General features: G+C 60.9%; 109 protein-coding genes (1 of these 109 running past the window's edge). 37 read left to right on the forward strand and 72 right to left on the reverse strand.

Going from position 1 to position 115,343, the window contains the following annotated elements:
• Positions 1-94: 94 nt before the first annotated feature.
• Positions 95-1,243, reverse strand: a complete 1,149-nt coding sequence (locus F0184_RS14785) for an ABC transporter substrate-binding protein (protein WP_150496981.1) — start codon at positions 1,241-1,243, stop codon at positions 95-97.
• 80 nt (positions 1,244-1,323) lie between these two features.
• Entirely contained in the window at positions 1,324-2,379 is a 1,056-nt protein-coding gene (locus tag F0184_RS14790) for an ABC transporter ATP-binding protein (protein WP_150496982.1), read from the reverse strand.
• A gap of 146 nt (positions 2,380-2,525) precedes the next feature.
• Here F0184_RS14790 and F0184_RS14795 point away from each other — a divergent pair, with 146 nt between their 5' ends.
• On the forward strand, positions 2,526-3,563 hold the full coding sequence (locus F0184_RS14795; protein ID WP_150496983.1) for an ester cyclase: 1,038 nt from the start codon (positions 2,526-2,528) through the stop codon (positions 3,561-3,563).
• Between the two features lie 60 nt (positions 3,564-3,623).
• Here the strand turns inward: F0184_RS14795 and F0184_RS14800 are convergent, their stop codons facing one another.
• The 17 genes from F0184_RS14800 to F0184_RS14880 all read right to left on the reverse strand — a co-directional run bounded on the left by F0184_RS14800 (position 3,624) and on the right by F0184_RS14880 (position 23,892).
• Positions 3,624-5,864 (reverse strand): two-component system response regulator, encoded by a 2,241-nt coding sequence (locus F0184_RS14800; protein WP_208998499.1) that lies wholly within the window; start codon positions 5,862-5,864, stop codon positions 3,624-3,626.
• A 20-nt stretch (positions 5,865-5,884) separates the two neighbouring features.
• Positions 5,885-7,432, reverse strand: a complete 1,548-nt coding sequence (locus tag F0184_RS14805) for a sensor histidine kinase (protein ID WP_150496984.1) — start codon at positions 7,430-7,432, stop codon at positions 5,885-5,887.
• 364 nt (positions 7,433-7,796) lie between these two features.
• Positions 7,797-8,909, reverse strand: a complete 1,113-nt coding sequence (locus F0184_RS14810) for a Gfo/Idh/MocA family protein (protein ID WP_150496985.1) — start codon at positions 8,907-8,909, stop codon at positions 7,797-7,799.
• Positions 8,902-9,930 carry a Gfo/Idh/MocA family protein gene (locus F0184_RS14815; RefSeq protein WP_150496986.1) on the reverse strand — a complete coding sequence of 343 codons (1,029 nt, stop codon included), beginning with the start codon at positions 9,928-9,930 and terminating at the stop codon, positions 8,902-8,904. Before F0184_RS14815 ends, F0184_RS14810 begins: the two co-directional genes overlap by 8 nt.
• Positions 9,931-9,954: 24 nt before the next feature.
• Positions 9,955-10,980, reverse strand: a complete 1,026-nt coding sequence (locus tag F0184_RS14820; RefSeq protein WP_150496987.1) for a Gfo/Idh/MocA family protein — start codon at positions 10,978-10,980, stop codon at positions 9,955-9,957.
• On the reverse strand, positions 10,977-12,065 hold the full coding sequence (locus tag F0184_RS14825; RefSeq protein ID WP_150496988.1) for an ABC transporter ATP-binding protein: 1,089 nt from the start codon (positions 12,063-12,065) through the stop codon (positions 10,977-10,979). The genes F0184_RS14820 and F0184_RS14825 overlap by 4 nt, the downstream gene beginning before the upstream one ends.
• Positions 12,066-12,084: 19 nt before the next feature.
• Entirely contained in the window at positions 12,085-13,101 is a 1,017-nt protein-coding gene (locus tag F0184_RS14830) for an NAD(P)-dependent oxidoreductase (RefSeq protein WP_150496989.1), read from the reverse strand.
• Positions 13,098-14,171 carry a carbohydrate ABC transporter permease gene (locus tag F0184_RS14835; protein WP_150497140.1) on the reverse strand — a complete coding sequence of 358 codons (1,074 nt, stop codon included), beginning with the start codon at positions 14,169-14,171 and terminating at the stop codon, positions 13,098-13,100. Before F0184_RS14835 ends, F0184_RS14830 begins: the two co-directional genes overlap by 4 nt.
• 9 nt (positions 14,172-14,180) lie before the next feature.
• A complete protein-coding gene (locus F0184_RS14840) occupies positions 14,181-15,212 on the reverse strand; it encodes a carbohydrate ABC transporter permease (protein WP_172972121.1) in 1,032 nt (343 codons plus the stop codon).
• Between the two features lie 88 nt (positions 15,213-15,300).
• Positions 15,301-16,587 carry an ABC transporter substrate-binding protein gene (locus F0184_RS14845; protein ID WP_150496990.1) on the reverse strand — a complete coding sequence of 429 codons (1,287 nt, stop codon included), beginning with the start codon at positions 16,585-16,587 and terminating at the stop codon, positions 15,301-15,303.
• Positions 16,588-16,655: 68 nt separating this feature from the next.
• Positions 16,656-17,402, reverse strand: a complete 747-nt coding sequence (locus F0184_RS14850) for a GntR family transcriptional regulator (protein WP_150496991.1) — start codon at positions 17,400-17,402, stop codon at positions 16,656-16,658.
• Complete coding sequence (gene uxuA, locus F0184_RS14855) at positions 17,389-18,642, reverse strand: mannonate dehydratase (RefSeq protein WP_150496992.1); 1,254 nt, start codon at positions 18,640-18,642, stop codon at positions 17,389-17,391. Before uxuA ends, F0184_RS14850 begins: the two co-directional genes overlap by 14 nt.
• 171 nt (positions 18,643-18,813) lie before the next feature.
• Positions 18,814-19,581, reverse strand: a complete 768-nt coding sequence (locus F0184_RS14860; RefSeq protein ID WP_150496993.1) for a response regulator transcription factor — start codon at positions 19,579-19,581, stop codon at positions 18,814-18,816.
• A gap of 672 nt (positions 19,582-20,253) precedes the next feature.
• Positions 20,254-21,606: a flagellar protein export ATPase FliI gene (gene fliI, locus F0184_RS14865; RefSeq protein WP_150496994.1), complete on the reverse strand. Its 1,353-nt coding sequence runs from the start codon at positions 21,604-21,606 to the stop codon at positions 20,254-20,256.
• Positions 21,575-22,375: a hypothetical protein gene (locus F0184_RS14870; protein WP_150496995.1), complete on the reverse strand. Its 801-nt coding sequence runs from the start codon at positions 22,373-22,375 to the stop codon at positions 21,575-21,577. Before F0184_RS14870 ends, fliI begins: the two co-directional genes overlap by 32 nt.
• A complete protein-coding gene (flgF, locus tag F0184_RS14875) occupies positions 22,375-23,103 on the reverse strand; it encodes a flagellar basal-body rod protein FlgF (protein WP_150496996.1) in 729 nt (242 codons plus the stop codon). Before flgF ends, F0184_RS14870 begins: the two co-directional genes overlap by 1 nt.
• 3 nt (positions 23,104-23,106) lie before the next feature.
• Positions 23,107-23,892, reverse strand: coding sequence for a DUF1217 domain-containing protein (locus tag F0184_RS14880; protein WP_150497142.1), 786 nt, complete (start codon positions 23,890-23,892; stop codon positions 23,107-23,109).
• A gap of 179 nt (positions 23,893-24,071) precedes the next feature.
• On the opposite strand from F0184_RS14880, the gene motA reads away from it, so the two are divergent.
• The 7 genes from motA (at position 24,072) to F0184_RS14915 (ending at position 29,567) form a co-directional block, all read left to right on the forward strand.
• Positions 24,072-24,968, forward strand: a complete 897-nt coding sequence (motA, locus tag F0184_RS14885) for a flagellar motor stator protein MotA (RefSeq protein ID WP_150496997.1) — start codon at positions 24,072-24,074, stop codon at positions 24,966-24,968.
• Positions 24,969-24,971: 3 nt separating this feature from the next.
• Positions 24,972-25,922 (forward strand): flagellar motor switch protein FliM, encoded by a 951-nt coding sequence (locus F0184_RS14890; protein WP_150496998.1) that lies wholly within the window; start codon positions 24,972-24,974, stop codon positions 25,920-25,922.
• Complete coding sequence (locus F0184_RS14895; protein ID WP_150496999.1) at positions 25,903-26,469, forward strand: hypothetical protein; 567 nt, start codon at positions 25,903-25,905, stop codon at positions 26,467-26,469. The genes F0184_RS14890 and F0184_RS14895 overlap by 20 nt, the downstream gene beginning before the upstream one ends.
• A 125-nt stretch (positions 26,470-26,594) precedes the next feature.
• The gene (gene fliN / locus F0184_RS14900) at positions 26,595-26,870 is read left to right on the forward strand and encodes a flagellar motor switch protein FliN (protein WP_244299230.1); all 276 of its coding nucleotides are present in this window, start codon (positions 26,595-26,597) and stop codon (positions 26,868-26,870) included.
• Between the two features lie 38 nt (positions 26,871-26,908).
• Positions 26,909-27,943 carry a flagellar motor switch protein FliG gene (locus tag F0184_RS14905; protein WP_150497001.1) on the forward strand — a complete coding sequence of 345 codons (1,035 nt, stop codon included), beginning with the start codon at positions 26,909-26,911 and terminating at the stop codon, positions 27,941-27,943.
• A 48-nt stretch (positions 27,944-27,991) separates the two neighbouring features.
• The gene (gene flhB / locus F0184_RS14910) at positions 27,992-29,068 is read left to right on the forward strand and encodes a flagellar biosynthesis protein FlhB (RefSeq protein ID WP_150497002.1); all 1,077 of its coding nucleotides are present in this window, start codon (positions 27,992-27,994) and stop codon (positions 29,066-29,068) included.
• Positions 29,069-29,096: 28 nt separating this feature from the next.
• Positions 29,097-29,567, forward strand: coding sequence for a hypothetical protein (locus tag F0184_RS14915; protein WP_150497003.1), 471 nt, complete (start codon positions 29,097-29,099; stop codon positions 29,565-29,567).
• Between the two features lie 98 nt (positions 29,568-29,665).
• Here the strand turns inward: F0184_RS14915 and F0184_RS14920 are convergent, their stop codons facing one another.
• The 14 genes from F0184_RS14920 to F0184_RS14985 form a co-directional block, all read right to left on the reverse strand.
• Positions 29,666-30,121 carry a hypothetical protein gene (locus F0184_RS14920; RefSeq protein ID WP_150497004.1) on the reverse strand — a complete coding sequence of 152 codons (456 nt, stop codon included), beginning with the start codon at positions 30,119-30,121 and terminating at the stop codon, positions 29,666-29,668.
• Complete coding sequence (locus tag F0184_RS14925; protein ID WP_208998500.1) at positions 30,114-30,599, reverse strand: hypothetical protein; 486 nt, start codon at positions 30,597-30,599, stop codon at positions 30,114-30,116. Before F0184_RS14925 ends, F0184_RS14920 begins: the two co-directional genes overlap by 8 nt.
• Complete coding sequence (locus F0184_RS14930) at positions 30,596-31,069, reverse strand: rod-binding protein (protein WP_150497005.1); 474 nt, start codon at positions 31,067-31,069, stop codon at positions 30,596-30,598. Before F0184_RS14930 ends, F0184_RS14925 begins: the two co-directional genes overlap by 4 nt.
• A gap of 147 nt (positions 31,070-31,216) precedes the next feature.
• On the reverse strand, positions 31,217-31,597 hold the full coding sequence (locus F0184_RS14935; protein WP_150497006.1) for a flagellar biosynthesis protein R: 381 nt from the start codon (positions 31,595-31,597) through the stop codon (positions 31,217-31,219).
• 4 nt (positions 31,598-31,601) lie between these two features.
• On the reverse strand, positions 31,602-32,378 hold the full coding sequence (gene fliR / locus F0184_RS14940) for a flagellar biosynthesis protein FliR (protein WP_172972122.1): 777 nt from the start codon (positions 32,376-32,378) through the stop codon (positions 31,602-31,604).
• Positions 32,375-34,465: a flagellar biosynthesis protein FlhA gene (flhA, locus tag F0184_RS14945; RefSeq protein ID WP_150497007.1), complete on the reverse strand. Its 2,091-nt coding sequence runs from the start codon at positions 34,463-34,465 to the stop codon at positions 32,375-32,377. The genes fliR and flhA overlap by 4 nt, the downstream gene beginning before the upstream one ends.
• A 159-nt stretch (positions 34,466-34,624) precedes the next feature.
• On the reverse strand, positions 34,625-34,891 hold the full coding sequence (gene fliQ / locus F0184_RS14950) for a flagellar biosynthesis protein FliQ (RefSeq protein WP_150497008.1): 267 nt from the start codon (positions 34,889-34,891) through the stop codon (positions 34,625-34,627).
• A 7-nt stretch (positions 34,892-34,898) separates the two neighbouring features.
• Positions 34,899-35,330 (reverse strand): flagellar hook assembly protein FlgD, encoded by a 432-nt coding sequence (flgD, locus tag F0184_RS14955; RefSeq protein ID WP_150497009.1) that lies wholly within the window; start codon positions 35,328-35,330, stop codon positions 34,899-34,901.
• A gap of 14 nt (positions 35,331-35,344) precedes the next feature.
• A complete protein-coding gene (gene flbT, locus F0184_RS14960) occupies positions 35,345-35,767 on the reverse strand; it encodes a flagellar biosynthesis repressor FlbT (protein WP_150497010.1) in 423 nt (140 codons plus the stop codon).
• Entirely contained in the window at positions 35,751-36,179 is a 429-nt protein-coding gene (flaF, locus tag F0184_RS14965) for a flagellar biosynthesis regulator FlaF (protein WP_150497011.1), read from the reverse strand. The genes flbT and flaF overlap by 17 nt, the downstream gene beginning before the upstream one ends.
• A 45-nt stretch (positions 36,180-36,224) precedes the next feature.
• Entirely contained in the window at positions 36,225-37,322 is a 1,098-nt protein-coding gene (locus tag F0184_RS14970) for a flagellar hook-associated family protein (protein ID WP_150497012.1), read from the reverse strand.
• A 6-nt stretch (positions 37,323-37,328) separates the two neighbouring features.
• A complete protein-coding gene (gene flgK, locus F0184_RS14975) occupies positions 37,329-38,837 on the reverse strand; it encodes a flagellar hook-associated protein FlgK (RefSeq protein WP_150497013.1) in 1,509 nt (502 codons plus the stop codon).
• 34 nt (positions 38,838-38,871) lie between these two features.
• Positions 38,872-40,137, reverse strand: a complete 1,266-nt coding sequence (locus F0184_RS14980) for a flagellar hook protein FlgE (RefSeq protein WP_150497014.1) — start codon at positions 40,135-40,137, stop codon at positions 38,872-38,874.
• A gap of 232 nt (positions 40,138-40,369) precedes the next feature.
• Complete coding sequence (locus F0184_RS14985) at positions 40,370-41,188, reverse strand: alpha/beta hydrolase (protein WP_150497015.1); 819 nt, start codon at positions 41,186-41,188, stop codon at positions 40,370-40,372.
• 154 nt (positions 41,189-41,342) lie between these two features.
• On the opposite strand from F0184_RS14985, the gene F0184_RS14990 reads away from it, so the two are divergent.
• Genes F0184_RS14990 through F0184_RS15030 form a run of 9 tightly spaced genes read left to right on the forward strand, consistent with a single transcriptional unit; the run spans position 41,343 to position 50,928 of the window.
• On the forward strand, positions 41,343-43,640 hold the full coding sequence (locus F0184_RS14990) for a bifunctional salicylyl-CoA 5-hydroxylase/oxidoreductase (RefSeq protein ID WP_150497016.1): 2,298 nt from the start codon (positions 41,343-41,345) through the stop codon (positions 43,638-43,640).
• Positions 43,640-44,380, forward strand: a complete 741-nt coding sequence (locus F0184_RS14995; protein ID WP_150497017.1) for an SDR family NAD(P)-dependent oxidoreductase — start codon at positions 43,640-43,642, stop codon at positions 44,378-44,380. Before F0184_RS14990 ends, F0184_RS14995 begins: the two co-directional genes overlap by 1 nt.
• Positions 44,377-44,853 carry a MarR family winged helix-turn-helix transcriptional regulator gene (locus tag F0184_RS15000; RefSeq protein ID WP_244299216.1) on the forward strand — a complete coding sequence of 159 codons (477 nt, stop codon included), beginning with the start codon at positions 44,377-44,379 and terminating at the stop codon, positions 44,851-44,853. The genes F0184_RS14995 and F0184_RS15000 overlap by 4 nt, the downstream gene beginning before the upstream one ends.
• Positions 44,850-45,656: an enoyl-CoA hydratase family protein gene (locus F0184_RS15005; protein ID WP_150497018.1), complete on the forward strand. Its 807-nt coding sequence runs from the start codon at positions 44,850-44,852 to the stop codon at positions 45,654-45,656. Before F0184_RS15000 ends, F0184_RS15005 begins: the two co-directional genes overlap by 4 nt.
• Positions 45,656-46,828, forward strand: a complete 1,173-nt coding sequence (locus tag F0184_RS15010; protein ID WP_150497019.1) for an acyl-CoA dehydrogenase family protein — start codon at positions 45,656-45,658, stop codon at positions 46,826-46,828. The genes F0184_RS15005 and F0184_RS15010 overlap by 1 nt, the downstream gene beginning before the upstream one ends.
• Entirely contained in the window at positions 46,822-48,441 is a 1,620-nt protein-coding gene (locus tag F0184_RS15015) for an AMP-binding protein (RefSeq protein ID WP_150497020.1), read from the forward strand. The genes F0184_RS15010 and F0184_RS15015 overlap by 7 nt, the downstream gene beginning before the upstream one ends.
• Positions 48,438-49,277: a tryptophan 2,3-dioxygenase gene (locus F0184_RS15020; RefSeq protein WP_150497021.1), complete on the forward strand. Its 840-nt coding sequence runs from the start codon at positions 48,438-48,440 to the stop codon at positions 49,275-49,277. Before F0184_RS15015 ends, F0184_RS15020 begins: the two co-directional genes overlap by 4 nt.
• 4 nt (positions 49,278-49,281) lie before the next feature.
• On the forward strand, positions 49,282-50,490 hold the full coding sequence (gene kynU, locus F0184_RS15025; protein ID WP_150497022.1) for a kynureninase: 1,209 nt from the start codon (positions 49,282-49,284) through the stop codon (positions 50,488-50,490).
• Between the two features lie 36 nt (positions 50,491-50,526).
• A complete protein-coding gene (locus tag F0184_RS15030) occupies positions 50,527-50,928 on the forward strand; it encodes a RidA family protein (RefSeq protein WP_150497023.1) in 402 nt (133 codons plus the stop codon).
• Positions 50,929-51,040: 112 nt separating this feature from the next.
• Here the strand turns inward: F0184_RS15030 and F0184_RS15035 are convergent, their stop codons facing one another.
• Together F0184_RS15035 and F0184_RS15040 are read right to left on the reverse strand one after the other, a co-directional pair.
• A complete protein-coding gene (locus tag F0184_RS15035; protein ID WP_150497024.1) occupies positions 51,041-52,051 on the reverse strand; it encodes a cytochrome d ubiquinol oxidase subunit II in 1,011 nt (336 codons plus the stop codon).
• 5 nt (positions 52,052-52,056) lie between these two features.
• Positions 52,057-53,433 (reverse strand): cytochrome ubiquinol oxidase subunit I, encoded by a 1,377-nt coding sequence (locus F0184_RS15040; RefSeq protein ID WP_150497025.1) that lies wholly within the window; start codon positions 53,431-53,433, stop codon positions 52,057-52,059.
• Between the two features lie 525 nt (positions 53,434-53,958).
• Here F0184_RS15040 and F0184_RS15045 point away from each other — a divergent pair.
• From F0184_RS15045 to F0184_RS15075, 7 genes are all read left to right on the forward strand, one after another.
• Entirely contained in the window at positions 53,959-54,978 is a 1,020-nt protein-coding gene (locus tag F0184_RS15045; protein WP_150497026.1) for an ABC transporter substrate-binding protein, read from the forward strand.
• 245 nt (positions 54,979-55,223) lie between these two features.
• A complete protein-coding gene (locus F0184_RS15050; RefSeq protein WP_150497027.1) occupies positions 55,224-55,991 on the forward strand; it encodes an ABC transporter ATP-binding protein in 768 nt (255 codons plus the stop codon).
• Positions 55,984-56,820, forward strand: a complete 837-nt coding sequence (locus F0184_RS15055) for an ABC transporter permease (protein WP_150497028.1) — start codon at positions 55,984-55,986, stop codon at positions 56,818-56,820. Before F0184_RS15050 ends, F0184_RS15055 begins: the two co-directional genes overlap by 8 nt.
• Positions 56,821-57,033: 213 nt before the next feature.
• Positions 57,034-57,822 (forward strand): 2-(1,2-epoxy-1,2-dihydrophenyl)acetyl-CoA isomerase PaaG, encoded by a 789-nt coding sequence (gene paaG / locus F0184_RS15060; RefSeq protein ID WP_150497029.1) that lies wholly within the window; start codon positions 57,034-57,036, stop codon positions 57,820-57,822.
• Positions 57,819-58,271 (forward strand): hydroxyphenylacetyl-CoA thioesterase PaaI, encoded by a 453-nt coding sequence (gene paaI, locus F0184_RS15065; protein WP_206668355.1) that lies wholly within the window; start codon positions 57,819-57,821, stop codon positions 58,269-58,271. The genes paaG and paaI overlap by 4 nt, the downstream gene beginning before the upstream one ends.
• Positions 58,272-58,306: 35 nt before the next feature.
• On the forward strand, positions 58,307-59,620 hold the full coding sequence (paaK, locus tag F0184_RS15070) for a phenylacetate--CoA ligase PaaK (protein WP_150497030.1): 1,314 nt from the start codon (positions 58,307-58,309) through the stop codon (positions 59,618-59,620).
• Positions 59,621-59,681: 61 nt separating this feature from the next.
• The gene (locus F0184_RS15075; RefSeq protein ID WP_150497031.1) at positions 59,682-60,290 is read left to right on the forward strand and encodes a TetR-type transcription factor C-terminal domain-containing protein; all 609 of its coding nucleotides are present in this window, start codon (positions 59,682-59,684) and stop codon (positions 60,288-60,290) included.
• Positions 60,291-60,327: 37 nt separating this feature from the next.
• Here the strand turns inward: F0184_RS15075 and F0184_RS15080 are convergent, their stop codons facing one another.
• The 8 genes from F0184_RS15080 to F0184_RS15115 form a co-directional block, all read right to left on the reverse strand.
• On the reverse strand, positions 60,328-61,182 hold the full coding sequence (locus F0184_RS15080; RefSeq protein ID WP_172972123.1) for a substrate-binding periplasmic protein: 855 nt from the start codon (positions 61,180-61,182) through the stop codon (positions 60,328-60,330).
• 338 nt (positions 61,183-61,520) lie between these two features.
• Positions 61,521-63,596 carry a phenylacetic acid degradation bifunctional protein PaaZ gene (gene paaZ, locus F0184_RS15085; protein WP_150497033.1) on the reverse strand — a complete coding sequence of 692 codons (2,076 nt, stop codon included), beginning with the start codon at positions 63,594-63,596 and terminating at the stop codon, positions 61,521-61,523.
• A 58-nt stretch (positions 63,597-63,654) separates the two neighbouring features.
• Positions 63,655-64,731, reverse strand: coding sequence for a 1,2-phenylacetyl-CoA epoxidase subunit PaaE (gene paaE / locus F0184_RS15090; RefSeq protein ID WP_150497034.1), 1,077 nt, complete (start codon positions 64,729-64,731; stop codon positions 63,655-63,657).
• A 20-nt stretch (positions 64,732-64,751) separates the two neighbouring features.
• Positions 64,752-65,264: a 1,2-phenylacetyl-CoA epoxidase subunit PaaD gene (gene paaD / locus F0184_RS15095; protein ID WP_150497035.1), complete on the reverse strand. Its 513-nt coding sequence runs from the start codon at positions 65,262-65,264 to the stop codon at positions 64,752-64,754.
• Between the two features lie 4 nt (positions 65,265-65,268).
• Complete coding sequence (gene paaC, locus F0184_RS15100) at positions 65,269-66,045, reverse strand: 1,2-phenylacetyl-CoA epoxidase subunit PaaC (RefSeq protein ID WP_150497036.1); 777 nt, start codon at positions 66,043-66,045, stop codon at positions 65,269-65,271.
• Positions 66,045-66,329: a 1,2-phenylacetyl-CoA epoxidase subunit PaaB gene (gene paaB / locus F0184_RS15105; RefSeq protein ID WP_150497037.1), complete on the reverse strand. Its 285-nt coding sequence runs from the start codon at positions 66,327-66,329 to the stop codon at positions 66,045-66,047. Before paaB ends, paaC begins: the two co-directional genes overlap by 1 nt.
• An 85-nt stretch (positions 66,330-66,414) precedes the next feature.
• Complete coding sequence (gene paaA, locus F0184_RS15110) at positions 66,415-67,407, reverse strand: 1,2-phenylacetyl-CoA epoxidase subunit PaaA (RefSeq protein WP_150497038.1); 993 nt, start codon at positions 67,405-67,407, stop codon at positions 66,415-66,417.
• Positions 67,408-67,546: 139 nt separating this feature from the next.
• On the reverse strand, positions 67,547-68,407 hold the full coding sequence (locus F0184_RS15115; protein ID WP_150497039.1) for a PaaX family transcriptional regulator C-terminal domain-containing protein: 861 nt from the start codon (positions 68,405-68,407) through the stop codon (positions 67,547-67,549).
• A 193-nt stretch (positions 68,408-68,600) separates the two neighbouring features.
• Between F0184_RS15115 and F0184_RS15120 the strand changes: the two genes are divergently transcribed.
• Positions 68,601-69,752 carry a zinc ABC transporter substrate-binding protein gene (locus F0184_RS15120; RefSeq protein ID WP_150497040.1) on the forward strand — a complete coding sequence of 384 codons (1,152 nt, stop codon included), beginning with the start codon at positions 68,601-68,603 and terminating at the stop codon, positions 69,750-69,752.
• Positions 69,753-69,885: 133 nt separating this feature from the next.
• On the opposite strand, the gene F0184_RS15125 is transcribed toward F0184_RS15120, so the two are convergent.
• Together F0184_RS15125 and F0184_RS15130 are read right to left on the reverse strand one after the other, a co-directional pair.
• The gene (locus tag F0184_RS15125) at positions 69,886-71,910 is read right to left on the reverse strand and encodes a L,D-transpeptidase family protein (protein ID WP_208998502.1); all 2,025 of its coding nucleotides are present in this window, start codon (positions 71,908-71,910) and stop codon (positions 69,886-69,888) included.
• Between the two features lie 178 nt (positions 71,911-72,088).
• The gene (locus tag F0184_RS15130; protein ID WP_150497041.1) at positions 72,089-72,637 is read right to left on the reverse strand and encodes a single-stranded DNA-binding protein; all 549 of its coding nucleotides are present in this window, start codon (positions 72,635-72,637) and stop codon (positions 72,089-72,091) included.
• Between the two features lie 381 nt (positions 72,638-73,018).
• On the opposite strand from F0184_RS15130, the gene uvrA reads away from it, so the two are divergent.
• The 3 genes from uvrA to F0184_RS15145 all read left to right on the forward strand — a co-directional run bounded on the left by uvrA (position 73,019) and on the right by F0184_RS15145 (position 76,892).
• Entirely contained in the window at positions 73,019-75,952 is a 2,934-nt protein-coding gene (uvrA, locus tag F0184_RS15135) for an excinuclease ABC subunit UvrA (RefSeq protein ID WP_188656276.1), read from the forward strand.
• A 214-nt stretch (positions 75,953-76,166) separates the two neighbouring features.
• Positions 76,167-76,316: a DUF1127 domain-containing protein gene (locus tag F0184_RS15140; protein WP_150497042.1), complete on the forward strand. Its 150-nt coding sequence runs from the start codon at positions 76,167-76,169 to the stop codon at positions 76,314-76,316.
• Positions 76,317-76,742: 426 nt separating this feature from the next.
• Positions 76,743-76,892, forward strand: a complete 150-nt coding sequence (locus F0184_RS15145) for a DUF1127 domain-containing protein (protein ID WP_150497043.1) — start codon at positions 76,743-76,745, stop codon at positions 76,890-76,892.
• 290 nt (positions 76,893-77,182) lie between these two features.
• Here the strand turns inward: F0184_RS15145 and F0184_RS15150 are convergent, their stop codons facing one another.
• Entirely contained in the window at positions 77,183-77,806 is a 624-nt protein-coding gene (locus F0184_RS15150) for a hypothetical protein (protein ID WP_150497044.1), read from the reverse strand.
• 210 nt (positions 77,807-78,016) lie between these two features.
• Between F0184_RS15150 and trmFO the strand changes: the two genes are divergently transcribed.
• Positions 78,017-79,438 carry a methylenetetrahydrofolate--tRNA-(uracil(54)-C(5))-methyltransferase (FADH(2)-oxidizing) TrmFO gene (gene trmFO, locus F0184_RS15155; protein ID WP_150497045.1) on the forward strand — a complete coding sequence of 474 codons (1,422 nt, stop codon included), beginning with the start codon at positions 78,017-78,019 and terminating at the stop codon, positions 79,436-79,438.
• 16 nt (positions 79,439-79,454) lie between these two features.
• On the opposite strand, the gene F0184_RS15160 is transcribed toward trmFO, so the two are convergent.
• The 6 genes from F0184_RS15160 to yajC all read right to left on the reverse strand — a co-directional run bounded on the left by F0184_RS15160 (position 79,455) and on the right by yajC (position 84,270).
• The gene (locus tag F0184_RS15160; RefSeq protein ID WP_206668356.1) at positions 79,455-79,985 is read right to left on the reverse strand and encodes a GrpB family protein; all 531 of its coding nucleotides are present in this window, start codon (positions 79,983-79,985) and stop codon (positions 79,455-79,457) included.
• 13 nt (positions 79,986-79,998) lie between these two features.
• The gene (locus tag F0184_RS15165) at positions 79,999-80,850 is read right to left on the reverse strand and encodes a phytoene/squalene synthase family protein (RefSeq protein WP_150497046.1); all 852 of its coding nucleotides are present in this window, start codon (positions 80,848-80,850) and stop codon (positions 79,999-80,001) included.
• A 27-nt stretch (positions 80,851-80,877) separates the two neighbouring features.
• Entirely contained in the window at positions 80,878-81,255 is a 378-nt protein-coding gene (locus F0184_RS15170) for an Mth938-like domain-containing protein (RefSeq protein ID WP_150497047.1), read from the reverse strand.
• A 9-nt stretch (positions 81,256-81,264) separates the two neighbouring features.
• Positions 81,265-82,218 carry a protein translocase subunit SecF gene (gene secF, locus F0184_RS20915; protein WP_172972124.1) on the reverse strand — a complete coding sequence of 318 codons (954 nt, stop codon included), beginning with the start codon at positions 82,216-82,218 and terminating at the stop codon, positions 81,265-81,267.
• A 15-nt stretch (positions 82,219-82,233) separates the two neighbouring features.
• Complete coding sequence (gene secD, locus F0184_RS20920; protein WP_172972125.1) at positions 82,234-83,844, reverse strand: protein translocase subunit SecD; 1,611 nt, start codon at positions 83,842-83,844, stop codon at positions 82,234-82,236.
• Between the two features lie 90 nt (positions 83,845-83,934).
• Positions 83,935-84,270: a preprotein translocase subunit YajC gene (gene yajC / locus F0184_RS15180; RefSeq protein ID WP_150497048.1), complete on the reverse strand. Its 336-nt coding sequence runs from the start codon at positions 84,268-84,270 to the stop codon at positions 83,935-83,937.
• A gap of 236 nt (positions 84,271-84,506) precedes the next feature.
• Between yajC and F0184_RS15185 the strand changes: the two genes are divergently transcribed.
• Positions 84,507-85,376 carry an ATP-binding protein gene (locus tag F0184_RS15185; RefSeq protein WP_150497049.1) on the forward strand — a complete coding sequence of 290 codons (870 nt, stop codon included), beginning with the start codon at positions 84,507-84,509 and terminating at the stop codon, positions 85,374-85,376.
• Between the two features lie 3 nt (positions 85,377-85,379).
• Here F0184_RS15185 and F0184_RS15190 read toward each other — a convergent pair whose 3' ends face one another.
• The 11 genes from F0184_RS15190 to nagZ form a co-directional block, all read right to left on the reverse strand.
• Positions 85,380-86,795, reverse strand: a complete 1,416-nt coding sequence (locus tag F0184_RS15190) for a murein hydrolase activator EnvC family protein (protein ID WP_208998503.1) — start codon at positions 86,793-86,795, stop codon at positions 85,380-85,382.
• Positions 86,796-86,905: 110 nt separating this feature from the next.
• On the reverse strand, positions 86,906-87,595 hold the full coding sequence (locus F0184_RS15195) for a protein-L-isoaspartate(D-aspartate) O-methyltransferase (RefSeq protein ID WP_150497051.1): 690 nt from the start codon (positions 87,593-87,595) through the stop codon (positions 86,906-86,908).
• A gap of 16 nt (positions 87,596-87,611) precedes the next feature.
• Positions 87,612-88,370 (reverse strand): 5'/3'-nucleotidase SurE, encoded by a 759-nt coding sequence (gene surE / locus F0184_RS15200; RefSeq protein WP_150497052.1) that lies wholly within the window; start codon positions 88,368-88,370, stop codon positions 87,612-87,614.
• Positions 88,371-89,648, reverse strand: a complete 1,278-nt coding sequence (gene serS / locus F0184_RS15205; RefSeq protein ID WP_150497053.1) for a serine--tRNA ligase — start codon at positions 89,646-89,648, stop codon at positions 88,371-88,373. It abuts the gene before it with no gap.
• Between the two features lie 64 nt (positions 89,649-89,712).
• Entirely contained in the window at positions 89,713-90,510 is a 798-nt protein-coding gene (gene tatC / locus F0184_RS15210) for a twin-arginine translocase subunit TatC (protein WP_150497054.1), read from the reverse strand.
• The gene (gene tatB, locus F0184_RS15215) at positions 90,507-90,983 is read right to left on the reverse strand and encodes a Sec-independent protein translocase protein TatB (RefSeq protein WP_150497055.1); all 477 of its coding nucleotides are present in this window, start codon (positions 90,981-90,983) and stop codon (positions 90,507-90,509) included. The genes tatC and tatB overlap by 4 nt, the downstream gene beginning before the upstream one ends.
• A gap of 49 nt (positions 90,984-91,032) precedes the next feature.
• Entirely contained in the window at positions 91,033-91,266 is a 234-nt protein-coding gene (locus F0184_RS15220) for a twin-arginine translocase TatA/TatE family subunit (protein WP_150497056.1), read from the reverse strand.
• A 118-nt stretch (positions 91,267-91,384) separates the two neighbouring features.
• The gene (locus F0184_RS15225; RefSeq protein WP_150497057.1) at positions 91,385-92,536 is read right to left on the reverse strand and encodes an ABC transporter ATP-binding protein; all 1,152 of its coding nucleotides are present in this window, start codon (positions 92,534-92,536) and stop codon (positions 91,385-91,387) included.
• 5 nt (positions 92,537-92,541) lie between these two features.
• Positions 92,542-93,246, reverse strand: a complete 705-nt coding sequence (gene scpB, locus F0184_RS15230) for an SMC-Scp complex subunit ScpB (RefSeq protein WP_150497058.1) — start codon at positions 93,244-93,246, stop codon at positions 92,542-92,544.
• A complete protein-coding gene (locus tag F0184_RS15235) occupies positions 93,236-94,048 on the reverse strand; it encodes a segregation and condensation protein A (RefSeq protein ID WP_150497150.1) in 813 nt (270 codons plus the stop codon). Before F0184_RS15235 ends, scpB begins: the two co-directional genes overlap by 11 nt.
• A 182-nt stretch (positions 94,049-94,230) precedes the next feature.
• Positions 94,231-95,259 (reverse strand): beta-N-acetylhexosaminidase, encoded by a 1,029-nt coding sequence (gene nagZ / locus F0184_RS15240; protein WP_150497059.1) that lies wholly within the window; start codon positions 95,257-95,259, stop codon positions 94,231-94,233.
• Between the two features lie 111 nt (positions 95,260-95,370).
• Here nagZ and F0184_RS15245 point away from each other — a divergent pair, with 111 nt between their 5' ends.
• Positions 95,371-96,399 (forward strand): alpha/beta hydrolase, encoded by a 1,029-nt coding sequence (locus tag F0184_RS15245; RefSeq protein ID WP_150497060.1) that lies wholly within the window; start codon positions 95,371-95,373, stop codon positions 96,397-96,399.
• A 64-nt stretch (positions 96,400-96,463) separates the two neighbouring features.
• Here the strand turns inward: F0184_RS15245 and F0184_RS15250 are convergent, their stop codons facing one another.
• The 3 genes from F0184_RS15250 to F0184_RS15260 form a co-directional block, all read right to left on the reverse strand.
• The gene (locus F0184_RS15250; protein WP_150497061.1) at positions 96,464-99,103 is read right to left on the reverse strand and encodes an SPOR domain-containing protein; all 2,640 of its coding nucleotides are present in this window, start codon (positions 99,101-99,103) and stop codon (positions 96,464-96,466) included.
• A 75-nt stretch (positions 99,104-99,178) separates the two neighbouring features.
• Positions 99,179-100,948, reverse strand: coding sequence for an arginine--tRNA ligase (gene argS / locus F0184_RS15255; protein WP_150497062.1), 1,770 nt, complete (start codon positions 100,946-100,948; stop codon positions 99,179-99,181).
• A 95-nt stretch (positions 100,949-101,043) separates the two neighbouring features.
• The gene (locus F0184_RS15260; protein WP_172972127.1) at positions 101,044-102,303 is read right to left on the reverse strand and encodes a deoxyguanosinetriphosphate triphosphohydrolase; all 1,260 of its coding nucleotides are present in this window, start codon (positions 102,301-102,303) and stop codon (positions 101,044-101,046) included.
• A gap of 143 nt (positions 102,304-102,446) precedes the next feature.
• On the opposite strand from F0184_RS15260, the gene erpA reads away from it, so the two are divergent.
• Both erpA and xth read left to right on the forward strand, forming a co-directional pair.
• Entirely contained in the window at positions 102,447-102,788 is a 342-nt protein-coding gene (erpA, locus tag F0184_RS15265; protein ID WP_150497063.1) for an iron-sulfur cluster insertion protein ErpA, read from the forward strand.
• Between the two features lie 25 nt (positions 102,789-102,813).
• Entirely contained in the window at positions 102,814-103,596 is a 783-nt protein-coding gene (gene xth / locus F0184_RS15270) for an exodeoxyribonuclease III (protein WP_150497064.1), read from the forward strand.
• Between the two features lie 578 nt (positions 103,597-104,174).
• On the opposite strand, the gene F0184_RS15275 is transcribed toward xth, so the two are convergent.
• Positions 104,175-105,047 carry a tetratricopeptide repeat protein gene (locus F0184_RS15275; RefSeq protein ID WP_244299218.1) on the reverse strand — a complete coding sequence of 291 codons (873 nt, stop codon included), beginning with the start codon at positions 105,045-105,047 and terminating at the stop codon, positions 104,175-104,177.
• Between the two features lie 612 nt (positions 105,048-105,659).
• On the opposite strand from F0184_RS15275, the gene parE reads away from it, so the two are divergent.
• The 4 genes from parE (at position 105,660) to F0184_RS15295 (ending at position 111,468) form a co-directional block, all read left to right on the forward strand.
• On the forward strand, positions 105,660-107,708 hold the full coding sequence (parE, locus tag F0184_RS15280; RefSeq protein ID WP_150497065.1) for a DNA topoisomerase IV subunit B: 2,049 nt from the start codon (positions 105,660-105,662) through the stop codon (positions 107,706-107,708).
• Between the two features lie 89 nt (positions 107,709-107,797).
• Positions 107,798-108,580, forward strand: coding sequence for a hypothetical protein (locus F0184_RS15285; RefSeq protein WP_150497066.1), 783 nt, complete (start codon positions 107,798-107,800; stop codon positions 108,578-108,580).
• A 269-nt stretch (positions 108,581-108,849) separates the two neighbouring features.
• Positions 108,850-110,280, forward strand: a complete 1,431-nt coding sequence (locus F0184_RS15290; protein WP_150497067.1) for a DEAD/DEAH box helicase — start codon at positions 108,850-108,852, stop codon at positions 110,278-110,280.
• Positions 110,281-110,403: 123 nt separating this feature from the next.
• The gene (locus F0184_RS15295) at positions 110,404-111,468 is read left to right on the forward strand and encodes a GGDEF domain-containing protein (RefSeq protein WP_150497068.1); all 1,065 of its coding nucleotides are present in this window, start codon (positions 110,404-110,406) and stop codon (positions 111,466-111,468) included.
• A gap of 142 nt (positions 111,469-111,610) precedes the next feature.
• Here F0184_RS15295 and tenA read toward each other — a convergent pair whose 3' ends face one another.
• From tenA to sufD, 5 genes are all read right to left on the reverse strand, one after another.
• Positions 111,611-112,282 carry a thiaminase II gene (tenA, locus tag F0184_RS15300; RefSeq protein ID WP_150497069.1) on the reverse strand — a complete coding sequence of 224 codons (672 nt, stop codon included), beginning with the start codon at positions 112,280-112,282 and terminating at the stop codon, positions 111,611-111,613.
• Between the two features lie 32 nt (positions 112,283-112,314).
• Positions 112,315-112,689 carry a Fe-S cluster assembly scaffold SufA gene (gene sufA, locus F0184_RS15305; RefSeq protein WP_208998504.1) on the reverse strand — a complete coding sequence of 125 codons (375 nt, stop codon included), beginning with the start codon at positions 112,687-112,689 and terminating at the stop codon, positions 112,315-112,317.
• A 76-nt stretch (positions 112,690-112,765) separates the two neighbouring features.
• On the reverse strand, positions 112,766-113,161 hold the full coding sequence (locus tag F0184_RS15310; RefSeq protein WP_150497070.1) for an SUF system Fe-S cluster assembly protein: 396 nt from the start codon (positions 113,159-113,161) through the stop codon (positions 112,766-112,768).
• 11 nt (positions 113,162-113,172) lie between these two features.
• A complete protein-coding gene (locus tag F0184_RS15315; RefSeq protein ID WP_150497071.1) occupies positions 113,173-114,432 on the reverse strand; it encodes a cysteine desulfurase in 1,260 nt (419 codons plus the stop codon).
• Between the two features lie 22 nt (positions 114,433-114,454).
• Positions 114,455-115,343: the 3' portion of a Fe-S cluster assembly protein SufD gene (gene sufD, locus F0184_RS15320; protein ID WP_150497072.1), read on the reverse strand. The gene runs 428 nt beyond the window's last position; 889 of the gene's 1,317 nt are visible here — the last part of the coding sequence; its start codon lies off the right edge, out of view; its stop codon occupies positions 114,455-114,457.

Below are 115,343 nucleotides of genomic sequence, written 5' to 3' on the forward strand. Positions count from 1 at the left end.
TCGACGTGAAAGAGGAGACGTTACCAGCCTGCAGCCCCGAGGATTATGCCGAACCCGATGCAGCAAAACTGAAGGTATTCAGATGATTACACAGTTACATCGGCATAATCCGGGCATCGGCATAATGCATCAATCCCATATATGGAAACGTCGGATACGGGATGGTCCGCATGTTGGCCGCTTCAAACACGCCTGTCGCCGCGGGGGTCGGCTCATACCCCTCAAGCAGCCAGACCGCCTGCACCGCCACATCCGGGTCTTGGAGAATGGATGGATCGATGGCGTTCATCATGGCGATGAAGGTCGCTTGCGCGTCTTTATCGCTGATGTTCTTTGACACTGTCCAGCCATCCCACCACAGGGTCGAGGCCGGAATGTCCCCTCCCCCGACAGTCATCGGACCGGCAATCGCAAACCCGTCAATCACGTCCTGCGGCACACCATCGGCCGTTGTGAGCGTTGCGGCGCGCGACCCCCACATGTTCATCAGCGCAACGTTACCGGCGCGGAATTCCGCATTGGTCGCGTTGGAATCGTGGGTCAGGAAGTCCGGGTTCATATAGCCGCTGAGCGCCTTCATCATTTCGAGCGCCTTGACACCCGCCTCGGAATTGACGTTCGGCTCGGCGGTGCCCGGCTTGAAGAACTCCCCGCCATAACCCAGGAACATGTTGTTGAATTCCTGAGCCAAATTCCACCCGGCGGCATAGGCACCACCGACGGGATACTGCAGGATTCCCTCGTCTCGGATCCGCTGGGCAAGCTCCAGCATTTCCTCATAGGTTCTGGGCGGCTCGGCCCCGATGCGGTCGAGTATGTCCTTGCGATACACCAGATGCTGGGCATTGGCCATGAACGCGACGGCCATCACCTTGCCATCGATCGTGATCAGCTGGTTTGGGGACAAGCCTTGCCCATGTTCGGCGACCAGATCGTCGAGCGGGCGGATCAAGTCCTCGTTCAACAGCGCAACGATCGAGGAATTGGCAATGATCGCGCTCGTATACTCCGCCGGATTGCCGCTCATGCCGGCGATATTGAGTTTCTGGTGGTCGGCGGTCAGGTTCGCCTTGACCTCGACCGCATCGGTTGCGCAGGCGCTTGCCCCTTCCCCGACTGTCTGGATGGCGGGGAACTCGTTGCCGATGATGCTGACCCGGCCGCTTTCGATCCCGCAATCCGCATTGGCTGCGCCGGCCATCACGGCCAAAGCGGTTGCCAATAGTGTTTGTTTCATGCGCATTCAGACTTCCTCCCAATGCTCCCTGCGCCGCTGCGGCGCATCTTCTGCAGGCCCGGCCTCCTTGCCGGCCCCGAACCGGTTCACGGGTCAAGACGCACGCCTGTCTCGTGGTGAAACAGGTGGCAAATCGCGGCAGGAATGTGCAGTCCCACCGTTTCATCGATCTCGATCCGGTATTCCTTGCCCGCCTTGACCGACACCATCGAGCCTCTGGCCTTCACGGTGATCATCGTTGCGTCGCCGAGCAGTTCCATGGTGTAGACCGGGGCTGTGATTTCCGTTTCGCCATCGGTGCGGGCAACACTGGCGTCCTCGGCCCGGAAACCGAGCGTGATGGGCCCATCCGGCCCCGGCAGCCCGGAAATGCGGACATGATCGCCGGTGAATACGCCCCCTTGCAGGTGGCCCTCCATCAGGTTCATGGCCGGTGATCCGATGAAGCCCGCCACGAAGGTGTTCGCGGGCCGGTCGTAGATCTGCGTGGGCGTGCCGACCTGCTGAATGACACCGTGTTTCATGACGACGACCCGGTCGGCGAGTGTCATGGCCTCGATCTGATCGTGGGTGACGTAAATGGTCGTGACTTGCAGTTCATGCTGCAGATTTTTGATCTGAGCGCGCGTCGACACCCTCAGCTTGGCATCCAGGTTCGACAAGGGTTCGTCCATGAGGAAGACATTCGGTTCGCGCACGATGGCCCTTGCAAGGGCTACCCTTTGGCGCTGTCCGCCCGACAACTCCGCCGGCTTACGATGCAGGAAATCTCGTAATTCCACCATGTCGGCGGCCCGCATCACCCTGTCATCATGCGTGGCCGGGTCAACCTTCCGGACCTTCAGCGGAAAGCGGATATTCTCGTAAACATTCATGTTGGGATAAAGGCCGTAGGACTGAAACACCATGGCGATGTCGCGGTCCTTCGGTTCAAGACCGTTGACCACTCGGTCGCCGATGATGATTTGCCCCTCGGTGACATCTTCGAGACCGGCAATCATCCGCATGGTCGTTGTCTTGCCACAACCGGAGGGACCCAGCAGAACAAGGAACTCTCGGTCGGCGATCGTGAGATCGAAATTGTCGACCCCGACAAAGTTTCCCCATCGCTTGGATACATTTTTCAGCTGAATTCCGGCCAAAGCGCCCCTCCCGCACTGGCGTCCGGATGCCGCCGGCGCGTGCTTTGCCAGCGTTCGGAAACTTATGTTTTTCTAGCTAGACACAGCATCCAGTCTTTGGCAATGATTTTTTGCATACGAATGCAACCCGCCCTCGAAAGACACGCATGACCGATTTCCGTCAGGCCCCCCACACATTCTTGAACGCCCTGTTCGGACCAAGGACAGGCCCTAAGGATCCGGATCTCTCCGAGTTCCTTACGCCCTGTTCGACATGGCATCTCGCCGCGCCGGGTCAAGTCCTGACCGGCACCGACCAAGTTCTGGAAGGGTTCATCAAGCCTTTGAAAACCGCCTTGTCCGAGGTTCGCCGACGGGACGAAATCTTTATCGGCGGGCCAAACCGGCGCCCCCCTGGCGGCCAATGGATCGCGAGCCTGACCCACTATGTGGGCAACTTCGAGGCGCCGTTGTTCGGGCTGGCCCCGTCGCATCATCTGGTATTCCTGCGCGCGGGCGAGTTTTACCGGATAGAAGAGGATGGCCGGATATCCGAAGCCCGGATCCTGTTCGATCTGATCGACCTGATGCGCCAAACCCGCCGGTTTCCCTTACCCAGGGTCCTCGGCACGGAGATGCTGTTCCCAGGACCGGCCACCCATGACGGCATCCTTCCGCAAGATGACGGCCGGGGCGAAGCGACCCTCGACCTGTGCGAAGCGATGCTGGCCGATATGCGGGCATTCGATCCCGAAACCTTCACCTCGAAGGGCCAGACCGGCCCGGACGGCTACTGGGACGACGACATGCTGTGGTACGGACCGGGCGGGATCGGGGCAAATTACCGCTGGAGCGGGTTCGAGAAAGACCACCGCGCTTCCTTTCTGACCGCCTTTCCCGATCGCGTCGGCGGGAACCATTATTGCCGGATCGGCAACGCACATTACGCGGCGGTCAGCGGGTGGCCCTCCATGACCATGACCCATCAGGGCGACTATCTGGGCCAGAAAGCCGACGGCCGCGCCCTCACCTTGCGGGTCATGGATTTTTATCGCTGCGCTAACTCCAAGATCTGCGAGAATTGGGTCCTGCTCGATTATGTGGATCTGTTTGCGCAGATGGGCCGGGACCTGATCGCGGAATCAAATGCAATGATCGCCGGCACCAGCCCTTCGGGCCAAGAAGCCAAGCCGGTTTTCCCCTAATGGAACCGCACAGGGGGGACCAAAGCGGAGTTGACCCCACCCCGCCCGCTGGATACGACGTCAGGAAATAGAGATGAATCCGGGTTCATTCGCGCGCTGGATAAATCCGGCAAGCTCGGAGTTGGGAACGGCCTTCGAATACAAATAGCCCTGCAGATAGGTGCATCCAAGATCACGCAGGATGTTGCGTTGAGCCAGCGTTTCAACCCCCTCCGCCGTCACCTCCAGGCCGAGCGCCTGGGCGACTGCCAGAATGGACCGCACCACCGCGAGGGCGTCGTCGTCCTGATCCATGTTGGTAATGAACGCCCGGTCGACCTTAATCCCATCGACGGGCAACTTGCGCAAATAACTGAACGAGGAATACCCGGTCCCGAAGTCGTCGATCACAACTTTTCCGCCGTTCTTCCGGATCCATTCCAGAAACGAGATGGTTTCCTGATCATTGTTCAGGAACAGGCCTTCCGTGACCTCAAAAACGAGGCGATTCAGGGGCATCCCGGTCGCCTCGATAGCAGCGTCAATATCCGCATAGATCCGGCTCGACTGTGCCTGCTTGGGTGACAGGTTCAGGTTGAGATGAATGCCGTCCGTGTTGCGGCCCATTGCCATGTAGTCGCTCATCGCGGATTTCAACATCCACGCGCCCACATCCAGAATCATGCCGCTTGCCTCGGCCGCCTCGATCATCCGCTGGGTGTTCAGGAAGTCACCCGCCGACGTTCGGAACCGCATCAAGGCCTCACACGAGTAAAGATTTTCCGTATCCGCCTGGAGGATGGGCTGAAAATAGACGAGGAACTCGGTCTTGCCCGCGGTGCCGGTCAACAGGGAGGTCAGGCGCAACCGTTCAAACGCAACCTCTTGCATCGCCGGATTGAAAACGGCGTAGGTTCCGATCCCACGCTGACGAAGATCGTTGAGCGCAATGGATGCGTACCGGGCCAACTGCTCGGGATCGTCGCCATGATCGCCCGAATTCGCGATCCCAACCCGCATGCGGATGTTGAAGACGTTGTCACCCACCGTGATCGGTTCGTTGAACAGCCCTTCAATGACATCGACAACCTGGGACAGCCGCTCCGCGGGCACCGCATCCAGCACAATCAAAAACTCATCGACTTCCTTGCGGGCCACAACATGGGCGTTTGGGAAGCCGGACTTCAGACGTATGCCGACCTTTTTCAGGAACTGTCCGATTTTTTCATCGCCAATGCCGTGCTCGATCATCCGGAAGCGCTGAATGTCCAACAAAAGAACGCTCAGAGCGCGGCCGGTGCCGTGAACGCGCCGGAATTTTTCCAAGAACGCGGCGTAACTGTAGAGCCCGGTGACGTGATCTTCATAGGCCAGCCGATGGATATGTTCCATCAGCGCGGTTTTTTCATAGCCGAGCCGGCTGTTCATCACAAACAGCTGCAGGACCTCTTCGCCAAGCAACCGTTGCAAAACGGCATACGGGATCCCCACGTGGATTGCCGCGCGCAATCCACCCCGGGTCTTCAAGGCAAGACAAGAGCTGAAGGGTTGGTGCTGTGTTTCACCGGTGGCGATGCATGCCATGATGGAATTGCGGACTTCCTCCGACGGGATGGCTTCCAACGGCCGGTCGACCATGCCGACATAAGCGCCGGCTGCCGCAAGAACCCGGATCGCAGGACGCTCTTCTTCCCCCGTGTCCCGGTCCACCGCGCACACCAGTCCTTCCGGCGCAACACCCACCAGGCTGCCGATCTGTTCGAGCACCCCTCCGGCAAAATCCCGGACGGAGTTCTTTTCAACAAGATCGGCGAAATGGAGATTGAGGGTTTTGAGATTGCAGCGGTTGTTTTCCAGATCCGTCAGGAGTTTGAACCCCCGCAACCCGGTCACGATGGTCGTGACCAGTTTGGCCCGCGTGAGTTCGGACTTTTCCTTGTAATCATCGATTTCGTATTTCTGGATGACATCGATCTGCGGCGCGTATCCAGGCTGGCCAGTCCGCAGAACCAGGCGGATCAGGGGGTTTGCGAGATCGTGCCGGATCCAGCTCACCAGGTCGAGGCCGGCGGTGTCCGTCTCCATGACGACATCGATCAAGGCGACCGCAATGTCCTTGTTTTCTTCCAGAACCGGCTTTGCCTCGGCCATCGACAGGGCATGATAAAGCTTGAGCCCGCGCTCCTCGAGACGGCAGCCACTCAATGCGATCCGTGTCGCCTCGTGGACCTCCTGATCGTCATCCACAATCAGGACTTTCCAGGGCGCGAGCGTTGTCGGCGTTGCCTTACGTTCCGATTTGGCGAGAAAATCCATCGGCATACAGACTTACCTTTCGTGCGCTAGGCCGCATCACGTGCATTTGCGAGGGTGGCCGGAAGCTCGATGGAAAACGTCGTTCCAGACCCCACTTCGGATTTCACCGATATTTGTCCTTGAAGAACTTCCGTGACCAGCCGGTAGACGATCGCCATGCCCAAACCGGAACCTCCTTTGCCGAACTTGGTGGTGAAGAACGGCTCGAAGAGCCGCTTGAGATTCTTCTCAGGAATGCCGCAGCCGTGGTCCCGGCATTCGATGATAACACCCCCGCCTCCCGAACAAAGGCGGCTCGAAAGAACCACGTCACCTGAGGCCATGTTTTCATAGGCATGCTTCACCGCGTTCTCGACAAGGTTGGTCACGATCTGACTGACGGCACCCGGGTAGCTGTTGATCACGGTATTTGCGGCAAGCTCTGTGCGAACAACGTAGGGGGTTTTGCGCAAGCTCGGCTGCAAGGTGGCAATGGTTTCGGTGATGATGTGATCGATATTGAACTCGCGCTTCTTTTCGCTTTGCCGGTCAACGGCCACCTGGCGGAAGTTCTGAACCAGTTCACGGGCGCGCCCGAGTGTCTTTTCGATCACTGCAGAGGCTTCGGCGATACGGATCAGTTCCTCGCGCAAGTGCTCCAGAGTGAGCGTTTCGCGATCCAGTTCCCCTTGAACAACCGCGCAGGCCTCCGAAATCGTCGTCGCGGACATGAGACCGTTGCCCAGCGGTGTGTTCAACTCATGAGACACCCCTGCAACCAGAGCCCCGAGCGCCGCAAGATTGTCGGCTTGAATGAGTTCTTCCTGAACTGTCTTGAGCTGCGTGGTACGCTGTTCGACGAGTTCCTCAAGATTGGTCTGGTAGTCCTGAATCTTCAAAAGATCCGCATGCCGGCGCTGCACCATGGTTTGAAGCGCCGAGGCCATGACCCCTATTTCATCATCGCGGCCCGGCATCAGTTCCATCTTCGGCGGAGATTCGATCAATCGCGGCGTTGTCAGGTAGTTCACGACATTCGACAGCGGCAATCCGATCAGGCGATGGAAAATCACCCGGATGATCACACCGAGAATGAAGATGTACAAGACAATGCTGAGCACGGTCGAGAAGACGACAGACGTGACCTGGTTGTAGATTTCGCCGCGATCGATCACGAAGAACACCGATCCGATGTAGTTCGCGTTTGCGTATTGGGCGGGACTGACAAGATCGTATTTCAGCGCGGTATCGCGCAAATCCGGTTCGGGAATGCCGTACTTGCCGGTGTCGGGCGTTTCGACCCAAACGCTGCGCACGGCTTGAAGGCTCAACAGCCCGTCCACGATCTGCTGCGCGGAGGCTTCGTTGATCGACCACACGGCACGCTCAAGCGGTTCTTTTGAAGCTTGAAACAGGGATTGCGTGGTGGTGATGGCGCGATCCAGTTCCCTGTCCCAAAGATATTTTGTCAAGCCGGCGATGAATACCAGACCGAGAATTGCGAAAGAACCGAGCGTATAAAGGATGAAAGTGCGCGAAAGACTTCGCTTGGGATGCATCGTCGGTTCATCGACCTTGACTGTTGCCGCATTCATGACGTCAGCCCCGCTCCCTGATGACACGGTAACTATTGACAAGACTCAAGACCGATTTCCGAAGAAACGCTCGGCTGCCCGGTATCCAGCATAAGCCGGGATTCCTTGCCAAATTACCTATCGACCAGAAAATCTTGTAAAAAGTGATGTCCTTTTGAAACGTCATCCGCCCGGCAAACCGCCCATCTTTCACCTCTCTTGGGTCAAAGGCTTGCACGGCAGAACTGAAGAATCCAATAATTTTGACCAAAATTTCTTCTGTTCCGGATCACGCACCCCGAATCTTGTTAAAAGTAACTAAGCAAAGCTTAAAAAGCTTTACCGAAGAGTTCCCGCCGATACTGGTTTCACTGGCTTGTGGCCGTCAGCGGTCATCAGGATCGCCGCCGGCCGGATCCGGCATCCATGTGGCGCAAATTGGATGAGACCGGTCGAGGGGCAGTGAAACGGTTTGCGCCGTTCGAGCGGACAGATAGATGGCCGCGACAAGTTCGATGGACCGGATCCCGGAGCTCATATCGACAAGACCTGCGTCCATTCCGGCAAGCGAACTGGCAATGGCATCGAACAGACCGGCGAACCCTTCGGGCCGCGCGGCGGCCTCGCCCTTTGATCGCGCGACAACCCGATCGATCTCGGCTTGCCTTTCGGGATCACGGGCCGTGAACCGCCACTCCCCTTCTCCGGGCGTGTAGGGCTCGCGGGCGCTTTCGGCGGTCAGGTGTTCAAACACCAGGCGAAAGCGCGTTTCGTCCCGGGCGCTGCCGAGCGTCACGGACGATGTGACCAGCCCGCCGGATTGGGTGGTCATCGCAAGCGCGGCGCAGTCTTCGGTCTCGATCGGATTGACCCGCGTGTCGACCATGGCGCAGACCGAGGTGATGTGGCCGAAATACTGGGCAACGAGGTCATGATTGTGAATGGCGTGACCCAGGATCGCGCCGCCACGTTCGGTGGCCCATTTGCCGCGCCAGGGCACTGCGTAATAGTCAGCCCCCCGGTTCCAATGGGTTTCGGCCGTTGCGACCAGAGGCCGGCCGGCGAGGCCGCTGTCAACCAAGGCCGTGAGCTGATAAAGCGCCCGTCCGTAACGGTATTGAAAGACCGGGAAGAACATGCGCCCGGCGGCGGCGGCCGCAGCCGCGATCCCGTCCGCCTCCAGAACGCTTCCGGCGATCGGCTTTTCACAGATCACATGCATGCCGGCGGCAAAGGCTTTCGCCGCGACCGGACCATGCAGGTGCGGCGGAAGGCAAATGTCGACAATATCGATATCCGGTGCGGCCAACACCGCTTCCAGATCGGTCTCGACCCGGCACCCCGGCACCTGTCCGGCAAGGTTCGCGGCCTTCCCGGGATCGAGGTCGCAGATCGTTCGGACATTGAAACGGTCGGTCAACTGCAGGAAACCGGCAAGGTGTTTCTCACCAATCCCCGCTCCCAGAATCGCAACACGGTGCGGCGTAGGCTCAACCATTTCTTGCCAGATTCCCCAGACGCTCGGCTTTTTCCTGGGCCTCAAGAGCCAGTTCCATCACCTTGAAACAGTGGCTTTGCGCCATCGCCGTTTCCGTCCGATCCCGCACATCCGAAGCAAGACGGTCGAAATAGGTCAGCGGTTCCTTCGAAGCGTCGAAATATTCATACCGCTCGCCATTCACGAGGAACACATGATCCGTGCCGTCCCGGCCGCACAGGTCGACATATTTCCGCAGCTCGATTGTCCCATCCGTTCCAAGGATGGTCAGGCGCCCGTCGCCCCAGGTTGGCAGGGCATCCGGCGTATACCAGTCAACCCGGATATAGCCGCTGCCATTCTCGCTGCGGATCAGGATCTCGCCGAAATCCTGAAGGCCGGGATCGTCCGGATTGGCGAAGTTTCCAACGCTTGAGCTCACGATGGACGCATCGCTGGAGCCAGTGAAGAACAGGAACTGATCGATCTGATGGGACGCGATGTCCGTCAGGATGCCGCCATACTGGTCTTCCTGGAAGAACCACTGCGGGCGCAGCGGACGGTTCAAGCGGTGCGGTCCCAGCCCTACGGTCTGCACAACCCGTCCGATCGCGCCGTCAGCGATCAGTTCCGCCGCCTTGGCGACCGCCGGCACCTCGAACCGTTCTGAAAAATCAATGGACCAGATCCGGCCGGTCTGTGCGACCACTTCCTTGATCTCCGCAAGCTGGTCCTTTGTGGTGCACCCGGGCTTGTCAGTCATGACATCCTTGCCGGCGCGCATCGCCTCAATGGCTCTTTCGGCCCGGCGGGCCGGAATATCCGCCAGCAGGATCAGATCCACCTCGGGGTCGTCAAGCAGCGCCCGTCGATCACGGACCCGGGGAATATCGGGAAAGCGGGTTTGGAACCCCTCGACCGGTTGCGGCTCGCCCTCCGTCCACCAGCCCGCGCAGGTCGCGCCCGCCTTCAGCATTCCCTCAAGCTGGCCAAAAATATGACGGTGATCGACACCGATCACGGCAACCTTCAAATCGGACATGGATTGGTCTTTCTGGACATGGGGTCAGTCAATGGTTACAGCGCGCCGGTCCTTCGAGGATTGGACGAGCGCATCGATCAGACGATGAACATGAAGAGCTTCCCGGCCGGACACATCAACCGGCTCTCCGGCAAGCACCCGGCTTGCAAACGAACGGATCAGGTCCCGGTGCCAGCCATGGGGAAAGGCCATCGGATCGGCACCGCCGCCCGTGCCCGCGGTTTCGCCCCAGGTCTGCACCCGGCCGTCGCGGTAGCGGACCGTCAGCACACCCGATTGAAGATGCGCGCTAGCCCTGGTTCCGTCGAGAGTGATGGATTCCGCATCGCCGGGAAAAGACGCAGTCGTCGCCATGACCGATCCGACCGCCCCGGACGCGAAGCGGAGCCCGCCGGCAACAAAGTCTTCTGCTTCCATCTTGTGAAAGCGTGTCGTCGCCGAGACAGCCTGCACCTCGGATACCGGCCCGGTCATGGAGAGCATCAGATCAAGCGTATGGATCGCCTGGGAAATTAGAACCCCGCCGCCATCGCGCTCGTAGCTGCCGCGCCCCGGCTCGTCATAATAGGCCTGTGCCCGCCACCAGGGAACCGACACCCGCACCATGCCGATCTCGCCCAGATCGCCCGCGTCGATCAACGACTTCAGGGTTCGGGAGACCTCACGGAACCGGTGCTGGAAAACGATGCCGAGTTGAACCTTTGCCGCTTCGCACATCCGGACAAGCCCTTCGGCGGCTCCGGTCGTCCGTTCGACCGGCTTTTCCATCAGAATGTGCTTGCCCGCCCGGGCGAAGGTCTCCACAAGGGCCTGCCGCTGGTTGGGCGGTGTGATGATCAGCGCGGCGTGAACATCTGGATCGGCAACCAGTTGCTCCAGTGCGGCCGCTTCCGGAAAACCATGCTCTTGCGCGAAAGCGAACCTTTTTTCCTGCGTTCGCGAGTAGACGCCCTTGACCTCGATGAGGTCTTGAAGGTCCTTCAGCGCGCGCGCATGCGGCAGCGCAGCCATGCCTGTCCCGATGACGGCCAGTCCCAACTTGCCGCTCATGTGGGCAACCCGTTGGCCAGAACATTTCCGTCCGCGCCGAAAACATGCATTTTCGAGCGGTCGAATTTGAGATGAATCACCTGACCGCGTTCGACCGGCAACTGGCCGAGTTGATGCACCGTCAGCTGCGGCAATCCGTCGGCGGAGCAATAGAGATAGGTCTCTCCCCCGAGCTGTTCGGATAGCTCGACAGTAGCGGTCACATCCGCGTCGTCTTCACCTGTGATCGCAATATGCTCCGGACGCACGCCGTAAGTCGCCGAAGATTGCGCTTCCAAGCCGGGAACCTCCGGGACCCGGATCGTTTGCGCGCCGCTGACAAGATCGAAACCGGTCCCATTCGCGGCAACCCTGGCCTCAACCAAATTCATGCGCGGCGAGCCGATAAAACCGGCGACGAACGTGTTCCTCGGCTTGTTGTAAAGATCGAGCGGCTTGCCCGCCTGCGCAACATTGCCGCCAGACAATACCACGATCGTGTCAGCCAGCGTCATGGCCTCCACCTGATCATGTGTCACATAAATCATGGTCCCGCCGAGCTTGGCATGCAGACCGGCCAGTTCCTTGCGCATGGCAACCCGAAGTTCCGCATCGAGGTTCGACAATGGCTCATCGAACAAGAACGCCTTTGGATCGCGGACAATGGCACGGCCGATCGCCACCCGCTGGCGTTGCCCCCCCGAAAGCGCTTTCGGGCGCCTTTGAAGATAGGGTTCGATCTGAAGGAGACGGGCAGCTTCCGTCACCCGCTTGTCGATTTCTTCCCGCGGCATCTTCGCGTTCTCAAGGCCGAAAGCCATATTCTTATATACGCTCATATGAGGATAAAGCGCATAGGACTGAAACACCATGGCGAGGCCTCGCTCGGAAGCGGGGACGGTATTCACCACCTCGCCGTCAATCACGACTTCGCCGCCGCTGACCTTCTCCAACCCCGCGATAATCCGCAGCAGCGTCGATTTTCCGCAACCCGACGGGCCTACGAAAACGACGAATTCGCCGCTATGGATCTCCAGGTCTATGCCGTGGATGACTTCGACCTCGCCATAGGCCTTGACCACCTTGTTCAGTTTTATCTCGGTCATTGTGTCCCCTTGCCCACGCTTACCGGCTGCGGGCCATGGCCGCTTGGCGCGGCTCTGCCTTTTGCATGCGAAGCGGCGGCAGACCTTTCAGGATCTGCCGGATATCGTCCATCATCATGTCGCGGATCCGTGCGTAGGAGGCCTCCAGCCCGCCCGCCAGATGCGCAGTGAAAAGAACATTGGCGGTAGCCCGGACCTCGGACTCCGCCGGCACCGGCTCTTGCGGAAAGACATCGACCGCAGCCCGGAAACGGCCATTGCCCGCAAGCTCCAGGAACGCGTCGAAATCGACCACCTCCGCGCGCGAGGCCAGAACGACCGACGCGTCCGGCGCGATCCGCTCCAAGCGCGCCCGGTCCAGAAAACCTTCATTCTCGCTGGTTGCCCCAGCCAGCACAAAGATCACATCCGATGTTTCCAGCAGATCATCGAGGCCGGCGGCCCGCAGCCCTTCGATTTCCAGATACCGATCGGACAGCCATGGATCGTGCGCGATCAAGTCGCATCCGAACGGCCTTAGAAGCGGCACCAGCGCACGGCCCAGATTGCCATAGCCGATCAAGCCGACCCGCGCGCCAAAAAGGGTCTTGGCCTTGCCGTTTCCACCAATGCCGTAGGCTTCATGCCCACCGCGGAACAAAGTGTCGGCGGCCGCGAGCCCGCGCAGGAGAGAAATGGCTTGTCCGAGGCAGTACTCGGCAACCGCCGGCGCCATGGCGGGCGCCGCGGACAGGACATGAATGCCCCGGCGGTGGGCCTGCGCGTAGTCGATGTTCGGCTCCCAGTTGGCCTTGACGTTCAAGATCGCCTTCAGGTGCGGCGCGCGGTCCAGCCGTTCCACGGGCATGGCCGTCTGGCCGACAATGATGTCCACTTCCGGCAGAACACTCTCGACCAGATCGTCCGGCGCGCGTGAGCCGAAGTGACTGACAACCCGGCCAAGCTGCCGGCATCCCGCCGCCACGTCCGCGGTGAATACCATCGCCTCGGTGCGGGGAAACGGATCGAAGAAGATCAGCGGCGTGTTGTCCATCATTTCATCCCCGAAGAGGCAATGCCGGTGGTGATGAACCGCTGCAGGAACGCAAAGACCAGCACCACGGGAATGAGGGTCACGACGGTCATGGCCAGCACATAATGCCACTGGACATCCAGCTCGCCCTGAAAGGCGTTGAGACCGATCTGCAGCGTATAAACCTCGTTGCGGGTGAGAACGACCAACGGCCAAAGGAAATCATTCCACCGCCACATGACCGAAAAGATCGCGAGCACCGCGATTGCGGGAAGCGAGAGCGGCAGCACGATCCGCCAATAGATCGTCCACTCGCTCGCCTTGTCCATCCGCGCCGCCTCGATGAGATCCTTGGGAATGGTGAGCATGTATTGCCGCAACAGAAAGACGCCGGTCGGCGTTGCGGCTCCGGGCAGGATGACCGCCCAAAGGGTGTTGACCATCCCAAGCTGGGTCACGACCAGATAGGTTGGCACAAGAACAATGGTCACCGGAATCATCAGCGTTCCGATGACAAAAAGCATGATGGCGTTGCGGCCCTTGAAATCGTAGATCGCCAGACCGTAGGCCGCCATGGAATTGATCAGCAGCGTGATCACCGTCGCAACGACTGTGACGATGACCGAATTTTGCAGGTATCTCAGGAAGTTGAAGGTTTCGAGAGGGTCGATGTAGTTTTCGGTCGCAACGCGCATTTCGCGGATTGGCTCGCGTGTGTTGATCGGCACGCTGACCCGCTCACCCGGGTTTTCCGGATCGACCATCTGCGCCATGATCCCGATCCGCCGGATCTGGGCGAGTTCCTTCACTGTCCCGTCTTCCATCGTCACGGCGAACAGGGGGAGCGGGTCGTCATACCCCTCCACCTGCACCTCGATCTGGCCAAGCGGCAGGAGCGTGGGCGGAAACTCAAGCAGGCCCGCGGGTGTCTTGAAGGAGGACAGCACCAGCCAGACGACGGGGCCGAACATCAACAGGACGCCCAGAACAAGGTAGACATAGGTGAAGACATCGGTCCAATGCCACTGTCCACCCTCGCGCCGGCGGGTCAGGAAGCCGAGAACGGGGCGGCCGGAGCTGGAAGTCGAAGCCATGGTCATCGGTCAGCCCTCATCCTTGCGCCGGGTAACGGCGAGTTGCACAATCGTGAGGGCGAACAGGACCACACCGAGGACGACCGAAGCCGCCGAAGCCAGTCCGAAATTCTGGACCTGATTGGCAAAGCCGGTGGTGTAGATGTACTGGACGATGAACTGGGTCGCCGTGCCGGGCCCGCCGCCGGTCAGAACAAAAACCTCATCGAAAATCTGGACGGCCTTGATCAGGGCCAGAACGATGACCACCAGCATGTTGGGCCACAGCAATGGCAGTGTGATCCGCCAGAACACGCGTTCCTTGCTTGTGCCATCCATTTCCGCCGCTTCGTAAAGGTCGGGCGGAATGGCCTGAAGGCCCGCCAGCAGGATCAGTGTGTAAAAGCCCATATGCGCCCAAACTGAGACGAAGATCGCCCAGAACATCGACCATGTCGGGTCGACGAAGAACAGAATCCGTTCGAGCCCCATCGACACGAGGGCGGCATTCAGCACGCCATCCCGCAGCAAGATCCATTTCCAGATCAGAGCGACAACAACCGGCGACAGGAGAACCGGAAAAAAGAACACGGCCCGGAAAAAGCCGCGCCCGCGGATTTCGCGGTTCAAGATCAAGGCCGTGATCAACGAGAACAGCACCATGAACCCGACCTGGAAAAACACGAAGGTGCCCGTGTTGTAGATTGCCCGCCAGAAGCGGTCTTCCCGGCAGGTGGTCGGGTCGAGATGATTGCCGCACTCCAGCAGGTATCCATATTGCTCCGCGCCCACATAGGGCCGGTCCTGCAGGAAAAGATTGGTGCCGCCCGTGACCGAAAAGCCAATGCTCAGGATCAGGGGCGTGATGACGAAGATCCCGAAAAACGCAAGGTTGGGAAACAGGAAGACATAAGGCATCGCGCCGATGCCCAGGATCCGCTGAAGAAAGCGCAAAGGCCATTCAAACAGCCTGAAAAAGGCCATCGCCGGCAGCGCCAGGATCGCATAGACGCGATCGGACAGGCGGACCGGCTCGGCACGCGGATCGGTATCAAAAGCCATGGGCGCGCGTTCGCTTCACATTCAAATGAAAATGCTCAAAGGACGTCTCCGGCCGGACACACGATCCGGCCGGAGTACGCAGACTTGATCAGTTCTCGCGTTGCTTTTCCGCGATTTGCTGCTCTACGTCCTGGGTCATGCGGTCGAATGCCTGATCGAGGGTCAGTTCACCCACAATGGCCTCGCCGAGCCGCGAGATGAGCGCGTTGAACATAACGCGATTGTGGACATAGCCTTGCAGGTCGAAGGCGATCGGTGAAATGCCCGGAACTGCGGAAGCGAATGTCAGCAGCGCGTGCTCGGCCCGCGGGTCCTCGGTCTGGAAATCGACGCCGCTTTTGGCAAGCCCGAGATGGCCCGGGATGAACAATGTCCGGCCGTAGAATTCGTTGAGAACTTCCTCGGAGGACAGGTAATCCATCAGCTTGCCGACCTCCTCGGGGTGTTCGGAGGTTTTCAGCGCCACAAGAGCCGCGCCGCCCGGCATGCCCGTGCAAGCGGCCGGACCACATGGCGCTGGTACGGCCCACCAGTCGAACGCGTCGCCGATCTTTTCGGCAAATTGCGGAATCTGCCAGGAGCCGCTCATGTACAAGACGGTCTGGGCGTTGGCGAATTCCTCATTTGCCCCAAGATACTGGGAACCGGAAACCGACCCCCAAAGCTCCTTGGCCATCGTGCCGTCCTGGTGCCAGTCGTAGAGCATCGTGGCCATGGCCTTCAGCCCGTCATCGACCAGCGCCGGTCCGCCATCGGCATCGAACATTCCCGCTCCCATCGAGATGGCCGGGCCGGCCACCCGGTGACCGGAGCGATCCCAAGCCATTGGAATCGGAATGTCGAGCTTTTCAGCCACCTCGCGGCTGGCGGCTGCCCAGTCGCTCCAGGTCGCGTTCTCGCCCGGCATGGCAACGCCAGCCTGTTCGAACAGGGTCTTGTTCACATAGGGGCCCGTCACGGTGAGCTGCGTCATGAACCCTGAAATCTGCGGCTCCGCACCAACCGGCTGCATCCATTTCAGGAAGGGACCGAAGTTCTCCCGCCAGTAATCCGGATTGGAGATGTAGGGCGTGAGATCCATGTAATATTGCGACAACCCTCCCAGATCCGTCACACGTGCGAGATCAGGCCCCTCACCGGCCGCCAGCTGGACGGGCAGACTTTCGAGGATCGCCTTGTAGGGCAGAACGTCGAGAACGACGTTGATGTCGGGATTGTCGGCGTTGAAGCGATCCAGGATGTCCTGCATCACCTCGCCCTCGATCCCATCGTTGTACCAGGCCATGCGGAGTTCCGTCTCCGCGAAGGCGGCACCCGCGGTAAGCGCGGCCGAAGCCACGCCGGCCGCCAGCGCTATGCGAAATTGCTTTGTCATTTCCATTTCCTCCCAGTGTTCTGGTATACTAGTACACCTTGATATGCCGTTCAATCGCGGCGTCGCGATCAATTCGCCCGCGATCTTTCCCCTTTCCCCTCCCGCATGGGCGACGCTGCCGTCCCCAACGCATCCTTCCCCATCAGGACCGACCTGACATGCGCGTCCATTTCACAGGCGGCGCCCAAGGCATCCCCGGCGCGGATCCGGTCCAGAATGGCCATGTGATTTTTGAAGGCCGCCAGTGAGCGGCCCGGAATGGACGACATCAACGCCAGCCTTTGACGATCCACATGGGCCTTCACCGATTGCGCGAGCCGCCAGGCGCGGGGCATGTCGGCCATGTCGGACAGCATGTGATGAAAACCTTCGTCGAGCTTGAAAAAGGTCGCGTAGTCATCCGCCTCGGCCGCCCTTTGCTGCATGGCGAGATTGCCCGCGATCAGTGTTTCGTCGATACCGGTCTCGCACAGACGGCGCACGACGGCCGCCTCCAGAGCTGCGCGGATCAGGACAGCTTCCAGGATCTGCGCCTCATCGACACGCGCGACCACGGACCCCACCTGCGGACGGGTCACGATGAGCCCTTCCGCGGCGAGTTGCTGCATGGCTGCCCGTAATGGCGTCCGGCTGACCGCACACATGCGCGACACGTCGCTTTCGTTGACGCTCGCCCCGGGGGGCAGCCGATTGTCGATGATCCGCTCGCGCAAAATGCGATAGAGCTGAGGAGCAATGGCCGCCGACCGGTCGATCTCGACACCGGACAGGGCCTCCTCCAGCCGGGTGTCGTCCTGCGGGTCAGCCTGGGTCATGAACGGCCTCCCTCCGAACGCCGGGCTCCAGACCGAAAGACGGCGCCCCTGCTGAAAGGGCTGTCATCACCCCGCGCAGTTCCGCAAGTCCCTTCAAGCGGCCGATCGCCGGGTATCCAGGCTGGCCGCAACGGCCAAGATCATCCAGGATATCCTGCCCATGATCGGGACGCATTGGGATCTCCCAATCGGCCCGCCCTTCCCGCTTGCGCCGGGCCTCCTCTTCCAGAACGGCGGCGATCACGGCGACCATATCGGTCTGGCCGGCCAGATGCTCGTCTTCAAAGAAGGAACAGGGCACGGTTTCGGTATCGCGGGTCACATTGCGCAAATGCAGGAAATGGATCTTCGGTCCAAACCGGCGCACCATTGCGGCACACTCATTGTCCGGCCGGGCGCCCAAAGAGCCGGTACAAAGCGTCATGCCCGCCGCGGGACTGTCGACCGCGTCGAACAGGGCGGCATAGTCGTCGGATGTCGACATGATGCGCGGCAGACCCAGAAGCGGAAAAGGAGGATCATCCGGGTGGCAGCACATACGCAGACCGAGGCGCTCGCACAAGGGCACGATGTGGCCGAGGAAATCGACGTGGTGCCGCCGCAACACCGCCGTGTCCATTGAACCATACGCCGCTAGTTGCTCGCGGACAGTGTCGAGCGTCCAGCGCTCAGCTGAGCCCGGAAGACCGGCAAGGACGTTTGAGGCAAGCTGTTGGCGCGCATCCTTGCCCATCATCTCGAACCGGGCGCGGGCGGCTTCTTTCGTTTCGTGATGGTAGTCCGCTTCGGCACCCGGGCGGGCCAGGAGATGAAGATCGAAGGCCGCAAAATCGATCAAATCGAACCGCATGGCGGTTCCGCCGTGAGACACCCGCCAGGCCAGATCTGTGCGGGTCCAGTCGAGAACGGGCATGAAATTATAGCAGATTGTCGAAATTCCGGCGTGCGCGAGGTTTTCGAGGGACTGCTCATATGCGGTCAAATGCTCGCGCCACGGACCAGTCTGAGTCTTGATGGCCTCGGAAACCGGCAGGCTTTCGACCACGTCCCATGTAAGGCCCGTTGGCCGGTCCGGCGGTCCCGCGACCTGTCGCTGACGCTCGGCGATTTCATCGCGCGTCCAGACCATTCCCGCGGGAACATGGTGCAGGGCCGTGACAACACCCTGTGCGCCGGCCTGTCTGATATCGGAAAGCGAAACCCGGTCCGTTGGACCGAACCACCGCCACGTCTGCCGCATTCTTGTCGCCCTGCCACCGGAATACTAGTGTACAAGACTACTCAAACAAACCCGAACCGCAAGAGGCTTCCCGTGCTACCGGATCGAATTGGCGTCCCGGCCAGCATGGCGTGAAGCGATATCCACAATTGTCATGCGCGGAACATCCCTTCGTTTCCGCGCCCGGTTCGGTCAAGCAAGAGCAACTGCGCGAATATTGACACGCTCCGTTTTGGCCGGGGTTGACGACCGGAGTTCAGCGTTCGGCGCATTCGCGACAACACGGTCGGGCTGTTTCAGCATGTAGCCGATGTAGCGTGTGGATTCGATCGCGTCATAGCCAAGACGCATCCGCAGTTTCTTGCGCAGTTTCGAGATGTGGCTTTCAACGACACACTCATCGACCCCTTCGTTCATCACGCCATAGACCGCATTGAAAATCTGGGACTTTGTCACCCGGCGCCCCTTATTCTTGACCAGATACTCTAGAATGCGGCGTTCGCGGCGCGGCAGTTCCATGACCTCTTTGAAAACGATCGGATCACGTCCGTCGAAAAAAACCTCGATATCGCCCGAGGCCACCCCCTTGTCGTCCTGGGAGACCCGGCGGCGGTAGACACCGACCCGCGCGAGGATCTCACGAACGTGAACCGGCTTGCGCAAAACGTCGTCCGCACCCGCTGCAAACATCTGAAGCGTTGTCTCCAGACAGGACCGGTCGTCGAGGGCGAAGACCGGTGCATCCGGGCATCGGGTCTTGATCTGAGTGGGAAACGCGGGCCGGTACGGCGAAACGCCGAGCAAGAACCCTTCCACCGCTTGCAGGTCCGCGGGCGATGCGATTTCAAGCCAATCGACCAGTTCCGCAGGTTTCAGTTCCAGCGCGGCGTATCCCTCGCGTTCGAACGCGGAGGCGTATCCCGCGGTTACAATCTCTCGATCATCAACAATCACAAACATCTAGAAGCCCCCCTTGGCTTAATCGACATAAAATAGGTATTTCCCGGAGGCCTTCAGGGTCAACAATGGAAAAGTAAACAAAAGGGAAATTCAATCGTATAGTGGACATAAGACTTAAACGAAAAACGCAATTCAAAAGAAGAGTTAGACAATTTGATCTAAGATCAGAATAAATTTTATTTAAAAACTGAAATTCTAAAATTCGAAAACCAAGCTTTACATATGACAAGGGTGTTACACCAAGACTCAACGACTGCCAAGCCCGGATTTCCGCCATAGAACCGGGGCCCCAATCCCGGCCTTCGGAACGGCGGGAGCCGATACTCCCTAAACCTGATTGTCCGGATTTTATGCAAGTGGCATCGCTGTGCCACAGAGATACGGACCGCGGTTCGCGACAAAGTCGAGCTTTTTCCAAGTAAAACTTTACAAAGGTGAAGCTGCCGCCCGGCTAGGTCAGCCGCAGTGACGGAATGGTCCGGATAAGAGTTAAGATCAACGACGCATTTGCATGCATCCGGGTGCCCTGATGCGTCCGCCGTCGCTTCTGCGCCACCATTTTGAAGAGCTGGACCGCCCACGGCTCCGGCGGAACCGGACTGAAGACAAGGCTCGATGCGGCGAATTAAGAGGATCAGGCGCGGAAAATCACAGGGCGGCCGGACGAACCGATTATCGTCCGCCGGCGGCAAGCGCCGTGGCCAGGTCCGCAAACGGATCGCCATGGCTGCGCGCGTTCGGGGTCTGGCGCAGCGCTTCGTAGACCCGCGGCACGAGCTCGCAGGCCTTGTCCAGCATGTCATCTGTCCCCGTCTGGAAGCCGCCCATCATGCGCAGATCCCGGGTTTCCTCGTATCGGGAAATCAGCCCCCGCAACCGCAGCACGAGCTCCCGCTGATCTTTGTCCCACACCCGCTGCGCCAGCCGGGAGGTCGAGCGGAGGAGATCGACGGGAGGATAACGGCCCGCTTCGGCAATGGACCGGTCGAGAACGATATGCCCATCGAGCAGTCCCCGCAGCGAATCCGCGACCGGATCGTTGTGGTCGTCGCCATCGACCAGAACCGAAACAATCCCGGTGATGGTCCCCTCGCCTTGCGCGCCGGGACCCGCCCGTTCCACAAGCTTGGCCAGATCGCTGAAAACACTGGGCGTATAGCCCCGGGCAACCGGCGGCTCACCGGCAGCCAAAGCGACATCCCGCGCCGCATGCGCGAAACGGGTTGCCGAATCCAGGATCAACAGGACTTTTTCACCCTGCGCGCGAAAGTATTCCGCAACGCTCATCGCTGTTTTTGGCGCCAGCCGCCGGATCATGGGGCTTTCGTCCCCGGTCGCGGCAATCACGACGCTGCGCTGAAGCGCGTCCTTGAGAATATCGTCGACAAACTCGCGAACTTCCCGGCCCCGCTCGCCGACCAGCCCCACCACGACGGTGTCGAAATCGCCAAAGCCCGCCAGCATACCCAGCAAGGTCGATTTGCCGACCCCGGACCCGGCGAAAACGCCGATTCTCTGCCCCATGCAGATCGGCGTGAACAGATCGATCGCCCGCACGCCGGTCGACACCCCCTCGCCCACTTTCTGCCGGTCCATCGGGTGCGGAGGGTCACGATCCAGCAGGAAAGCCGCGGGCCCCATTTCCAGGGGGCCAAGTCCATCAATCGGCTTTCCGAGCGCGTTCAGGACCCGGCCGCGCCAGGAGGGATCCGGATGGATCGCAAGGCCGCCCATCCGGCTCGCGCGCGTTCCAATGCCGATATCCGCAGTCTGCTCAAAGGGTTTGACGACGACCTCCGCCTCGTCCAGCCGGATGATTTCGCCGCGCCTGCGCCTGCCGTCACGGCCCGGAACCTCGATCAGGTCGCCCAGGCAAACCGATCTGGACAGGCCCGAGATCCGGACGGCATCGCGCGACACATGCGTGACACGCCCGCTCACCTTCACCGGTCCCATCTCAGCGTTCAATGAGGCAAGGACGGCGGCCCGCCGGTCAAGTGGCGTCAAGACTGCGTTTTGCGGCATGGCGATCCTGCAAGGTCTTCAAAACTTCAATCGGCAAATGGTTGGCACTGTGCGCGGCGATGGCCGATACTTTCTCCGCATCGCTCACCTCGGGCTTGGCGTCGGCGTTTTCAGCCCCTGTCGCGTTGACACCGCGCTCGACCTCAAGCTCAGGCTTGGGCACCGGACCAGCATGTCCGGGGTCTGCAACGCGCAGGCCGGAGGCGGTTCCAGCTTCGGTGCCAGGCTTCAAATCGAACAATTTCATGAGATCCAGCGGCTGGGAGGGACCGTCCACTGTCGCGGCGGCGGTCTTTTCACCCAGAAAGGGCGCAAAGCCCGGGGCATGGCCGGATGCGGGACCGGATGCGGCTGTATCGGCAGGCCGCGACCCCCGATGTTCCGACCCTGCCCCGCTTGCCCCTGAACCGGGCGGCGGCCCGGCAGGCTCGTCCACCGGCTGTTTCACATCAACGGACGCCAAAAAGTGGTTTGCCATCATGGCGGCGCCCAAACCCACCGGTCCTCCCAGCAAAAACCCGTATAGGGCCCGCCCCGCCTGGCGCGCATCCTCGGAAATTCCATCGTTCGTCGCCGAGCGGTAAAGATCGCCGACGACCGGTATATGCTGAAGAGGATTGAAGATATCCAGAACGGCGGCAAAGCCGCCTTCAGAGCCGTCCGCCTGCGGCGCGGGACCACTTTGCCTGCTAATCAGCAACGGCCGGTCCGGGGAGACCTGGAGCAAGGCTGGCGTGCCGGGACGTGCCGCCACCGGATCAACGCTCATCACGATGTCTTTCCGAGTTCGCGGATCGTGCGCTGCTGCGTCTCGTCGCTCTGGGTGATCATCTTTGTCGCCCCTTCGAAGGACCGGGTGATCATGATCATCTTGGTCATTTCCCGGATCGGATTGATGTTCGCACCCTCCACATAACCCTGGCGAACCGCATTCACATCGAACACCTGAACCGGGATGGCCGGGAGGTCAGAGACTACAGCCGAATTTTCACGCCGCCTCAGCTGGGCGCCCTCGGGCAGAAGGAACAGACCAATCGCGCCAATCGGGTCTTCCCCCTGCTGGATCACATCCCCATTGGGCGATATCACCGGCGGGCCACCGTTGGGGTCCAGCTGGACCGGCAAGCCGCCGGCGTCCAGGATTTCATCGCCGCCGACCGTTCGCAGCACACCCTCGGCATCCATCTGCAACCGGCCATCGCGGGTGTAGGCGATCTCGTTGCCCATACGGACAGCGAAGAAGGCTTCGCCCTCCACCGCGATATCCAGCGGATTGTCGGTCTTGTTGAGACTGCCGGTCTGGCGGGAAATATACACCTCGCCTCCGGTCGCGTAGCTGACCTTGTCCGCGCCCGCTTTCGACAGGATCTCGGCAAACTTCACCTCATCGGCCCGGTAGCCCGCGGTGTTCATGTTCGCCACGTTCCGCGACACGGTTTCGAGCCGGTTCGACAACGCCACCTGAGCGGACAACGCCACATAAAGAGCGGATTGCATGGGCTATCGTCCTCCCAGTTTCAGGTTCTGGAGGCTGGAGAGCAGGTTCTGGTCGAGCCCGAGCGGCGCGCCGCCCCCGATCAGCATACTTGGAATGGACGCCGCTGCCGGCCCGCCATTTTGAAGGTCATACAGGGCGGTGAAGCGCTGAAGGAACCTGTCCAGTTTTTCGGGGTCCTTGAAGTCCTCGAAATCGATCCGCTCGGATATGAAATCCGCCTGCCGGTCGATATCGGTCGCGGCGAATTCCTTGCCCACGCCAAGCGCGACATAGACGGTCTCGGCCAAGGCGCGATCGGCAAGGATTTCAAAGGCGTTCTGGATGTCAGGTGCCTTTCGGGCAAAGTACAAGGCCAGCCGGACGCCTTCATTCTTGCTGCCCTCGTTCTCTTCAAGGGTCTGGCGCATGTACATGTCGACGACAGGCTGCTTCGCCTTCTGGAAAATCGTCGTGACCTCTCCGTTGCGGGCAAAGTTGAACGTTTCCGCGAAAGCCTTGTAGCGTTCATCCGTCAACTTGTTGGCGAACGAATCCGAACGGTCGATCCCTTCTTCCAGCACTTTCCGGATGAACGCCTTGGCGTAGATCATATCCTCAAGGCCATGGGCCTTCATGGCGTAGCGATAAATGCGCTCATCCGCCATGAAGTCGTCAATACTCTTAATGTTTTCAATATTTTCAAGATAGTAAGCGCTCTGGCGCTCGACCGTCGGATCCGACGCGATGGTCTTGAGCGAACGGTCCATGTTTGTGGTCACCAACTGGTACTGGGCAAGTGTGCCGATCATGACAGGCCGCCTTTCACCGAACGTGTTGCGTTGGGCCTGATCCTTGGGGGCAGAGCTTACGCCAGGCTGACCCGCGCCGGCACCAAGCGGCTGGATGAGTTGCGACAGCTTCGGGCAAGGAAGCGCACCTAGGGTCAGGTCAACCACACGAAATGAAGCAATCTGCATGGAGTTGCTCTGTGACTGTCATTATCGGGCTCGTAATCGCATTTGCTTCCCTGATCGGCGGTTTTGCCGCGATGGGGGGCAAGGTCATGGTGCTTTGGCAACCCTGGGAAGTGTTGATCATCTGCGGCGTTGCCATCGGCGCCTACGTGGTTGCCAATCCGCTCAAGACCATCAAGGACAGCGTGACCGCGACGAGCGATGCGCTGCGAAACGCGGTCCCGGCCAAGCGCGACTATCTCGACGTGCTCGCCCTTCTTTACGGCCTGATGCGCGAACTGAGATCAAAAGGCCGCAACCAGGTGGAACCTCATATCGAGGATCCGAACAGTTCCGCGATTTTCCAGAACTTTCCCAAGGTCCTTCGCAACGCGAGCCTGACCACCTTCGTGTGCGACTATTTCCGCCTGATCATCGTCGGCAATGCCCGTGCGCATGAGATCGAGGCGCTGATGGACGAGGAACTTCACACGATCCACCGCGATCAGATGAAGCCCTATCACGCCATGACGATCCTCGCCGAATCCTTGCCCGCCATTGGCATTGTGGCCGCGGTTCTCGGGGTCATCAAGGCGATGGGTGCCATCGATCAGTCTCCGCAGATCCTCGGCTCGCTCATCGGCGCGGCTCTGGTCGGCACGTTTCTCGGCATCTTCCTGTCCTATGCGCTGGTGTCGCCCATCGCCAACAAGATCAAGTCGGTGCGGGAGAGCCGTCTGCGCCCCTACATCGTCGTCAAGCAAACGTTGCTGGCCTTCATGAACGGCGCGGACCCCCAGATCGCGCTCGAACATGGCCGCAAGACGATTTCCGACAGCTCCCGCCCGACCATTGATGAAGTGGAAAACGAGACAATGGCCGCAGCCAGTGGCGGGGCCGACAATATCCAAGACCTTCAGGGAGCCGCCTAGTCCATGATCGAGGCCGCAACTTTTACCGGATCCAGCAGCGAACGGGCGATGATCACGGATCGCCTCCTCGATGCCGCAGGCATCTCCGTGGACCGCCTGCCCATGCTGCCAGTGGTCTTCGACCGCATGGCCCGCGTGATGGCCGATTCCATGCGCCAAAAATCCGCATCCCCCTCTTACATCTCGGTCAGCATGATCGAGAACAGCCGGATCGGCGACGTCCTGGATGAATTCGAAGCGAATGCGCTTGTCGCCGTCGTCTATTCACCGGAATGGGATTCGCGTGTTCTGGTCGGCTTCGACCGCGACTTCATCTTTACCCTGGTGGAGGTCCTGTTCGGCGCCGATGGAACCGAGCCCCCCATCGACGAGGAACGCTCCTTTTCCAACATCGAAACCCGCATCGCCCGGAACGTCTTCGAGGTCGCCGTCCAGGCACTGCAGGAATCCTTCGATTCCATTGCGGAAACGACGCTCAAGATCGAGCGGATCGAAACACGCATGGACTTTGCCGTCATCGGCCGGCGGAACAATCCGGCGGTTGTCTCGCGCCTGCTTCTTCAGGCGATCGGCCGGGGCGGCGAAGTCTTCGTCGTCATGCCGCATTCCACGCTGAACCCGCTACGGCAGAAACTGTCGCAGGTGCTTTCGGGCGAAATGTCCGGCCGGGACAAGCAATGGACCCAGCATTTCCATAATGAAATCCAGAAAACCGAAGTCCGCCTGGAAGCCATTCTGGAGGAACGCGAACTGACGCTTGGCGATGTCGCCAATCTCCAGGTCGGCCAAGTGATCGAGCTTCAAGCGACAGCGCGCACGCCCGTCACACTAGCCTGCAACGCCCAACCCATCTTCACCTGCCAGCTCGGACAGCTGGACGGCTCCTACACGCTTCAGGTCGAGGACCTCATTCATGAAGAGAAGGATTTGATCGATGATCTCCGCTCTCGTTGACGGACTGCTTTTGATCGCGCTGGTCGCCACCACCTACAAGATGGTCGCGATGTATCGCGAACTGAAACGGCTCGGCGCCTACCACGATGATTACCAGCGCATTTTCGATCAAACGGCAATCGCGCTCGATGGGATCGAAGTCTCCATCCAGGAACTGAATGTCAAAGGATCCCAGGTGCTGAACGCTCTCGGGTCGCGCATGAACGATGCCCGCGACCTGATCGGCGAAATCGATGCCATCACCCGGGAAGCCAAGCGCCAACAGGCCGTTCTGAAGGCCGAACTCAGAGAATTGAGCAAGGCCACCGCCTTGCACGCGAAAGCGCTGTCCAGATGCGGCGATGCGGATCTCGGTCCGTTCGCCAGCCAGGCTCCGGCGGATCTCATGCCGGCCGGCGCCACTCTCACCAACCAGGAACCCGGCGGGGACACGCCGCTGGACCGTCCGGCGTTCCGAAAAGCGCGGGACACCCGCGTTCACAGGCTCGACAACACCTATCCCAGCCCTTTCCGCTCCGTGAACCTGAGTTCAAAGGATAAAATCTGATGTCTGACCAACAAATCGATTACGTGACCGTCGATCCCTCGGCGAAAGCCAAGCCGGCCGATGCCAGCAGCTTCGCGAAAGTTGAAGACCCCAACGGTGCCGCAGGCAAGAAAGGCGGCGGCCTCATGGGCGACGAACGCAATCTCGACACCATCCTCGGGATTCCCGTGAACATCCAGGTCGTGCTTGGATCGGCAACCATGCTGGTATCCAACCTTTTGAAGCTCGGCCGCGGCGCCGTCATTCCGCTGAACCACCGTGTCGGCGAACCCATCGATATCGTCGTGAACGGTCGGGTCATCGCCCGCGGCGAGGTCGTCGTCGTGGAGGACGACAACTCCCGCTTTGGCGTTTCCCTCACCGAAATCATCAGCGCCCAGACCGGGACAGTCGACGCGTGACCCCGATGGGTGTGATCTGAAATCAGCGGAAAGCAAAAATGACCAGCCAGACGTCGACGGTGACGAAACTTCCGACCAAACGCCTCAATGGGGTCGAACGGGTCGCGGCATTGCTTCTGTCCCTGGGCAGAACGAATTCCCAACGCCTTCTCCAGCATTTCGATCAGGAGGAGATCCGGATGATCACCGTCACCGCGGCGCAGCTGGGGACGGTCGCATCCCAGGAACTGGACGCTATCGCCGAAGACTTCATCGAGCAGTTTTCCAACGGGGTGACCCTTTATGGCTCCGCAGGTGAAGTCGAAAAGATGCTCAACGGCGTTTTGCCCGAGGATCAACTGGCGGATATCATGTCGGATGTCATGGGCAACTCCAACCGGTCGATCTGGGACCGTCTGACCACGGTATCGGAGACGATCTTCGCGAGTTATCTGCTCAAGGAACACCCCCAGACCGCGGCTCTGATCCTGACCAAGATCAAGCCGAGCGCCGCGGCCAAGGTGCTAGGCCAGATGAATGGCAAGACCCGTAATTCGCTGGTGCGCCGGATGCTGTCGATCAAGCCCGTCGTTCCCGAGATCATGCGCGACGTCGAAAAGACAATGCATGAGGACTTCATGCTCAACCTGTCGGGCAATCTGGAGGCGGATTCGCATGCGCGCATGGCGGACATCCTGAACAAGATGGATCGCGACCACATGGAAGATGCCCTCGACAACCTGAACCAGGTCCGGCCGAAGACCGCGGAGCTTCTCAAGGGGCTGCTGTTCACCTTCGACGACATCATCAAGCTGAATGCGCGCACCCGGATGGCGATTTTCGATCAGGTACCGACCGACCGGATCGTTCTGGCATTGAAGGGCACGGAACAGACCTTCCGCGAGGTGATCCTCTCCTCCCTCACCTCGCGGGCGCGGCGCATCGCCGAACACGAGCTGGCGAGCGGCGAGCCCGCCGCCCAAAGGGACGTCATGGAAGCGCGCAGCACCATCACCAACCTGGCGCTGGAAATGGCCGGACGCGGCGAGATCGAACTCAATGCGAAGCAAGAGGACGGTGCCTACTTCAACTGACGCGGCAGCTGGCCATCGCCTTCGACCCGATGAAGGACCCAAGCCGAAATGGCCGATGAAGCAGATAAAGATTCAAAAACAGAGGAACCGACCGAGAAGAAGATCCAGGATGCATTGGAAAAGGGAAACACACCCGTCTCCAAGGAAGCACCGGTTCTTGCCTCCTTCATGGCAACCTTGCTGATCGGCGCCTTCGTGATTTCATCCGGGGCAACCGCGCTTGTCGCCAGTTTGAAGCAGCTCGTCGATCATGTGGGAGGATACTCGCTTGGAAACGGTGCGGACGCATTGTTGCTGTCTCATGCGCTGGCCTGGGAGGTCGGCTGGTTCCTTGCCCCGATCATTGCCCTGCTCACGGTTGGCGGTCTTTCGGCGACCTTCCTCCAGACAAAACCGCGCCTTGTTCCGAACCGGATCAAACCCGACCTGTCGAAACTATCCCTCAATAAGGGGTTCGAGCGGCTGTTCGGCGTTCAAGGGCTCGTCGAGTTCCTCAAGGCCTTCTTCAAATTCTCCACCGTTGCGATCATCGCCTTTGTTCAGCTGCGTGCAAGTGAAGCCGGGTTGATCCAGACCATGTTCACCGACCCGAGCGCCCTCCCGGAGATCATCCTTCAGATTTCGATGAAAGTGGTGGCTGGCGTTTGCATCGTCACCATCTTGCTGGTCGCCGTCGACATTTTGTGGTCGCGGACCCATTGGCGGCAAAAACTCAAAATGACCAAACAGGAGATCAAGGACGAGCACAAGCAGGCGGAGGGCGATCCGATCGTCAAGGCACGCCAGCGGTCCCTGGCCCGGGACCGCGCCCGAAACCGCATGATCGCGGCGATCCCTCAAGCCACCCTCGTCGTCGCCAACCCAACGCACTTCGCCGTGGCGCTGAAATACGAGGCGGAAAAGACCGCCGCGCCGATTGTGGTGGCCAAGGGGCAGGACCTGATCGCCCTGAAAATCCGCGAAGTCGCTGAGCAAAACGACATTCCGGTCATCGAGGACAAGGCTCTTGCACGGTCTCTTTACGCTGCCACGGAAATCGAGCGCATGATACCGCCCGAATTCTATCGGGCCATTGCCGAAATCATTTGTTACGTGTACTCACGCAAGCCGGGTGCGAATGCATGAGATGGCGCGCTCAGGAGACCGCTCAAAGATGCGTGAGGAAAAGAGAGGACCATCCACGGCGCTGGAGTCGCAAAAATGCGACGAGACCTGCCGGGCTGCCATTGTATCGGCCTTGAAGCAATTCACGACCGAAATGCAGTTGATTGATGTTGTCGACCTCATCGCATTCATTCGCACGGACCAGCACGCCAATATAGAGGATCTGATCAAATCCTCCGCCGAGCTGTTCTTCAAGCCCGACACGCTCCGCTATTCCATGGCCGCCGCCGTGGATCTGTCCTGGGAGACCATGCCGGCCGTCTCGCTTGACCTTGAGTTCTTCAACAAGGGCGTTTGGATATACTTCACGCTCGTTTTGCGCCACCCGGACAATGCGGTGAACGTCACCTATATCGAGTTTTCCGGATCCTCCGGGGCAGGTTCCTCTGGGGCATCCGAGACCATGAGCGTGCGTCTGATCGAAGCGTTGAAGGACGCAAGGCTGAGCCGGCAGCGATAGGTCCGGGCCCCACGGCTCAAAAAAAACCGGCCTGGTCAAAGCCAGGCCGGCAAGTGGTGGGAGGCAACGGCTGCTGGGCCAGGCCCGCGAGACGCGGATCAATAGGAGATCACCGCATCCTTATGGAAATAGTTGAACTCCTCGACCAGCACCTCACGCACCACAGCTTCCCCCAGACGCTTGTTCGTCATTTCGGCCAGATGACCGGTAAGGCGGTCAAGATCGTATCGTTCAAGGTTTTTGAAATCGAGCGTATCGTCTTCGTAAAGTGTCCGGAACGCCTCATCGACCAGGAAGGGATGCGGCGGAACCGGCAGCCGGCGCAGCTTGTCACCGTCCGCCGTAAAGACAAGCTTGGCGACCACATAGCCTTGCAACGCGCCATCCGCGATCATCGGCACATTGATCGGCTGCAAGGTTTCATAGTCCAAACCGCCCACCAGCGCCCCGCGATCCGCATCGAACGGGCTGTCCGCCATGAAGTAGGTGGTCCCCAGACCGGACAGGAACATTGCGGCTGGCATCCACAAGCCGACCATGACGGATCTAATCATCAAGCCCCCCGTGCGCTGGGCGCCGGTAGGTCCCGTCCGAGTCGGCCTCCAGCATCACCCGGGACAAGAGATCGGACACCTCCTGAACCGCCTTCATATGCCGGTCGAGGATCGTCATGTTCTCCGCGAGGGACACGCGCAGGTCCTGAAGAAGGATCTCGATTTCTTCGCTGACCTCTTCAAGCGTCAAAGCCCCCCTCGCCCGGCTCAGATCCAGCAAGACCTGGCTTTTTCTGTGTTCGAAAGGGGCAAGATCGGCGTTCGGTGTTTCGCGCAGGGCCGCCGTTTCGGCCCGAACGACGCTGATCGCGCGCCGCACGGTTGCCGCCAGAACAGCTTCTGCGGAAGACGGTGATGGTTTGATGGCCGAAAGCCCGGACACCGCTGGAGCGGCGGTGTCCGCCCGCGGCGCCCCTGTGGGATACACTGTCAAAGCCTGATCCTCGCCCTGCCGGCCCTGCAATTCCCGTTCGCTCATGCCGCCGTTCCCTTAAGCGTGTCGTTCAAGAGACCGGCGATCCCGACCCCACCGCTTGCCGCGATCTGATTGGCCACCTGTTCAGCCATCATCGACTTCCAGATCTCGCCGGAAGATCCTTTCCCGAACACGGCCTCCGCATCCTTGGGCAGCATCGTTTCCACGACTTGCTGAAGAAAAACGGCCTCGAATTGTTGCGCCGGGCCAAGACCTGTTTCGGTCCTCCCCCGTCCGGAGGCGGAACCGGCCGGTGACAGGCCGGTGCGCTCTGCAGAAGAAAGATGGGGAAACGGGCTATCTCCCGGTTTTCCGGCCCCGGCCATGGCCAGTTCGAACCCGGTTCCAATCTCGCCGGGTAGGGCCGCTCCGGCTCCAAGCCGCTCGAGCCGCAGCGCGGCCATTTGAAGTATTTCGGGCTGGGCCGCACGCGCTACATCCAGAACGATATCGGAAGGTGGCGAAATAGCCATCGGATTGGTCTCCTGGAATTGGTCCATCCCCGGGCAGCTTGCCGGGGGGGTTCGAGGATCACCCTAGCGGTCCGGCCTTGCGCCGGCCTTGCCTGTGTCCGCACGGCCTTGGGCCAGCGTGTTTTGCGCGCGCCGAACAGGCGACCGCTACCGGAACCGGATGTCCATCAGGTCAAGCAGGGACTGTTGTTCAGCCTGTCTGGCCTCGTCCATCCGGATTTTCCGCAAGCGCTCTTCCATTGTCTTGAGCAGCATCATCTGCCGGGAGAATTCGGCATTCATCTTTTCGCGTGCCGCTGTAATCTCCATCAGCTCATGCAGGATCTTGCGCAACCGCTCGGCGGCATTGGCGATGAAGCGGTCGTGCTGGGCCAGTTCGCCGCCGGACAAGGCGGTGAGAATGCGGCGCTCCTTTTCGGTCAGCGTCTCGGCCTGGGCGTCCAGCTTTTGCAAAAGCCACTGGGAGAACAGGTAGATTTGCCGTTGGAGATGATAGATCCGCTCGATGTCTTTGCTGCTGCGGCGCATGAACTCATCCGTTTTGAAGCCAGGTGAAGTAGCCATCCATGAACAACAGGAGGGCTTCGGCGGTGGTCAGGTAGAGGAAGTAAAGGCCGCCCGCGATGATGAACGGCAAGGCGATGAAATACACGGGGATCTGCGGGGTCAGCTTGTTGACGAGACCGACGGCCAGATTGATGACCACCGTGTAGACAATGAACGGACTGCAGACACGCAAGGCGAGGACGAAGGCTTCCGCCAGCTGCTCTCCCAGCCGTTCAAGGGTGGAGAGCGAGTCGAACGGAGACCCCGGCGGCATCGCGGCGTAGGACTCGGCCAGACCCCTCAAGACCTCCCAATGCTGGTTGGAGATAAACACCAGCGCGGTCGCCGTCATGGTGAACAGGTTGGCGACCGCCGGCAGCGCAACGCTGCTTTCCACCGCAACGCCGGGCATGTTCGACAGGCCGATAGCCATGGACACAAGCGTGGCCATCGTCTCCAGGGCGATCATGAAGATCCGCCCCAGCAAGCCGATGACGAAGCCGATCAGGAGCTCCGAAACGATCAGGCCGGAAACGGTCGCCAGCGATTGGTCCGGCAAGGCCTCCTGCATGACGGGCACCAGCATGGGGGAAAGGGCCAGCGTCACGGAAAGGGCAACAAACAGCCGGATTCGCATCGGGATCCGGTCGCTGGAAAAACCCGGGATCACCATCAGGCATGCGCCGATCCGGCAAAACAGCAGAAAAACGGACAGGATGACCGAACTTCCCGCTTCGCCGAGGAGCCAGGCGGGCACCATCATGAGACACTGCCCAGCGCCGAGACATCCACGCCGCGCGCGATTTCAAGGTGGGAAAGAACCGGCAAGGTCGGGAACATGCGTTCCACGATCATGCGCACATAGGGGCGCGCATCGGGTGCGGCCACGATGGCAAACTGCTTGCCTTCCTTCATGTGTTTCTTGACGGCGACGGACACTTCATTGCCGAATTCCTCGACCAGTTGCGGCTCGATGTCGAATTCCACCACATCGCCCTTCTGGTCCCGCTTCAGGCTGTGATGGAACGCAAGATCCCAGCGGTTGCCAAGACGCAGCACATGCAACGGACCGCCTTGCGACAGGTCCCCGCAGATCTGCTGGGCAATGCGCATGCGCACGTGCTCGACCACCTGTTCGGAGCGCCGGACATGGGGCACGATCTCGGCCACCGCCTCCAGGATCAGGTGAAGATTGCGGATGGACACGCGTTCGGCCAGCAGAAGCTTGAGTACGGCCTGAAGACCCGAATTGGACGTGTGGGCCGGGCAGATGTCGTCCAGCAGCTTGCGGTATTCCGGATCAAGCCGGTCGAACAGATTACGCATATCCTTGTAGGACAGGAGCTGCGGCAGGTTGTTGCGGATGACCTCACTTAGATGAGTCAGGACGACGGTGTTGTTGTCGGCCGGTTCATGTCCATCGCGTTTGAGCTCTTCCTTGTAGGCAGCGGGGACCCAGAAGGCGGGCATTCCAAAGGCCGGTTCGCGGGTCGGGTCCGAGGGCACAGGCAGCGGCTTGTCATCGGCCGGGATCACCAGAAGCTGCCCGACATGGAGTTGCTGCTTGGCAATGATCGTTCCATGGATCTTGATTTGATAGGATTTCGGATCCAGCAAGAGACTGTCGGTCACGCGAATATCGGGCACGACAAATCCGAACTGCTCGGCGAATTTGCGGCGCATCTTGCCCACGCGGCGGGACATCTCGCCATGATTGGCCATGAGCTGGGTGGACAGTTGTTTCCCAAGCACCAGCTCGATCTCGGCCGTCTTCAGGGTTTCCTTGACCGAATCCCGGCTGTCCTGCAGCGCCTGTGCGTCATTTGCGGCCTTTTCGGCGGCCAGCTTCGCCTTCTGCGCGGCCTGACGCCTTGGAATGGTGTAGCCCATGAAGCCAAGCAGCCCTGCCAGGAGCGCGAAGGGCAAGATCGGCAGGCCCGGCATGAGCGCGAAAATACCCATGAGAATGGCGGCAACAAACAATGCCCGCGGATAGCCGCTGAGCTGGCCGAGCACGGCCTTGTCGGTGGAACCGCGGGTCCCGCCCTTGGACACCAGCAGGCCCGCAGCCAGCGATACGATCAGCGCGGGTATCTGGGAGACCAGTCCGTCGCCGACCGACAGCTTGGTGAAGACGTCGGCGGCATCGCCCGGGCTCATGTCATAGCGCGTGACGCCGATCACGATCCCGCCCAAGATGTTGACGGCGGTAATGATCAGGCCGGCGATGGCATCCCCGCGCACGAACTTCGAAGCCCCGTCCATCGAGCCGAAGAAGGAGCTTTCCTCTTCCAGCTCGCGCCGGCGGCGTTGGGCCTCCTGGTCGTTGATCAGACCAGCGGACAGATCCGCGTCGATCGCCATCTGCTTGCCCGGAATGGCATCGAGTGTGAACCGGGCCCCGACCTCTGCAATCCGGGTCGCCCCTTTGGTAATGACCAGAAAGTTCACCGTGATCAAGATCGCGAAGACGATCAGACCGATCACGAAGTCGCCGCTCATGACGAACTGGGAGAACCCGTTGATCACATAGCCGGCCGCATGAAGGCCCTCATGACCATCCGAGAGAATGACGCGCGTGGTCGCGATGTTGAGCGACAGGCGGAGCATCGTCGCGATCAACAGGATCGTGGGAAAGGAGGAGAAGTCGAGCGGCTTTTGGATCCACAGCGCCACCATCAGGATCAGAACCGACAGCGCGATCGACATGGCGAGCCCGATATCGATCAGGAAGGTCGGAATGGGCAGGAAAAGCACGGCGAGGATCAAGACGATGCCGATGGCAAATCCGATGTCGCGGCGGTTTTCAGGAACGTCTGTCGAAATTGCGGAAACGGAGGTGTCAGCCATACTGCCTCTCAGCACTCAAGAAGTTGCCGTGACAGTGCCGCGCCTAGCTTGCGCGGAGCTTTGGACTGGCGGGGGCCTTGAGAGTTTTTGGCCGCCCCCTTTTTTGCCCGTGCCCTCGGACCGGAATGCCGTTGGCGGCGCGGATGCCCGTCACCCGCGTCAAAAACCGTTCTCGATCCGGGCAAAGATGATCGTGGTCAGGCCGTGCATCTGACCGCCAATGAACGGTCCGCCCACCACGATCATGATCAGGATCGTCACGATCTTGGGAATGAAGGTCAGCGTGATCTCCTGAACCTGGGTCAGGGCTTGCAGCAATGCAATCACGAGACCGACGATCATTGCCGGAATGATCGCCGGCGCGGATGCCGCGATGATGACCCACATGGAGGACCGGACCAGGTCAAGGGCGTCTACCTCATTCATGGCGGCCTCAGCTGATCTTGACCCCGGGTCCAAGCAGAATGCCCTCGCCGCTTTCAAGACCGAGCAATGTGCCGTCACTGTAGATCTCGACCGAGGTCACGGTGCCCGACACCCCGTTCGCATCTGTGGCCGTCCGGCCGACCAGATCGTCGATTTGGCCGAACGACATATTGACGAGCATTTGCTCCAGGTTCTTGTTCGTGTTGATCGACTGCTCGAGCTGCGAGAAGCTGGCAAGTTGCGCCAGCTGCTCGTTGCTGTCGACGGGGCTGGTGGGATCCTGGTGCTTCATCTGTTCGAGCATGAGCTTCAGGAAGGTATCATAGTCCACCGTCATCTGCTTTTCGGCCGCGCTCGTGGCCTGAGAGGCTGTCGGCGCGGTTCGGGCCCCGGTGGAGCCGGCCGTGCCGGCGGTTTCGGTTACACTTTGGACAGACATTGCTTGTCTCCTTCCTATCCTGCAGCGCTTCGCAGTTCCGGCAATCTTTCCGAATAGCTGCCGCTGATCAGCTCCGCTTCGATGGGGTACAGATCGCGAATGAGTTTCATGGCCTCGAACCAGCGTTTTTCCCCGGCAAGGCGCGACACCTCGTCAAGGCGCTCAAGCACCAGCGGATGAGAAAACGTCCGGCTGGAGGAAGTCAGCACCATGTCGAGCATGTCTCCGGCGCTCGCGGCCGCGTTTGGATCCATGATCATGGTCTGGAGAATGAAATAGATCTGCCGCAGCGGCGTGGTGGCCTGTTCGGCCTGAAGAACATGGCCCTCCAGCAGAAACACCGCGTCATTGAGCAACTCGATGCTCGTCTTGCGCTCCGCGCGGATTACCGCCCCGTTGATGAACAGCCGCTCACCCGCCTTAAGCCCGATCTTCATGCACCAGCTCCCGCGTTTCCTCGTCCCCGACCTCGATGGCCCCGCCTTCGGCGGTTCCGGTTGTATTTGCCAAGCCGTCCCGGATCATCGTGTTGATCTGGATAAGATCGGCCAACGATGACACTTCGCCCTGGCGGAGGCGCTCGATTTCCTTCAGCACCCAGATCCCGATGGAAATCAGATTGGCCCGCATGTTTGCCGGCAAGGCATTCCGTTCGTCGGCCAGACTCTCCAGCAAGAACACCCAAAGCCGGTTGGTGTAGAAAAGGGCGTCCACAGCGGCCGCGGACGCCGGCCCGACCGTGTGGGCCGCCGCCAGCTTGTCCAACACGGTTTCGAAGGCAGCCACCTCGTTGGCCCGGTCGTCGGCACAGATTTCATCCATCGTTTCTGCGTAGGACGTTGAAAACATGTTTCCTCGCTTGGAACGCGGTCCGGTCTCAGGCCGGCCGCTGGATTACAGGTAGTTGAGCAGGCTCAGGCGCTGCATGCGCGCGCTAACGGCGTAGCTCGTCTCCAGCTGGGTCAACGCGGTGTTCAGCCGGATCGCGGTTTCTTCCGGGTTGACGTTTTCCAGGCCGTTGATCCGCTTGTTCAGAAGATCCGTTTGCACCGAAAGGCTCTCCGACGCGTTCTTCACCCGCTCCTGCACGCCGCCCAGCTGCCCCATGAGACCGACGACACTGTTGATCCCGGTTCCCAGCTTCTGGATCGCCTTGTCGACCACGACCTTGAAGGTCTCGTGATCGAGATTATCCGCTCCGGTTCCCATCACCATGGCAAGACCTGCGGCGATATCGCGGAACGCCCGTTCATTCGCGCTCACGGACGAGGACACTGATTCTTGTGCTGAAATCCTTGCGGTCATCGGTTGATCGGAAGCGCTCGACCAGTTGGCTGCCCAGTTCGGCTCGGTGGCGGGCGGTGTGATCACCGTGGTGCTGAAAACGTCCTCGAAGTCGGTGGTCAGGAAGGCGTCCATGTCGGCCGCCGTGATCACCGATACGCCCGGGTCGTCCGGCCCGGTCAGTCCATAGCTGTAGGGCGGAGCATTGAAGAAGGCGGTGAAGGCCGCGTCCATCGCCGCCTTGTTTGGCGCGCCCGGCGCGAAGAAGTCGGTCATGGGCTGTTGATCGACGTTGAGGCCGCCAAACAGGTAGCTACCGTTGAGCTGAGTGTTCAGCCGGGAGAGAAACAGGTCCATCGCCCCGCTCGCCTCATTGGCGGCCAGATCCGCGCTGCCCTCGGTGTCGCGCATGGCGATCAGGGAGGCGACCAGATCCTGAACGGTGTCCTTGATGTCGCCCATCGCGGCCTGGCTGACGTCCAGCCGGGAGGCGGTCAGTTCGTTGGTGTCCTTGATCGAGTTCAAGAATATGAACTCGGACCGCAGAGAGACCGCCTCACCGGTCCGCCCTCCCAGATCGAGACCGACATCCGCCTTGCGGCCGCTCGCCATTTCCACCTGCAACCGGTTGAGCAGGCTGGTCTGCTTCATGAGTTGCGCCCTGGCCGAATCCGACAGCGCGATGGTGGAGACAAAGGTCGTTTTCATTGAAGGTTACCTCGCTACAGCCATGAGATCGTCGAGCATGCGGTCAACCGTGGTAATCAGTTTGGCCGCGGCAGCAAAAGCGCGCTCGATATCGAGCAGACGGGTCATCTCCTCGTCGATGTTCACGCCCGTCGTGTTCGACAGGTTCTCTGCGGTGCGGTTGACGATGACGGATTGAACCTCAAGGTCATTGGTCGCGGCGCTGCGTCTTGCCTCAAGCCAGCTTACCGACGACGCGGCGAAGCCGGACACCGAATCCGTCGGGTCCAGCCCCACATTCGGATCGAATGTTGTGCTGGTATTGATCCCGGACAGCATTCCCTGGATCCGGTCGCTGTAGCCGGCCAGATTGGCCGGGTTGTAGTCATAGTTCACCGGGTCCGACAAACCGCCATTGCGCAACCGGTCCAGATCGCCGCCCTGATCGGGGTCGGCGTTCCTGTTGATCGTAATGGTCGAGGCAAGACCGGTGGTCAGACCGGCGGGCAGCACGAGGCCAAGATTGGTCCCAACCGGCACACCTGCACCGGCGCTTTCCACGAAAAGCCCCTGTTGATCCGGACCGCCGCCCCCCGATTGATCGGCTTCGCGGAACGCAACGATCAATCCGCGGGCGATTTCGTCCAATTGGCTTTGATAGGTGGTCGCCACGTTGTCGCGCAGATCGGCAAGCCCTTTGATCCTGCCGGATTTCAACTCCATCACCGCGTTGGGGCCTGCGGCCGGCACCCCGTCGATGAAAACCGCATTGCCAACCGTTCCGGCGGCATAGGAAAAGGTTGTTTCAAAGGTCACGGCCCTTGCCGTGGTCTCGAACAGGGTGATCCCGCTGTCCGTGGTGATGACCATGTCGCCATCGGCCCGCGACAGCGTGGAAATGCCGATTTCCTCAGAAAGGCTCAGAAGCACCCGGTCCCGCTCGTCGAGCGCGTCCGTTATATCCGTGCCGATCTGGTTGCCCTGGACAATCTTGTCGTTGAGGCCTTCGAACTGATCTAGAAGACGGTTGACCTTGGCCACGGAGGCGGCAATGTCCGCGTCCGCTTTGGCCCGTGTCTCCTGCACCGTCCGGGACGCGTTGTTGAGCGTTTGCGCCATGGTCTGCGCATCGGACAGCAGGCTCTGCGCCAGGATGGTGTTGTTAGGCTCGGACGCGAAGGCCTGAAGGGATTTCTTCAGGTCTCCGAGTTTTGCGGCCGGCGACATCTCCAGTTCGGTGTCGTTGATCGTCACCGCCAGCGCCGACAAGCCGTCCAGAACGGCCTGTTGCGCGGTGCCCGAGGATGTGGAGCGCAGCAGGCTGGTGTAGAGCGCCTCGTTGGCCGCCCGCGCGACGCCTTCCACCCGCACCCCGCCGGCTTGCCCGGAATTGGTCACCAGACTGCTGAGCATCACGGATTTGCGCGAATAGCCGGGGTCTTGGGCCCCGGATACATTCCGGGAGATCACGGAGGTTTCCGATTGCCGGGCCGCAAGAGCGGATTGCGCAACCTGGAGCGCGACAGACAGGCTCATGACGAATGCTTCCAGTTAAAGGGGCGGCCCTGCGTCAGCGGACCAGATTTACCAGTTCCTGCAGGAGGTCGGACCCAGCCTTGAAGGATTTGGAATTTGCGCTGTAGGACCGTTGGGACTCGATCATGGCCGTCAGTTCGGTGCCGATATCGGCGTTTGATCCCTCGAGCGCGCCAACCGTGAGATCGCCCAATCCGGCCTCTCCGGGAAAGCCAACCTGCAGGTCTCCGGATTCATTGGTCACGCGAAACACGTTTCCCGAAACCGGCAGGAGCTTGTCGGGAGCCGCCACATCCGCGAGGGGGATCTTGTAGATCGCCCGGCGATCCCCGTTCGAATAGAGGGCAAACAGCGTGCCATCGTCACCGAAAGCCACATCCTCCACCGACGCCGGTGCGTTGCCATTGGTGTCGACCTCGGTGATGGTGAAGTCCTCGGCAAGCATTGTCGAATTGCTCACATCCAGCGGGATTGTAGCCCCATTGGGAACTGGAATGCTGATGGGCCCGCCGGCCGTGAGCGATCCGTCCGTTCGCGAGAATGTCAGCGGGCTCGTGACAAGCGGACCGGCGCCGTAGGGAAAGGGGGTCGCGCCGGCCGACGCGGTGCTCGCGTCGAACACCGAGACTTCCCAGGTCGAATCCGTGGCCGTGTCCGCCGTCTTGGTATAGTAGATGTCCAACGTCACTTCGTTGCCGAGATTGTCATAGACCACGAGCGAGGTTTTGGCGGAAAAGGCCGACGCGGCCACGTTCGCCGATGGCAGGGTCGCCGGAATGGCCGCGTCCTCCCGAACGTTGGCCCACAAGGTGGCCTGTGTCGTTTCGGTCGCTTCTAGCTGGTTCTGGGAGACATTGACCCGCTCCATTCCGCCCAGGCCATTGGCCGCCGGCGCGGGGACATTGCCGTCGGTGACCGGCAGACCTTGGAGATAGTAGCCGGCGGTGTTGATCAGTTCGCCATTGTTCGTCTTGACGAATTTGCCCGCCCGCGTAAGCACAGGCTGCCCGTCCTGGCCCTCGACCACGAAAAACCCGTTTCCATCGATCGCAAGATCAAGCCCCGACGTCGTAAAACTGAGCGTGCCCTGCTGGGAGATGTTGTAGAGCGTCTTGGCCTCGACACCGCCGGAACTGTAGCTGCCACCGCCGGAGTTCACGACGAGCGACTGAAACTCCGTTTGAGCTTTCTTGTAGCCGGTGGTGCTGGCATTGGCGATGTTGTCCGCCACCGTGCCAAGCTTGGACGCTTGTGCATTCATACCGGACACACCGGTCCGCATTACGCCGAAGAGGCTCATGGAGAAACTCCCGTTTCCAATCTGACTGCCCGCATTCAAGCGTTCAAAACTTGTGTGAGGCTGTCGGACGAAGAAACGGGGGCGAATGGCCAGACGGCCCGCCGCGTTTTGGCCGCCGCGGCCCGGACCGCGCGCTGCCGCCAACGTCAACGCGGCGAACGTGGCGGGCGCCGCCGATGGAGGGCGCTCCGCCCACGGGCGAAGGCTCTATCCGGGTCGCCCGCCCGCCAATCTAGCCGATCAGGGCGTTGGTGAGCGCGCTCCCGGGGTCGGCAAGGCCATCGATGACGTTGAAATGGTGGCGGTCCTCTTCATAGACGGCGCGCACGTGCGCGCCCTTGCGCTTCCAGCATTCCTCGAGCAGCCGTGTCTGCCGCAAGAATTCCGGGCGCTCCTGCGCGCCGACCCAACAAACGGTGTCGATGCCACCGGCCGGATCCTGCAGGGCCGCGCTTTCCTCGACGGCCTGTTGAAGATCAAGGCGCAGGTCGTCATTCATCTTCGTCAGCTGCAGCGGTTCCAGATGATGAAGGCCCGAGATGGACACGACCCGTTTGACCCGCACGCGCAGGTCCGCGGCGAGCGGCGCATTGGCGCAGGCCATCCTGCTCACCAGATGCCCGCCTGCCGAATGCCCGGCCAGATGTATCGGCCCCCTCACCTTTTCCGCCGCGGCTGCGAGAGCCGCGGCCACTTGCCATGTCATGTCGGGAAGGCGCGCCTCGGGTGCCAGAACATAGCTCGGCAATGCAACGGCCCAGCCATGGGCCAACGGCCCCTTGGCCAGATGCGACCAGAAGGATTTGTCGAATTTCAACCAGTAGCCACCATGCACAAACACCACCAGCCCCCTGGCTTCTTCGTCCGGCCAGAACAGGTCGAAGACCTCCCGTGGATGGGTCCCGTAGGCGCAGTCCAGTTCTTTTCGGGGATGCGTGTTTCGAAAGTTTTGGGCCAAATCCGTCCAAAGATCGGGATACCCCATGGCGTTGGCTATGTAAGGTCCGTTTGCGAAAGCATCGTCCCAATCAATTCCGCTCAAATCCGGCATATGGCTCCCCTTGTTCAATCAATGGCCGATAATCGGCGCCGGGCCCGTTTCGAACAATCCAATTATTTTAAGCTTGAACTATTTAGGGCTCAACAATACACTCATAGCCGAACACGCCCCGCTGGGCGACCGTGGAAATTGGGGGAGACTGTTGATGCGTATCGCGTGTCTGGGAGGCGGGCCCGCCGGGCTCTATTTCGCGATTTCGATGAAGCTGCGCGATCCGTCCCACGAGATTGTCGTGATCGAGCGCAACAAGGCCAACGACACATTCGGCTGGGGCGTCGTGCTCTCCGATGACGCGCTGGACAATCTTCAGACCAACGACCCTAAGAGCGCCGAGGCGATCCGCGCCAACTTCGCCTATTGGGATGATATCGCCGTCGTTCATGACGGCGTGCGGACCGTGTCCGGCGGCCATGGCTTTGCCGGTATCGGGCGCAAGAAGATGTTGGTTCTGCTGCAGGAGCGCGCGCGGGAACTGGGAATCGAACTCCTGTTCGAAACCGAATTCGACGACGTGGAGGCGTTCAAGCGGGACTACGATCTTGTGGTGGCCTGCGATGGCCTTAATTCCAGGATCCGCACGAAATACGCCGAGCACTTCAAACCGCAGATCGACCTGCGCAAGTGCAAGTTTATCTGGCTCGGCACCCATCAAAAGTTCGACGACGCCTTCACCTTCATTTTCGAAAAGACCGAGCATGGCTGGATCTGGGGCCATGTCTATCAGTTCGACGAGGACACGGCGACCTTCATTGTCGAGTGCGCCCAGGACACCTGGGACAGGTTCGGCTTCGAGGCGATGTCAAAGGACGAGATCATCGCAACTTGCGAAAAAGTCTTCGCCGATCACCTGGGCGGGCACAGCCTGATGTCGAATGCGGCGCATCTGCGGGGCTCCGCGGTCTGGATGAACTTCCCCAGGGTCCTGTGCGAGCGCTGGTATCACGACAATGTTGTGCTGCTGGGCGATGCCTCGGCGACCGCGCATTTTTCCATTGGCTCGGGGACCCGCCTTGCCTTCGACAGCGCGATTGCCTTGGCCGACTACCTGCATTCGGAACCGACTTTGGAAGCGGCGTTCGAACGCTACCAGGAAGAACGGCGGCTTGAAGTCCTGCGTCTGCAGTCCGCGGCCCGCAACTCGCTGGAATGGTTCGAGGAAGTGGAACGCTACCTCGATCTGGATCCTGTGCAGTTCAATTATTCGCTCCTTACCCGCTCCCAGCGCATCAGCCACGAAAACCTGCGCCTGCGCGATCCGCAATGGCTGCGTTCGGCGGAGAAGTGGTTTCAGGATCAGGCTGGCGCCCCGGCCAACGGCCCAGTCCGCCCGCCCATGTTCGCGCCGTTCCAGTTGCGCGGGATGACGCTGGCCAATCGCGTGGTCGTGTCTCCCATGGCGCAATACAAGGCTGTGGACGGCTGCCCGACCGATTGGCACCTGATCCACTATGGCGAACGGGCCAAGGGCGGCGCTGGACTTGTCTATACCGAAATGACCTGCGTCTCGGACTCGGGCCGCATCACGCCCGGTTGTCCCGGGCTTTATGCCCCGGAGCATGAATCGGCCTGGAAACGCCTAACTGATTTCGTCCACACGGAAACGAATGCCCGGATCTGCTGCCAGATCGGCCATTCGGGCCGCAAGGGTTCCACCAATCTTGGCTGGGAGGGCATGGATACCCCGCTCAAGGACGGCAACTGGGATCTGGTCTCGGCCTCCGCCCTGCCCTGGTCGCCCGGCAATGCCGTGCCGCGTGAGATCACCCGGCCGGAGATGGACACGATCCGCGACCAGTTTGTCGCGGCGACCGAAATGGCCGAGCGTGCCGGGTTCGACATGGTGGAACTGCACGCCGCCCACGGCTACCTGATCTCCTCGTTCATCTCCCCGGTCTCAAACACACGCAGCGACGAGTATGGCGGCAGCCTGGAAAGCCGGATGCGTTATCCGCTGGAGGTGTTCAAGGCCATGCGGGCCGTCTGGCCGAAAGAAAAACCCATGTCCGTCCGGATCTCCGCAAACGACTGGGTGGGCGAGGACGGCATCACACCGGACGACGCGGTCGAGGTCGGCAAAATGTTCAGCGCCGCGGGGGCCGATATCATCGACGTTTCGGCGGGTCAAACGACCATCGAAGCCAAGCCGGTCTATGGCCGGATGTTCCAGACCCCCTTCTCCGACCGGATCCGCAACGAGGCCGGGATCAGCACGATGGCCGTCGGCAACATTTATGAGGCCGATCATGTGAACTCGATCCTGATGGCCGGACGCGCCGATCTTGTCTGCGTGGGGCGCCCGCATCTGGCCGACCCCTATTGGACGCTCCATGAAGCCGCCAAGATCGGTGACCGCCACGCGGATTGGCCGCTGCCCTACCTGGCTGGCCGCGATCAAGCCTGGCGGCTGGCCGAGCGGGAAGCCGAAACCGTGGTGAAGGTCTGATGATCGCCGGCAAACATGTCGTGATCTCCGGCGGCGGGACCGGTGTGGGCGCGGCCGTCGCCAAAACCTTTGCCGGCGCCGGGGCTCGGGTTTGTATTCTCGGCCGCACGGAGGAAACACTCAAGGCCCAGAACCTGCCTTATGCGGTATGCGACGTGACCAAGGCGGACGACGTCAAAGCCGCTTTGGAGAAGGCCCGGAAGGAGTTTGGCGTCATAGATATCGCCATCGCCAATGCCGGTGCGGCGGAAAGCGTGCCCTTTTCAAAGATGGACCAGGGCACGCTGGAGCGCATGATGGCGGTCAACGTGACCGGTGTGTTCAATCTCTGGCAGGCGGCCTTTTACGACATGAAGGCCGCCGGTTGGGGCCGCATGATCGCTATAGCCTCGACCGCCGGACTCAAGGGCTACCCTTATGTCTCGGGCTACTGCGCGGCCAAACACGCGGTGGTTGGCCTGACCCGGTCAATCGCCATGGAACTGGGCCCGACGGGCATCACGGCCAATGCGATTTGTCCCGGTTTCGTCGAGACGCCCATGCTGGAACGCTCGATCGAAACCATTGTCGCAAAAACCGGGATGAGCCGCGACCTGGCCGCCAAAAGCCTGCGGAAAGGCAACCCGCAGGACCGCTTCATCCAGACCGGCGAGGTCGCCGATGCCGCGTTGTGGCTATGTTCCGAAGGCGCCCGCTCTGTCAATGGCCATACCCTTACCTTGTCGGGGGGCGAAATATGACCGCGCGGATCCCCATGAACGAGACCGAACCCGTCTCAAAAACACGGTTGCGGTTGTGGCTGAAGCTGTTGAAAGCAAGCAACCGGATCGAGGACGAAATCCGGCGGAAACTGCGTGAGGACTACCAGTCGACTTTGCCCAGGTTCGACGTCATGTCGGCCCTGTTCCGTTATCCGGACGGGCTCAAGATGAGCGAGATTTCGGATCTTCTACGGGTCTCGAACGGCAACATCACCGGGATCGTCGACCGCTTGACGCAGGAAGGGCTCGCGGAAAGGGCCTCCGTTCCCGGCGACCGGCGCGCCTCGCTGGTCCGGTTGACCGATACGGGCCGCAGCGCGTTTGCCGAGCACGCGGCCGCCCATGAGGGCTGGATCGACCGGCTTTTGACCGGCCTCAGCGAAGAGGACACCGCAGCCATGATCGCCCGCCTCGACAAGCTCATCGATACCTTGGAGGATCCCCGCCCGTGACCACACGCACCGATGTGACCCACTTCAACTGCACGCTGGCGGACGGCATTGCCCGCATCTCGCTCAACCGTCCCGAACGGAAGAACCCGCTGACCTTCGACAGCTACGCCGAGCTTCGCGACTGGTTCCGGGATCTGCACTACGCCGAGGACGTGCATGTGGTGGTCTTTGAGGGCAATGGCGGCAATTTCTGTTCCGGCGGGGACGTGCACGACATTATCGGGCCGCTCACGAAAATGAGCATGAAGGAGCTGATGGCCTTCACCCGCATGACGGGCGATCTGGTCAAGGCCATGATGAATTGCGGCAAGCCGGTCATCGCGGCCGTGGAAGGCGTGTGCGCCGGGGCCGGCGCGATCATCGCGATGGCCTCAGACATCCGCATCGCGGCCACGGATGCCAAGGTCGCCTTCCTGTTCAATCGGGTCGGTCTGGCCGGCTGCGACATGGGCGCCTGCGCGATCCTGCCCCGCATTGTCGGCCAGGGCCGGGCCGCCGAGCTGCTTTACTTCGGCCGCTCACTCGGGGCCGAGGAAGGTCACGCCTGGGGGTTCTTCAACCGGGTTGTCGAACAGGACAAGCTGGCGGAAACCGCGCTCGACATGGCGCAAAAACTCGCCGACGGACCCAATTTCGCCAACATGATGACCAAGACGATGCTGAACCAGGAATGGTCCATGTCCATCGAACAGGCGATCGAGGCCGAGGCGCAGGCACAGGCGATCTGCATGCAGACACAGGATTTCCACCGGGCCTATCACGCATTCGTTGCCAAGGAACGGCCGGTGTTCGAGGGCAACTGATGGCGGATAGCACCTTTCTCACCTGGCCATTCTTCGAAGACAGGCACCGCGAACTGAGCAAAGAGCTGGAGCAATGGGCCGGCTCAAATCTTGGCGAGGTCGATCACCACGACACGGACGCCACCTGCCGCATGCTCGTCGCCATGCTTGGAGACGCCGGGTTTCTGACCCATTCCGGGATTGACCCGGAAGGCGATGCGCCGCTGGATGTGCGCAGCTTGTGCCTCATTCGCGAAACGCTCGCCCGCCACGATGGATTGGCCGATTTCGCCTTTGCCATGCAGGGCCTTGGAACCGGGGCGATTTCACTGTTCGGCTCACAGGATCAAAAGCGCGAATGGCTGCCGCTCACCCGTTCGGGGAAAGCCATCTCCGCCTTCGCCCTCACCGAACCTCAATCGGGATCGGATGTTGCCAATTCGATGATGATGGCGACGCGCGACGGCAACCATTTTGTGCTCAATGGCGAAAAGACCTGGATCTCCAACGGCGGGATCGCGGACGTTTACACGGTTTTCGCCTGCACGGGGGAAGCCCCGGGCGCCAAGGGCCTGTCCGCCTTCATTGTGCCCGCCGGCACGGCGGGTTTTGAGATCGCAGAGCGGCTTGAAACCATCGCACCGCATCCGCTCGCGACGCTGCGCTTCTGCGATGCCCGCATTCCGGCCTCCGCCATGCTCGGTCACGGCGGGGATGGGTTCAAGATCGCCATGTCCGTGCTGGACGTGTTCCGCTCCACAGTTGGCGCCGCGGCTCTCGGCTTTGCCCGCCGGGCTCTGGATGAAGCGCTTTCTCGGGTCACCCAACGGGAAATCCAGGGCGCGCCCCTGTTCGACCTGCAGATGGTTCAGGCCAAAATCGCGGAGATGGCGCTGGATGTCGATGCCGCCGCGCTGTTGATCTACCGGGCGGCCTGGACCAAGGATAGCGGGGCGCCGCGCATCACCCGCGAGGCGGCCATGGCCAAACTCTTCGCCACCGATCAGGCCCAACAGGTCATCGACAAGGCCGTCCAGCTCCACGGGGGCAACGGCGTGCGCTCCGGCGAAACCGTTGAACGGCTCTACCGGGAAATCCGGGCTTTGCGGATCTACGAAGGCGCTTCGGATGTCCAGAAGGTCATCATCGCGCGCCAGGCGCTCACCGCGTTTCAGGAAGGACGGCCATGTTGAAGCCATCAGCCCACCACGACAGTTTCGCCAGGGACAACCTGCCCCCGCAGCACATGTGGCCGGACTTGATCCTCGACGGGTTCAACTATCCCGATCGCCTGAACGCTGCGGTCGAGCTGACCGACAAGATGGTCGAAAGGGGCTTTGGAGATCACACCGCGCTGATCGGCAATGGCCGCCGCCGCACCTACAAGGAGCTGTCCGACTGGACCAACCGCCTCGCCCATGCGCTGGTGGAGGATCTTGGAGTGAAGCCCGGCAACAGGGTCCTGATCCGCTCGGCCAACAACCCGGCCATGGTTGCCTGCTGGCTGGCCGCCACCAAGGCCGGCGCGGTTGTCGTCAACACCATGCCCATGCTGCGGGCGGTCGAACTCAAAAAATATGTCGAGCTTGCCGAGATCACACACGCCTTGTGCGACACGCGGCTGATGGATGAGTTGACATTGTGCGCCAAGGACAGCCCGATCCTCAACACTGTCGTCGGCTTTGACGGTACGTCGAACCATGACGCGGAACTCGATCGTCTGGCGCTGGAAAAGTCCGTCAAATTCGATGCGATTGAAACGTCCCAGGACGATGTGGCACTGCTCGGCTTCACCTCCGGATCGACCGGGGTGCCGAAGGCGACCATGCATTTCCACCGCGACCTTCTGATCATCGCCGACGGCTATGCCCGGGAGGTGCTGAACGTTCACCCGGATGACGTTTTTGTCGGTTCTCCGCCGCTTGCCTTCACTTTCGGTCTTGGCGGGTTGGCGATCTTTCCGCTGCGTTTCGGCGCGGCCGCAACCCTCCTGGAACAGGCGACGCCGCCGAACATGATCGAGATCATCGAGAAGTTCAAAGCAACCGTCAGCTTCACCGCGCCGACAGCCTACCGGGCCATGCTGAAGGCGATGGAGGAAGGCGCCGACCTTTCCTCCCTGCGCGCAGCTGTCTCGGCGGGGGAAACCCTCCCTGCCCCGGTCTATGAGGAGTGGATGTCAAAGACCGGAAAACCGATGCTGGACGGCATTGGCGCGACCGAGATGCTGCACATCTTCATTTCCAACCGGTTCGACGATCACCGCCCGGCCTGCACCGGTAAACCCGTTACAGGCTATGAAGCCAAGATCATCGGCCCAAAGGGTGAAGACCTGCCCGATGGCGAGGTTGGCCGGTTGGCGGTTCGCGGGCCGACCGGGTGCCGCTACCTGCGCGGCGCGCGTCAGGAGGAATATGTCCAAAACGGCTGGAACATCACCGGGGATGCCTTTACGCGGGACGCGGACGGCTATTTCCATTTCGCCGCCCGCAACGACGATATGATCATCTCCTCTGGCTACAACATCGCGGGCCCCGAAGTCGAAGCGGCCCTGCTCGCTCACGACGCTGTGGCCGAATGCGCCGTGATCGGCGTGCCGGACGAGGAGCGCGGCGCGATCGTGCAAGCCCATGTGGTCCTGATGAGCGGCATCGAACCGTCGGACACCATGGTCAAGACCCTGCAAGACCATGTGAAGGCGACCATTGCCCCTTTCAAATATCCGCGCTCCGTGATCTTTACCGACACCTTGCCGAAGACAGCGACAGGCAAGATCCAGCGCTTCCGGCTGAAAGACCCCGAATGACCCCTTCCGCCTACGATCCCGGCTCGGATGGAGCCAAGATGAACTACAAAGACGCCATGTCCTATGGCGATTATCTTCATCTATCGCCTGTCGTTTCGGCCCAGCATCCGCTGTCGAACGCCCATGACGAAATGTTGTTCATTATCCAGCATCAGACCAGCGAACTGTGGATGAAGCTGGCGATCCACGAGCTGATGAGCGCACGGGAGATGATGAATGCCGGCAACATGCCGCCGGCCTTCAAAATGCTGACGCGTGTGGCGCGGATCTTCGAGCAATTGAACGGCGCTTGGGACGTGCTGCGCACCATGACGCCGAGCGAATACACCGAGTTCCGCGACGATCTGGGCCCCTCCTCCGGCTTCCAGTCCTGGCAGTACCGGATGATCGAATTCATTCTCGGCAACCGCAATCCGAACATGGTCAAGCCCCATGCACATCACCCGGATATCGCCGCGGCGCTGGAGGCCGAGCTTGCCCGCCCGAGCTTTTATGATGATGCCGTGCGCCTGCTCTACACGACACTCGATGGCCCGGGTGCCGTCCCTCCGGCGCCAAATCTGAACGCGCCACACGAGGCGAACGACGAGATCAAGGCGCGCTGGAAGACGGTTTACGAGAACGTCTCGGACTACTGGATGCTTTATGAACTGGCTGAGAAGCTCGTTGATATGGAAGATTATTTCCGCCGCTGGCGGTTCAATCATGTGACGACCGTGGAGCGCGTCATCGGTTTCAAGCGCGGCACCGGCGGCACGGCTGGCGTCGCTTATTTGCGGCGCATGCTCGAAGTCGAACTCTTCCCCGAACTCTGGCACGTGCGCGGAGACCTGTGATCTCATGAATGCCCCCGTCAAACCCTTGACCCTGCCCAAAAAAGACCGCTTCGACATCCCCGATGGCGTTCTTTATCTCGATGGAAACTCCCTCGGTGTTCTGCCGAAAGGCGCCGCAGAGCGGGCGGCCAGGACAATCACCCAGGAATGGGGCGGTGAGCTCATCAAGGCCTGGAACACGGCTGGATGGATGGCGCTGCCGCAAGTCGTGGGCGACCGGATCGCGTCGCTGATCGGCGCGCCCGAAGGTTCGGTCGCGACCGGCGATACCCTGTCCATCAAGGTCTATCAGGCTGTTGCGGCCGGTTTGAAAATGCGGCCGGACCGGAAAGTTATTCTGTCGGACACCGGCAATTTCCCGACCGATCTCTACATGGTCGAGGGCCTCATCAAGACAATCGGCAAGGACTACGAGCTGCGCACGGTTGCCCCGGAGGCCGTGGCGGATGCGATCTGCGAAGACGTCGCCGTCGTAATGCTGACCCAGGTCGACTATCGCACCGGGCGGATGCACGACATGGCCGCGCTCACCAAGGCAGCCCATGCCGCTGGGGCCGTGATGATCTGGGATCTGGCGCACTCCGCCGGGGCGGTTCCGGTCGATCTGGCCGGATGCCATTGTGAATTCGCCGTCGGTTGCAGCTACAAGTATCTCAATGGCGGCCCTGGAGCACCGGCCTTCATTTATTGCCGTCCGGATCTCGTTGAAACAGTCGAGCCGGCGCTGGCCGGATGGCTCGGCCATGACGCGCCTTTCGCGATGGAAATGAATTACCGGCCCGCGATGAGCACGGAGCGCCTGCGCATCGGGACGCCCTCCATTGTTCAGCTGTCCATTCTGGACGAAGCGCTCAACGCTTTTGAAGGCGTCACCATGGACGAGATCCGCGCTGCCTCCATCCGGCTCTCCGAACGGTTCATTCAGGAAGTCGAGGCGCGCTGCCCGATGCTCGTCCTCGCCTCGCCGCGCAATCCCGATAACCGGGGGTCGCAAGTCTCCTTTGCCTTCGAGAACGGGTATGAAGCGATACAGGCACTGATTGCGCGCGGCGTGATCGGCGATTTCCGGGCACCGAACATCATGCGCTTCGGCTTTACCCCGCTTTATCTCGATGAAACGGACGTCGTGAAAGCCGCGGAAATCCTCGAGGGCATCATGGCGAGCGAAGCCTGGAAAGATCCGAAATACGCGGTTCGCGCGCGCGTGACCTGACCCGGCCCATCAAGACACAACACTGGACACACCATCATGAGCCACAAAGTCATTCAGCCGGAAGGCTGGGCCCCGGCCAAGGGCTACGCCAACGCCATGCTGACCCCGGACGGGACGCTTTATGTCGGCGGCCAGATCGGCTGGAACGCCGAACAGAAATTCGAGCATCACGATTTCATCGGCCAGATGGAGCAGGCTTTGAAAAACATTGTCGCCGTGGTCGAAGCCGCCGGCGGCAAGCCTGAGGACGTTGTGCGCCTGACATGGTTCGTTACCGACAAGAAGACCTATCTTGCCCATCAGCGCGAGGTCGGCCAGGCCTATCAGCGCATCTTCGGCAAACACTTCCCCGCCATGTCGATGCTGGTGGTATCAGAACTGGTCGAAGATGAAGCGCTGGTCGAGATCGAGGCGACAGCCGTCCTGAAGAAGGCCTGACACGCGCAGGCCGACGCCCCTGCCGGCTTCCACAGCCGCACAGCGGAAGTACAGACACAAAAGAAAAAGGGCGGCCCGGTGAGCCGCCCTTTATCGTTGCGCCGTCTATCGATCAGTCGTAGCGCAACTCGGTCGCCTTGCCCCGGAAGACGGTGTAGGCAAGGATCGTGTAACCGATGATCACCGGCAGAACGAACACCGCCCCAATCAGGATGATGAACAGGCTTTCAGGAGCGCTGGCGCTTTCATAGAGGGTCAGCCGTTCCGGCACCACATAGGGATAGAACGAATAGGCCAAGCCGGAGAACGCCAGCACGAACAAGCTGGATGTGGCGGCGAACGGCACCCATGACCATTTGTCGTTCCTTGCGGGCAGATGCTGCAGGGTGGTCCAGAGAATGAACAGCATCAAACCGGCCATCAGCGGCAGCGGGGCAAGCAGGATCATCGAGGGAAACGAAAACCACTTGTCGAAGATCCGCTCACTGACCAACGGGCTTGCAAGGGAAATGGCCGCAAAACCCATGACCACACCCCACAGCCGTGTCCGCGCCCAGCGGATGGCCTTGAGCTGGAGCACATCTTCACACTTGTAGATCAGCCAAGCGGCCCCGATCAGCCCATAGCCTGCCGTCAAGCACGCGGCCGTCAGGATCCCGAAGCCGATGGTGGCGGGGGTGTGTTCCAGGCCCATGATGTAGAGCCCAAGCATGTAGCCCTGAGCCAAAGACGCGGACAAGGAACCGGCAAAGAAAGCCTGGTTCCAGCGCAGTTTCTGCTTGCCGCTGGTCTTGGCCCGAAACTCGAAAGCCACACCGCGCAAGATCAAGCCGATCAGCATGACCGCCACGGGCAGATAAAGCGCGGTCAGGATGACCCCATGCGCCACGGGAAACGCCACCAGCAAAAGGCCAACGGCCAGCACGAGCCAGGTTTCATTGGCATCCCAAAACGGCCCGATCGCGGCAATCATACGGTCCTTTTCATCCTCGTCGGCCAGGGGCAGGAGAATGCCCACGCCAAGATCGAAGCCGTCGAGAACAACATAGACGAGGATCGAGATGCCCATCAGGGCGGCAAAGGCCAGCGGAAGCCAGACGGTTGGATCTCCGAATAGGGTCATGCGTCTTACTCCCCCGGAACCAGGGCCACCTGGGCCGCACCGGAATGCGGCCGGGTGTCTTCCCCGTCACTCGCCTTGCGGGCCAGGCGGAACATCACCGTGACATAGGCCACAAGAAGCACCGCATACACGATCAGATAGGCGGCCAATGTCGTTGCCACCATGGGCGCGGGCACATCGGCCACGGCCGCCTCGGTGGTCAGGACGCCCTGCACCAACCACGGCTGACGGCCGATTTCCGTCGTGTACCATCCAGCCAGCGTGGCCACCCAGCCGGAGAAGGTCATCGCGACCAGGCCGCGCAACAGCCACGGGTTCAGACCGTCCACACCGCCCTTGCGGCGCATCATGATCACGGTTGTCCAGCTCATCAGAAGCATCAGCACGCCGGTCCCGACCATCACCCGGAATGACCAGAAAACGGGCGCCACAGGAGGATGAAGCGCAGTACCATCCTCGGCATAGAAATCGTTCAGGCCGGGCACCACACCCGCGGGATCATGCTTCAGGATCAGGGAGGCTCCGTTCGGTATGCCGATTTCAAAGTCGTTCTGGCGCTTTTCCTCATCCGGCAAGGCAAACAGAAGCAGCGGCACATGGGACGAGGTTTCCCAGTTGCCTTCCATCGCCGCCACTTTCTGCGGCTGATGCTCGAGGGTGTTCAACCCATGCATGTCGCCGGCCCAGATCTGGATCGGGATCAGGATGGCGGCCATCCAGGCGCCGGTCTTCAGCGTCAGGCGCACGCCCTTCGACCGGTCCCCGATCAGCCGCCGGTAGGCCGACACACCGGTGATCAGGAACGCGACCGTCAATCCGCTGGCCAGCAACATATGCGCGAGCCGGTATGGCATGGACGGATTGAAGACGATTGCCCACCAGTCGGTCGCATGCACGATCCCGTCCCGCAGCTCAAAACCGGCCGGCGTGTGCATCCATGAATTCAGAACCAGGATCCAGAATGCGCTCATCGTGGTGCCGAACGCCACCAGGAAGGTGGCCAGGGTATGCAGCCAGTTGGGCACGCGCGATGCGCCGAACAGCATGATCCCCAGGAAAGCCGCTTCCAGGAAAAAGGCGGTCAGCACTTCATAGGCCAGAAGCGGCCCAGCCACATTGCCGACCGTTTCCATGAAGCCGGGCCAGTTCGTGCCGAACTGGAAGCTCATGGTAATGCCGCTCACCACCCCGAGCCCGAAGGACAGGGCGAAGATCTTGACCCAGAACATGTAGGCCGCCATCCAACGGTCGTCGCCGGTCGCGTTGAAGCGCAGTTTGAAGAACAGCAGCACCCACCCGAGCGCGATGGTGATCGTCGGGAACAGGATGTGAAACGAGATATTGGCCGCGAACTGAATCCGGCTGAGAAGAAGCTCTTCCATGGGTCCTTCCTGGCGCGCATGCCTGACAAGGTGACTGTATGACCCGTGATATGGATGAGCGTTACCACCTACTCAATATCCAATCGGCCACCTGCGGCGACACGCCCTGCGGCAGCCGGTCACATGCGATTTTACATTGCTTACAAGAGGTTAACGGAAGGGATTTCCAAGGTCAGACCGGCAGCACCGGGCCACACGTCTCACAGGCGCTTCAACCAGAACTTTCACGGCCGCAAGCACAAGCTGCGGATGCCCGGAGTGAGACCGTCAGGCGGCGCCGCTCCCACGCCTCGCGCCGGATCGGCGCGGCACGAGGCGCCACCGGGTTGGCACTGAAAACATGAAGAAATTCCCGCAGGATGGCGCGGCAAAGGCCGCCTGGACGCATGTTTGACCTTGCAAACCGAGCGGCATCGCGAAACGATACGAGTCTATTTCGCAGATCGTGCCGCATTTGCAGCTCTCGCCTCGCGGCGGAAGCCGATATTCAACGTCAAAACAAGAAAAGTCTCTCGGGAGGACACCATGAAAAAACTGAACCGCCGTCAGGCCCTTGGCCTTCTGGGGGCTACGGCCGCCGCATCCGCCCTGCCCATGCCGGCAATCGCGCAGAACCGGAAACTCGTGCTCGGCGCGCTTCGATTCACCAGCCATGCGGGCAGTTTCATCGCCTTTGAGCGCGGTTACTTCGCCGATGCCGGACTGGACGTGGAACTGAAGTTCTTCGAAGCGGCCCAGCCGATGGCGGTCGCCATCGCCTCTGGCGATGTGGACTACGGCATCACCGCCATTTCCGGGGGTCTCATTTCCCTTGCCGACAAAGGCGCGGTGAAGGTGATCGGCGGCTCATTGTCGGAAGAACCGGGAATCGACGGGCAAAAGATTTTGGCCTCGGACGCTGCGTTTCAGGCGGGTCTGACCTCACCCGCCGCACTCGATGGCAAAACCTTTGGCATGACAACCGCCGGCTCATCCTTCCACTACATGGGCTCGAAAATCGCCGCGGACGAAGGGGTCTCCCTGCGGTTCAAGCCCCTCCAGAAGGTTGGCGCGGTGATTGGGGCCTTGAAATCCGGGCAGATCGACGCCTGGTCTATCGTTCCCCACATCGCCAAGCCACTGGCCGGATCGGGCGCGATCCACATCATTGGCAATGTTTCGGACTATCTGCCCGATTATCAGGTCACCACGGTGTTCACCTCGGCGAAAAATGCCGCCGACGAACGCGCGATGACGCAGGATTTTCTGGCCGGCTATTCGCGCGGGGTCAGCGATTACAACAAGACCATGATCGACAATGGCGGCAGCGCGGAAGGCGTCGACGAACTTGTCGATCTGCTTCACAAATACGTCTACACGGACCGTCCCCGCGAAAAGGCGGTGGGGCCCATTGTGGACGGCACCATGCGGCTGAATGAGAACGCGTCGCTCAACATGGCCTCCGTCGAGGATCAGTTGAGCTGGTTCCAGGCGGAAGATCTGGTGAGCCGCGACATCACGCTCGACACCCTGGTCGACCCCAGCTACGTCGACGAAAAAGCCTAGAGCATCTCCTGACAAGACCGGATCGCTTCGCGATCATTCGGTTCACGAAGAAATGCAGCAAGGCGCAAAAAGTGCGGGCAATTTTTCCCGGTGAGGTTGGAGCATGCCGCTGCAATCTGGCCGGGAATTGCTCTGGCGCGCTTGTCCCCGCTGTGCGGATCCGGCTCAAGGCGGGGATCGGCCGGTCAAACCAATCGAAGGGCTGGAAGCGGATTGTATTCGCGGCCCCAGTTCACGGGATGTGCATGGAAATTCGCCTCGATCAGGTGTCCCATCAATATGACGAAGTGGTGGTCCTGAAAAACATATGCCTGAGCGTTCCATCCGGCCGGATCACCTGCATCGTCGGGCCATCGGGCTGCGGAAAGTCGACCCTGCTCCGTTTCATGGGCGGGTTGGAGCAACCAACGCATGGCACGCTGACCCAGCTGGGGTCTCCGCCTGACGGCTGCCTGAACGCTCTCACCTACATCTTTCAGGATTTCGCCCTCCTGCCCTGGCGGACGGTGGAAGGTAATGTCGGGCTGGTGCTTGAAGATCATCGCCTTTCCAGTGCGCAAAGGGCGTCCATCATCGCGGATGTCCTCGCCCGGACAAATCTTTCCGATTTCGCCACTGCCCTGCCCAAGCAGCTGTCAGGTGGCATGAAGCAGCGTGTGGCCATAGCCCGCGCCCTGGCCGTCAATCCGGCAGTTCTGCTTATGGACGAGCCATTGTCCGCGCTGGACAGCCAAACCCGTGAGCTTCTGATGGACGATCTCGTATCGCTCTGGAGCCGGACCCCTTTCACTGCCGTTTATGTCACCCACAACCTTCAAGAGGCGGTTCGGCTCGGCCACCAGATCGTGGTCTTGTCGCGCCGTCCAGGCCGCATCCACGAGATCGTTGAGGTCGACCAGCCTCTGGAAACGCGAACCATGACCGACCCGGATCTGCAGAAAAAACACGATCATCTCTGGGGCCTGATGCGCGAGGAAGCGCGTGCCGCCGACGCGGAGCTGGTCCATGGCTGAAACCGGAACGACCGCGGCCGGTGCCCAAGGACCCCGGAAGGCCCAATCCGGGCCTGTCGTCTTTCGGGGCGGCGGATTCCGGCCGGCCGATCACCGGGGGATCGGCCTCCTCGTCTTGATCATGCTGATCGGCGTAGTCGAGCTTGGGACGCGCCAGGGCTGGATTTCGCCGCTCACGCTTCCGCGCCCCTCGGATGTCTTCCAAACGCTCGTGGAATTCACGCAATCCGGCCAGCTCGTCCTCAATCTTGCACCGTCCATCAGCCGCCTGATCATCGGGTCCGCCTTAGGGATCGCCGCCGGGATCGGCGTTGGCCTTCTGATCGGTCTGTTTTCCGTCATTCGCGCAGGTCTCGTGCCGGTCGTCGCGGCCATCTTTCCGATCCCGAAAATCGCCCTTCTGCCCTTGTTCGTGATCTGGTTCGGGATCGATGAAGGGTCGAAATACGCGCTGATCGCCTTCGGCACCTTCACACCGACCGTGGTTGCCACCTATGGAGCCGTCGACAATGTGGACAGGACGCTGATCCGAATGGGACAGAGTTTCGGGCTGTCATGGATTTCCATCGTCCGCAAGATCGTCCTGCCAGGCGCCATGCCGGGCATCCTCTCCGGGCTGAGAATCAGCCTTGCCATCGGCATCATCCTGCTCGTGGCAGCCGAAATGCTTGGGGCGGAATACGGCATCGGCGCTTACATTTTACAGGCAGGGGCGCTCTACGACCTGGAGCGCCTGTTTGCCGGCGTGCTGATCTTGTCCGTCCTCGGCATTCTGGTAAATGCAGGGGTCAGCCTTGTGGAAAAGCGGCTGCTGCGCTGGCGGGTTTGACGGAACCCGGCTGGCGGATACCTGGACCAAAGGGACTGTGAACGCCAAGTTCCATGGTCGACAGGACCCAAAGGGCGAAGGGCCGGTTCAGATCAAGAACAGAAATGCCCCTAAGTCACGCCAATGATTGACTGACCGTTCGGTCTATGCTCAATTTCCAGAATAATCCGGACCGGCAAGACCAAGACCGGCCAGCGGATATGGGAGGAAAACATGAGCTCTTCGGACACCGTTCTGGTGGTGCTGACCGGCGGGGTGATGCGTATCACGCTCAACCGTCCGGACAAGCTGAATGCGTTCAATGACGAGATGCATATGGCGTTGCGCTCCGCGTTTGCCAAAGCACAGGACGATCCGGCGGTGCGATGTGTCCTTCTGACAGGTGCCGGACGGGCCTTTTGCGCCGGACAAGACCTGGGAGACCGGGATCCGCGCAAATCCACCCCGGATCTCAGCCACACCCTGGAAACCTTCTACAATCCGACCGTCCGGTTGATCCGCTCGATGGAAAAACCCGTCATTTGCGCCGTGAATGGCGTTGCGGCGGGTGCCGGAGCCAACTTTGCCTTTGCATGCGATATCGTTCTTGCGGCGAAGTCCGCCCGCTTCATCCAAGCGTTCTGCAAGCTGGGGCTTGTGCCCGATGCCGGCGGCAGCTGGCATTTGACCCGCCTGCTCGGCGAAGCCCGCGCCAAGGCGCTCGCGCTCACCGGTGAGCCGGTTGGCGCGGAACAGGCGGCGAACTGGGGCTTGATCTGGAAGGCGCTCGACGATGAAACGCTGATGGACGAGGCCGAGAAGCTTGCCGCCCATTTCGCTTCCGGACCGACAAAAGGCTACGGCCTGACCAAGAAAGCCATCCATGCCGCCGCCACGAACAGTCTGGACGCCCAGCTCGATCTTGAGCGCGACTATCAGGGCACGGCCGGTGCCACACACGATTACGCGGAAGGCGTCGCCGCTTTTCTGGACAAGCGCAAGCCGGAGTTTCAGGGCCGATGAGCACACACATGCGGGCATCCGGCCTGTCGCCCCAGGAACTGGCCGAGGCATGCGCGGCGGCCATGTGGGCAACCGATCAGGCGTCTCAGGGTTTGGGCATGACCATTGACCATGTTGGTCCCGGCGAGGCGGTCCTGTCCATGACCGTGGAAGAGCGGATGGCCAACGGCCACGGCATCTGCCATGGCGGCTTCATCTTCACTCTGGCCGACAGCGCATTCGCCTTTGCCTGCAACAGCTACAACCAGTTGGCCGTTGCCCAGCACTGCGCGGTGACATACCTCAGGCCGGGAAAAATCGGCGAACGGCTGACGGCCCACGCAAAAGAAGTGTCCCGGACCGGCCGGTCCGGAATTTATGACATCCGCATTCAAAACGGCACGGGCGAGACGATCGCCGAGTTCAGAGGTCACTCGCGGACCATCTCCGGCACGCATTTGCCGGAGTGATCCGGTTTGTGACCGGTGTTCTTTGGGAGGAGAACATGAAAGACCTGTCCCCACGTCCGGGCGACCTTGACCCCATCGAAATCGCATCCCGCGATGAAATCACGGCGCTTCAAACCGCCCGGCTTGCGAAATCGCTCCGTCATGCCTACGACAACGCCCCCTTTTTCAAGGCGCGTTTCGACCAGGCCGGCGTGCACCCGGACGATTTCCGATCGCTTGCGGATCTCGCGAAGTTTCCCTTCACCACCAAGTCCGATCTGCGCGACAACTACCCCTTCGGCATGTTCGCCGCCCCGCGCGACAAGATCGTCCGGATTCATGCCTCGTCAGGGACCACCGGCAAGCCGACCGTCGTCGGCTACACGCAGGCCGATATCGACACCTGGGCCGATCTGGTCGCCCGTTCGATCCGCGCCTCCGGCGGACGGCCTGGCGACATCATCCACGTGGCTTATGGCTACGGCCTGTTCACCGGCGGGCTGGGCGCCCATTACGGTGCGGAGCGCTTGGGATGCACCGTCGTTCCGGTTTCCGGCGGGATGACCGAGCGCCAGGTCACCCTGATCGCCGACTTCAAGCCGGATATCATCATGGTCACACCGTCCTATATGCTATCCATCCTGGATGAGCTCCGGCGGCAGGGGATCGATCCGCGCGAGACCTCCCTGAAGGTCGGCATATTCGGAGCCGAGCCCTGGACCAATGCCATGCGCGAGGAAATCGAGGCCGCGCTCGACATGCATGCCGTCGACATCTACGGCCTGTCTGAAGTCATGGGACCGGGTGTCGCCAATGAATGCGTGGAAACCAAGGATGGCCTCACGATCTGGGAAGACCATTTCTACCCGGAAATCATCAATCCGGAGACCGGCGAAGTTCTGCCCGATGGCGAGATCGGAGAGCTTGTCTTCACCACGCTGACCAAGGAAGGTCTGCCGATGGTCCGCTACCGGACCCGCGATCTGACACGCCTCTTGCCGGGCACCGCGCGCTCCATGCGCCGGATGGACAAGATCACCGGCCGCTCCGACGACATGATCATCCTGCGCGGCGTCAACGTCTTCCCGACCCAGATCGAGGAACAAATCCTCAAATGCGCGGGTCTTGCCCCGCATTTTCAGATCGAGCTGACGCGCGACGGGCGGATGGACGCCATGACCGTGCATGTCGAGGCCGCCGAAAACGCGGCAGCCGACGAGGCCCGCTTGGCATCCTCCAGGGAACTGGCGCACCATATCAAAAGCGTTGTGGGCATTTCAGCCCGCATCAATGTCGCCGAACCGGGCCAAGTCGCCCGCTCGGAAGGCAAGGCCAAGCGCGTGGTGGACAACCGGCCAAGGGATCTTTGACCGTGAATCCATTGCATGAACTTTCCGAAGCTGGAACTTGATATAAGGGCAAAATACTAAAATGGCCCGGACCCGCGCCGAAGACTTTGAAGACAAGCAGCGTCACATCCTCGTGCAGGCGGCGCGCGTGTTTGCCGAACAGGGCATGGAGAAGGCCTCCATGTCCGCGATTGCCGCCGCATCCGGCGCGTCCAAATCCCTGCTCTACCACTACTACCCAAGCAAGGACGCTCTGATTTTCGAGATCATCCGCAGCCATCTGGAAGATCTGGAGGCGGATATCTCGAAGGCTGATGAACCCGATGCGCCGCCCGAAGCGCGGCTGCGCAGGCTCGTGCGGGCGGTTCTGGAAAACTACCGCGACGCGGATGACCAGCACAAGGTTCAGCTCAACGCTGGGCCCGTTTTGAACGAGGAGCAACGCAGCCATATCCTTGATCTCGAGCGCCGGATCGTGCGGCGGTTCTCAACCGTTCTCAACGAAATCAATCCGGATCTGGACGATCCAGCCCGCCCGCTTCTGATGCCGACAACCATGTCCCTCTTCGGCATGATGAACTGGGTCTATATGTGGTTTCGGGAAGGTGGCCCCGTCACGCGCCAGGACTATGCCGATCTGGCGACCACCCTGGTGTTGGAGGGTGTGAAGGCGATCGGCCGGAAAGACTGACGCCGCCCGTTTCCCCAACACGGTTCGCGGATGCGCGCTATTGTCCAGCAAGATGCGGCAGCATGGCATGGGGGATGCCATATGCATCCGCCAAAGCCGCGAGGCTGCCGTCCGCCGCCATCTCCTTCACGCCTTCGTTGAACGCCTCCACCAATTCCACGGCGCGCTGGTTCTTGCGTCCAATCATCACATAATAGGGTTCGACGGCGATTTCGATCGGGGCTTCCACAATGTGTTGTCCCGCAACGATCTGCTGGATCGGTTCGGACCGGTAAATTACGGGAGACAGCACGACAAAATCCACGCGGCCCGCGACAAGCATCCGCACGCAGTCTGAGACGTTTTTCGGCGAATCCCGAAGGACTTGTCCGGCCTCGGCCAAACTCTGGACCGGTTCCGGAAGGGCGTAGTCGACCGGCGAACAAACCGTGCGTCCGGACAGATCTGCCTCGGACCGGATTGGGCTCTTTCCCTCCGAATCCGCGCGGGTAAAGATTGTCTCCTTCGGCAGGATGAACGGATCCGTAAAGAGCATCACGGTGCCCCTGTCTTCACGGTAGAACCAGGGATGGGTCGCGTCGAGCCGCCCCAACTCCACTTCCCGCACACCACGGCGCCATGGCATATCGATGGACTCGGCCTCAAGCCCTGCCCTGCGAAAAGCATCTTCCACCAGGGCGGTCGCGAAGCCGCCTCTTGGAAGCGTATCCGTATTGAATGGCGGATAATCCGGAAAAACAGCAATCCGGACGGTCTTGTCCCGAAGGGTTTCGGCGGTTGCCGGAACGCACGGCCCTGCCACGGCGATCGCGAACAGCACAAGGCGGCGCAGGCCACGTAGGACATGGCATGTGTGCGAAAACCTGAGCGCCGTCTGAGATATGCCGATCATGCGGTCCACCGTCTCAAAACCATCGCTGATCATCCCTCCAGGGCACAAGATCCAAGGCAGCGTCCGGCTGTTCGCAAAACATCAGCCGGAGGTTTCCCCATTGCCGTGTCCGGTACCGGACCTGGAGGTCCCTGCCCATGGCGATCGATCAGTCCACAGTTTCGCAACCGACACGTTAATTTTTCTGAACTGTTCCGGCCTTGAACAGCGCTTTCAACCCCCGGCTTTTCTTTTCAGAAATGCAATCTGATTGGCATCCTCAGAAATCAAGAGGCCCATAAAAAGCTTTCCCGTCCGGCAAGATGATCAGAGAAACGCTTTCCCGAACCCGGCTCCGCCTATTCAGCGGCTTCCACCAGCGGCCAAGCCTTGGCGACCATTGTCAAAACATCGTATTGCGCAACGGTCTCGTCGGCCTGATTGGTCACGCAGCAGTCCCAGCGGACCTCACCATGATCCGCATTGATCCTCGGATTGATTTCCTTGGCCGTCAGCCGGACCTTCAGACGATCGCCGGGATTGACCGGTGTCAGAAAGCGCAGGTTGTCGACACCGTAGTTGGCCAGAACCGGCCCCGGCGCCGGATCGACGAAGAGACCCGCAGCAAAGGACACGATCAGATAACCATGCGCGACCCGCCCGTCGAAGAAGGGATTGGCCTTGGCCGCCGCCTCGTCCATGTGCGCATAGAACGTGTCGCCGGTGAAGTTTGCGAAATGCTCGATATCGGCAAGCGTGACTTCCCGCTCGCCGGTGACGAGCTGATCGCCAATCCTGAGTTCTTCCAAAGACTTGCGAAACGGATGGACCGAGCCGGATTCGGCATCCGCGCCCCCGATCCAGCGGCCCGTCACGGCGGAGAGAAGCCGGGGCGTGCCCTGGACGGCAGTGCGCTGCATGTAATGCTTCACGGAACGCATGCCACCCAGTTCCTCGCCGCCGCCGGCCCGGCCGGGACCGCCATGGACGAGACCTGGAAGCGGTGAACCATGGCCCGTGGAGGTCTTGGCGCTGTCGCGGTTGCCGATCAGAATCCGGCCGTGGTGGGAAGCGAGCCCGAGCACCGCGTCTTCCGCCACGCGCGGATCATTTGTGAACACCGAACACACAAGCGACCCCTTGCCGCGCTTGGCCAGCGCGACCGCTTCCGCCACATCGTCGTAGGGCATGACGGTTGCCACAGGACCGAACGCTTCCACGTCATGAACGGATTGAGCGTCGAAGGGTTTAGAACAGTGCATCAGCACCGGATTCAGGAAGGCCCCCGCTTCGGCATCGCCCGAGGCGACTTTGACCGATCCCGGATCCCCGGCAACGATTTCGGCATCCTTGGACAGATCGGCAATGCGCTCGCGCACTTCCTCGCGCTGCGCCAGCGAGGCGAGCGCCCCCATACGCGTCGTTTCCGCCGCGGGGTCACCCACAACGGTCTTGGCCAGCCGTGCGGAAAGCGCCACGATCACCGGCTCAACATGCGCGCGCGGCACCATCACCCGGCGGATGGCGGTGCATTTCTGCCCCGCCTTCACCGTCATCTCGCGCGCAACTTCCTTGACGAAGAGCTCGAATTCTGGGGTGTCCGGTGCGGCGTCCGTGCCCAGGATCGCGCTGTTCAGACTATCGGCTTCCATGGTGAAACGGACCGCCTCGCGGATCACGTTTGGATGGGCTTTGAGCATCTGCCCCGTCGCCGCCGACCCGGTGAAGGTCAGAACATCCTGCCCTGTCAGGTGGTCGAGCATGTCGCCGGCCGATCCCGAGACAAGCTGAAGCGCTCCATACGGCAGGACTCCGGTTTCAAGGATCCGGCGAACCATCAGTTCCGTCAGATAGGCTGTCTGGCTGGCCGGTTTGACCAGGCACGGAACCCCGGCCAGCAGAGACGGCGCGATCTTCTCCAGCATCCCCCAGCAAGGGAAGTTGAAGGCATTGATATGAACGGCGATGCCCTCCAGCGGTGTCAGGATGTGCTGGGCTGAAAACGTGTTGTCCTTCGACAGCGGTTCCACATCCCCGTCCGTCAGAACCTTGGCGTTCGGCAATTCCCGGCGGCCCTTGGAGGAATAGGCGAAGAGCGTGCCGATGCCGCCTTCGATGTCGATCCAGCCATCCGCGCGGGTGGCACCGGTCAAGAAGTTTTCAGCGTAAAACTCTTCCTTGTGGTCCATCAGCGCCTGAGCCAGCGCCTTCAGCATGGTTGCCCGTTCGTGGAACGAGTATTTGCGCAGGTTACTTCCACCAACGGACCGGCCCCACTCCAAGGCCGCGCCGAAATCCAAACCGGACGCATCAATCAAAGCCACGGGCTCGCCCGTCGCCGCGTTGAGAAGCGGCTTGCCCTCTTTCGCGCCGCGGGTCCACCGGCCGGCAACAAAGCTTTCAAGAATGCGCGGGCTGGCGGCCTGAGCGGTCATGGCGGATATCTCCCTAAACTCTGATTATCTATTTTTAATCAGTTCGTTGCCTGAAAATTCACTGGTCATAGGTAACGACGATTGTGTCGGTGAGCGGCGTGCATTGGCAGGTCAGCACATAGCCGGCGCGGACTTCATAGTCTTCAAGCGCATGGTTCTGGGCCATTTCAACCTCACCTTCGAGCACCTTGGCACGGCAGGTCGAACAAACCCCGGCCTTGCAGGAAAAGGGCGCGTCGAGATTGTGCTCGATCGCCGCTTCCAACACGCTTTGACCCGTTTTCGGCATGGTGAATGTTCGGGTCGTGCCATCAAGCGTCACCGTGGCCTTCGCCTCGCCTGCGCGCTCGGCCGCCAGCTTGCTTTTGGCCGGCGCCTTGGCCCGCCCAGGCTGACCGGAGGCGAAAAGCTCGTACTTGATCTGCTCCGGTCTCAATCCATGCTGCCTGAGGCTGTCCGAAATCGTCAGCATCATCGGCTCGGGACCGCAGATGAACGCGGTATCGATCGCCGTGGGGTCGATCCAGGTTTCGAAAAGGCGCTTCAGTTTATCTGCATCGAGCCGTCCGGTGAAAAGCTCGATATCCTGCGCGTCGTTTTCCAGAATGTGAAGCACAGCGAACCGGTTGAGATACAGATCCTTCAGATCGTCGAGCTCCTCACGGAACATGATCGAGTTGATAGCGCGGTTGGCATAGACGAGCGTGAAGCGCGAGCCGGGTTCCCGTGCGAGCACTGTCTTGATCAAGGAGAGTACTGGCGTGATGCCTGAGCCGCCCGCGAACCCGAGATAGTGGCGTTCCTTGGACGGGTCCAGTTCAGTGAAAAACCGGCCCATGGGCGGCATGGCTTCCAGCACCGCGCCCTTGGCAAGATCCTCGTTGGCCCAGGTCGAGAACGCCCCGCCATCGACACGCTTGATGCCAACCCGCAGGACGCCGTCATCCTTGCCGGCACAAATCGAATAGGACCGGCGCAACTCCACGCCGTCGAAGTCCTTTCGGAAAGTCAGGTACTGGCCTTGAATGAAGTCAAAAGCAGCGCGGTCTTCCTCTCGGGGCTGCAAGGTGACCACCACGGCATCACGCGTCGTGCGCTGAATATCTGTGACTTCTAGGGGATGAAAGCGGGACATACGGCGCGGTCCTCGTCAGCTCAGATGCATTTGAAATAGTCGAAAGGTTCCAGACAGCTCCGGCACCGGTAGGCCGCCTTGCAGGGAGTCGAGCCGAATTGGCTCACCTTTTGGGTATCGATTGAACCGCAGCGCGGGCACTCGATCACAAGATTTCCTTGCCCGGTCAGGCGGCTTGCCAATCCCGCGGCCCGGCCGTCGGCCGCCGTGCCGTCAATGGGCGGGGCAATGCCATAGGCTTTGAGCTTTTCGCGGCCCACTGTGCTGATCCAGTCCGTGGTCCAGGGCGGTGACAGGCGCCGCTCCAGCCGGATCTGCTCCACGCCCTTGTCCAGCAGCACCTTTTCGATCTCGAAATTGATCACGGAGGTTGCCGGGCAGCCCGAATAAGTCGGCGTAACCGTGACAACCAGGGTGTCTTTGTCCCAGGCCACGTCCCGGATGATGCCAAGATCGGTTAAGGATATGACCGGAATTTCCGGATCGGGCACCTCACCCAGCCAGGACCAGATTGTGTCGACGGAGGGATGCATCGTGTCACCAGACCGCGCCGGGATAAGCGCGCTGCAGGAACTGCATGTCGGCCAGGATATACCCCAAGTGCTCCGTATGCCGGCCGGATTTGCCGCCTTGATGCGCGAAGGTGCTGTCCGGAACGGAAAGTGTTGCCGCCCGCAGCACCTCTTCCACTGTCTGGCGCCAGACCGTCCCGACTTTGGCAAGGTCCGGCGCGATCCCGGCCGCAGCCGTGGCAGTGTCGATTTCGTCGGGTGTCGACAACTCGCCGGTATAGGCCCATTGGTCGTCCAGCGCTGCCTGCATGCGGGCATGGCTCTCTTCAGATCCGTCACCCAGCCGGATCACCAGATCGGCCGAACGCTCCAGATGATAGGACACTTCCTTCAGAGCCTTGGCCGCGATCTCGCGGACCCGTTCCTCGGTTGACGTCAAGAGCTCCGTCAGCATGGCGTGGTGCCAGGCGTCGAACAGGAACTGGCGCATCAGCGTCTGGCCGAAATCCCCGTTCGGACGCTCGACCATCAGGACATTGCGGAACTTCGAGGCATCTCGAAGATAGGCGAGGTTGTCGGCCGTGCGCCCCGCGCCTTCCACCTCTCCGGCCAGCCCGAGCCAAAGCTGGGTTTGACCGATCAGATCCAGCGCGGTGTTGGCCATCGCGATGTCTTCTTCGAGGACCGGTGAATGACCGCACCATTCCGACAAACGGTGCCCGAGGATCAACGTGTTGTCGCCCATGCGCATCAACCAGGTGGCGTAGGCTGTCCGATCGACTTGATCAGCGGCGGCCTCCATCACATGTGTCCCACTTCATCGGGAATGTCGAAAAAAGTCGGGTGGCGGTAGACCTTGTCGTTGGAGGGTTCGAACAGCGGGCCCCGCTCTGAAGGACTTGAGGCAGTGATGTGCTTGGATTCAACCACCCAGATCGACACACCTTCATTGCGCCGCGTGTAGACATCACGCGCGTTCTTGATCGCCATCTCCGCATCCGGTGCGTGCAGGCTGCCGACATGACGATGGTTCAGGCCGTGCTGTCCCCGGATGAAGACTTCCCAAAGCGGCCATTCCTTTTTCATCGGATCTCTCCCAAAATCACCAGTGCCGGGCTTTTTGCACAATATGTTTTTATCGTTGTGTCGATGGGACCCGGTGTCACTGATCCTATTCCGCGGCCAATTTTGCAGCAGATTGTTTTTCTGCATGGGCCATCAGCCCTTCGCGGAACCAGGCGCCGTCTTCCCATGCCTTGACCCGGGCGCCGAGGCGTTCCTTGTTGCACGGGCCATTGCCCTTCAGGACCTCATAAAATTCAGACCAGTCCGGCTCGGAGAAATCGTAGCCGCCCTTTTCCTCGTTCCACGCCAAGTTCTCATCGGGGATTGTCAGGCCAAGATATTCAGCCTGCGGCACGGTCTGATCGACGAATTTCTGCCGAAGCTCGTCATTGGTGTTGATCTTGATCTTCCAGGCCATCGACTGCGCCGAATGGACGGAATCCTTGTCCGACGGGCCGAACATCATCAACGAAGGGTACCAGAACCGGTTGAGCGCATCCTGCGCCATTTCCTTTTGCTCCGGCGTGCCTTTGGCCATCTTCATCATGATGTCGTAGCCCTGGCGCTGGTGGAAGCTTTCTTCCTTGCAGATCCGGATCATGGCCCGGCTGTAAGGGCCATAGGACGTGCGCTGCAAGGGCACCTGGTTCATGATGGCCGCGCCATCGACCAGCCAGCCAATGGCGCCAATATCGGCCCAGGTCAGCGTTGGGTAGTTGAAGATCGAGGAGTATTTCATATTGCCGGAATGAAGCTTCTCCAAAAGCTCGTCCCGGCTGACACCGAGCGTTTCCGCCGCGCAGTAAAGGTAAAGACCATGGCCGGCCTCGTCCTGCACCTTGGCAAGCAGGATCGCCTTGCGCTCCAGCGTCGGCGCGCGGGTGATCCAATTGCCTTCCGGCAGCTGGCCAACGATTTCGGAGTGCGCATGCTGGCCGATCTGCCGGATAAGCGTCTTGCGGTAGCCTTCCGGCATCCACTCTTTCGGCTCGATTTTCTCGCCGCGGTCAATGCGCTCCTGAAAGGCCCGTTCTTCCGGCGACATCTCCTTGAGATCTTTGACGCCCTCGCCCGTGGATTTCACCATTTGCGCGTACATGACCTCTCCTCCAGACATGCAACAAGATGTTTCATCTGCAACTTATACCGCAGAAAGCATCACACGAAAAGCGAAATCCGTATAAATTTTGTAATGTTTTACCTCCTGATCCAAGCCGTCCGCGCTTTCGCAGGAAAAATCAAAAGCTTCGCAAGCCTTGCAGGCGTTTCTTAGACGCCGCCGTCTCAGCCGAGAGCGGCCCGTCAACCGCCAAAAGATTGCCGGTGATATAAACCTCCGCCGCGGCGGTCATTCGGAGGTAGAGGCGGTTGAACAACGCCCGCGCCAAAGGTGCCGGCCAATCCGGCGGCAGGGCGTTTGGCGGCAAATGCGGGTCCTTCAAGACCACCGCACGGTAGGCGTGGACCATCGCAAGCCGCAAGGCCAAAGCGTCCGCGGGCCGCAGGCCGCCGTCCTCCAGCAACGTTGATTCAATCCGTGAATACCGTTCGATAAAGCTCTGATATTTCACCCTGTAGTCGTCAAGCGGCCAGGCTCCAGAGGCAAGCGCAGCCACGGCGGGTGTCCCGGACAGCGCCTTGGCCGCGAAAACGACGCCCGGCAATTCCTCGCCCGGCTGCGCCGTCCCGATCCAGACCCCCGTGGACACGGGCACGAACCCCTGCCCGCGCAGGGTGCGATCCTGATCAGCCGGCACATTCAGGGCGATGAAAAAGCCGGATTGTGGCTCCCGGCGATGGAACAGGATACCGGCCGCCTGCAGATATTCCGCCCGCGCACGATCGGTCAGGCGGTAGAAGCTGCGCCGGCCCACCCGTTCACCGGCCAACTGGCCGGCGGACACAAGGCGCGATACGGCCGTCCGCGTCAGGCTTTCGCTGATCCCAAACCAGGAGCAGATCTCGATGAGATTGCCCATCCACAGCACACCGCCCCGCGGATCGACAATATCCCCGTAGATCGTGACGATGAATGCGGCAGCCTTCGGCGTTTCGTCCAGCGCTGAAGCCAGGATGGCGGGGAATGCGGTTTGGATCATCGCGGCGGGATCTGGAATGGCAACGACTCCCTCTGACCAAGGCTCTCAACACAATTCTGTTTAGCGTTGAAGCCGTGCTCCGGGCAAGGGCCGCCCAATTCCAGTCATCTTGAGGAAGAACGGTTGCACCTCGATATATGAAACGTTATATGATTACACGTAATAGAATTACATCAATTCATGGATCCGCTTCATGCCCCTGTCTTCGCAATCCTCCCCCTCCCTCACCCGCCGCACGGCCCTTTTCACCACTGTAGCCACCTCGCTCGGCCTTTGGGGCGGCGGCGCGCTTGCGCTTGAAGACCTGAAGGTCGTGACCACGATCAAGCCGGTCCATTCGCTGGTTGCGGCCGTGATGGAAGGGGTTGGCACGCCGTCGCTCCTGATCGACGGCGCGGCCTCTCCGCACGGCTTTGCCTTGAAACCGTCTCAAGCGGCAGATCTGCAAAATGCGGACCTGGTGATCTGGGTCGGCCCGCAACTTGCACCGGCGCTCGAAAAACCAATCGAAACACTGGCCGCCAATGCCGTTCAGATCGAGTTGATGAAAGCGCCCGGCGTTCACCTTCTGGGGTATCGGGAAGGCGCGCGTTTCGAAGGGCATTCCCACGATCACGGCGAAGAGGCGCACGGCCATGACGATCATGATCACGGCAAGGAAGAGCACGCAAGTCATGACCACGGCCACGATCATGCTGAACACGATCGTTCACATGACGACCATAGCCACGATGACCACAGCCATGATCACGCGTCGCATGATGATCATGGGCATGACAAAGAGGAGCATGCGGGCCACGATCAAGGGCATAATCACGCGCATGGCGGCAAGGATTCGCATATCTGGCTGGATCCGGAAAACGGGAAAGCCATGGTCAACGCGATCGAAGCGGCCTTGATTGAAGCTGATCCGGAACACGCGGACGCATATAAGGCGAATGCAGCAAACACCCGCCAGAAGATCGACAACCTCTCCGCCTCAATCTCCGGCCGGATGGCCACGCTGAACAACACCGGCTTCATTGTCTTCCACGATGCCTACCGCTATTTCGAGCACCGGTTCGACATTGAGGCCGCCGGCGCGATCTCGATTTCCCCGGACACGCCGCCGAGCGCGGATCGGATTCGCCAGATCCGGGATCTGATTTCAGAAAGCAGCGCCGCCTGTGTCTTCATCGAACCGCAGTTTGAACCGAAGATCGTCGACTCTGTCATCGAAGGCACCCAGACCAAGGCTGTTTTATTGGACCCGCTTGGGGCGATGGTTGAAAACGGACCCGATCTTTACACCACAGTCATTGAGGGCGTCGCATCGAGCCTGGAAGAGTGTTTTTCGCAAGGCTGATGACCGGGACAGATTTGTGCCTCAAGTGGTGACCCCAATCACACACAAAACATAATGAAACCTGCGGAGCATCCACGCTCCGCAGCTCACTACAAAGATACATGTCAGCCGATCAGCCGGTCCCGGCCGGCCATCAGCTCCGGGCAGCCATCCGCGCTTCGTCGGTGGTCTCCAGCGCCTTGAGCAGATGCTGGTCGCGGTCGTAAACGTCGGCATGATACTCGATCACGCCCTCCGTGTTCGGCCAGGCCGTGAAGTAGGACACGTACACCGGGATGTCCCCGCCGACGCTTTCCTGAATGGTCCGGCCAGTTGCGATTTGGGAGGCGATATGGTCCTCGCTCATGCCCAGCACGGCCGCCGCCATCGCTCTTGGATCTTCCAGCCGCACGCAGCCTGCGCTGTAAGCGCGGCTGTCCTTCTTGAACAGGTGCTTTTGCGGGGTGTCATGCATGTAGATGGCATGTTTGTTGGGGAACAGGATCTTCAGTTCCCCCAGGGCGTTGGAGCGCCCCGGATACTGGCGGACGTTGATGCTTTTTTCCTTGGCGGCCACCGCATACCAATCCACGGAAGCGGAAGACACCTGACGCCCGGAGACCGTGGTGACCTCATAGCCGGACCGGTCGAGATAGCTCGGGTCGGCGGCCAGTTTCGGCAGCAGGTCATTGATGATGATGGAGTATGGCACACCCCAATAAGGGTTGTATTCAACCACTTCCAGCGTGTCGTAGAAGAAGTATGTCTGGTTGGTTTTCCTGCCGACCACGGTGCGCATGGTCAAGGGCTCGGCGTCCGGAGAAAAATGCGTGGCCTCGAAAGCCGGCACATTGAGCATCACATGCCGCTCACCCAGGTGTTCAGGGAGCCAGCGGCTGCGCTCCATCGCAAGCTCGATCTTGGCAATCTTGTCGGCATTGGTCACCCCGACAAGCGCAAGGATGGTGTTCTTGCCCACAATGCCGTCGGCGGCGAGATCGTTTTCCGCCTGATAGGCCTTCACCAGATCCGCAATCTCTTGCGAATACAGCTCTTCACCATCATAGGCGGCAAGGGTTTCCGCATGCGCTTCCTTAAGGGTGTCGGACCCGTTCTTCACGATTGCGGCAACGATGTTGGCCACTTCCGGACTGCTCCGGCCCACCTTGAGAAACGTGCCGGGCGCAATGACGATGCGCTCGTCTTCCTCGTCCTGCGCCCGCAACTCCGCGAGCTGAGCCTTCAAAAGCTGGAAATGATCGCCGGCCGGGTGATGGCTTTCCATAACCGCCCGGACATCCTGCGCCGTTTGCAACGCCCGCGCGGCGGAAACCAGATCGACTTGGTGGCGCGGAAGGTCGTGGTAGCCGGAGAGCCGGTTCGGATCGATCCGGCCGCGTTCGGCATCCAGAATATAGGTCAAGACCGCGATCGAGAGTTCGATCTCGAAGCCCATGATCACTTCGGCCCGTTTCAGTTCCGCCGCCTCGAACGCCTCCTTGGCGGCATCATCCGCGTCATCGGGAACCGCGGCGGGCGCCGCCGGGATGATCGGCATGGATACAGCGTAATCATCGGGATCAAGCGCGAAAAGCGCGGCCTTGTCCAGCGCCTCCATCGCCGAAAGCGCGCCTGCGTTCGGTTCGCCGTCGGTCGTCCAGATGAAGACCGGTCTTTCCCGGTAATGCGTCTCCAGAGCCGCGGCAACCTCTGGCAGGGCCTTGAAACGCAGCGTTTTGAGAACCGGCCGCGCGCGGTCAAAATCCGTCAAAACGGGCGTTGCCGCAGCTTCGGTCATGCTCTGCCCCTCGGCGCCTTCATCAGGGCCGGTTTCGACCGCGGCCGTTTTGACTTCGGCAAGGGTGGCCAATGACACGGTTTTCCAGGCATCGGCCTGATATGTCAGGAAGCGCGGTGACGAGACACGGACCTGGGTCGCCTTTTGCTTCAGCGCCTGACGCCGGCGCTCCGCCTCCAGCCGCTGCTGTTCGGCCCGGTGGCGTTCGGGATCGAACAGCCGCTCGAAGAAATTTTGCGCCTGCGCATCGGTGGGGCTCAGTCCGGTAAAGCCCGCAGCCAGAACACTGGCCATCAACGCCGCGGTGAAGGTGAGACGAGCCGGACGCATCGGGATGCCCGCAATCGCCTGCGCTGTCGGAATCTTGGTGCATTTTGTCATTCGAATAACAACTCGTCTCAAGTCGGATGGGCCCGGCGGAGGCGCGGCACCGGACAAACATCAAGCCGACTCGCGCACACCGTGACGCAAAGTAATACAACACGGCTGTGCGAAGGGTTAAACCGGTCGCGGCGCCGCAAAGGCGTTTGTCACGGATGTGTGACCAAATTGCCGCCCTTTAGAAGGGGATTTCATCGTCCATCGGGCCGCCGCCACTCTGCCCACCGCCGCCGAAGCCGCCGCCCTGGCCACCGCCATAGCCACCGCCGGACCCGCCGCCATAGCCACCGCCACCGCCGGATTCACCCCCGAAGCCGCCCCCTGAGGACGAACCGCCGCTATAGTCGGGTATGCTGCCGCCGCCGCCACCCTCTCCACGGCCATCGAGCATCGTCAGGTTGGCGTTGTAGCCCTGGAGAACGACTTCGGTCGTATACCGGTCCTGGCCCGACTGATCCTGCCACTTGCGGGTCTGCAATTGGCCTTCGAGATACACCTTGGATCCCTTCCGCAGGTAGTTCTCAGCAATCTTGCAGAGCCCCTCGGAAAAGATGACCACCCGGTGCCATTCCGTCTTTTCCCGTCGTTCCCCGCTGTTGCGGTCCCGCCAGCTTTCCGAGGTAGCGATGCTCAAATTGGCGATCGGACGCCCGTCCTGGGTCCGGCGGATTTCCGGATCGGCTCCAAGATTTCCCACGAGAATGACCTTGTTGACGCTGCCCGCCATAACGACCTCCTGTTGCGAAGGCGCTGAAATCCTGCCGTTTCGGCGCCAAAGATTGAAATTTGCCCGACCCTATCGCCTTCGTGCCCGCCATCCGATGCTTTTCCGGTGCAACAAGCGCTTTTCCACAAATGGGACCGCAAGATTGGCCCGCCGGGCCTTGCCGACCTCGTGGATCCGATAGATCTGGCTATTTTGTTCTTGTTATGTTCATTTCGCAAGCATAGTGTTTGCCTGTCATATGCACAAATCGCAGGCGGATCGGTCCGGCCGGCTGGCGCTGCCACGGTAGAATGCTATATCCGGCATTTGACCGGATCGCGCACGGCCCTCCGTTCCCGGCATCCAACGCCTGCCAATACCTTGCTCCGAGGATCGTCCGTCATGGCGAAATCGAAATCTGCCCCAGCCTCCCGTCCCTCCGCACCGATTGACCCCACACGGACACTGTCCGTTCGCGGCGCGCGGGAGCACAATCTGAAAGGCGTCGATCTCGATCTGCCGAGGGACAAGCTGATAGTGATGACCGGCCTTTCCGGGTCTGGAAAATCCTCGCTGGCCTTCGACACGATCTACGCGGAAGGCCAGCGCCGCTATGTCGAGAGCCTGTCGGCCTATGCGCGCCAGTTTCTGGAGATGATGCAGAAGCCGGATGTCGATCAGATCGAGGGCCTGTCGCCGGCGATCTCGATCGAACAGAAGACGACCTCCAAGAATCCGCGCTCCACGGTGGGAACGGTCACCGAAATCTATGATTACATGCGCCTTCTCTTCGCCCGGGTCGGCGTGCCGTATTCGCCGGCCACCGGCCTGCCGATCGAAAGCCAGACCGTCAGCCAGATGGTCGACCGGGTGATGACGCTTGACGAGGGAACCCGCCTCTACCTGCTTGCGCCGATTGTGCGCGGCCGCAAGGGTGAGTACCGGAAAGAGTTGGCCGACCTGATGAAAAAGGGGTTCCAGCGGGTCAAGATCGACGGGACATTCCATGAAATCGCCGACGCCCCGGCCCTGGACAAAAAAATCAAGCATGACATTGACGTAGTCGTGGACCGGATTGTCGTGCGCGATGATATCGCAGGCCGTCTGGCCGACTCCTTCGAAACGGCGCTCAAGCTCGCCGATGGCATCGCAATAGCCGAATTCGCCGATCAGACAGACGAAAACGGCCATCCAGCCCGCCTGATTTTTTCCGAAAAATTCGCCTGTCCCGTGTCGGGGTTCACGATCTCGGAAATCGAACCCCGGCTGTTTTCCTTCAACAACCCGTTCGGCGCCTGCTCCACCTGTGACGGGCTGGGCACCACATTGGCATTCGAGGCCGATCTAGTGGTCCCCGACCAAAGCCTGTCCTTGCGCGAAGGCGCGATCCTGCCCTGGGCCAAAACCGGTTCGACATCTCCCTACTACACGCAAACCCTGGAGGCCTTGTGCCGGCACTACGACGTGTCCATGGCGACCCCCTGGACGGATCTGCCGGGAGAGGTCCGAACCGCCATTCTGCACGGGACGGGAAAAGCAAAGATCGAGTTCGTCTATGATGACGGCGTGCGCAGCTACCGGACGGAAAAGAGTTTTGAAGGTGTCATTGGAAACATCGAACGGCGCTGGCGGGAGACAGAATCCAGCTGGGTGCGCGAGGAACTCTCGCGCTTTCAGTCCGATCACCCGTGTCCGGCCTGCGAAGGCTACCGGCTGAAACCCGAAGCGCTGGCCGTGCGGATCGCCGGGCGGCATATTGGCCACGCTGCCAAACTCAGCATCCGGGATGCCGGACAATGGTTCGACACGCTGCCAGACCTGCTGAGCGCCAAGGACCGGGAAATCGCCGGCCGGATCCTGAAGGAGATCCGGGAGCGGCTGAAATTCCTCAACGATGTCGGTCTGGAGTATCTGACCCTGTCGCGCGGGTCCGGGACGCTCTCCGGCGGCGAAAGCCAGCGCATCCGGCTGGCTTCTCAGATCGGGTCCGGACTGACCGGTGTGCTTTATGTTCTCGACGAACCCTCGATCGGCCTGCACCAGCGCGACAACGCCCGCCTGCTCGAGACGCTCAAACACCTGCGCGATCTCGGAAACACCGTGATTGTCGTTGAGCATGACGAGGATGCGGTTCTGTCTGCGGACTATGTCGTCGATGTTGGCCCCGGTGCCGGTGTCCATGGCGGGGAAATCGTCGCCCAGGGCACGCCGGCCGAAGTCATGGCCAACCCGAACTCCCTTACCGGCCAATACCTGTCGGGCACCCTTGTGATCCCGCAGCCGGCCGAACGCCGAAAAATCAAGAAAACGCGGAAGATCTCCGTGATCGGCGCACGGGGGAACAACCTGAAAGACGTATCCGTCGACATTCCACTCGGCACATTCACGTGCGTCACCGGCGTGTCCGGCGGCGGCAAATCGACATTCCTGATCGATACGCTGTTCAAGGCCGCGGCCCGGCGGCTGAATGGCGCGAGGGACAATCCGGCGCCGCACGACCGGATCGACGGCCTGGAGCATCTGGACAAGGTGATCGATATCGATCAGTCGCCAATCGGCCGGACACCGCGCTCCAATCCGGCGACCTATACCGGCGCTTTCACGCCGATCCGCGAGTGGTTCGCCGGCATGCCCGAGGCGAAGGCGCGCGGATATGCGCCCGGCCGGTTTTCCTTCAACGTCAAGGGCGGGCGCTGCGAGGCCTGCCAGGGCGACGGCGTGATCAAGATCGAAATGCACTTCCTGCCAGACGTTTATGTCACCTGCGACGTTTGCAAGGGACAACGTTACAATCGCGAGACGCTGGAAGTGCAATTCAAGGGCAAATCGATCGCCGATGTCCTCGACATGACCGTTGAGGAAGCGGCCGCGTTCTTCTCCGCCGTTCCGGCGGTACGCGACAAGATGGAAACCCTCGCACGCGTGGGGCTCGGATACATCAAGGTCGGACAGCAGGCCACGACCCTGTCAGGCGGCGAGGCGCAACGGGTCAAACTCGCCAAGGAACTGTCGAAGCGCTCCACGGGCCGGACGCTGTATATTTTGGACGAACCGACGACCGGATTGCATTTCCATGACGTGGCAAAGCTGTTGGAAGTGCTGCATGAACTGGTCGAACAGGGAAACACGGTTCTGGTCATTGAACACAACCTTGAGGTGATCAAGACGGCCGACTGGATCGTGGATATGGGGCCGGAGGGTGGCGATGGAGGAGGCACCGTCGTGGCCACCGGGCGGCCGGAGGACGTCGCGGACGTCGCGTCCAGCTACACCGGGCAATTCCTGAAGGAACTCCTGGCACGCCGGCCGCATCACACCGTGGATGCCGCCGAATAGGTTGCAGTGCACCAAGCTTTTTCCGTGAGGACTTTCAAGCTTTTTTGCTTTTGTCCGGCCGATGGCTGCGACAATTTGTGCTGCATTGCAAACAGCGCATGACTGACATGCATTTCTGAGCCTTCTTTTAATTCGGAGCGCGAATTATATCTGGGTCATCGAGTTGATGACGCAGCGCCGCGACGCGCTGCCATGGACAGAAAGAAATAGGTCGATGTTCGACACCGTCGTTCGCAAGTACAACAACTGGGTGAAGTACCGCCGCACCGTGGATGAGCTGTCTCGGCTCTCCAACCGGGAGTTGGGCGATCTTGGCATCACCCGCAACCAGATTGAGTTTGTCGCCCGTCGCGGACGCGGCTGACCGAACTCGAAAAAGCTCGCGGTCCAAGGCTACCTCCTCCTCCCAAGCCAAGGACCGCGTCGAGGCAAGGCCACCTCCTCCCAGCCTTGTCTCATCCAAACGACGCCCGCCGGTACCTCCTCCCACCGGCGGGCGATCGTTTTTCAAGCCTGCGCGCCCCGCACCTTTTTCCATACGTCCGATCAGTACAACAGTGCCCGCACCCAGAAATTAAGTGTGACGGCGGCACCTGATCTATGCGGATCAACTTTCAACAATGCCTTTAAGACTTTGGTGACCTGCATTTTACTCAAGGCTGTCTTGCAAAATAGGGTCTACCTGATGGGCAAGTCCGGGCTTATCTAGCACTCAACAGATTTGATCGGGCCCGGCGCCGAACGGCACCACGGCCCCCACAGACACGGTCCCCATAGAAAGGCCAGAACCATGCTTGATTCCGTCGTTCGCTCCTTCCGCAACTGGAAGCGCTACCAGAACACCTACAATGAACTGTCCCGTCTGAGTGAGCGCGAACTCACAGATCTCGGGATCAGCCGCGGCGATATCGACCGGTATGCCCGCGCCTCGATGAAGTGAACCGAACATCCGGGCCGCGCCAACCTCCCATGGCAACGCCCGGCCTCCCGCATGTCACTGCGGGTTTCAAAGACGCCTGCCGGACCTCCCACCGGCAGGCGTTCTTTGTTTCAAGGCCCAGTTTTTGCGGCCAGTTTTTGCGGCCAGTTTTTGCGGCCAGTTTTTGCGTTCAGGATTATGCCCCCAGGAGCATACGCTGAACGCCTTCGGTGGAGCCATATCGGCGGGGGCACGTTACCGTTTCCACACGTTGCGGGCCGCGCCCCGCAATCACGCCGCCTGCATACGAGCTAGTAATCCTTGGACATCCAGGCTTTCAGGGCAACGATATCCGGCGCTTTGCCATTCCCGCGTGGCCACGAGTCGACCGCGTATCGTTTCCCGGACTGCTTTTCCCGGATGGAGGCGGTGGCATGGGGGTACTTTCCATCGAGGAGAAAGCCCCGGGAAACAGGCCGGCCCACCGTGTGATGCCTCAGATACCCGCGTGTCTGCGCCATCAGGAGCAAACTGGTGGTGTTGGTCGCCTCGTCGATACAGTCCATCTGGCCGCGCACATGGGCGTTGTGCAGATCAAGACCGCCCCGGTCATCCGCCGACCCGACCTCAGGGGCGACCCGGCGTTCGTTCCAGGCCACTGCGCGGGCGATCGCCTCGCGCTCGGCCGCGGGCGATGCCCGGCCCCGGGCGAGCAGCGCGCGCAGATGACCGGTATCACGACCGGAATACCGGACCGGTGAGCGATAGATGCAGCCAAAACCGTGACAGATAAACAACCGGTCCTGTGTCGGGCCCAAACCTTCCGAATAGGCAAACCATGCGCCCGCGTCACCATCCGATTGACTGACGCAGCCGGAGACCAAAACCACCAAGCCCATCGAAATCAGCGCCCGGCGGATATGAAGCCAAACCATGCGTTCAAGCCCTCCGTCCTTGTCCCTGCCCCTGCCGGATACCCCGGAATGATCCGCGCCAAGATTGGCGGAGCCATCTAAATTCTGCTAGGATCATCACATGTTATGACATGCCGCAGGCAAAAGATCGCATTTGCCCGGACAATGGTGAACGAAGGCGATCTCGCGCACCGTGACTGCGGCCCCAAACCCCTTGAGACAGAGGACTGTATGAAGCCTATCCATGTGATCGGCGGTGGCCTGGCCGGTTCGGAAGCCGCCTGGCAGATCGCCCGGCGCGGTATCCCGGTCGTTCTTCATGAAATGCGCCCGGTCCGGCGCACCGACGCCCACCAGACGGACGGGCTGGCGGAACTGGTCTGCTCCAATTCGTTTCGCTCCGACGATTCCGAGCAGAACGCGGTGGGTCTGCTTCACCATGAACTGCGCCAGGCAGGGTCTTTGATCATGGCGTGCGGCGATGCGAACCAGGTGCCCGCCGGCAGCGCGCTTGCGGTCGACCGGGACGGGTTTTCGGATGCCGTGACAAAGGCCCTGACCGACCATCCGCTGATCACCGTCGAGCGTGGCGAGATCGCGGGCCTCCCGCCCGAGGAGTGGGACAGCGTGATCGTGGCGACCGGCCCCCTCACCTCGCCCGCGCTCTCGCAAGCGGTTCTCGCCAAGAGCGGCGAAGATGCACTGGCCTTTTTCGACGCGATCGCGCCGATTGTCCATTTCGACAGCATCGATCTGGGCAAGGCCTGGTTCCAGTCCCGCTACGACAAAGCAGGGCCCGGCGGAACCGGCAAGGATTATCTCAACTGCCCGATGGACAAGGCCCAATACGAGGCGTTCATCGATGCTCTTCTGGCGGGCGACACGACGGATTTCAAGGAATGGGAGGCGAACACGCCCTATTTCGACGGCTGCTTGCCGATCGAGGTCATGGCGGCCCGGGGTCGGGAAACCCTTCGCCACGGCCCGATGAAACCGATGGGCCTGACCAATCCTCACAATCCGGAGGTGAAGGCCTACGCGGTGGTGCAACTGCGCCAGGACAATGCGCTCGGCACGCTCTACAACATGGTCGGATTTCAAACGAAACTCAAATACGGCGCGCAGGCCGGCATCTTCCGGATGATCCCCGGCCTGGAAGACGCCCAGTTCGCCCGTCTGGGCGGGCTGCACCGGAACACGTTCCTGAATTCACCCAAGGTTCTCGACGCAAGTCTGCGTCTGAAGGCAGAGCCGCGCCTGCGGTTCGCCGGTCAGATCACAGGATGCGAAGGCTATGTGGAATCGGCCAGCGTCGGCTGCATGGCCGGCATCTTCGCTGCTCATGAGCGATTTGGGCGAGCTGTCTCAGCCCCGCCGGCGACCACCGCCATGGGCGCGCTGCTCGCCCACATTACCGGCGGTCATATCTCGCGGGACGAGGAAGCGCCGTCAGCTCCCCGCTCCTTCCAGCCGATGAATGTCAATTTCGGCCTGTTTCCGCCGGTGGAAGCACCGACCAAGGACGCGGACGGCAAGCGCATCAAGGGCAAGGACAAGACACGGGCCAAGAAACTGGCGATGACCCAGCGCGCCAAAACGGATTTTGCCGCCTGGCAAGCGCAGATCGGCCCTGTTCAGGCCGCGGCTGAGTGATTGTGGGAGCGGCGCCTCAGGCGCCGCGTTCCGCATACCAATCGACAGCCAGACGCTCCATATTCTGAACGAAGCGGTCCTTGCCAGAGACATAACTGTCCCAATCCCCGCCATCAATCCTGGACAATTTGCGTTTCAGGGCAACATATTCGGCGGCTTTTTCGGGATGTGCGATCAGGTAGTCCCGGAAAGCCAGGTGCCGGATCGCGTGATCCGACCCGGCAACAAAAACATGCAGGTGGTGGGTCCGGCGCCGCTCGGCGTTGAACTTGCGGAAATACCGACGTTCCGCGATGCCAAAAGTCCCCATCGCCTCATACCCGAGAAGCTGCATGCCCGCTGTTGCTGCGTCGCAGGCCTCAAGGCTTACCACTTCCGCCAAGAGATCAATGATGGGTTTTGCAAGGAGCCCGGGCACGGCCGTACTGCCGATATGATGGAGGCTGGTGAGGTTCCCGCCCAGAACGCCCGCAACCCGGACAGCTTCCTCCTCGAACTGCTGAGCCCATTCGCGCGAGTATTCCGTCAGTTCGACTGTTTCCTTCACCCGGTGTGCGCTCCTATATCCGGCTGACCGGTTTCCGGCTTGCCCGCCACAAAAGCCATTGCCGGCGCAATTTGGACACTTCGGCCAGTTCTTTGAGCGGATCGTGGTCCGGCACCTCGAGCTTTTTCAGATAGGGCTCGACCAGCGCCAGCGGAAGATAGGCTGCCGCGATCCGCGGCGTAATTGCATCCAGATTCTCGCGAACCCGCTTCAGATGGTGACGCACATGATCGCGCATCTCATAGAGAGCCGCCTTGAGCTCAGGGGTGGTCTGGCCCTGAAAAACGGTTTCGATCCGCACGCCATGGCGGGCCAGAAGATCAGAGGGCAGAAAGACCTGACGCCGCGACGCATGATAGGGAAGCGAGCGCATCAGGCCGGTCAAGGCGTAGGCAACACCGGCATGACCGGCCACGGTGGCCGTACCGGGGTCTTTCCCACCATTGAGGATCATTCCCGCGATCTGGAAAATAGCGGACGTGGTCTCACCTGCATAGCCTTCAAGATCGTGGAGGCTCGGCATCGGATCATCATACAGGTCGAAAACACGCGCATCGATCAGGTCTTGAAACGCACCGACCGGTAACCGATACGTGGCAATCGTTCTTTGGAGCGCGGCCGCATTGGGATTGCCGGCAACTTCGCCGTGTTCCACACCGTTGAGTAAGTCCCGCCACCATTGAAGGCGAACCTCGCCTGGCAAAGGGTCGCTGATCATCTGCCGGACCCGCGCAATCTCCGCATTGAACGCATAAAGGGCGAACAGACCCGGCCGGTGCGCCTTGTCGGCAAACAGAACGGACATGTACCGATTCCAGTCCTGTGTGCGCAGGCTTTCCGCAGCGTGATCGAAATCGCTAGTCATCAGGACTGTTGTCACTCCGAAGAAGACTTAATCAGCGGCAACAAGGGCCGCGGCCACGGCCCGGTCTTCGGACAACAGCACATTGAGCGTCCGGACGGCGGCTCCGGTCGACATCGAGTCCGCCATGATCCCGGCTTCCCGAAAGGCCGCCTTGAGATCAGCTGGAAGCGGCACGAGATCATTCCCGGTTCCCACCAGAAGGACCTCGATCTCTTCCTGTTCTTCGAAGACCTTTTCAAAGGCCTTCAGATCAAGGTCTGCCGGCTTGTTTGGCGCCCAACCATAAATCCCGCTCGGAACACACAGGATAGAACCCCGGTGTGACATCTCGGCGAAGCGGAAACCGCCGTCGCCATAGCTGTCGATCGGCGCCCGTCCGGGGAAATGCGCCTCGCGTACCAACATCAATCCGCCTCAGGCCTGAACGCCCTCTTTTGCTTCCGCTGCGCCTTCTTCTCCGTCCGGAGCCTTCCCGTCGCCGCGCAGATTGAGAAGGATCAAGATCGGCGACGCAATGAAAATCGACGAATAGGTTCCGATCAGGATCCCGAAAATCATCGCAAGCGTAAACGATTGGATGACTTCACCGCCGAAAGTGTAGAGTGACAGAAGCGCAAGAAGGGTTGTGACGGAGGTCAACACCGTTCGGGACAAGGTTTCGTTAATCGAGCGGTCGAGCAGATCCGAAAGAGCCATCTTCTTGTATTTTCGCAAGTTCTCCCTGATCCGGTCATAGACAACCACGGTATCGTTGAGCGAGTAACCGATAATCGTGAGAACGGCCGCGATGGACGAAAGCGAGAAATCCAGTTGGAGGATCACGAACAGGCCGATCGTGATTACCACATCATGAGCCGTCGTGATGATGGCGCCAACGGCGAAATGCCATTCGAACCGGAACCAGATATAAAACAGGATCGCCAGAAGCGACACGCCAACAGCTATGGTGCCCGCCTGGGCGAGTTCACTCGAAACCCGCGGCCCGATCACTTCGACCCGGCGGAACTCGTAGTTCTTGCCCTCGAACAGGGTTCGGACCTGTCCGACAACGGCCTGCTGAGCCAATTCGCCGCCCGGCTGTTCCTCGACGCGGACGAGAACCTCGTCCTCTCCACCGAATTGCTGAACCTGAACATCGCCAAGATTCAGGGTTCCGAGGTCCGAGCGGATCTGAGCGATATCAGCCGGACCATCGGTCTTGAGTTCGATGATCGTGCCGCCCTTGAAGTCGATCCCGTAATTCAGGCCGACTGTCACGAACAGCGCAATCGACGCCAGCACAAGGAGGATGGACGCAGGAAAGCTCACCTTCCGCAACCACATGAATTTGAGATGCGTGTTGTCCGGCACCAAACGGAGCAAGGCCATGATCTGTCTCCCGGACTAAATCGGCAATTGAGAGGGCCGCCGCCAGCGGACCCACGTGGCCACCAGCAGGCGGCTGAAGGTGAAAGCGCAGAACACCGTCGTGAAGATCCCGATCGCCAGTGTGACGGCAAACCCCCGGACCGGGCCGGAGCCAAGCTGGAACAGGATCAGCGCGGCGATCAACGTCGTGATGTTCGCATCAAGGATGGTCCCAAGCGCGCGTTTGTAGCCCGCGTCGATCGCGGAAATCGCGGATCTACCGGCCCGCGCCTCCTCCCGGATACGTTCGAAGATCAGAACGTTGGCATCAACCGCCATCCCGATGGTCAGGACGATCCCGGCGATCCCCGGCAAGGTCAACGTGGCTTGCAGGAAGGTCAGCGCGCCGAAAATGAGAACGATATTCGATGCCAGCGCCAAATCCGCGATAATGCCGAAACGCCCGTAGGCCAGGATCATGAAGATGATCACAGCGGCACCGGCAATGATCGATGCGATCCGGCCTGCATCGACGGAATCCTGCCCAAGTCCGGGCCCGATGGACCGTTCTTCGATCACGGTGAGCTTGGCGGGCAGTGCCCCGGCGCGCAACAGAACGGCCAGATCGTTCGCTCCGTCCACGGTGAAGCTGCCGGAAATCTGGCCCGATCCCCCGGTGATCGGCTCACGGATAACCGGGGCTGAAATCACCTCATCATCCAGAACGATCGCAAACGGACGGCCGACATTCTGTTGCGTGATGTTGGAAAACTTCCGCGCGCCGGAAGTGTTGAACCGGAAGTTGACCACCGGTTCGTTCGTCCGTTGATCGAAACTGACCTGGGCATCGACCAGATCTTCTCCGCTCAGAAGCGGGGATTCCTCGAGAAGATACGGAATGGGTGGGTCGTCCATCGACATGACGACCATCGTGCCCACGGGCGGGCGAACCTGAAGCGCCTGATCGCCCGACATGGAATTGTCGACCATATGAAAGGTCAGCTGCGCCGTTTGCCCCACCAGGGCCTTCAGGCGCTCGGGATCGTCTTCGCCAGGCGCCTCGACAAGAATGCGGTCCGTGCCCTGACGCTGAATGTTCGGTTCGGTGGTGCCGAGTTCGTCGACACGCCGGCGGATCACCTCGATCGACTGTTGAACGATCGATTGCAAACGGTTGTCGAGACCATCTTCGGTGTAGGTGAAGCGTATCAACCCGTCATTGCCGACAGTCAGCTCGAACTCGTCGACCGGCTGACCGCCGAACAGGGAAGACACGAGGGGATTGCGCAGTTCGTCGAGCCGTTCGGCTGCTTCTTCCAGCCGGCTCAGATCCCGGATGCGAACTTGTGCAGCATCGCCTTGAACGCCCAGCCCGGTATAGCCGATCCTCGGATCTTCCCTAAGCAGCGTCCGGATGTCTCCGACAAGGCTGGACAGCCGTTTCTGAACGTAATCCTGCTGATCCACCTCATAAAGGAGATACGCGCCCCCCTGAAGATCGAGGCCCAGAACCATCTGGTTTTTCGGCAGAAAGTCCGGCCAGCTCTCAAGGGTCTGCTTGGACAGGAAATTGGGAAGCGTTGCGAGAAAACCGGCGGTGATCACCACCACAATCAGGGCGATCTTCCAGCGGGCGAAATAGAGCATGACATCAAGCCTGTGATGGAGTTCGGGCCGGCTGTGAGACCGGCCCGCCGCATTTCATTTCCGGATCGGATCCGGCCGGAAAGGACAGCGTTAGGAGTTGTCCTTCACCGGCTCCGACTTGGCGCGCACTTCCTGTACCATGTTGCGGACAAGACGAACCTTGACACCCTCGGCAAGCTCGACATGCAGCTCGCCATCGTCGACGACTTTCGACACCTTGCCGATCAGGCCGCCCGACGTGACCACCGTGTCACCACGGCGCAGGTTAGACACCATTTCCTGATGTTGTTTCATCCGTTGCCGCTGGGGCCGGATGATCAGGAACCACATGATGGCGAAAATCGCGACAAATGGCAGGAGCGACAACAGGAAATCGGAACCGGAAGCCGGACCGGCGGCCTGCGCGTAGGCGGGCGTAATGAGCATTCAAGTCTCCCTAACGTCCAAAGATCCGTCTGCGCGAGAGCAGTCCAGACGGCTGGAGGATTTTCAGTGGCGCGGACTATAACCACGGTTGTTGCGTTTTCAAGGCATACCGGCATCAACCAGCGTACCGGAACGCCCCGAAACGGCTTTTCCGCGCCTTTCACACCGTGCTAACCGTTCGAGCCGGCGAAGATGGTCCTCAAATGGGGCAAATTGACAGGGGATACAAGGCACAAATGACCGACCCGGACACACTTTCGGCTCTCAATGCCAAACTCGATTCTCTGTTGTCCCTCTTAGAACGGGCCGTCCCGCCTGTCCCGAAGGTGCCCGATTTCACGGCCGCAGACGCCTTCGTCTGGTGGCCAAACCCGGGCGAGCTTCATCCGGTGGCGCGGGTCAACCGCGTGGATTTGGCACTCTTGTGTGCCGTGACCCGCCTCAAGGAGATCCTTCTGGACAACACGCGGCGCTTTGCCAAAGGCCTCCCCGCAAACAACGCTTTGCTCTGGGGTGCAAGGGGAATGGGCAAGAGTTCGCTGGTCAAGGCCGTTCATGCGGCAGTGAATGCCAGCTTGGACAGCCCAACCTTGAAGCTGGTGGAAATCCACCGCGAGGACATCGACACCCTGCCCGCCCTGATGATGCAGATCCGCGATGCCGAAGCCCGTTTCATCATCTTCTGCGACGACCTGTCCTTCGACCACGACGACACGTCCTACAAGTCGCTCAAGGCGGTGCTGGAAGGCGGGATCGAGGGACGGCCGGACAATGTGATCTTCTACGCCACCTCGAACCGGCGGCATCTACTGCCCCGTGACATGATCGAAAACGAACGATCGACCGCGATCAATCCGGCGGAAGCTGTGGAAGAAAAAGTGTCTTTGTCCGACCGGTTCGGATTGTGGCTCGGTTTCCACAAATGCAGCCAGGACGACTATCTCGAAATGGTCCGCGCGTATGCCGATCACTATGCCCTGATCATCGAACCGGCCCGCCTGCGCGCCGAAGCGCTGGAATGGGCCACAACCAGGGGAAGCCGCTCGGGCCGTGTCGCGTTTCAGTTCATCCAGGATCTCGCCGGCCGCCTAGAGAAAACGCTTTGAGCCCTATCCCCTGGGGAGGTACTTCAGGGGATCGACCGGCTTGTTGCCGCGGCGGAGCTCGAAATGCACCTGTGGCGTGGTGACCGAACCGGTTGCGCCCGCCAGGCCGACCACATCTCCGCGCCGGACCGTATCGCCCCGTTTGACTTTCAGCTCACTATTGTGCGCATAGGCGCTGACCCAGCCATCGTCATGGCGCAAGAGAACCAGATTACCGTAGCCCTGCAGTTCATTGCCTGAGTAGATGACTGTACCGGGAGCCGCGGCGAGCACCGGCGTTCCTTCCGGAACGGCCAGGTTGATGCCTTCATTATGTCCACCACCCGGCTTGGCGCCGAACTCGGAAATGATGCGCCCACGCACTGGCCAGCGAAACTGCGTCGCACTGGCCGATACTTCTTCCGGCTGCACGGCTGCCACGACCTGCGGGGTTTGCTCGGGCATGCTGGATCCTGCCGGATTCGGCGTTGCCGACGGGCCGGAAGCCGGAGCCGGCTGGGACGTGGAGACCGTCCGGACCGGCTGGCGATCTGGGATCGGCGGGCTCGCCGGGCTGGAGATCGATGCTGTGGTTTGAGGCATCTGCCCCGAAGCGGACGGCAACGTCACCGGCTTGGTTCGCGGCGCGGCACTGACGCGGATGGGCTCCGGCGATGAGGCCGCGACTTGCCCGGCGGAGATCTCCGCAAAACTGGGCTGCCGTGCTGGCTTGCGCTGCGGCACGCCGCTTTGGGACGTTGCCGCAATGGACCCGGTCGACTGCGGCACCGGTCCAGAAGCTGCAGGCAGGGCGACCGGCTGCGCGGCGGAAACACTTTGCCGCGCCGGGGTGTCCTGGGCGCCGTAGACATATGTCGGGATGATGATGGATTGGCCGGGCTGAAGCGGCGCATTGTCCGGAAGGCCGTTGACACGGGCGACAGCCTGCGCCGGCACACCGTAGCGGCGCGCGATCTTGTCGACGCTGTCGCCGGACCTGGCAGCGATGCGCGTCCCGCCAGTGGAGGTCCACCCCTTCCAGGACACGGGCTGCGCGGCACCGGCCGGGACCACCGGCGCGGACACTACCGCTGCCGGCGCCGCAAGGACGGCACCGGGCTGGGGCACGCCTTGCATGGCTGGAAGGGGCTGACTTTGAATGGTGCGCTGCGGCGCGGGGGTGCGGATTGAGCCGGTCGAAACAGGGGCTGATGACGCCGGGGGCAAACCGGCGACCGTCCCGCCGGTTCCATTGACGATATCATCGTAACTTGGCTGACTTGCCTCACCGCCCAAAATCGCGCGCTGATTGCCGGTGCCGCCCGTGTAGATCGGCGCCTCTCCGAACCGTTCCACAGCATTGCTGCAGCCGGCGAGAACGCCGCCAATCAGTGTCACCAGAGCGACTTTGGTCATCAAGTCGCTGCGGAGGGTACGCATCCGCTTATCCATAGCCCTACTCAAACCGAACTAGAAATGGCCGTTATGGTTAAGAGTAGACAGCAGTAAGGTTTATAAAACCTGAAGAAATCCGCTAAAAGGATCGGGAGTTAGAGGCTCTGCGCCCGGCCGGGAGACATCGAAACCAACCGGACCCGGTCAATTTGCTTCTCCACGCGGTTCCCGGTCTCAAACGAGATCCTGGTCAGCACCTGGGCCTGGCGGGCCGGGCCGATGGGGGCAATCAGGACACCGTCCGGTGTCAGCTGGTTGATCAGGGTTTCAGGCACCGCATCAACAGCGCCGGTCAGGATGATACGGTCGAATGGAGCTTTCGACTTAAGTCCGGTAAATCCGTCCGCGCAGTGGACCTCCACTTTGGTCATCTTCAAGGCCGCCAGGCGTTGACGGGCCAGATCCGCCAGAGTTCTGTACCTGTCAATGGTATCGACACGCGCAGCCAAATGCCCAAGAATGGCGGCCTGATAGCCGGATCCGGTGCCAATCTCCAACACCGAATGGCTGGATGACACGGACAGCGCCTGCAGCACCGCGGCGACAAAGGACGGCGCCGACACCACCTGCCCGCATTCGATCGGCAACGGCGAATCCTCGTAGGCCAGATCATGATGGCGGGCGGACAGGAACAAGCGGCGCGGCACGCGCTCAATCGCGGACAACAGCTCGCGAGAACCAATTCCCCGGCGCCGTAGTCCCAGAACCAGTGCCGCCCTCGCCTCCGCCTCGTCGGGCAGGACCTGAGAACCATCTGACTGTGGATCGGATACGCGAATGGCCATGCGCCGCCTTTGGCTGTCAGGTCAGACCGATTGTCAGGTCCGACACCATATCATGCGCGGTCAAGTCGATGCGGAGCGGCGTGACCGAAACGTAGCCGTCCCGAACTGCATGAAGATCGGAATTGCCGCGAATGGATTCTCCCCTGTCGCGGAAGCCGAGCCAGTAGTATGGAAATCCGCGCCGGTCCTCCCGCTCGTCGATCACAAGGCCGCTTTGTTCATGATGCCCTTGCACGGTCACCCGCACGCCCTTGACCGCGTCGGGGCGGACGGCCGGAAAATTGACATTCAGAAGCGTGTAGCGCGGCATGTCGAAGGCCATCAGCTTCCTGAACAAGGCTGGCGCGTGCGCCTCCGCCGTTTCATAGGGGGGCTCGGTCTTCGTGTTCCAATCATAGGCCTGGGACACGGCGATGGAGCGGATGCCAAGAATGGCACCTTCCATCGCACCGGCCACCGTGCCGGAATAGGTGACATCCTCGGCCAGATTCTGGCCCCGGTTGATGCCGGACAGCACCAGATCCGGCATGTCGGGCAGAACCTTGCGCACCCCCATGATCACGCAGTCGGTCGGCGTTCCCTTCAGTGCGAAGCGGCGTTCCGAGATCTGCCGCAACCGCAACGGGTCGCTGAGTGTCAGCGAATGAGCTACACCGCTCTGGTCGGTTTCCGGAGCGATGGTCCACACGTCGCCGGACAACTGGGCGGCGATCCGTTCCAGCGCGTCGAGACCCGGGGCGTTGATGCCGTCGTCATTGGTGATGAGAATCCGCATTTAGCCAATTGTCTCCAGTCCGTTCATGTAAGGGCGCAAAACCTCCGGAACCGTCACAGTTCCATCTGCGTTCTGGTAGGTCTCCAAAACGGCAATGAGCGTGCGGCCTACGGCCAGACCCGAGCCGTTCAGGGTGTGCACGGGCACCGTCTGTTTCGCATCCGCGGGCCGGTAGCGGGCATTCATGCGCCGGGCCTGAAAATCTCCGCAAACGGAGCAGGAGGAGATTTCGCGGTAGCTGCCCTGCCCGGGCAGCCAGACCTCGATGTCGTAGGTCTTGCGCGCGCCAAATCCCATATCGCCGGTGCAAAGGGTCATGACTCGATAGTGAAGCCCCAGCTTCTTCAACACGTTTTCCGCGCAGTCCAGCATGCGCTCCAGTTCGTTCAGCGACTCTTGCGGGGTGGTGACCGACACCATTTCACATTTCTCGAACTGGTGCTGACGCAGCATGCCACGGGTGTCACGGCCGGCCGACCCCGCTTCGGACCGGAAGCAATAGGTCAGCGCGGCCACGCGAAGCGGCAAATCGGTTTCGGCCAGGATCTGACCGGCGACCAGATTGGTCAGCGGCACTTCGGCCGTTGGGATCAGATAATGGTCTCCCGCCTTGAAGAGGTCTTCCTCGAACTTCGGCAGTTGGCCCGTTCCGAACAGTGGCTTGTCGTGCACCAGGAGAGGCGGCGACACTTCGGTATAGCCGTGTTCCTGTGTGTGGAGATCAATCATGAACTGGCCAAGCGCGCGTTCAAGACGCGCGATTTGGCCCTTCAGCACAACAAACCGGGCTCCGGACAACTCGGCGGCCGTTGAAAAATCCATACCGCCAAGGGCCTCGCCGAGGTCGAAGTGTTCCTTGGGCGCATGATTGAATGTAAAGACCGGTTTTTGGCCATGTTCGCGGTAAAGCACGTTGCCGGATTCATCAGGGCCGACCGGCACGTCGTCATGCGGCAAGTTGGGGATAACCGCCATCGCCGCCTCAAGCGCGGCAATCAGCTTGCGCTCCTCCTCCTCGCCCGACTGAACGAAGGCCTTGATATCGGCCACCTCCTTCATGAGCGACTGGGCTTTATCCTCGTCGCCGGCGGCCTTGGCCTTACCGATTTCCCTGGAGGCGGAGTTGCGGCGTTCCTGGGCTTCCTGAAGCTTGGTGATATGCGCGCGACGGGCGTCGTCAAGCGCGATCAGCTTGGCCGAACACGCTTCGTAGCCACGTTTGGCCAAGGCCCGGTCGAAGGCGTCGCTGTTTTCCCTGATCCACTTGATATCGAACATACTGTATCCCGGTACGGCGCTAGAGGGTTACGACCCGCCGAGCCAGGACCAGGTGCAGAAGGGATCAGGCTTCGTCCCCAGCCTCTTTTTCCGCTTCCTTTTCCGCCCGCTTCCGCTCGATGAGTCTGACTGAAAGGATGGAGACTTCGTAGAGAAGGAGCGTGGGCAGTGCAAGACCGATCTGCGAGATCGGGTCGGGCGGCGTCAAAACGGCCGCCGCGGCGAATGCGCCGACAATCGCATATTTCCGCTTCTTCCTCAGGGTGTCGGCCGACACCATACCCGCCCGGCCCAGCAGCGTCAGGACGACGGGAAGCTGAAACACAAGACCGAAGGCGAAGATCAAGATCATGATCAGGCCGAGATACTCGCTGACGCGCGGCAGAAGGGAAATGGCGGCCTGACCGGCGGAGCCGTCCTGCTCCATCGACAGGAAGAAGGTCATCGCCATCGGCATGACCAGAAAATAAACCAGGCACGCACCGATCAGGAACAGGATCGGAGTAGCGGCCAGAAACGGCAGGAACGCCCCCCGCTCTTCCTTGTAGAGGCCCGGCGCCACGAACATGTAGATCTGGGTGGCGACGACGGGAAAGGCGAGGAACAATGCGCCAAAAAGCGCCAGTTTCAATTGGGTGAAGAAGTACTCCTGGGGAGCCGTGTAGATCAGTTCGATGGGCCGGGTTTCCCCCGCCGCCCGCTCGTAAGGCACGACGAGAATGTTGAAGATGTCCGTGGCGAAGAAAAAGCAGACCACGAACATCACCAGGATGGCCCCGATGGACCAGATCAGCCGCTGACGCAACTCGATCAGATGTTCGATGAGAGGCGCCTTGGAGGCGTCGATGTCTTCCTGGGTCATGCTTTGTTATCTTCCGCAACCGGTGCCGCGGCCGGATCTGGCGCGGAACCCGGAGCTGGGGCCGAAGAGGCGGCCGCGGGTTTGGTCGCCTCAGGTTTGGATACCTCAGGCGTTTCCGATACGGATGCCGCACCGGTTGGCGCCGCCGGCTTGCTGGCCGGTTGCGCGGGGTCCGGCGTCCCGCTCGTTCGCGGCTTGGCCTTGAAGTCGTCCTCGATGGACTTTTTCAGATCGCCGAGCGGATTGGTGTTTCCAATTTCCTCGACCTGTTTTTTCATGTCGAGAATGTCTGCCTCGCGCTCGGCTTCGCGCAGGGCGTCATTGAAAGTGGACTGAAACTCGCGCGACAACCGGCGCATCTTGCCGATTGTCTGGCCGAGCGAGCGCAGCATGCGCGGCAAGTCCTTAGGGCCCACCACGATGATCGCAACGCAGGCGATCATCAGAAGTTCCGTCCAACCGATGTCGAACATGTCAGATCCGCCGTTTCAAGAACCGGTGCGCGGCAAGGAGACGGCGCGTTTAGCTGGCCTTGGTCTTGTCTTCTGCCTTCTCGGCGGAGACGGTTTCCGACGGCTGATGATCAATCGTCTTGGCGGGCTCGCTGGCGGGCTTGTCGTCGTCCTCCGCCATGCCCTTCTTGAAGCTCTTGATCCCCTTGGCCACATCCCCCATCAGCTCGGAGATCTTACCGCGTCCAAAAAGCAGAACGACGATCACCGCAATGATCAGAATCTGCCACACACTAATGCCCATACGCCAAACTCCCATTCCCTAGGCTCTCGCGGCCCGGAGGCCCCTTGTACAAAAAAGCCATAGCCCCCGCAACACGGGTCATTCTGCAACGATGGGCGTAGCCGCACCCGGCGCCGATCTACTTCAGATGTGCCGTGCCGGCTGGAAATACAAGAACATCCTTGGGATCGGTAGACACCGACACATCATTTCCCACCCGCCAGGGGCTGCCGGCGCGCAGCCGGGCATGAAGCGGTTCGTCAAGCCCATCCACGATAAGCGTGACCAAATCGACTTCCCCGACGAATCGTTTTGCCATGATCCGGGCCTGAACCGGACCGTTCTCCGGAGTATCCAGAAGGATCCCTTGCGGGCGGATACACACATCGACCTTGAGGCCCGGTGCGAAACCTGCGCCCACAACCGGACCAAGCGCCGTGTCCACCCTTGTTGCATCGGCAGCCACGCCCTCGATCAGATTCACCTCGGAAAAGAAGCGCGCGACAAAGGCATCTACCGGGGTGTTGTACAGTTCGCCCGCCGTGCCGTGCTGCACCAGCCGCCCCCCCCGCATCAGGGCGATCTTGTCGCCAAGGCGCATCGCCTCTTCCGGATCGTGGGTGACGATGATGCAGGTCGCGCGCGTTTCCCGCAGGATCGTCAAGGTCTCCTCGCGGACGCGGTCCCGCAGCCGCCGGTCCAGCCCGGAAAACGGTTCGTCCATCAGGAGGATCCCCGGGCGGGGCGCCATGGCGCGGGCAAGCGCGACACGCTGCTGTTCTCCGCCCGACAACGCATGCGGATAATCCGACGCATAGTCCGCCAAACCGACCCGGCTCAACGCAGCCCTGGCGATCTTTTCCCGGTCCTGTTTCGGCATATTGGTGAGGCCGAACATGACATTCTCGCCGATCGTCATATGGGGAAACAGCGCATAGTCCTGAAACATCAGTCCGACGCCGCGCCGTTCAGGCGGCAAGAACACGTTCGGGCCCGCCACCTCCCGGCCATTGATCAGCACGCGCCCGCTCGTCTGCCGCTCGATGCCGGCCGCGACCCGCATCAGAGTCGTTTTGCCGCAGCCGGAATGACCGAGCAGACACAGCACTTCGCCCGGCGCGATTTCCAGGGAAAGATCACGCACGGAAGGCACATCTCCATAATGATGGGTAACGGCCTCATAGGTCAGGCCCGCCGCGATCGTGGCACCGGCCGTTCCCCGTTCCCCCCAGCGCGGGCCTTCCGCGGCACCCGGATCCCGAGTGTCGTTCCCGTCAATGTGTCTTGGCATATGGGTCAGCGGTCCAGGTCCTGACTGTCATCGAAAAGACCATCCTCTTCCAGCGGATCCTCATCAGCTGTCAAGTCTTCTACGTCATTGGGCATCGGCACTATGAAGGAGGCCGGGACGGCGCTGTCAAGCAGCCCTGCCCCTTTCAATTCCTCCAAACCCGGCAGGTCCTTCACGCTCTCAAGTCCGAAATGGACCAGAAACCCCTCGGTGGTCCCATAGGTTACGGGACGGCCGGGCGTCCGGCGGCGGCCGCGCATCCGCACCCACCCAGTCTCCAACAGCACGTCAAGCGTGCCCTTGGACGTGGAAACACCGCGGATCTCCTCGATCTCCGCCCGCGTCACCGGTTGATGATAGGCAATGATGGCAAGGGTCTCCAGGGCAGCCCGCGACAGCTTCTTCTGCTCCTCGGTGCTGCGGCGCATCAAGAAGGAGAGATCTTCGGCGGTTCGAAAACACCATTTTCCGGCCACCTGCACCAGATTGACCCCGCGCGCCGCGTATGTCCGCCGCAACGCCTCCAGGATACCGTCGACATCGGCGCCCCGCGGCAACCGGTCGGCGAGTTCCTCCCTGGACAGGGGATCGGCCGAGGCGAACAGCAGCGCTTCAACCATCCGCATGCCCTCCCGGTCGGACTTGCCGTCCGGCCCTGTCCGGCGGTCGCGCGGAACCGCGAGATCAAGAAGCTGTCCCTCAGGCTTCATCGGAGTCATCCCTGGTGGCGGCGCGCACATAGACCGTCTCGAAGGCTCCGCTCTGTCGGATTTCGAGCCGGCCTTCACGCACCATTTCGAGGCTGGCGGAGAAAGAACTGGCCACCACCGTGGCCCAGTCCTTGTCGTTGTAAAGATACTCTTGGAGATAGCTGGTGATCGGCGCCCACTCCGCAACCTGCCCGATCAGCCGGGTCAGCAGGTCGCGCGCCTCCTGCAAGGACCAGACCGTGCGGCGCAAGACCTGGACAGACGTCACCGATTGACGCTGGCGTTGCGTGGCGTATGCGGACAGAAGCTCATAGATGGTCGCGTCGAAAACGCTCTTGTGCACGATGCTTTCGGTTTCAGGGGCGCCCCGGGCAAACACGTCGCGGCCCAACCGGTTTTGGGCCAACAGCTTGCCGGATGCCTCACGCATGGCTTCGAGGCGCCGCAGGCGGAAGGCGAGCGCCGCCGCAAGCTCCTCACCGGTCGGTTCGTCTTCCTGCTTCTGTTCGGGGATCAGGAGGCGCGATTTGAGATAGGCCAGCCAGGCGGCCATGACGAGATAATCCGCGGCCAGTTCCAGCCGCAGCCGGCGCGCTTCGATCACAAAATTCAGATATTGCTCCACCAGAGCGAGGATCGAGATCCGGGCCAGATCGACCTTTTGATTGCGCGCCAGCGCCAGAAGAAGATCAAGCGGGCCCTCGAAGCCGTCCACATCGACAACGAGTTGCGGGTCGGAGATGGCCCGGTCCTGCGCCGGATCGCCGTCCGCCCAAAAGTCTTTCAACTCTTCTTGCGCCATATCTGCCGCGCCCTCAGCTGTCCCAATCAAGGCCCGCACCGGAGCTTCCAGCCTTTCTCAAGCCCAACACGCCATAATCGTTTCTCAAGGCCCAGGCGTAAAGATAACGCATGGATGGGACCCGGCCGGCTCGGCAGCGTCCGCTCTCCGGTCGACGTCCGTCTCAGCGCCTGCGCGCGGATCTAGCCCGGCCGTTGCCATACGGGACGCAATCGGGCGTCCAGCTCGGCAAGTGCCTGCTCCGGATCGAGCCGGGTCGCAGCCCCGGTCCGACACTCAAGCACTTTTTGGCAACGCTCCGCCCGAACACCAAACATTTCCGGCGCAACCGCCGCGACCGCCTGCATTTCTGCCATGTCCCCGTTGCAGTGAAGCACCAGGTCGCAGCCAGCTTCAAAGGTTTTCGCGGCACGCGCGGACATATCCCCACCTAGGGCCTTCATGGAGATATCGTCGGACATCAAACAGCCCTCGAAACCGATGTCTCCGCGAATCACCTCCGTAATGACCTTGACGCTCTGGGTGGCGGGATTGTCCGGATCGATTTCCGGGTAAAGAAGATGCGCCGTCATCGCCAGCGGCAGGTGGCGGAGGGCTCTGAACGGCGCAAAGTCGGCCGCGCGCAATGTCTCCAAAGGCGCCTCGATCACCGGCAGTTCCAGATGGCTGTCGACCCGCGCCCGTCCGTGTCCGGGAAGATGCTTGATCACCGGCAAAACGCCGCCGGCCATCAGGCCATCCGCCACGCACAGCCCGAGATCGGCGACGATCTCCGGGTCGGCCGAAAAGGCACGGTCCCCGATCGCGTCAACGGTATCGGCAAGAAGCAGGTCCAGACACGGCAGGCAATCAATCGTGATACCAAGATCAAGCAAGACCTGAGCAATCAGGTGCGCCCCGAGGCGGGCGGCGTACCGGCCGGCGGCCGCATCCTGTTCATAGAGCCGCGCATATGCCTGCTGCGGCGGAAAGACTGGCCAATGGGGTGGGCGGAGGCGTTGAACCCGCCCCCCTTCCTGATCGATCAGGACGGGGGCATCCGGCCGGCCCACCGCATCGCGATAAGCCCGCACAAGATCCTGCACCTGGCCGGGCGTTGAAACGTTGCGGGCGAAAAGAATGAGGCCCCACGGCTGTTCGCGGGTGAAAAACGCACGCTCCTCATCGCTGAGCTGCAGCCCGGCGCAGCCGGATATGAAGGCCTTTGTCATGAGGTCCGCTTATCCTGCGACGGCCCGCGCCGTCAAGAAAACAAAACCCGGCTTGCGGATCCCCCTTCCGCTCTGCCAAGTAGATGCATGTTTGTTCACCTGGAGACCCGCATGCGCGCCCGCCACGATCTTCCCGCCGGAACCCTTCACCGCCTGCAGGTCACATCGCCGCTGCTGGCCCAAAACAGGCTTGGAGATCCCGCGATCCGGGAGGTGGTCGTTTATATCCCGCACGGCCAGACCGGCGAAGGCCTGCCCCTCCTCGTCGATCTCGTCGGTTATACCTCGGGCGGCCCGGCCCACACCAACTGGAAGAACTTCGGTGAGAACGTTCCCGAACGGCTCGACCGCCTGATCCATGACGGAGAAATGCCGCCTGTGGCGGTTGCCTTTCCCGACTGTTTCACGCGGCTTGGGGGCAATCAGTACATCGACAGCTTGGCCATGGGCCCTTGGGCGACCTGGCTCACGACCGACATGCTGACCGCGGTCGAAAAGGCATTCGGCTGCGGCGGCCCAGGCAAGCGCGGCGTCTTCGGCAAATCGTCAGGCGGTTACGGTTCCATCGTCCATGGCATGCAGCATGCCGACGTCTGGTCGGCGGCCGCCTGCCATTCCGGAGACATGGCGTTCGAACTCTGCTACCTGCCGGAAATGCCGGGGGTCTTGCGCGCGCTGGCGAAAAAGGGATCGATCGAGGCCTTCGTCACAGATTTCGAAACCGGTCCGAAGTACCCGGGCTCCGCCCTGCATGACCTGATGACCCTGGCGATGGCCGCCACCTATGACCCTGACCCGGATCCCTCGGTGTTTTGCGGCATCCGTCTCCCGGTCGATTGGGAAACCTGCGAGTTGGACCCTGATCGCTGGGCAGCCTGGCTGTCCTGGGATCCGGTTGTCATGGCGGACCAGCCCGAACACATCGAGGCGCTGAAATCTCTCAAAGCCCTGTGGATCGATTGCGGCAATGCCGACCAGTACAATCTGGTGTATGGAGCCCGGCGGCTCACGCGGAAACTCACATCGGCTGGCGTGAACCACGTTTATGAGGAATTCAACGACACGCACTCATCCATCGACTACCGCATGGATCGAAGCTTGCCTTTCCTCGCCAAGGCTCTCGTCAGCGCCGCGCGCTGAGGACCCGCCAGGTACCTGCCACCCCGGCCGCGCGGGAGCCCCGCGACCAGGGGTGCGGACACCGCTAGTTCTGCCGGACGAAACAGTCGCCGCCGGCGGCCTTCAGGTTTTCGCACAAGCTAATCGCCTCCGCCCGCGACCCCGTCGGGATGCGGGCGCGGTAGAACGTCCCGCGATCCGCCAGGTCGGCACGCACGATGACTGCGGACCGGCTGCCAAGAACGGAGGGGAAGCGCTGCTGCAGGCTGTTATAGGCGCTCTGGGCCGCCTGTTCCGACCGTTGCGAGGTGACCTGGACGATATAGGTGCCGGAAGGAATGGTCCCGCCAAGGGACGGTGCCGGCGCGGCGGCTGCACTTTGAGCCGGAGCCGCAGCAGGATTGGTGAGATTGAGCGGACCATTCGCTGCGGGCGGCGCTGTGACCGCCGGTGCGGCAGGCGCGGTCACGGCTGGCGCCCGGGCGATCTGGACGGGCGGTTCCGGCTTGCGCCGGGGCTGAACGGCGGCGACATCGGGCAAGCTGACTTGCGGTTGCGCTGTGTCCACCGGAGCCGTCGCAGCGGGCTGTCCGATGTCCGGCGTTGCCGGCACGGGCGCCGAAACCGCCGGAACGGCTGGCGTTTGCGTCGTGATCTCGGCGGAAGCAGTTTCCGAGGGCGTTGGAACCGGTTCGCTTGGCGCGGCGGTCACGGGAACCGTGCTCACGGTGCGTGTTCCTGCCGGGCTGTCGCTGTCGCCATCGGAGATGATCGTGCCGTCCGGCCGGACGACCAGAGTTCGGACCCGACGGGGCACGCCCGGAGCCTGGGCACCTGGCCCGTCCACCACAGCGGGCGCAGGAGGCAGGTTCGCCACGTCCGGGGTTTCCGGCACCACGAGTTGCCCGCCGTCACCGCCATCAGCGCCCCCGACCCGGTCATAGATCAGCTTCGCAGTGGACGGATCGGCTGCAGGCTCCGTGCTTTCGGGGAAAACCTTCAGCGGTTCCTGTATGCCCGCAATGATTGGCGGTGCACCGGAGGGAACAGAGACCGCATCGCCATCGTAAAGCGCGAAAGCCCCGGCACCCAGGACAGCCACACCGATGATGGCGGCCGCAGCGTAGAGACCTTTGCGCGATTTTGCTTCGATCGGCTCCGCCGCCGCTCGCTCTTCCCTCGAATGTTGCGGCAAGACACCGCTTCCGCTCAGACTGGGGTCGCTCTCCTGCATCGCCCGGGCGACCTCTTCAAGGTCGTAACCGCCCGGAGGCGGCGGCATTTCATCCTCATCGGACCGGGGCAAGGACGCGGCCGCTGCAGGCCAGGTCATGTTGTCGATATCGTCCGCCGTCCCGTTGTCCATGGGAGGCTGGCTCCCGATGGGGTTCCCCGCAACTCTTCCCGCAGGCGCACCGGATTGCATCGGCGCGCCATAAGCCGGCTGGTTCAGTCCAACGGAGATCGTCGGGGCCTCCACCGCGGCGGCGGGCGCCGCGATGCTGGACACCGCCGGTGCGGATGGCCGGGAGAAGCCGCCCTGATCTGACCTTTCGGATGCCACAGCGGTTTCCTCTTGCGCCCCAAGCCGCGGCTCCGCCTGGAATTGCGGGGCATTGCGGACTTGCGCACCCAAATCGCGCTCCAGGTCTGCAAACAGACTGTCGAAACCCGAGGACAGGTCATCCGAGGGAGTATCCGCCGGCAAATCTGACGACGCCTCATCCATGCCCTGGGTTCCCCGCCACCCGTCCGGCGTCCGCAGAGGGGTCCCGGTTGCCTCGCCACCACCGCGAGGCGCCTGATCGAATGCAGCCTCCGGTTCCGCTGGCCCGGCGTCGTAAGCACCTGGACCAGGTTCCACGCGGGGCGCGGGCGCACCTGCCGGTTCGCCGTGTCGTGGACCGGCCATGCGGGCCAGAACTTCGAGGGGATCGGTCCGCTCTTCCGGCGAAACGGCTGTTTGCGCGGGAGCGGTTTCAGCGGGCTGAGACGTGTAAAACGGGTCGGACGGCGCAACCGGCTGGACTGGACTCCCGTGCGCCGGGTCGCCGATCCGGCCGTGTGGCGTGAAGGACTGGCGCAGTGCACCTGCCAGTTCGTCTTCCAGTTCAGCCGTCAGATTCGCTTCCAGATCCAACGATACGGAGCGATCGAAGCTCGGGCTGGGAGCATCCAGGGTGGGTTGCACGGGCAGCGAACCGGACACCGGGTCGGTCCCCGGCCGATGCGCGCCATAGGAGCCCTCGAACCCGTCACGCTGCCCTTCCGGCGCGCGCGGCGCGGCGGGCTCCCTGTAGGCGGGTTCGACCGCCGCCATCGGCGGCACCGCCGGATAGCCGCCCTGTTCCGACCAGCCTGCTCCAGCATGCGGGTCCGGGTAAGCCTGCGCCCGATCGTCATAAGGATCTATCTGCGGATGGGTTACGGGATCGGCAGTCGCAGCAAGCGTTCCCGCCTCAGGTTCGGCTTGCTCAACCGGCAGCGGCTCTGGATGCTGGGCTGATGGCGCTGGATTGGTTTCAGTGTCGAAATCACTGAGACCGGCGAAGTAGTCCGTGCTGCCAACACGCCCGCTGGCCACGGAACCCCCGGTTTGGGTATTCTGATGGACGATCCGCGCCAGCTCAAGCAGCGGATCCTCAATCGGCAGGTCCTCGGACGAACGTCCCGAGTCTGGTCCGCGCGTGTATGGCTGTGCGAGATCGTCAGGGTCTTTTGACATGAACGTTTTGCAATCCGACCTTACTCGGCCCGGCCCCACGCTATGGTGGAGGGCCTACGGGCCTCTACAGCGACTTCAGCGCATCTCTTCGGGCGCATCGACCCCCAGAAGCGCAAGACCTGACGCAAGTACTAGAGAGACTGCACGGACCAAGGCAAGACGCGCTAGGGTTAATGTGGTGTTATTCGTATTAATAAAACGTAATTGCGGCAATTCCTTGCCCCTGTTCCAGTGGCCGTGCAAGGAACTGGCAAGATCGTGAAGGTAAAATGCGATACGGTGCGGCTCATGCGTCTCGGCCGCGGCTTCCACCATCTTCGGCCAAACCGCCAGTTTCGCAATCAGCTCCAGCTCACCCGAATCAACCAGAACGGACATATCGGCAGCGGACAGGGCGGCGGGGTCCTGAATCAGATCCGGCAATTCCGCCGCAGCCTGACGCAGCACGGAATGGCATCGTGCATGGCCATATTGCACGTAGAAGACCGGATTGTCCTTGGACTGTTCGGTGACCTTCTGGAAGTCGAAGTCGAGCGGCGCATCGCTCTTTCGATAGAGCATCATGAAACGCACCGGATCGCGGCCCACCTCTTCCACGACATCCCGCAGGGTGACAAAATCCCCCGAACGCTTGGACATCTTGACCGGTTCGCCGCCGCGGAACAGCTTCACCAGCTGGCAGAACCGGACGACAACCTCGGTCTTTCCTCCGGAAATGGCCTCGCCGACAGCCTGCAAACGCTTGGCATAGCCGCTGTGATCGGCGCCCAGAACAAAGATTGTCTCATCGAAACCGCGCTGGAACTTGTCCTGGAAATACGCCACGTCAGCGGCGAAATAGGTATAGGAACCATCCGATTTCTTCAGGGCACGGTCGGTGTCGTCGCCGAAATCACTGGCCCGGAAAAGCGTCTGCTCCCGGTCTTCCCAATCATCGGGCACCTGTCCCTTGGGCGGCGGCAGCGTGCCTTCATACACCAGATCCCGCACACGGAGGGTCTCCAGCATCTCGTCGATCTTCGATGGCGCGTTTCCTGCGCTGGCATGCAACGACCGTTCGGAGAAGAAGACATCGTGATGCACATTCAGCCGGGCAAGGTCGGCCCGGATCATGTCCATCATCATGTCGAGCGCGATATCCTTGACGATCGGCATCCACGCCGCCTCGTCCATGCCGGTAAGCGCGTCGCCATGCAGGTCTTTCAGCTTCGCGCCGACGGGCTGGAGATAGTCTCCGGGATAGAGTCCCGCCGGAATTTCGCCGATATCCTCCCCGAGGGCCTCGCGGTATCGCAGAAAAACGCTCCGGGCCAGCGTGTCGATCTGAGAGCCGGCATCGTTGATGTAGTACTCGCGGGTCACGTCATAGCCGGCGTGGGCGAGAACATTGGCGAGGGCATCGCCGACGACCGCTCCGCGCGTATGCCCCACATGCATGGGGCCGGTCGGATTTGCCGAAACATATTCCACGTTGGTCTTCCGGCCCGCCCCCATGGTCGAACGCCCGAAGTCGGGGCCCAGCGCCAGCACGGAAGCCAGGACCCGGTGATAAACCACCGGCGCCAGCCGCAAGTTGATGAAACCGGGGCCAGCGACCTCCACCTCGGTGATGTCGGGGTCCGCGCGCAGGACCTGTGCTAGCCGCTCGGCCAGATCACGCGGCTTGGCACCCACCTGCTTGGAGAGGACCATGGCCGCATTCGTCGCCAGATCGCCATGGGCCGGATCACGCGGCGATTCGACGGTGACTTTGGAAAGGTTCAGCGGCTGCGCGTCTGTCGTCTCGAGACCGAGCTCATTGAGCGCTACCTTCACGCGTTCCGAAAACTCGGAGAAAATATTCATGACCGACCAACTGGTGTGACGTTGAAGCACAACGGGTCCGCAGACCGGACGGCAGAAAAGCCCGACCGGGGCAGACCGGCTAGATTGGCAGCGGCCTAGCCCAATTCCGGCGCAGCGTCAAACAATCTGCGGTGCTCGTCGATGGCGTACCGGTCCGTCATGCCGGCAATATAGTCGCAGACCCTGCGTGCGAGCTGCTGATCGTCCAGTCCGCCGAGCCCCAGGGACCAGGGGCGGGGCATCAGTTCGGGGTCGCTCATGAACCGGGCAAAGAGGTTCCGCACGACATCGGCCACGAGCCGCCGGACAGCCAGAACGTCCTCGTGCCGGTAGACCCGCGCAAACAGGAACCGTTTCACGTCTTTCTCGGCGGCCGCCATCGGGTCGGAGAACCCGACCATACAGCGGCCGGCCAGGCGGATGTCCTCCACAGAGGCCGGCTCCACCTCCCCAAGGCGCCGCAGGGCTTCGGCAATGACATCCTCCACCATCCGGGTGATCGACCGGCGGACGATTTCATGAATCTTCCGGCTTTTCTCCAACCCTGGATACCGCTGTTCGACCTCGCCCAGAATGCCGGCGAGAAACGGAACCTCGCGCAAATCGTCAATATCGATCAGACCGGCCCGCATCCCGTCATCAAGATCGTGGGCATCATAGGCAATATCATCCGCGATAGCGGCCGCTTGTGCTTCTGCGCTCGGCCAGGTGTCCAAGCGCAGGTCCTGCCGCTCGGCATAGTGGCGGATGGCGAACGGCAAACTGGCGCCGGCAAACTTGCCAAGCGGCGCACCGTCCGGCCCCAACAGCGGCCCGTTGTGCTTGACCAGACCCTCCAGCGTTTCCCAACTCAGGTTCAGCCCGTCGAATTCGGCATAGCGTTGTTCAAGATGCGTCACGACGCGCAGCGACTGGGCATTGTGATCAAACCCGCCGAATGGCGCCATGCACTCATGCATCACATCCTCCCCCTCATGGCCAAAGGGTGTGTGGCCAAGATCATGCGCAAGGGCGAGGCATTCGGCCAGATCCTCATCGAGACGCAGGGCCCGGGCAAGGGACCGAGCGATTTGCGCAACTTCGATGGTATGGGTAAGCCGGGTGCGGAAGTGGTCGCCTTCATGATAGACGAAGACTTGGGTCTTGTGTTTCAGCCGCCGGAATGCGGAGGAATGAATGATCCTGTCGCGATCCCGCTGGAAGGGTGTCCGCGTCGGACTCTCGGGTTCGGGCACCAGCCGCCCCCGGCTGGCCTCGGGATGCTCGGCAAAGACCGACCGGGCCTGCGCGCCGTACCCGATGTTGGCACGGATGGATTGGCCGGACTCAAGCCCTTGGTCTGTCACACTCGGCATGGCGCGAACTTTCTCCCCTACCCCTTTGGTCCGGCACGGCACATTGACGCGGTAGGCCGCGCGTCATACCTATGGATGGAAGTCAACTTTTCCGGCACGCCCGGAACCGGGCTCCGGAAGATACCGACCGTCAGGACATACCTATGACCGAAACGCTTGAACATCCCGTAACAGTCAGTGATCGCGCTGCCAAGCGGATCGCAAAAATTCTGAAAGACGAACCGGCCGGCAGCATGCTTCGCGTCAGTGTGGAGGGCGGAGGCTGTTCAGGACTGCAGTACAAATACGACCTCGTGCGGAGCCGGGAAGACGACGATATCGCGATCGAGAAAGACGGCGTGACCGTCCTTGTGGACAGTGTTTCCCTAGAATACATGGGCGGCTCGGAAATCGACTTCGTCGACGATATCATCGGCCAGTCGTTCCAGATCAAGAACCCGAATGCGAGTGCCGGCTGCGGCTGCGGCGTCAGCTTCACGATCTGATCCTTCTATTCGGCGGGCCCCGTTCATGAAAATCGCGACCTGGAACATCAACGGGGTCAAGGCCCGCATCGACACCGTGCTGGCCTGGCTGCGGGAGACAAGTCCGGACATCGCCTGCTTTCAGGAGATCAAGTCCGTCGACGAGAACTTCCCCTCCTCCGCCTTCGAGGAACTGGGCTACAATGTCGCCACGCATGGGCAAAAAGGGTTCAACGGCGTGGCCCTCTTGTCAAAGCTGCCGCTTGAGGACATCCAGCGCGGATTGCCGGGCGACGAAGCGGACCAGCAGGCCCGCTATATCGAGGCCAGTGTGTCTGCGGAAAACGGCGCGCTCCGGGTCGGATGCCTTTATCTTCCCAACGGTAATCCGCTCGGCTCCGAGAAATTTCCCTACAAGCTGCAATGGATGGACCGGCTGATCGCCCATGCGAAGCTGCGACTTCTGGACGAAACCCCATTCCTGCTGCTCGGCGACTACAACGTCATTCCCGACCCCATCGATGCCAGGAACCCGGCGGCATGGTCAGGGGATGCCCTGTTCCAGCCCGAAAGCCGCGCGAGGTTCCGCGCCCTCACGCATCTGGGCTTCACCGAGGCTGTGCGTGCCACGACCGACGCGCCGGAAACATTCACCTTTTGGGACTATCAGGCCGGAGCTTGGCAGAAGAACAACGGGATACGGATCGACCATATCCTGCTGTCGCCTCAAGCCAGTGACCGGCTGAACGGATGCGGGATCGACAAGCATGTTCGCGGATGGGAAAAACCGTCGGACCATGTGCCCGTTTGGGTCGATTTGGCAGCCTAATTCGCAACTTGCCGTCAAAAACAACCCTCGATTTGAAACATTCATTCGCTGGCGAAGTCATGCTATCGTTTGCGAATGAGGAGAGCTGGTTTTCGATTCTGGACAAAGCGGCGTTTGAGACAGGCGCGTCCGGCACATTGTGATGCCCGATATGACCCCCGGTGCGGATTGCGCCCTTTGGGCCGTGCGGTCCTGCTGGGGGGAAGCCTGTTCCTGCTGGCAAGCGCGCATTTGGCGACCGCACCGGTTGCCGCTCAGGGACTGGGTCAGGGTCACGTACAGACAAGACCTCAGGCGCAACAACCGGTCGTCCCGTGCACCTGCCGTCACAAGGGGGACGATTATCAGGTCGGCGCGCAAACCTGCCTCAAGACCCCGCGCGGCCCCCGGATCGCTGTCTGCGATCGTGTCCTCAACAACACGTCGTGGCGGTTTACCGATGCGCCCTGCCCGAGCGCCGACGCGGCGCCCGCCCTGCCAAACCGGCAACACGTTTCCTTGAGGAGCTGATACGGGATGCGCGCGGCGTGGCTTGGCTGCGCAATAGAACCGTTCGCCACTGCGGGCGAAAACCCTGCTTACTGCACGGGTTGCTGCCGGGCAGCAACGATATCCGGCCGGTTGTTCTCGATCCAGTTCTCCGCCATCCCGCGCGCGAGGGTTCGCACGGGCTCGCTGGCCAGGGCGAAATACTGCTCGTGAAGCGCATTGATCCAGTCGGTATCGGCACCAAAAGCCTGTTTGCGGGCCACGGTCATCCACATCAGACCGCGCGCCTGCCGGTCTTCGGATGAACCCATTGCGTAAAGGGTCTCGCCCAGCCGGGCCTGGGCCGGCACATGCCCCTTGATCGCGGCAAGATTATACCAGCGCACAGCCAGGCGATCGCTCGATCCCTGATAAAGACGGCCCAGGTGGTATTGCGCGTCGGCGTCACCGAAATAGGATGCCGCGTGGGTAAAGATCTGGCGGGCCCTGGAAATGTTTTTCGGAACAACTCCGTTGATGCCGTTCATATAATATGTGCCGAGGGCCACAAAGGCGCTGGAGACGAACGGCGCGTCCGGATCATCGGGCCTGTCGTCCCCATGCTCACGCACGATCTGGCTGTAATACTCGAATGCCTTGACGTCGTCTTCTTGAACACCGTCGCCGCTTGCGTACATTTCGCCAAGCTTCCATGCCGCCATCGGCTGACCGTTCTCGGCCGCGTACCGCAGCGCCATCAACGCCCCTTCCTTGTCACCGGCATAGTACTTGCGCGCGCCGCTGCGCAACGCCTCGGTTGGGCTGAGAGCATTGGGAGCAATAGCTTGCGGCGCCGGGCTTCCCGTATCGAAGGCTGCCGCGGGAACCGGTGCCAGAACCCATCCTGACAAACAGACCGCGGCGACGCCAGCGCGCAAAGCGAGGCTGCCGCCCCTGGCAGTCCTTCGCTTGACTGCGGGCACCGTTCGCGCTCGCCTGTTTTCGACCAATCCTGTCATACGCCGTACTTGGGGCATTCTATTTTCTCATGCACATGGATCGTTTTGATCAAGCCAATCGATCCACCTCGCCTCGGACCCTTGATAACGCTTCAATCCGGCCAGACTGCGACCGTCCAGCTGTTTTTGTGGCAACAAGGAGGAAACTGCAGGGCGCTTTCGTGCCGGACCGGAACTGACGGGTTCCGGCCAACGCCTGAGTGCCTTCGGTTGCTGGCAGCAGCGTTGCGCGGGAAACATGGCCGAACCACGGCAAAATTTGCCTCATTCGACCAGATCCGCAAATGCCGGCCGCTCTGTTGCGCCCCGGTCACACATCGACCGCAGCCGGCTCGCATGGTGGAAGACACGGATGATGCGAACTGAAACAAGCCGTATGGATCCCCCTGATCACAACTGCCAGGCATGACACCACAGACCGGTTGACATTCTGTTTCGGACAGGCAATTCGGAGCCGCGGCTGTTGAATGCTGGGACAAGCCACCGGTGACCTTTGCCGTTCCGGGTTTGTCCTGCGACAATGAAACGATTCGACAATGCATCACCGCAGGCCGCCCCACAGTTGATGGACCATTCATGAGCGGAAATGACGACCTTTTCGATGGCAATGCCGCCGTCTCCAAAAGTGTAGTGCAATCGGCGTCCAAGCAGGACGCGCGACCGCCAAGAAAGGCCGCTCCTGTTCCGCAGCCGGCGGATGATTATTCGGCCGCCGATATTGAGGTGCTGGAGGGATTGGAGCCGGTCCGCCGCCGGCCGGGCATGTATATCGGCGGAACCGACGAAAAGGCTCTCCACCACTTGTTCGCCGAGGTGATCGACAACTCGATGGACGAGGCCGTCGCCGGGCATGCCACATGGATCGATGTCTCGCTCGGCGAGGATGGCTATCTGACGGTGGTCGACAATGGACGCGGGATCCCGGTCGACCCCCATCCGAAATTCACCGGAAAATCGGCCCTCGAAGTGATCATGACCACGCTGCATGCCGGCGGGAAGTTTGATTCAAAGGTCTATGAAACATCGGGCGGCTTGCACGGCGTGGGCATCTCTGTCGTCAATGCGCTCTCCGAGGACCTTGTCGTTGAGGTCGCCAAGGCCCGGAAACTGTACCGCCAGCAGTTTCAGCGCGGCAAAGCGACAGGGCCGCTCGAACTCGTTGGCGACACACAGAACCGTCGCGGCACGAGTGTGCGGTTCAAACCCGATCCGGATATTTTTGGAAAGGCCGCCGGTTTCCAGCCAGCCCGCCTGCTCAAGATGGCGCGCTCGAAGGCCTATCTTTTCGGCGGCGTCGAAATCCGGTGGCACTGCGCGCCCTCGCTCCTGGGCGAGAAGGATCAGACCCCGGCCGAGGCCGTGTTCCATTTCCCCGGCGGGCTGCGGGACTTCCTCGACGAGCGCCTGGCCAATGAAAGGCGGGTCGTTGACGACGTGTTTGCCGGCCGCACCTCCAACACCGGCAAACACGGCGCCGTCGAATGGGCCGTCAGCTGGTTCGCGGGCGACGGATTTGTCAATTCCTACTGCAACACCGTGCCCACGCCCGAAGGCGGCACGCACGAAGCCGGGTTCCGTTACGCGCTGCTGCGCGGCCTGAAAGCCTATGGCGAACTGACCAGCAACAAGAAGGCCGCCATCATTACCGGCGACGATATCATGACCTCGGCCGGCGGAATGTTGTCCGTGTTCATTCGCGAACCGGAGTTCGTCGGGCAAACGAAGGACAGGCTTGCGACAAATGAAGCAACACGGATTGCTGAAAACGCGGTCCGCGACGCGTTCGATCATTGGCTGACCGCCTCTCCCAACCAGGCCAACAGGCTTCTGGAGTGGGTCATCGACCGCGCGGAAGAGCGCCTCATGCGGCGCAAGGAGCGGGATGTCGCCCGCAAGACAGCCGTTCGAAAACTGCGCCTGCCGGGCAAACTGGCGGACTGCTCGACAAGCCAATCGAGCGGTACGGAGCTTTTCATCGTCGAGGGCGACTCGGCCGGGGGCTCGGCCAAACAGGCCCGGAACCGGTCCAATCAGGCCATTCTTCCCCTGCGCGGCAAGATCCTGAACGTGGCGAATGCCGGGCGAGAAAAACTGGCGTCAAATCAGCAACTTGCCGATCTCGTCCAGGCATTGGGGTGCGGCACCCGATCCGCCTACCGGGACAGCGATCTGCGATATGAAAAAATCATCATCATGACGGACGCCGATGTGGATGGTGCCCATATCGCTTCCCTTCTGATCACCTTTTTTTACCGGGAAATGCCCGAGCTGATCAGCCATGGCCACTTGTTTCTGGCCGTCCCGCCGCTTTACCGGCTCACCCAAGGGGGCAAGACGCTTTACGCCCGCGATGACGCCCACAAGGACGATTTGCTGGCCACGGCGTTCAAGGGAAAAGGCAAAATCGACATCGGACGCTTCAAGGGGCTTGGCGAGATGCTGCCGGCGCAGCTCAAGGAGACCACGATGGACCCGTCAAAACGCAGTCTCCTGCGGGTCAAGATCGAGGAAAACGACGAACAAGACGCCCGGGCCGCAGTGGAGCGCCTGATGGGCAACAAACCGGAAGCCCGTTTTCGTTTCATTCAGGAAAATGCCGAATTCGCTGAAGATCTCGATATTTGAAGCGTCCGCGGCGGACAGGCCCCGATCTGCGGTCCTTGACCTTCGTCTTTTCGTCAACTAACGGTAACGCGTATGGTTACGGGGGGCATATGCTCAGTTTAGTATACGACGCGCTGGACCGTCAGAAGCGCCCTCTGCGCCACTACAACTTTCTGGTCTTTCCAAAAGCCGGCGTTGCGTTTGCCCGGATTCCAGGCGCCCCCTTCCGGGCCATGCTACCCGTGCTCGCCGACCTGGCGGACGTGGGATCTTGTGCGGCTGCGGCATCGGCGGACTGCGACAAGGTCACGGCGCTGTGGAACGGCAACATGGAGCCGCGCACCGCACGACAGCTCAAGCGCTTGTATCCCGATTTCCCGGTGTTTGCCGTTGTGCAGTCTCCGGTCGAGCGCATGTGTTCAGTTTACCAAGACCTGTTTCTGGGACCGGACCCCTTGCCGGCGTTTTTCGCGGAAAAGCGCTTCAGCAAACAGATGACGCCGGCCGAGTTCGCCGCCCGGGTCTGCGCCTTGCCCGATCTGAGAGCGGACAACCGTATTCGCACTCAAATGGCGATCCTGTCCTATCGCGGTCGTTTCATTCCCGATTTGGTCTTGAAACTCGACGATCTGACCAAAGAATGGCCCCAAAAGGCGAAAGACTTGCAAAGCAACGGACAGCCCCTGGCCGAGAAGATCAGCGCCAGGCCGCAAACGCAGCCTCGTCCCGACCCGGAATTGCTGGACATTTTTTCAAGCCGGGCCCTGCAAGCACCTATTCAGCGCCGATACCGCGCTGATTTAATTTCGTTTTTCGAACCCGGCCCTAACGGTCCGACGCGCTCGCAGTTGACCACTGCGCCGTCCGGGCAACTGGCATCGACACATGGCTGACCAAGATTATCCAGTGTGGTTTCCAATGCCTACAACCCTGATTTTCTAACGTATTGAGTTTTCGAAATCAGGTTTCTTGACCGGACTTTTTTGAAAAAACTTGGCAGCGGACGCGACTTCATCCCGCAAACAAGCAATTTGTTCGCCATTTGGGGGAACTTACGTTGACACGCCAAGTTTGAACTGTAGGGTGTGCCACACATTGGCGGAGGTCCTCGCAAGGGTTCTGCCGAGAGATCATTCATCACAAAATCCGGGCACACCGCTCTATGTCATTCAATACCCTCGGTCTTAGCGAGAAGGTCCTCTCGGCTGTCGAAGCAGCCGGGTATACGACGCCGACAGCCATCCAAGCAGGCGCTATCCCTCATGTGTTGGAGCGCCGCGACATTCTCGGCATCGCGCAAACGGGAACCGGAAAGACCGCAAGTTTCACGCTTCCGATGCTCACACTTCTGGAAAAAGGGCGCGCCCGGGCACGGATGCCCCGCACCTTGATCCTGGAACCGACCCGAGAACTGGCAGCCCAGGTCGAGGAGAATTTCGAGAAATACGGTGTCAACCACAAACTGAATGTCGCACTCCTGATCGGCGGCGTGTCATTCGGCGACCAGGACAAGAAGCTTGATCGGGGCACCGATGTTTTGATTGCGACACCGGGCCGTCTTCTGGATCATTTCGAACGTGGAAAGCTTCTTCTGCAAGGCGTAGAGGTTCTGGTGATCGACGAAGCGGACCGCATGCTTGACATGGGCTTCATTCCCGATATCGAGCGGATCTGCAAGCTGATCCCCTTCACGCGGCAAACCTTGTTTTTCTCGGCAACCATGCCGCCAGAAATCAAACGGCTGACCGAAGCCTTCTTGCAAAATCCCGTCCGGATCGAGGTCGCTCCGACTTCTTCCACCGCGGAGAACGTGACCCAGCTGCTCGCTTCGACCGGCGGCAAGGACTTCGACAAGCGGGCGACATTGCGCGAACTGCTCGAAGGCTCGGAAGATCTCCAGAATGCCATCGTGTTCTGCAATCGGAAGCGGGACATCGGCACATTGTTCCGCTCGCTGGAGCGGCACGGATACAGTGTCGGTTCCCTCCATGGGGACATGGACCAGCGGACGCGCATGACCACGCTGGACAACTTCCGCAAGGGGACCATCACCCTGCTCGTGGCCAGCGATGTCGCGGCCCGTGGGCTTGATATCCCGGAAGTCAGCCATGTGTTCAACTACGACGTTCCCAGCCATGCGGAGGACTACGTTCACCGGATTGGCCGCACCGGGCGCGCCGGGCGAAAGGGCACGGCCTTCACACTGGTGACAACCAGCGACCAGAAATATCTCGATGCGATCGAAAGCCTGATCAACAAGAAAATCGATTGGATCGGTGAGCCGATCGATTTCGAGGCTGCCGCAGAAGAGCGCAAGGCCCGCAAACGCGGCAAGGGACCGAAGTCGGAGGAGACAGCGCCCGCTCCCGAAAAACCCAGAGCTCCGCGCAGCCCGAAGCCGAAGGCCGAAGACCGCACACCGGTGGATCCCGGCCCGGTTGCGGAACAAGACTTCAGACCTCCAACTCGGAGGGATCGCGAGCCGAAACGGGCCAACCGCGAACAACGGTCCGACAACCAGCCGGCCTTCAGCCCGGGAACGCATATTCCTGCGTTCCTTTTGCGCGAGGCCCGGCCCCGCAAGGCGTCATAACGGCGCCTGCGGTATTCTTTTTGTTAGGCTTAACCTGACCTTAAAACATCTGCTGGAAACTCCACCTCAAGATGAACCGATCTGATAGTGAGGTCGGGCCGTCTTTTGGCTTTGGGATGGCAAATGGCAGATGAAGACGACTACCTGCGGACCATCGTTTATGGTGAATCCGCCATTTCATACATCAAACGCAATACGCTGCCAGCGTACCCGCGGTCCTATGAGCTTTGGTATACTTACTCTGCCGGGTACAATCACGGCCTGAACCGGGCGATCAACGAGCTGCTGAAGGAAAACGGGCGTGTTACGTCCGAACAGATGCAGTCGATCTATGGAAAGTTCCTGTCTCCCAACCGCCTCGGTGACCAACTGGACGAAGTCGGCCAGAAGGTTGCCAGTGAGGTGGAGGATCTGATCGACACGCTGAAGCTGAGCGCCGACGCGACCTCCGATTATGGCGCGACCCTCGAGCAAGCCAATGAAAAGCTGAAAAACGTCAAGGATCCAAGCAAACTTCAGACCGTACTGGCGCATATGGTCAAATCGACCCATGCCGCTGTGGCCGCGAACCGTGCGCTTGAAACGCAACTGCTGGATTCCAAACGTCAAATTGAAACGCTCCAGACAAGTCTTGAAGCCATCCGGTACGAATCGCTAACGGATGAGCTGACAACGCTGAGCAACCGGAAGCATTTCGACAACACACTTGAGCGCGCGGTCACGCACGCCAAGGACACCAAATCGAGCTTTGCCCTCCTGCTCACCGACATCGACCATTTCAAAAAATTCAACGACACCTACGGACACCAGACTGGCGATCAGGTGCTCCGGCTCGTCGCTCTATCGGTGAAACAAAACGTCAAGGGTCAGGACACGGCCTGCCGCTATGGCGGGGAAGAATTTGCCATCATCCTTCCGCATTCCAGCCTGAAAGAGGCGACTGAAGTTGCCGAGCGGATCCGCAAGGCCGTGATGTCGAAGGAACTTGTCAAACGCTCCACGGGCGAAAACCTCGGCAGGATCACCATTTCGATCGGTGTGTCGACATTTCATCAAAATGATACCCAAGAGACCATCGTCCAACGGGCCGACGAGGCGCTTTACGCCGCAAAACGGGATGGCCGGAACATGGTCAAGACCGAACGGGACCTTGAAGCCTCAAGCTCCACCCGGCATGGCGCCGCCTGAGCGCGGTGTTCAGGCAGGCAGGCGCGGACCAGGCGGGTCCGTGTTTTTCACACTCGATGAATGTCTAAGGCTTGAAGGACAGAGCCTGTCGGGTCTCTCATGAAACGCTTGAGAAAACTTGCGCCGGCAAACGCGGCAGACATCAGCGTTTGCCGGGATAATTCAGGCCCATCTGCCAAAAATCCGCCTCAAGAGCACTGGCCTTGCCAAACAGCTTCAACAAGCGGGGATACCGGTTTTCGGTGAGGTAGATGTCAGCCGTTTGATCGATCCAGGCCAAAAAGCCCGCGGCGACCCGCGTATAGGCTTCGCCGGAATATTCGTCGATCCAGCGCCGATAGGGATTGGCATGCAGCCCATCCCCATGCCGGTCGGCAAGCGTGCGCCCGATTTCCGCATACCCGAGGATACATGGTGCGAGGGCCACCTGCAGATCAAGCAGATCCCCTGCCATACCAGCCTCAAGCACAAACCGCGTATAAGCCATGGTCTGGGTCATTTCCGGGGCGGTTTCGATGGCTGTCCGATCGAGACCCCACTCCCGGCAAAGCTCCAGATGCAGATTTAACTCCACATCGAGAATGGCCTTCACACCCTCAAGGGCCTGGTACATGTCGCCGGTGTCGGGGCTTTTGTAGATCGCCAGCGCGTACGCACGCGCAAACTGGATCAGGAAAAGATAGTCCTGTACCAAATAGTGCTTGAATGCATCCAGGGGAAGATCGCCCTGGCCCAACTTCCGGACGAAGGGGTGATCGACATAGGATGTCCAGACCTCTGGAGCATCGGCCTTCAAACGGTCAAACAGGGTCATGAAAAAACGGTCTTCTTTGACACCAATGGCGATCAGCGGGCCAAGAGGGCAGGATCTGCGGCCTGGAGAGAGATGGATTCGCCGCAACCACAAGCCGATACTTCATTCGGGTTCTTGAAGACAAACCCCGACCGGAACTTGGTGATCTCAAAATCCATTTCGGTGCCAAGAAGAAACAATACGGCCGACGGATCGACGAAAAGGGTGGCGCCCTTGTCATCGATACGATCATCCCCGGGTTTTGGCTCGTTCACGAGATCCATGGTGTACTCCATGCCAGCGCAGCCGCCCTTTTTGATCCCGACCCGAAGGCCAAGAACGTCCGTGTCGGCGTTGTCCACCAGTTCCCGCACGCGCTCGGCGGCGGCATCCGTCATGGTCATCACCTGAAATTTGCCGGCGGGCATGATCATCCTCTTTGGCTTGGTTGCGGGTCTAACCTGATATGGAAACTCAAGTTAACACATAAAAGGGAGGCGGTCATCAATACCAGTTGAGTGCGACCTTCGCCTCTTCGGACATCCGGTCCGGGGTCCAGGGCGGGTCAAACACCATGTCGACATTCACATGGCCGACGCCCGCGACGGACGACACCGCATCCGATACCCAGCCCGGCATTTCGCCGGCCACCGGACAGCCCGGCGCGGTCAGCGTCATGTCGATATTGATCGACCGGTCGTCTTCAATATCGACCTTGTAGATCAGACCGAGTTCATAGACGTCCACCGGGATTTCGGGATCGTAAACCGTCTTCAGGGCCCCGATGATGTCCGTGGTCAAACGCTCCAATTCTTCCTGGGGGAGCGCGCTGGTGCTTGAAACATTCGCCTGGACTTCGGTCCCATCGGGGCCCGCATCTATGCTGCTTGGATTATCCATCGGTTCCATCCCTATCCGAAGAACGCCTGAGCCTTGTGGAGGGCTTCACACAGGGCGTCCACTTCCGATTTCGTATTATACATGCCAAAGCTCGCCCGGCACGTCGAGGTCACGCCATAGCGCGACAGCAGCGGCTGGGCACAGTGGGTTCCGGCCCGCACGGCCACCCCGGAGCGGTCGATGATCGTTGCCACGTCATGGGCATGCGCGCCTTCGATCTCGAAAGAGACAATCGCCCCCTTCCCGGGCGCAGTGCCGAAAATCCGCAGGGAGTTGATTTCGGACAAGCGCTGGTGGGCATAGTCCTTCAAGTCCGCCTCATGCGCGGCAATCCGGTCCCGCCCGATCCGCTCCATGTAGGTCAGCGCGGCCCCCAGGCCGATGGCCTGGACAATGGGCGGCGTTCCCGCTTCGAAGCGATGCGGCGGATCATTGTAAGTGACCGCGTCTTCCGTGACATCGAGGATCATCTCGCCGCCGCCATTGAACGGCTTCATCTGCTTCAACTGCTCTGATTTGCCCCACAGCACGCCAATGCCCGACGGGCCATAAACCTTGTGTCCGGTGAAGCAGTAGAAATCGCAGCCCAGATCCTGCACATCCACATGCATGTGGACGGCGGCCTGGCTGCCATCGACCAGAACCGGAATGCCCCGCTCATGGGCGATGCGGCACACGTCCTTGATCGGTACCACGGTGCCGAGCACATTGGACATGTGAGTGATCGCGACAAGTCTGGTCTTGTCTGTCAGAGCGTCGGCAAAGGCATCGAGGTCAAAGGAGCCATCCTCCCGGACATAGACCCATTTGAGCACCGCGCCCTTGCGTTCACGGTGAAAGTGCCAGGGCACAATGTTGGAATGGTGCTCCATGATGGACAAGACAATCTCATCGCCTTCCCCGATCCGGTCATCCCCGAAGCCGTAGGACACCAGATTGATCGCCTCGGTGGTCGAGCGCGTGAAGATCACCTCGTCGACACTCGGGGCGTTGAGGAACCGGCGCACGGTCTCGCGCGCCGCCTCGTAGTTGTCCGTCGCCGTGTTGGACAGGTAGTGCAGGCCGCGGTGGACGTTCGCATACTCATGGCCATAGGCATGGGAGACCGCATCGATGACCGCCTGCGGCTTTTGCGCTGATGCTCCATTGTCCAGATAGACCAATGGTTTGCCGTAGACCTCCCGGGCCAGGATCGGAAAATCCCTCCGGATTGCCTCGACGTCATAAGCCAGATCGGTTGCGGGCGGTGTGTGTGCGGTTGCGACCGTCATGCGGTGCTGCTCCTTAGGTTCGTCAAGCGGCGAGCCAGTCGCGAACGCGGGTCTCCAGACCGGCGGTCACGTCGTCCTCGTCGTATTCCTCAATGGCTTCGGCCAGGAACGCCAGAACAAGAAGGGTCTTTGCCTCGTCCTCCGGAATCCCGCGGGCCCGCAGATAAAACAGGAGATCTTCATCGATCTGACCGCTCGTCGCTCCGTGGGCGCAGATCACGTCATCGGCAAAGATCTCCAGTTCCGGCTTGTTCGCCATCTCTGCCTCTTCAGACAGAAGTAGGGCCTGGGTCATCATTTCGCCATCGGTTTTCTGCGCATGGGGCGCGACATTGATCCGCCCCTGGTAGACACCGCGCGCCTGGCCATCCAGCACGGTCTTGAAGAATTCCCGGCTGTTGCAATGCGGAACGGCGTGATCGACGATCAGGGTTTGATCCGCAAGGTGCGAGGCGCGCGCCATGCTGACCCCATAGATCTTGGCCTCGGAATTCTCGCCGACAAAATGGATGAACTGCTGGTTCCGGACAAAATCCGGGCCTGCGACAAAACCGAGCGACTTGAAAAGGCAGCCTTCGCCGAGGGTCGCGATGGTCGTGCATAGGCGCGGTGCGGGCGCATCGCCCGCGATCAGGCGCGTGGCGGCCACATTCGCCTTGTCGCCCACCTGATAATCGAACACGGCGTTGATTTCGCCCGCGCCGGCATCACCGGTGAAGGTTTCAAGAAGGCGAAGCTTCGCGCCGGCGCCGACCCTGATGCGGCTGCGGGTCACGCATGCCCCGTGCGAGGCCGCGACGTGAACCAGTTCAATGGGTTTGGACACCTCCGCTCCATCGGCGACCGTGATCACAACGCCGCCCTGCACGAAAGCGGTATTCAGCGCGACAATCCCGTCGCCAGGCGCGGTC

Origin of the sequence: Roseibium aquae (assembly GCF_008711285.1) — a bacterium.
Taxonomy (GTDB): Bacteria; Pseudomonadota; Alphaproteobacteria; order Rhizobiales; family Stappiaceae; genus Roseibium; species Roseibium aquae.

Coding starts and splice junctions, on each gene's coding strand:
- erpA (WP_150497063.1), top strand. CDS start 102,447: ATGACCGAAACGCTTGAACATCCCGTAACAGTCAGTGATCGCGCTGCC.
- F0184_RS15295 (WP_150497068.1), top strand. CDS start 110,404: ATGGCAGATGAAGACGACTACCTGCGGACCATCGTTTATGGTGAATCC.
- fliI (WP_150496994.1), bottom strand. CDS start 21,606: ATGCCGCAAAACGCAGTCTTGACGCCACTTGACCGGCGGGCCGCCGTC.
- F0184_RS14985 (WP_150497015.1), bottom strand. CDS start 41,188: ATGCCGGATTTGAGCGGAATTGATTGGGACGATGCTTTCGCAAACGGA.
- F0184_RS14800 (WP_208998499.1), bottom strand. CDS start 5,864: ATGCCGATGGATTTTCTCGCCAAATCGGAACGTAAGGCAACGCCGACA.
- F0184_RS15260 (WP_172972127.1), bottom strand. CDS start 102,303: ATGCCGAGTGTGACAGACCAAGGGCTTGAGTCCGGCCAATCCATCCGT.
- F0184_RS14980 (WP_150497014.1), bottom strand. CDS start 40,137: ATGAGCCTCTTCGGCGTAATGCGGACCGGTGTGTCCGGTATGAATGCA.
- yajC (WP_150497048.1), bottom strand. CDS start 84,270: ATGCTCATTACGCCCGCCTACGCGCAGGCCGCCGGTCCGGCTTCCGGT.
- F0184_RS15225 (WP_150497057.1), bottom strand. CDS start 92,536: ATGCCAAGACACATTGACGGGAACGACACTCGGGATCCGGGTGCCGCG.
- F0184_RS15010 (WP_150497019.1), top strand. CDS start 45,656: ATGGCGGATAGCACCTTTCTCACCTGGCCATTCTTCGAAGACAGGCAC.
- F0184_RS14860 (WP_150496993.1), bottom strand. CDS start 19,581: ATGTTTGTGATTGTTGATGATCGAGAGATTGTAACCGCGGGATACGCC.
- secF (WP_172972124.1), bottom strand. CDS start 82,218: ATGGCCTTGCTCCGTTTGGTGCCGGACAACACGCATCTCAAATTCATG.
- F0184_RS15045 (WP_150497026.1), top strand. CDS start 53,959: ATGAAAAAACTGAACCGCCGTCAGGCCCTTGGCCTTCTGGGGGCTACG.
- F0184_RS14870 (WP_150496995.1), bottom strand. CDS start 22,375: ATGAGCGTTGATCCGGTGGCGGCACGTCCCGGCACGCCAGCCTTGCTC.
- flaF (WP_150497011.1), bottom strand. CDS start 36,179: ATGTTTTCAACGTCCTACGCAGAAACGATGGATGAAATCTGTGCCGAC.
- flbT (WP_150497010.1), bottom strand. CDS start 35,767: ATGAAGATCGGGCTTAAGGCGGGTGAGCGGCTGTTCATCAACGGGGCG.
- F0184_RS15315 (WP_150497071.1), bottom strand. CDS start 114,432: ATGACGGTCGCAACCGCACACACACCGCCCGCAACCGATCTGGCTTAT.
- uxuA (WP_150496992.1), bottom strand. CDS start 18,642: ATGCGGCAGACGTGGCGGTGGTTCGGTCCAACGGACCGGGTTTCGCTT.
- F0184_RS15245 (WP_150497060.1), top strand. CDS start 95,371: ATGCGCGCCCGCCACGATCTTCCCGCCGGAACCCTTCACCGCCTGCAG.
- F0184_RS15075 (WP_150497031.1), top strand. CDS start 59,682: ATGGCCCGGACCCGCGCCGAAGACTTTGAAGACAAGCAGCGTCACATC.
- F0184_RS15130 (WP_150497041.1), bottom strand. CDS start 72,637: ATGGCGGGCAGCGTCAACAAGGTCATTCTCGTGGGAAATCTTGGAGCC.
- F0184_RS15235 (WP_150497150.1), bottom strand. CDS start 94,048: ATGGCGCAAGAAGAGTTGAAAGACTTTTGGGCGGACGGCGATCCGGCG.
- F0184_RS14880 (WP_150497142.1), bottom strand. CDS start 23,892: ATGATCGGCACACTTGCCCAGTACCAGTTGGTGACCACAAACATGGAC.
- F0184_RS15310 (WP_150497070.1), bottom strand. CDS start 113,161: ATGGATAATCCAAGCAGCATAGATGCGGGCCCCGATGGGACCGAAGTC.
- F0184_RS14845 (WP_150496990.1), bottom strand. CDS start 16,587: ATGACAAAGCAATTTCGCATAGCGCTGGCGGCCGGCGTGGCTTCGGCC.
- F0184_RS14835 (WP_150497140.1), bottom strand. CDS start 14,171: ATGGCTTCGACTTCCAGCTCCGGCCGCCCCGTTCTCGGCTTCCTGACC.
- F0184_RS15015 (WP_150497020.1), top strand. CDS start 46,822: ATGTTGAAGCCATCAGCCCACCACGACAGTTTCGCCAGGGACAACCTG.
- F0184_RS15290 (WP_150497067.1), top strand. CDS start 108,850: ATGTCATTCAATACCCTCGGTCTTAGCGAGAAGGTCCTCTCGGCTGTC.
- paaE (WP_150497034.1), bottom strand. CDS start 64,731: ATGTCCCGCTTTCATCCCCTAGAAGTCACAGATATTCAGCGCACGACG.
- paaA (WP_150497038.1), bottom strand. CDS start 67,407: ATGTACGCGCAAATGGTGAAATCCACGGGCGAGGGCGTCAAAGATCTC.
- F0184_RS15145 (WP_150497043.1), top strand. CDS start 76,743: ATGCTTGATTCCGTCGTTCGCTCCTTCCGCAACTGGAAGCGCTACCAG.
- F0184_RS14825 (WP_150496988.1), bottom strand. CDS start 12,065: ATGACCGAGATAAAACTGAACAAGGTGGTCAAGGCCTATGGCGAGGTC.
- F0184_RS15170 (WP_150497047.1), bottom strand. CDS start 81,255: ATGTTGGTACGCGAGGCGCATTTCCCCGGACGGGCGCCGATCGACAGC.
- flgF (WP_150496996.1), bottom strand. CDS start 23,103: ATGCAATCCGCTCTTTATGTGGCGTTGTCCGCTCAGGTGGCGTTGTCG.
- F0184_RS15250 (WP_150497061.1), bottom strand. CDS start 99,103: ATGTCAAAAGACCCTGACGATCTCGCACAGCCATACACGCGCGGACCA.
- flgD (WP_150497009.1), bottom strand. CDS start 35,330: ATGTCTGTCCAAAGTGTAACCGAAACCGCCGGCACGGCCGGCTCCACC.
- F0184_RS15125 (WP_208998502.1), bottom strand. CDS start 71,910: ATGACAAAATGCACCAAGATTCCGACAGCGCAGGCGATTGCGGGCATC.
- flhB (WP_150497002.1), top strand. CDS start 27,992: ATGGCCGATGAAGCAGATAAAGATTCAAAAACAGAGGAACCGACCGAG.
- F0184_RS14935 (WP_150497006.1), bottom strand. CDS start 31,597: ATGCGCCGCAGCAGCAAAGACATCGAGCGGATCTATCATCTCCAACGG.
- F0184_RS14820 (WP_150496987.1), bottom strand. CDS start 10,980: ATGAGCGGCAAGTTGGGACTGGCCGTCATCGGGACAGGCATGGCTGCG.
- paaD (WP_150497035.1), bottom strand. CDS start 65,264: ATGCATCCCTCCGTCGACACAATCTGGTCCTGGCTGGGTGAGGTGCCC.
- F0184_RS15165 (WP_150497046.1), bottom strand. CDS start 80,850: ATGACTAGCGATTTCGATCACGCTGCGGAAAGCCTGCGCACACAGGAC.
- F0184_RS14805 (WP_150496984.1), bottom strand. CDS start 7,432: ATGAATGCGGCAACAGTCAAGGTCGATGAACCGACGATGCATCCCAAG.
- F0184_RS15190 (WP_208998503.1), bottom strand. CDS start 86,795: ATGCGTACCCTCCGCAGCGACTTGATGACCAAAGTCGCTCTGGTGACA.
- F0184_RS15050 (WP_150497027.1), top strand. CDS start 55,224: ATGGAAATTCGCCTCGATCAGGTGTCCCATCAATATGACGAAGTGGTG.
- nagZ (WP_150497059.1), bottom strand. CDS start 95,259: ATGACAAAGGCCTTCATATCCGGCTGCGCCGGGCTGCAGCTCAGCGAT.
- F0184_RS14795 (WP_150496983.1), top strand. CDS start 2,526: ATGACCGATTTCCGTCAGGCCCCCCACACATTCTTGAACGCCCTGTTC.
- serS (WP_150497053.1), bottom strand. CDS start 89,648: ATGTTCGATATCAAGTGGATCAGGGAAAACAGCGACGCCTTCGACCGG.
- paaZ (WP_150497033.1), bottom strand. CDS start 63,596: ATGACCGCTCAGGCCGCCAGCCCGCGCATTCTTGAAAGCTTTGTTGCC.
- surE (WP_150497052.1), bottom strand. CDS start 88,370: ATGCGGATTCTCATCACCAATGACGACGGCATCAACGCCCCGGGTCTC.
- F0184_RS14920 (WP_150497004.1), bottom strand. CDS start 30,121: ATGATTAGATCCGTCATGGTCGGCTTGTGGATGCCAGCCGCAATGTTC.
- F0184_RS14840 (WP_172972121.1), bottom strand. CDS start 15,212: ATGGCTTTTGATACCGATCCGCGTGCCGAGCCGGTCCGCCTGTCCGAT.
- F0184_RS14990 (WP_150497016.1), top strand. CDS start 41,343: ATGCGTATCGCGTGTCTGGGAGGCGGGCCCGCCGGGCTCTATTTCGCG.
- argS (WP_150497062.1), bottom strand. CDS start 100,948: ATGAATATTTTCTCCGAGTTTTCGGAACGCGTGAAGGTAGCGCTCAAT.
- tatC (WP_150497054.1), bottom strand. CDS start 90,510: ATGACCCAGGAAGACATCGACGCCTCCAAGGCGCCTCTCATCGAACAT.
- F0184_RS14850 (WP_150496991.1), bottom strand. CDS start 17,402: ATGACCCAGGCTGACCCGCAGGACGACACCCGGCTGGAGGAGGCCCTG.
- F0184_RS14915 (WP_150497003.1), top strand. CDS start 29,097: ATGCGTGAGGAAAAGAGAGGACCATCCACGGCGCTGGAGTCGCAAAAA.
- F0184_RS14925 (WP_208998500.1), bottom strand. CDS start 30,599: ATGAGCGAACGGGAATTGCAGGGCCGGCAGGGCGAGGATCAGGCTTTG.
- F0184_RS14815 (WP_150496986.1), bottom strand. CDS start 9,930: ATGTCCGATTTGAAGGTTGCCGTGATCGGTGTCGATCACCGTCATATT.
- paaB (WP_150497037.1), bottom strand. CDS start 66,329: ATGAAAAAGGAATGGCCGCTTTGGGAAGTCTTCATCCGGGGACAGCAC.
- F0184_RS15055 (WP_150497028.1), top strand. CDS start 55,984: ATGGCTGAAACCGGAACGACCGCGGCCGGTGCCCAAGGACCCCGGAAG.
- flhA (WP_150497007.1), bottom strand. CDS start 34,465: ATGGCTGACACCTCCGTTTCCGCAATTTCGACAGACGTTCCTGAAAAC.
- F0184_RS15115 (WP_150497039.1), bottom strand. CDS start 68,407: ATGATCCAAACCGCATTCCCCGCCATCCTGGCTTCAGCGCTGGACGAA.
- tatB (WP_150497055.1), bottom strand. CDS start 90,983: ATGTTCGACATCGGTTGGACGGAACTTCTGATGATCGCCTGCGTTGCG.
- F0184_RS14970 (WP_150497012.1), bottom strand. CDS start 37,322: ATGAAAACGACCTTTGTCTCCACCATCGCGCTGTCGGATTCGGCCAGG.
- xth (WP_150497064.1), top strand. CDS start 102,814: ATGAAAATCGCGACCTGGAACATCAACGGGGTCAAGGCCCGCATCGAC.
- F0184_RS15220 (WP_150497056.1), bottom strand. CDS start 91,266: ATGGGCATTAGTGTGTGGCAGATTCTGATCATTGCGGTGATCGTCGTT.
- sufA (WP_208998504.1), bottom strand. CDS start 112,689: ATGCCCGCCGGCAAATTTCAGGTGATGACCATGACGGATGCCGCCGCC.
- tenA (WP_150497069.1), bottom strand. CDS start 112,282: ATGACCCTGTTTGACCGTTTGAAGGCCGATGCTCCAGAGGTCTGGACA.
- F0184_RS15150 (WP_150497044.1), bottom strand. CDS start 77,806: ATGGTTTGGCTTCATATCCGCCGGGCGCTGATTTCGATGGGCTTGGTG.
- paaI (WP_206668355.1), top strand. CDS start 57,819: ATGAGCACACACATGCGGGCATCCGGCCTGTCGCCCCAGGAACTGGCC.
- fliQ (WP_150497008.1), bottom strand. CDS start 34,891: ATGAATGAGGTAGACGCCCTTGACCTGGTCCGGTCCTCCATGTGGGTC.
- F0184_RS15120 (WP_150497040.1), top strand. CDS start 68,601: ATGCCCCTGTCTTCGCAATCCTCCCCCTCCCTCACCCGCCGCACGGCC.
- paaG (WP_150497029.1), top strand. CDS start 57,034: ATGAGCTCTTCGGACACCGTTCTGGTGGTGCTGACCGGCGGGGTGATG.
- F0184_RS14995 (WP_150497017.1), top strand. CDS start 43,640: ATGATCGCCGGCAAACATGTCGTGATCTCCGGCGGCGGGACCGGTGTG.
- paaK (WP_150497030.1), top strand. CDS start 58,307: ATGAAAGACCTGTCCCCACGTCCGGGCGACCTTGACCCCATCGAAATC.
- F0184_RS14810 (WP_150496985.1), bottom strand. CDS start 8,909: ATGGTTGAGCCTACGCCGCACCGTGTTGCGATTCTGGGAGCGGGGATT.
- trmFO (WP_150497045.1), top strand. CDS start 78,017: ATGAAGCCTATCCATGTGATCGGCGGTGGCCTGGCCGGTTCGGAAGCC.
- F0184_RS15195 (WP_150497051.1), bottom strand. CDS start 87,595: ATGGCCATTCGCGTATCCGATCCACAGTCAGATGGTTCTCAGGTCCTG.
- F0184_RS15285 (WP_150497066.1), top strand. CDS start 107,798: ATGCTCAGTTTAGTATACGACGCGCTGGACCGTCAGAAGCGCCCTCTG.
- F0184_RS14785 (WP_150496981.1), bottom strand. CDS start 1,243: ATGCGCATGAAACAAACACTATTGGCAACCGCTTTGGCCGTGATGGCC.
- F0184_RS15140 (WP_150497042.1), top strand. CDS start 76,167: ATGTTCGACACCGTCGTTCGCAAGTACAACAACTGGGTGAAGTACCGC.
- F0184_RS15080 (WP_172972123.1), bottom strand. CDS start 61,182: ATGATCGGCATATCTCAGACGGCGCTCAGGTTTTCGCACACATGCCAT.
- parE (WP_150497065.1), top strand. CDS start 105,660: ATGAGCGGAAATGACGACCTTTTCGATGGCAATGCCGCCGTCTCCAAA.
- secD (WP_172972125.1), bottom strand. CDS start 83,844: ATGCTCTATTTCGCCCGCTGGAAGATCGCCCTGATTGTGGTGGTGATC.
- scpB (WP_150497058.1), bottom strand. CDS start 93,246: ATGAAGCCTGAGGGACAGCTTCTTGATCTCGCGGTTCCGCGCGACCGC.
- fliR (WP_172972122.1), bottom strand. CDS start 32,378: ATGATGGTGCCCGCCTGGCTCCTCGGCGAAGCGGGAAGTTCGGTCATC.
- fliN (WP_244299230.1), top strand. CDS start 26,595: ATGGGCGACGAACGCAATCTCGACACCATCCTCGGGATTCCCGTGAAC.
- F0184_RS14830 (WP_150496989.1), bottom strand. CDS start 13,101: ATGATGGACAACACGCCGCTGATCTTCTTCGATCCGTTTCCCCGCACC.
- F0184_RS14905 (WP_150497001.1), top strand. CDS start 26,909: ATGACCAGCCAGACGTCGACGGTGACGAAACTTCCGACCAAACGCCTC.
- flgK (WP_150497013.1), bottom strand. CDS start 38,837: ATGAGCCTGTCTGTCGCGCTCCAGGTTGCGCAATCCGCTCTTGCGGCC.
- F0184_RS14890 (WP_150496998.1), top strand. CDS start 24,972: ATGATCGAGGCCGCAACTTTTACCGGATCCAGCAGCGAACGGGCGATG.
- F0184_RS15020 (WP_150497021.1), top strand. CDS start 48,438: ATGACCCCTTCCGCCTACGATCCCGGCTCGGATGGAGCCAAGATGAAC.
- F0184_RS15040 (WP_150497025.1), bottom strand. CDS start 53,433: ATGGAAGAGCTTCTTCTCAGCCGGATTCAGTTCGCGGCCAATATCTCG.
- F0184_RS15030 (WP_150497023.1), top strand. CDS start 50,527: ATGAGCCACAAAGTCATTCAGCCGGAAGGCTGGGCCCCGGCCAAGGGC.
- uvrA (WP_188656276.1), top strand. CDS start 73,019: ATGGCGAAATCGAAATCTGCCCCAGCCTCCCGTCCCTCCGCACCGATT.
- F0184_RS14895 (WP_150496999.1), top strand. CDS start 25,903: ATGATCTCCGCTCTCGTTGACGGACTGCTTTTGATCGCGCTGGTCGCC.
- paaC (WP_150497036.1), bottom strand. CDS start 66,045: ATGGAGGCCGCCGCTGATCAAGTCGATCGGACAGCCTACGCCACCTGG.
- F0184_RS15035 (WP_150497024.1), bottom strand. CDS start 52,051: ATGACCCTATTCGGAGATCCAACCGTCTGGCTTCCGCTGGCCTTTGCC.
- F0184_RS15000 (WP_244299216.1), top strand. CDS start 44,377: ATGACCGCGCGGATCCCCATGAACGAGACCGAACCCGTCTCAAAAACA.
- F0184_RS14930 (WP_150497005.1), bottom strand. CDS start 31,069: ATGGCTATTTCGCCACCTTCCGATATCGTTCTGGATGTAGCGCGTGCG.
- kynU (WP_150497022.1), top strand. CDS start 49,282: ATGAATGCCCCCGTCAAACCCTTGACCCTGCCCAAAAAAGACCGCTTC.
- F0184_RS15185 (WP_150497049.1), top strand. CDS start 84,507: ATGACCGACCCGGACACACTTTCGGCTCTCAATGCCAAACTCGATTCT.